The sequence below is a fragment of the Chryseobacterium balustinum genome, assembly GCF_900168205.1.
GTDB lineage: Bacteria > Bacteroidota > Bacteroidia > Flavobacteriales > Weeksellaceae > Chryseobacterium > Chryseobacterium balustinum.
In genome coordinates, this window is the sequence record NZ_FUZE01000001.1 from 228,290 (window position 1) to 343,632 (window position 115,343).

Below are 115,343 nucleotides of genomic sequence, written 5' to 3' on the forward strand. Positions count from 1 at the left end.
ATTGATTTTTTTAATGAAGGAAAACCTCTTGAGAAAGTGGTGTTAGATACCAGAAAAGAATTTCAGGACAAGGTCAATAATTTCCCGTTTGATTTTTCTGAAGTGAAAGGTCAGGAAACCGCTAAAAGAGCAATGGAAGTTGCTGCAGCAGGTGGTCATAATATTATTCTTATCGGTCCACCGGGAAGTGGAAAAACAATGCTGGCAAAAAGAGTTCCGAGTATTTTGCCACCACTTACTTTAAAGGAAGCTTTAGAAACCACAAAAATACATTCTGTAGCCGGAAAAATGGGAACGGAGACTTCTTTGATGACCGTTCGTCCATTTCGTTCACCTCATCACACCATTTCAGACGTTGCACTTGTCGGCGGTGGAAGTTATCCGCAACCGGGAGAAATCTCACTTGCTCATAACGGAGTTTTATTTTTAGACGAAATGCCGGAATTTAAAAGAACGGTTTTGGAAGTAATGCGTCAACCTTTGGAAGACCGTGAAGTAACGATTTCAAGAGCAAGGTTTACCGTAAATTATCCTTCAAGCTTTATGCTAATTGCTTCAATGAATCCAAGTCCAAGCGGATATTTTCCCGACGATCCCAATAATACGTCTTCTGTTTTTGAAATGCAGCGGTATATGAATAAACTTTCGGGACCACTTTTAGACAGAATTGATATTCATGTTGAGGTGCAGAAAGTTGAATTTGGACAACTGACCGAAAAAAGGAAAGGCGAAAAAAGTGAAGACATCAGAAAACGGGTTTTAATTGCCCGGGAAATTCAAAATGAAAGATATAAGGATTTGGCAATTAGTTACAATGCTCAAATTGGTTCTCGTGAATTGGAAAAGTTTTGCGAGTTAGATGATGCATCTTTTAATCTTATCAAAATGGCAATGGAAAAACTGAATCTTTCAGCAAGAGCCTATGATAGAATTCTAAAAGTTGCCAGAACAATTGCTGATCTTGAAGAATCTGAAAGTATTTTGTCTCATCATATTTCTGAAGCAATACAATACAGAAGCCTCGACCGAGAATTTTGGAATGTGTAAAATAAGTTTTAATTAAATAAAAAGCACCCCTAAATAAAAATTTAGGAATGCTCATTGAAACCATTTGTTGTTTTTATTAAACCCTGATCGAGATTAATTAATTTACAGTCACTTTTAAGACATTTTGTACTGCAGGTATAGGATATTGATTTCCTACTTTAGAAATCACCACACTTTCTGCCTGAGGAGTTCCCCCAAATAAAGCCTGACGATTTCCTGCTCCAGGATATTGATTAATACCTGTTCCCGAATCAAATAAAGCAGTTTTTGAAGTTAAATCTCCCGTGCTATTTGCATCAATACTTTGTTCATTGGCATAAAACCAGTCATTAGAAAAACCAAACATCGTTACATAAGCTATTTTATTTCCCGGTGTATACGTGAAGTTGGTCATCACTTTGTTTCCTGGTGCTACAGGAGCGTTTCCGGCGATATAAACTCCTTTTACATTAGACATAGCTTTTAAGCTGTTTTGAAGTTTCATAACATCTCCAGTCTGAGAGATTTCTTTTAATCCATTATTAGAATCTAATTGTCCTAATTGATAAATAGGGTTTTGATTACCGCTATAAACTACTACCAAAGCTGGAGATAGACCTGTCATTATTCCAGTATTTGCGTTAAGTTTGGTGACCATTTTAGTAATATCTCCCATTTGTGCTATATCCGTAATTTCAGGATTTGATAACGCATTAGGTGTGAAAAAAGGAGCTGAATTAAGCAATTGCGAACCATTGTAGTTTGAAATTGCCCAAACTCCAGGAGATAAAGGTGTTGAATTGGCCGTTCCTCCGGAGGTGTTTGTTATCATTAAGGTAAATTCAGATTTCATAATGTCATAACTAAGATTTAGCTTGACCAGTTGAGAGGCATTCACACTTGGAACCTGAGCAATAGGATTGCTCTGAGCAGTTCCTGTTGTATTGTCTTTTGTTCCGTTGTCCCACAATAAAACTTCTGAAGAAACATCACCTGTAATAGCATTTCCATTAGTGTCAAATAGTTTTATTCCAGGTTGTTTTGATGCAAAGAACCAATCTTTGGATGCGCCATACATGGTTGCAAACATCAGAGACTGTGCTTTTCCTGCACTGAATTTAACGGAGACAGATTCTCCTGGCATTATAACAGGAGTATTGGTTCCCTGAAAGCTGCCACTTTCTACAAAATCTTTTGGAGTAACAATATTTTCAAAAGTAATTGTTTTTTCCATTGAACTTTCCATCATCATATCGTCATCATCACAAGATGTAAGGCCAAAAATTGTCATAAGCCCAAGGCTAAGTGTTGCTAGTTTTAAAAAGTTCTTTTTCATAAAAGTATTTTTTATAGTTATAATTGATTTATAATTATAGTCGGAGTTATTTAAAAATCCTGACAAAAAAATATCTTTTTATTGAATTTAAATATTTAAGGTATTGATTTTTAGTATTTAAAATTTTAAAATGATTGATTTTTCTTGAAAAAGACTCATCTTAAATTAATAAAAAAGGCAACAAAAAAACCGTGAAATAAATTCCACGGTTTTCAAAATATTTTTTGAGAAAACTATTTTTTCTTTTTTACAGGAGCTGCAATTTTGATTTTAGATTTACCAGTATCAGCAGGAGTATTTTCATCTCTTACTAATTTGAGTTCGTCTACAATTCTTCTTGCACCAGCATATTTGTCGATTGTCCAAAGAACAAAACGGATATCTACACTGATTGTTTTCTGCCATTCGTCTTCAAAAACGATATCTCCGCTTAATGCTTCGCTGTTTCCATCAAATGCGATACCGATAAGGTTACCGTCTCCATCAATTACCGGAGAACCAGAGTTTCCACCTGTAATATCATTGTTTGAAAGGAAGTTTACCGGAAGGTAACCTGCTTTGTCTGCATATTGACCATAATCTTTAGCATTTTGAAGCGCAATTACTCTTTGAGGAAGATCAAACTCTTCGTCACCAGCTTTGTATTTACCTACTAAACCTTCCATTGTAGTGTAATAGTTATCAGTCACTCCAAAGTAGTTTCTGTCGTCTCTTACAGGTAAAGTATCGATTTGCCCGTAAGTAAGTCTCATGGTAGAGTTTGCATCCGGATAGAATTTTTTCTCAGGCATTGCTTTCATTAAACCAGCTAAGAAAAGACGGTTGTTTTTAGCAAAGCTGTCATCCAACAATACATATTTGTCGTTTGATGTTTTTTGATCTGCAATAATTCCTCTTGCTATTTTCAAAAGAGGATCTGCATCCAACTTCAAACGATCAGGATTCATAATGTAATTCGTCACAGATGTTTTATTTGCAAATACAGATGAATACGCAAGGCTAGATAAGCTTTTAGCATCCAAAGCCATAATCGTTGGAGAAGCTACGTCAGATTTTACTCTTGTTTGGTAAAGATTTACCAAAGAGTTCAACATTTCTCCTTCAAGATTAGTGTTGATGTTATCATATGCATCTTTTACCGCCGTTTCTAATTTAGCTTTCATTGCCAATCTTCCTGCCATATCTTGTTTTGCATAAGCATCTAATGCAGGAGCTAAGCTGTTTGCAAGAGCGATATATTTTGCATTTCTCATCAATAGAGAAGCGTAGTTTCTTTCTGCATTTCTGTTTGAAACTTGAGAGTAATAGTTTTGAATTGTTTCTAAAACATCATCATACATTTCATTTCCTGGTTGCATTGACCAATCGTTGAATTTCTTCTCAATTTCTCTTTTGTCAGTAATTGTTCCGTTTTTTTCAACAGCATCAATTGTTCCCTGTCTGTTTTTCCAGTAGTTGGCAACAGAAGCATATTGAGAAGCGTATGCTAATTGAGTCGTCTTATCTTTATCCATGTACTTCTTCATAATGTCCATCGCCATTTTAGAAGTCTCTACCCAAGCCGGGTAATCTTTAGTAACCATTTGCTCAATTCCGTAAGAAGTTAAGTAACGGTTTGTTCTTCCTGGGTATCCTAAAATCATTGAGAAATCTCCTGGTTTAATTCCTTTTAGAGAAACAGGTAAGAAGTGTTTAGGTTTTAATGGAACGTTGGTCAATTTAAATTCTGAAGGGTTTCCTGCAGCATCAGCATACACTCTGAAAACTGTAAAATCTCCTGTATGTCTTGGCCATTCCCAGTTATCGGTGTCTCCACCAAATTTACCAATTGATGATGGCGGTGCACCAACTAATCTGATATCTTTATAGTCTTGATAAACAAAATAATAAAATTCGTTTCCGTTGAAGAAATCTCTTACGACAACAGTATATTTTCCATTTTCAGAATTTTCTGTCTGAATTGCTTTTGTTTCAGCATCAATTACAGCTTTTCTCTGAGCTGCAGACATTTCGTTGTTTAATTTTGAATTGATTCTCTGTGTCGCATCATCCATTCTTACCAAAAATCTTACGTAAAGATCTTTAGAATTGAATTCTTCTTTTTCGTTTTTTGCCCAGAAACCATTCTTTAGGTAATCTTTTTCAGGAGTAGAAGCCGCAGCAACAGCACCATAACCACAGTGGTGATTGGTGAAAATCAACCCTTTGTCTGAAACAATTTCTCCTGTACAAAAACCGCCAAAGCTTACGATAGCATCTTTTAAACTAGAGTTGTTTACAGAATAAATCTCTTCCGGAGTCAAACGAAGACCCTCTTTTTGCATGTCTACACCATTAAGCCTTTTGACAAGCATTAATAGCCACATTCCTTCATCTGCTCTCATTTGAGCAAAGCCTAATAAGAAAGTGAATAGTAAAAATATTCTTTTCATTTTATAAAATAATTTTTGTGGGGCTAAATTACTAATTTTTACGATAATTTGTCAGCAATTGGTATGAAAATGGGAGGGAGGATGATATGAAAAACATTTTATCATTTCTTTTTGCCTTTTTTATTCTAAATTTAGTTATAAACTGTTCTGTTGTAAAGTCGAATAACGAGCACTACCAAAGAGAATGGATGATGGTTTCGTTTGATGGGTTCACCAAAGAACAGCTTGTGAAAAATTTAGCAGAGATCAACCTTACAGAACCTGCCAAAGATGGAAAAATAAGAGGAACAGCGATGATGGGCTGCAACAGAATGTTTTTTACTTTAGAATTTAAATCTAAAAATAGAGTGAAGATTTCAGGATTGGGAAGTACATTAATGGCTTGTCAGGAAATGAATTTGGAAACAGAATTTTCAAAAGTTTTCGAAAAAATGACTCGCTACGAAATTAATGGTCATTTTCTCACCCTTTATGATGAGAATGGAACCCAAATGAAGTTTATTGCCGCAGATTGGGATTAATTTCTCTTTTATTCAACAAATACAGTGAAATTATATCGATTTAGGTTAAATTACCTGTTTTTTGAAAACTCTACTTGTATTTATAAATTAAAAATATTATCTTGTAAATCTTATAAATTATACAGAATTTAATGTTAGAAAAGAAACAACATAATTACGAAAAGGCAGTTTTGGTGGGCGTTGTCACCCAAAATCAGGATGAAGATAAGTTGCAGGAATATATGGACGAGCTGGAGTTTTTAGCCTTTACGGCAGGCGCTACGGTGGATAGACGTTTTACTCAGAAATTAACTCAGCCCGATTCTAAAACTTTTGTAGGAAGCGGAAAAGCACAGGAAATAAAAGAATATGTAAAGGAAAACGAGATAGGAACCATTATTTTTGATGATGAATTATCACCTTCTCAGCTTAAAAATCTTGAAAAAGAAATTGAAGTGAAAATTCTTGACAGAACGAATCTTATTCTTGATATTTTCGCACAGAGAGCACAAACTTCTTACGCAAGAACTCAGGTTGAATTGGCGCAATACCAATATTTGCTGCCTAGACTAAGCAAAATGTGGTCTCACTTAGATAAGCAAAAAGGGGGAATCGGGATGCGTGGACCTGGTGAAACAGAGATTGAAACTGATAGAAGGATTATCCGCGACAGAATATCTTTACTCAAAGACAAACTGAAGATTATCGACAAGCAAATGGCAACCCAACGTAACAACAGAGGAAAAGTTGTTCGTGCTGCTTTGGTAGGGTATACCAATGTAGGAAAGTCAACCTTGATGAATGCTATTTCTAAATCTGATGTCTTTGCTGAAAATAAATTGTTTGCAACGCTAGATACAACGGTAAGAAAAGTGGTCATCGGGAATTTACCTTTCCTTTTAACAGATACGGTAGGTTTCATCAGAAAATTACCGACACAGTTAGTAGAATCTTTCAAATCTACTTTGGATGAGGTACGTGAAGCCGATCTTCTTATTCATGTAGTTGATATTTCACATGAAAGCTTTGAAGATCATATCGAATCTGTGAATCAGATTTTAATGGAAATCAATGCCCATCAGAAACCAATGATTATGGTTTTCAATAAGATTGATGATTTCAGCTACGAGAAAAAAGACGAAGACGATCTTACACCAGGTTCAAACAAAAACGTTTCTCTCGACGAATGGAAAAAAACATGGATGGCAAAATCTAAACATCCGGCAGTTTTCATTTCAGCTCTTAAAAAAGAAAATTTCCCTGAAATGAAAAGACTGGTATATGACGAGGTCATGAAAATTCATATTTCAAGATTCCCGTACAACGATTTTCTTTTCGAATATTTCGATAACGACGAAGACGAAGCCACTGAAACAGAAGATTAATGAATTATAGGATCTTATTCTTTTTATTTATTATTCCGTTTTTTGGTTTGAGCCAAAAGACAAAACTCGATTTGAAAAATATCGAGAAGAATCTCAGCAATCCCAATTCTACTTACAACTACGACAGGCTTATTTTTAAATATAAAGGACTTCCAAAGTCTATCGACAGTATAGAAGCACAGCATTTGTACTACGGAAGAAACTTTAGAAAAGATCTGGTTTCGCAATCCGAAGACGATTTCAAAGTTTTGGCAGAAGCCTTCAAAAACAATAATTTTACAGAATGCATCAGGCTAGGTAAGGTACTTTACGCAAAGGATCCTACCAACCTTGATGTGATTCTTATTCTACTTCGTGCCTATGATCAGACAAAAGACATTGGTAACTTTTCGCATCACATTACTCAATTGAGACTTCTCACTGATGCTATCAAAAACTCCGGAGACGGAAAATCAGAACAAACTGCATATAAAGTAAACAGCGTGGGAGATGAATATATCTTCCTCAATGTGATGAATGTGGGACAAGACTATACGAGAACTTCTAAAGCTTTGAAAGACAGTGTTGTCGACGTTTGGGAAAAAGGAGAGAACAAAATTTATATCAAAATACTTTATTTAGACTTCAATTTTTAAAAAACAAATTTATTGGAATTATACTATTCATTTTCAGCACTTATCGTATTAGCATCCATTTTTGCATATATCAACTACAGGTTTTTAAAACTTCCGAGCACTATCGGGATTATGGTTATTGCCATCGTGGTATCAATCATTTTGGTCTTATTTGGCGAAAACTTTCTTCCTAAAACATTCGGACATCTGAATGATTTGATGAACAGTATCGACTTTACTGAAGTTTTGATGGGAGCGATGCTAAACTTCCTGCTCTTTGCGGGAGGAATTCATATTAATATTAATGATCTAAAAGAACAGTTCCGGCCGGTTCTTATATTTTCAACGGCAGGAGTAATTATTTCGACCTTTATTGTAGGGTTTGGAATGTTTTATTTGTTGCCTTTAGTGGGGCTAGAGATTCCATTTATCTACTGTTTGGTATTTGGAGCATTGATTTCGCCAACCGATCCGGTTGCGGTTTTAAGTGTTTTAAAACAAGCCAAAGTATCAAAGTCATTAGAAACAAAAATTGCGGGAGAATCGTTATTTAATGACGGTATGGCGGTTGTCGTTTTTACCGTAGTTTTGCAGATTGCAGTTGGCGATAAAGTAGATTTGGGAGTAGAAAATATTACCATTTTATTGATGAAAGAAGCCGGAGGTGGATTGCTTTTGGGGGTTCTTTTAGGTTGGATCACTTCAAGATTGATGCGTGAAATTGATGATTATATTATCTCGGTTTTGGTAACGCTTGCAGTCGTGATGGGAGGTTATCTTGTAGCAAGACAAATGCATGTTTCAGGTCCTTTAACGATGGTTGCAGCAGGATTGTTTATGGGTAATTTTAATGTTAAATTTAAAATGAAATCTATCACGCAGGATTATCTGATTAAATTCTGGGAACTAATCGATGAAATTCTGAATGCCGTTTTATTCCTTTTTATCGGGTTTGAATTGTTGATGATTAAAGATTTAAACCATTATGTAATTCCTGGATTATTGGCAATTGCTGTGGTTTTGGTTGCAAGATTTATTTCGATTTGGGGGCCTGCAAAATTTATGTCTTTCAGAAGAACATTTAGTCCGCAAACAATAAAAGTTCTGTTTTGGGGTGGTATTCGTGGTGGTGTTTCCATTGCTTTGGCGATGTCGATTCCGAAAAATGAATACAGCAATGCTATTTTAAGTATTACTTATTGTGTGGTTGTATTTTCTATTATTGTTCAGGGTCTTACAATTGCTAAAGTTGCCAATCCAAAGATGATTGCTGATGAAGAAAAAGAGTTGGAAAGTATTGCTTTAGATGAAAATCATTAATTGTTTATAAATCAATAAGTATAATGCTTAAAGAGATCAAAGAATCATTAGCTGTTTTATCCATTCCAGAAAAGGCAGCTTTTTTTCCTAAGTTTTTCAAAACAGGAAAAGGAGAATATGGTGAAGGTGATTTGTTTTTGGGTGTGAAAGTTCCGGATCAAAGAGCTGTTGCTAAAGAATATTATGCTAAAATTTCTTTAGAAGAATTGAGCGAATTGATTGCTTCCCCTTATCATGAACATCGATTGACGGCTTTAATTATGCTGATTTCCAAATTTGAAAAAACAAAAGACCTAACTATAAAAGAAGAGATCATCAATTTCTATCTTAAACATCTCGATTTTGTTAATAATTGGGATCTGGTTGATACTAGCTGTTATAAGATTTTAGGTCGCTATGCTTTCGAAAATAAAAAAGAAAACCTTTTGAGAGAACTTGCTGATTCCGACCAAATGTGGCACAAAAGAATTGCTGTTGTAGGAACGATGCATTATATAAAAAAGGGTTCATTTGAATTAACAAAAGAGTTTGTAACACAGAATCTACATCATCCACATGATTTGATGCATAAAGCAAACGGCTGGTTGTTGAGAGAAATGGGAAATAAAAACGAGGCAGAGTTGATATCTTATCTTAATCAATATTACAAAGAAATGCCAAGAACGTGTCTTCGTTATGCAATCGAAAAATTAGACGAAGAATTGCGCCAGGATTACCTAAAAGGGAGAGTTTAAATATGATTAATTTCACCTTTTGAAGAGGTAAATTAAAAATAAGTAAATTTGCTTCTCAACACGAACTTATGAAAATATATTTCAGGCAGGTTTTTCTGCTGATTCCTTTATTACTTTTAATGAGCTGTTTTGATATTCTTGATAAAGTGAATGTCAAAGCAGACGGAAGCGGAGAATATTCGCTTATTCTGAATGCGAGTAAAAGCAAAACAAGATTGGCTTCCATCTCAAAAATGGAAACCGTAAACGGTAAAAAAGTTCCGAAAAAAGCTGAAATCGAAGCTAAAATTAACCAAGCTGCAAGCATTTTTAAAAATGTTCCGGGAATTTCAAACGTTAAAACTTCTATGGATTTTGACAATTACATCATCAAACTGAGTTGTAATTTTAAGAAAATAGAAAATGTAAATGCCGGTTTAGAACAGTTAAAAACCAAAAATGTTTTAGGAAAAATGATTCCTACACAGATTTACAGCAATGATTCTACAAAGAAAATTTTCACAAGAAATAAAATCAATACATTCAAAAGCGATTACGACAAACTAAGTACGGCAGACAAAGAAGTTTTTAATAATGCTAAATATACTTCGATTCTGCAGTTTGAAAATACGGTGAAATCTCAATCTAACAGTGCATATCAGCTTTCCCCAAACAAAAAAGCGATGAAGCTTGAAGGAAATATTTTAGATTTTATCCTTCAGAAAAAACAGATTCAAAATACGATTACGTTTCAATAACCAAACTCAAATATGAAATCTCTATTTTTAAAAACACAGACCATTTTTTTAATCCTTTTCGGTTTTGTGCTGACATTTGCGCAAAATAGTGTAAAAGACCCACAAAATGCAGTTTTTTACATGGAAGTGAATGGAAAACAGCTTAATAAAAAAATTAACTGGGAGAAATTCAATCCTTTTCTACAGGAAATCACCAAAGATAAAGGCAAAAATAAAAAAGCTTCATGGAACGATTATTCCAAAACAGGGATAAAATACGATGCAACGCAGTTTCATTATGCAACGATGAATGATTCTGTGAAATCTTACAACACCCATTTTACTTTAGAAAATCCGGAAAAGTTTCAGGAATTTATCAATTCGGTAAAGAAAAAAGGACAGGAAGTAACCAAGAAAAATAATTATTCATACGTTGATATCGAAGATGATGTTTTTGTTGCCTGGAGCGGAAATCGTGCCGTTTTGAGTATGATTAGTTATCAAAAACCGTATAAATGGGATGATGATTATGCGATTGATAGTGCTGTTGCGATTATTGATAGTGCGGCTACAGTTGCAATCGATAGTGCTTATGTGGAAGAAGAAAAACCTTTCGATTATAAAGAAGAAATAGGCTATCTGAAAGACGATATTAAATATTTAAAAGAAAGCATTAAAGATAATAACGCTGAAATTCTAAAGCTTCAGAAAGATATCAAGTATCTTGAAAAGCATCACAAATATCCGGAAGAAAAGAAAGTGTCAGAATTGACTGAAGCAGTAAAAGATTCTACTTACACACCAAGTGCAAAAATTTTGCCGCCTCCAATTTCACAGGATGATTATTATGAAGAAGAGGCTTATGAAGTTGATTCAAGCTATCAAAAAGAAATGGATTCTCTGAATATTGAGAAATTCAAAATCGTTAAAAAGTTTGCGGAAGATCGTTTTGATCAGTATTTCAGTTCAAATGCAGAGTTTTCGGTGACCAAAGATATGTTGAGCTTCAGAGATCCGAATTCTGATGTTTTCATCTATGCAGATTATGGGAGAATTATCAATGAAGGAATTTACAAAAATATGCCTGCAAGCTATAATTTTACGGGTATTTTAGGTAAAATGTATAATTCGAATAGATCTTATAATCTGTATTTTGATAAAGATAAAGTAAGGCTTGTTAATAATTATCAACATAAAGATTCGGAAATACAAAAAAGTATTTCGGATGTTTATAAAGGGAAGAAGAACAAAAAATTGGCAGCCTTAATTAATGATAAAAGCGTCGGTTATTATGTGATGAATGTGAATGGTTCTAAATATTTTGATATGATGTACGGTTTGCTGGAAAATACAGGAGAGTCTGAATATCAGAAAGAAATGGAACTGATGATGGAAACGATGAAAATCGTTTTGGATGAAGAAGCGATCGCAAAAATTGCTCCCGGAAACGGAATTTTTGTTCTGAATGAATTAAAATCTAAAAACGTAGAATATACCGATTACGATTACGACGAAAATTATAACGAAAAAGAAGTAAAGAAAACAAAAGATGTAATGGTTCCAGACTTTACTTTTGCATTCGCTACAGAAAATGAAAACTATTGGAAACGAGTTTTCAATGTATTGACTTCCAATAAAGCTTTTGCTAAAAACTTCTCTAAAAATGGTGAGTTTTATGCTTTTAAAGATGAGAAAAATAAAAACGGTTATGTTGATCAGTTATTTTTCACCGTAAAAGAAGGAATTGTGTATGTGACAACTTCAAAAGATAATATCAACACAAATAGCCAGACTGAAGTTTCTAAACAGTGGATGAAAGATTCTTCTAAATATCCTTTGTCGGGACGATTGAATATTCAGAAACTTTTGGTTGGTTTAGACAACGAATTTAAAAGTAAATCTGAAAGAAAAACGCTTGATTTGTTAAGAAAAAATGTGGGTGAAGTTTATTTTAAAACCGAAGTGAAAGGCGGCAGTATTCAGACTGAAATGAATTATGATATTAAAAATTCTTCAGAAAACAGTCTGATGTATTTCTTTGATTTGTTTGACGAGATCTATAAGATTTCAGAATCTGAAAAACCTTCACAGACATTGTAATAACATCAATAGAAACGGGCTTTAGCCCGTTTTCTTAATTTTTAATGTAAATTGGTTGTAGCCAAAATAGATCATTTTATAATAAATTCATGAAGAAAAAATATATTTTTCTTGTCATCATAATTCTGCTTTCTGTAGGAGTTTATTTTCTGTTTTTCCATAAAGATAAAAGCTTAAAATACATTCCCGAAAATGCAGATGTTATCGTTTTAGTCGATGTCAAAAAAGCGAAGAGACAATATATTTCCAGCTATTTAATGCATCCTTCGAAATGGTTTGAAGAAAAAAAAGAAAAGAAAAATAAAATTTCAATTACAGATTCCGGATTGGAAATTCCAGATTTTCTGCAGATTTTCCATTTGAATAATACTAAAATTTCTGAATGGTACACTGTTTTAGAAATCAATGATAAAGAAAAACTTTCAGCATTTTTAAAAGATCGAAAATTTATAAATGATGGAAAAGGGATATTTAAAAACAACCAGTTTTTTGTGAAAATTAATGGTGAAAAATGTATTGTCGGAACTTCCGATTTAAATTTCAACAACATCGGAAAACCGTTTTCTGAAAAATTCAGGAATAATGTTTTGAATGCAGACTCTTTTATGGATGATGGCTTAGGAAGTATTTCTTTTATTTCGGAATTACGGACTCAAAACTTTTCAATCGATTTAAAAGATGATGAAATTGAAATAAAAAATAAACAGAATTCGACCAATTTCGAATCATTGATTTCAGATTTATATAAGAAAACTCAATTTTTAGATGCTGAATTAGATTCAGAAAATATCAAGAAAATAGGTTCTGTTTTTAAAGAAAATCTTACAGATTCGGCATCGGTTAATTATTTAAAAATGAGCGCCAATCTGACGCAGGTGAATGATACGATTGTCAGTTACGAATACGACGATAACTTTAATGAAATTGAAAAGATCAGTTATCAGAAAATCGTTCAACCGGATTATGAAATCGTGCTTCAAACTTCAAATCCTGAAAAAGCCTGGACGTATTTTCAAAATAAAAAATGGATCAACGCGCAAAATCAGTTTACGGTAATTCCTTTTCAGCCTAATTTAATTGGTGTAAATAAGAACCAGATTTCTATAAAATCTACCCGAAAATCTGTAAAATTGAACGAAACGAAAAAGCAAAATTATATTTTCATCAAAAATAATCCTTTATTGTTTTCGTCATTTAAAACTTTAAATAATCAGTTTTTTAAAAATGTAGAATATATTTTTTACGGAAATAAAAATAAGGATTACACGGTGAAAATTAAATTTAAAAAAGAAAAATTTCCATTAATTTTAAGATAAAAATCTATGTGTCCTCCAGAAATTGCTTTATTAAAAACATTCGTGCATTACTTTCTGCATTTGGCTTTCCCTGCGGTGATTGCCTTTGTTTTTTATCGTAATCAATGGAAAAGAGTGTACTTAATTCTGTTAGCGACAATGTTGGTTGACCTTGATCATTTGTTTGCGGATCCTATTTTTGATCCGAACAGAATGAGCGTTGGGTTTCACTTTTTACATTCTTATTATGCGATTGCGGTGTATTTTTTGCTGCTCTTTTTTAAAGGAAATTTAAGAATAATCGGCATCGGTTTGCTTTTTCATATGTTGACTGATTTTCAGGATTTTGTATTATGGTGCCATTAATAGGGTAGAATTGCTCATTGGAAAATTTATTTCTACCAATAAAAAGAAGAACTTTTTAGGTTATTGGGGATGTAATTTGTTTTTATAGTGTATTATTTGCTGCCTTTTTTCTTAAAATTTAAGAATAATAAAAATGGGCTTAATTTATAGGTTTTAGCTGACTTCCAGAGTTTTGAGTGGTTTTCTTATTAAAATATTATTAATATTTTCTTTTAAGATTTCTAATTTGATAGATTTTTTGTATTTTAGTGACGTTTATGAAACTAAAAGAATTTTTACATTATACGTACGCTTTTCCTGTCTTGGCGGTAATTTATTACCTCTCAGGATTGATGGGAACAGGAGTGGTCTTCGATGTCATTGCCGGTGTATTGCTCACCGGAAGTGTATTATCTGCAGTGCATCATGCAGAAGTAGTCGCTCACAAGGTTGGAGAACCTTACGGAACGATTATTTTGGCGCTCTGTATTACGATTATTGAAGTCGCGTTGATTGTTTCGCTGATGGTTGCGGGTGGTGAACAAGCCATTACATTGGCAAGAGATACTGTTTTTGCAGCAGTAATGATTATCCTGAACGGAATTATTGGTATTTGTGTATTGGTGGGTGGTGTAAAGTATTTTGAACAGTTTTTTGCACGAACTTCTGCCACAACGTATCTCGTAAGTATTGTTTCTATTTTGGTGATTACTTTAGTTCTTCCCAATTTTACTTCAAGTGTGAATGGACCTTACTATAATAATGCACAGTTAATCTTTGTTTCAATCGCTTGTCTTGTAATCTATGGAGTCTTCTTAATGGTACAAACCGTGAGACACAGAAGTTATTTTGTGCCGGCTGATGGTAATGCAGAAGAACATTTTATACCAAATAAAACACAGACCATTGTCAGCTTTTTCCTATTGGTTGTATGTTTAATCATTGTTGTTTTAATGGCAAAAGGTCTTTCTAAGACAATCGAGGATGTGGTACAAAGCATGGGAGCGCCAAAATCTTTAGTCGGAGTTATTATTGCCGGAGTTGTACTTCTTCCGGAAGGATTGGCGGCGATTCGTGCGGCGAGAAATAACCAGTTTCAGTCGAGTTTAAATCTGGCTTTAGGATCTGCATTAGCGAGTATCGGTTTGAGTATTCCTGCGATTTCTGCAGTGAGTATTATGTATGATATTCCATTAGTTTTAGGACTGGATAAGAAAGATATTATACTTCTTACTTTGTCTGTATTTATCGTGATGTTATCCTTAAGTCGAGGAAAAACCAACATTTTGTACGGAACTGTTTTATTAGTCAATTTAGCGGCCTATATTTTTACTGTAATTGTACCTTAATTTTAAACTCAAAACAAACAACTTAGAACTCTAGAGTTTTCTCGCCATTTCCATTTTATAAGCCATCAGATTGGCGATGTTTTCAGATTTTGTAATGGCCATAGAAGCGTTTTCACCTGTAAAGTTCTCTTCAATTGTTTGTTTCCACAATTCAAGCCATTTTTCAAAATGTTTTTTTTTCATCGCTTCTAATTGGTTGATTGGAAAATGTATCGCCATCGGATTTCCTTTGTAACTCATTTGCCCAAATAGAATTGTTTCCCAAAATGAATACATTTTCGGTAAATGCTTTTTAAAATCAACATTCATAACATCTTTGAAGAAAAAACCAATCGTTTCGTCCTGTACAACTTTATCGTAAAAACTGTTCACCAACAATTCTATATCTTCTCTTGATTCTAAACTTTTCATTTGATTATAATTAAATTTTATAACTAAAAATAATACATCAAATTTAGTTTAATTCTAAATCTTATTGAAGATAATAAAATTGATAAGTTTCATAAAAACAATATTTTATCTTTGCAGTCTGCTTTTCGGCATATTAAAAAAAATAGAATTGAATTTAGATTTTTACAAAACTCAGGCTTTACAAAAGCAGAAAGAGCATAAAAAATTCTTGGATGGTTTAAAGAAAAAACCGCCCAAAAACCTCGATTATGTCGTTCAGGAAACTCATGAAAAAGTTTTTGAGAAAGTAGATTGTCTGCAATGTGCCAACTGCTGTAAAACCACCGGACCGCTTTATACCGAAAAAGATATCGAACGAATTTCAAAGCATTTACGCATGAAACAGGCTGATTTTGAAAATAAATTTCTGCGTGTAGATGAAGATAACGATAAAGTTCTACAAAATCTTCCTTGTTTTTTTCTGAATCAAGACAATACCTGTTCAATTTATGAAGTTCGACCAAAAGCATGTAGAGAATATCCTCATACAGACCGAAAAAAGATTTACCAGATCAATAATCTAATGATACAGAATACGGTTATTTGTCCGGCTGCTTTTGAGTTTGTAGAAAGTATGATGAAGAATGTGAATAAATAAACTTCAATCTTAAAAGCTTTTAAAGTCTTATAAAATTGAGTTAAAATCATTATTAAATATAATTTTATTTAAACGACTCCGTTTCAGAATTAAATCAATCTGCCAATTGGTTTTTATAGCAGAAGTAGTTTTTTTATATAAGTAAAATGGAATCCTGAGATGTAACGTTTCAGGATTTTTTCTGATCAATCTCCATCATTCTGAATTCAATCATTCTTTTAATCAAATCTAACGGCAAATCTTCTTTCATTGGAAACTGAACCGCCCCTTTTGAAAACTTGTATTTTCTTTCTTTGAAATCATTTTCAAAATGTTTAATCGCTTCAGGAAGAGGATAAAACCCTACATGATTTTTGTAAGCAGCAAAATAGACCAAAGGCTTTTCATTATACTTGAAAGCAGGCATTTGGTAGCCAATATATTCTTCTAAATCCGAATGTATGGAATGGATAAACTCTCGTAATTTCTCCAGTTTTTGCTGGGTCTTTTCAGGAAAAGAAAGAAAATATTCTTCAAAATCTTTAAATGTGTTTTTCATCAGATAAAAATAAAAAAAAGCATTGAACTGGACATTCAATGCTTTCACTTTCACTATTACTTTTTCCCATTTATAATCCCGGGACAGGTTGTAAGAAAAAAGGTCGGGAAAACTTCCCAACCTTTATATTTTTATACGACTCCTTGAGCAAGCATTGCTTCAGCAACTTTTACGAATCCGGCGATGTTTGCGCCTTTTACGTAGTTCACATAGCCATCTTCCTCTTTACCGTAGTCTCTACAAGCTTTATGGATTCCGATCATAATCTCTTTCAATCTTGCGTCAACTTCTTCTGAAGTCCAGTTTAATCTGATAGAGTTTTGAGTCATTTCTAAGCCTGAAGTAGCTACACCACCTGCGTTAGAAGCTTTTCCTGGAGAGAACAATACCTTGTTTTCAAGGAAATAATTAATAGCATCTAAAGTTGAAGGCATATTGGCAGCTTCAGTGACACAAACGCAACCGTTTTCTACCAACATTTTAGCATCTTCAAGGTGTAATTCGTTCTGAGTTGCAGAAGGAATTGCCACATCACACTTCACTTCCCAAGGACGTTTTCCAGCATGAAATACGGCAGAAGGGTATTTTTTAGCGTAATCTTCAGCTCTGTTGTTTCCAGAAGCTCTAAGCTCTAAAAGATAATCGATTTTTTCTCCATCGATACCGTCTTTGTCATAGATATAACCGTCTGGTCCAGAAAGTGTAATTACTTTTCCTCCCAATTCGTTTACTTTTTTGATAACACCCCAAGCTACGTTTCCGAAACCTGAAACAGTTACTGTTTTATCTTTAAAAGTTTGTCCGATAGTTTTCAACATCTGCTCAGCGAAGTAAACAACACCGTAACCAGTCGCTTCAGGACGGATTAGTGAACCACCGTAAGCAAGACCTTTTCCGGTAAGAACTCCTGTAAATTCGTTTCTTACTTTCTTGTACTGACCGAATAGATATCCGATTTCTCTTGCTCCAACACCGATATCTCCCGCAGGAACGTCAGTTTCAGGACCAATATGTTTGCATAATTCTGTCATGAAAGCCTGGCAAAAACGCATTACTTCCATATCAGTTTTCCCTTGAGGATCGAAGTCTGAACCACCTTTTCCACCTCCCATTGGAAGAGTAGTCAAAGAGTTTTTGAAAACTTGTTCGAAAGCTAAGAATTTAAGTACAGAAAGGTTTACGGTAGGGTGGAAACGGATTCCTCCTTTGTAAGGTCCGATTGCAGAGTTCATTTGAATTCTAAAACCTCTGTTTACTTGAATTTCACCTTTATCATCAACCCATGGAACTCTGAAAATAATAATTCTTTCCGCTTCAGCCATTCTCTCTAGGAGCTTCATTCCGGTATATTCTTTTCTGGTCAAGATAAACGGAATTACAGTTACAGCAACTTCTTTTACTGCCTGTAAAAATTCCGGTTCGTTAGGGTTTTTTGCCTCAATTTTAGCAATAAACTCCTGGATTTTCTGGTCAATATTATATTGTTCCATATTAGGTAGGGTTGAATATTATGTCAACAAATTTAATTTTTTTTTCAAGATTCACAATAGCATATTTAATATTTGCTGAAAATTCAATAATAATGAATCAAAATATTATTAAATTGATAATTTTAAACTAAAATTTATTAAAAATTAAATGTTATATATGAAATAATGAAATATTAAGAAATCGTTAATTCTTACATTGCTACAAATTGTCTCCCGGAAAATGATTTTACTTTTCCTAAAAGCTCTAATTCTAAAATTACAGGTAATAATTTGTATGAAGACACCGATATTTTCTCTGATAAATCATCCAAAGTAATGTGTGGATTTTCTGCAATATTTTTATATATTAATTCTTGATTTTCAGATAATTGAACGGTAATTTTACTGTGAGGGAAAAGCTCTTCAATTTTTTCTTTAGGATTATTAAATCCAAGCAGATCGAGCAAGTCCTTAATAGTAGAAATGGCGGTTGCTTTATTCTGAAAAATTAGCTGATTACATCCTTGGCTGTACTTGTCGCTAATTTTTCCGGGAAGAGCAAAAACGTCTCTGTTATAAGTGTTTGCGAATGTTGCAGTACTAATAGATCCGCCTCCAAATGCTGTTTCTACAACGATGGTAGCAGGAGAAATCCCGGCAACAATTCTATTTCTTTGTATGAAATTCTCACGGTCTGGTTTCCTTGATGAATTAAATTCGGTGAGTAATCCTCCGTTTTCTTCAAGTACTTTTTCCGAAAGTTTTTTGTTGGTAGAAGGGTAGAAGGTGTGAAATCCATGTGCTAAAACTCCAATGGTAGGAATTTGATGTTTTAAAGATTGTTCATGAACTTCTTTGTCGATGCCCAAAGCCAACCCGCTAACAGATATATATTGAAAAGGTTTTGACTCTTCAAAAAAATCTTCAATAAATTTTTTGCCGTAAGCCGTTATATTTCTTGTTCCAACTAAGCTGATGGTTTTTAGTTTTGTGTCAAAATTTCCTTTCTGATAAAGAATTGCAGGAGCATCATCACATTCACTCAATAAAAACGGAAGGTCATTCTGATGTCGTAAATTAATTTTTATGGAATTTTTCTCGCAAAAAGAAAGTTCTTTTTCTGCAAATTTAAGAAGCTCAGGATTTCCAATGTCAGAAATTATTTTTGTGCCGATTCCGTCAGTTTTGCTGAGCTCTTTCTTAGAAGTTTTCCAAACATTTTCGGCCGTTCCAAACCGGCGGACAAGTTTGGAAAAATTAATATCACCAATAAAATTACATTCACGCAGAGCGATAGAATAGAGGTGTTCTTCAGAATACATTTGTGTTATTTTATTCAAATGTAGTGATTTATGATTTATTTTCTCCTTAATTCCTCCAAATAATCCCAAACATCTTCATTTTTTTTATAAGGTAATTCCAGGAAATCGTCGGGATGGTTTTCTTTATATTCCTGCCAAAGTTTATCATCTTTTTCGCTGTAATAATTGGGAAATTCCCAGATATATTTTTTCTTTTTTTCTCCTGAATTTTTAAAAATAAAAGCCATAGCGCTTCCCATTAATGCACCGGACAAATGTGCCTGCCAGGAAATTTTACTTGGTTCGTTAAGGTTATAAAACAGTTCTTCGGGAAACATTCCCCAGATTAAACTTCCATAATATAATACAACCAACAGAGAAATGGTTAAAAGTTTCATATTCCATTTAAAAACTCCACTGAAAAAAAGAAAAAATGCCAAAACATAGACAACACCACTCGCTCCAATAGTGCATGTATAATTATACTCGCCTGTCATAATATCAATTGGTGGCAACATCCAAAGAAGTAGCCCTGTACTGATCCAACCCATCACGAAAACTTTGGTGGCTACTTCAGAATAAAACTGGTACAGTAAAAACATCAGTATTGCGATTGGGATTGAGTTTCCTATAATATGATCGATACTGCCATGTAAAAGAGGAGATGTTATAATTCCCAATAAACCTTCAGGTAAAAGCGGAATAATTGCCCCAAAACAGCTCGAGAAAAATCCCATTGTCTGTAAAAGATATCCAAACCACATTGCAGCATGCATAATTAAGGGAGCGGTAAATGCTTTTCTGTGAATTATATTTTTAATCATATTGATAAGATGTCAAATCAAAAGCCAAGTATAAATTTCGGAAATTTTGGCGATGATTTAGCGTATGACAATTGAATTAAGACAAAAAGTATCGATTTTAAAACTAAATCCTTAAAATTTTTTAGATTTGAACTGTTTTTTTTCAAAAAGTGCCTGAGAATTATTTTACTTATTTTTGTGATCATTAAAAATTTTTTGCATTTATGAGAAAGATTATTATGCTACTTTTTGTTTACCTCAGTGCACATTCTTACGCACAAGTTATTATTAGTGATTCTGCAGCTGTAGACAGCATTAAAAAGCCCAGACATTGGTCTGTGATTGCAAAAAACAGTGTGATGTTTAATCAGGCTGCTTTTTCAAACTGGGTAGGCGGTGGTGCCAATAATGTAGGTTGGCTTGCCAGTGCAAATTATAATCTTACGTATGAGAAAGACCGAAATCTTTGGGAAAATATAATCATTCTCAATTACGGACAAAACACAACAAAAGGGATCGGAACCAGAAAAACTCAAGATGTACTGAATGTTTCTACGAATTATGGGAGACAGTTTTCTAAAAGCTGGTATATTTCTAGTGGAGCCAGTTTGCTTTCTCAGTTTTCCGGAGGTTTTGAAGATGGAAATAATCCTCAGGCAAAGAAAATTTCAAATTTTATGGCTCCAGGTTATGTGAATGCCGGTTTGGGTATTACCTACAGACCCAATGAAAATCTTACTGTTACATTAAGACCTGTCAACGGAAGATTTACTTTTGTTCTCGATAAAGAATTGCAGCTTGCAGGAAATTACGGCTTAAAAAGCGACGGAGATTTCTTCTTAATGCAGATGGGTTTTTTAGGATCTGCAATTTATAAGGTAAAACTTATGGAAAATATCGAAATGACCAATACGGCTTCTATATTTTCGAATTATCTTGATAAACCCGATCACATGGTTTTATCTTATAACATGCTTTTGAATATGAAAATCAACAGGTTTGTCTCTTCAATTGTTACTGTAGATCTGATGTATGATCATAATCAAATTCAGAAAACGCAGCTTAAACAGACTTTAGGGATAGGCTTTGCCTATAATATTGATAATGGCGTAAAACGTTCTGACCGAAAAGACAGTCAATGGTGGCTTAAAAAATAAACATAAAAAAAGTAATTCAAATTTGAGTTACTTTTTTTATGTTTAAAATTGTGATTTTTTTAATTTAATTAAATCTTTTTTAAGATAAGTTATATTTTTAATACCTTAGATAAACATAAATGATACTGATTTATATGAAATAGTATATATTTTTTTATTTAAATGAAATAAACCATTTTAAAATAAACTAATCATGAGAAAAATTTTATTGTCAATTTCCATATTTCTGGGAATATACGCATCTGCTCAGGAAGCAACTGCAGATTCACCTGCGACTGATACTTTAAAAGCTTGGTCTATTCAGGCTCAAAATACTTTAATGCTCAATCAGGCAGCTTTTTCAAACTGGATCGGAGGGGGAGCTAATAATGTAGGTTGGCTTGCCGGGGCAAACTATAATATTACATATGAAAAAGATAAAGATTTGTGGGAGAACATTATTATTTTAGGATACGGACAGAACAATACAAAAGGAATTGGAACACGAAAAACTCAGGATGTAATTAATCTTTCAACTAATTATGGGAGAAAATTTGCGGAAAGCTGGTATCTTTCAGGCGGTCTAAGCTTGCAATCTCAATTTGCAGCAGGTTATGAAGATGGCAACAATCCTGAAGCTGCTAAAATTTCAAATTTTATGGCTCCGGGATATGTAAATGCAGGAGTAGGTGTAACATATCGCCCGAATGATAACTTCACTATGACTTTAAGACCTGCAAACGCGAGAATGACTTTCGTTCTCGATGAAGAACTTCAAAAAGCAGGAACCTATGGTTTGAAAAATGATGGCGATTCTATGCTATTTCAGTTTGGTTTTCTGGGAACAGCTATCTATAAATTGAAATTGATGGAAAATGTAGATTTGATGAATACAGCTTCTGTGTTTTCGAATTATATAGATCATCCGGAAAGGCTCGTTTTATCTTACGGAGCAATTCTGAATATGAAAATCAACAAATTTCTTTCTACAAATGTTACGCTGGATGTTTTGTATGATCACAATCAAATCCAGAAAACGCAGTTGAAACAAACTTTGGGAGTTGGCTTTGCTTATAATATTGATAACGGCGTGAAAAGATCTGAAAGAAAAGATAATCAGTCTTGGCTGAAGAAATAAATTTAGTTTAAAATGAAAACAGAAAGCACTTCAAATCGAAGTGCTTTCTGTTTATTATATGTTTTTTTTTGAGCTTAAAACTCAATACTAACTTCCAGTTTTTCTGTAAGAAGTTTTGAAATTTTCTCCTTTAAAGGCTCAATATCGATATTCTGCATTGCATCATTAGCAAAAGCAAATAACAATAAAGCTTGAGCTTCTTTTTTAGAAATTCCTCTCGCTCTTAAGTAAAATAAAGCGTCTTCATTCAACTGTCCCACTGTACAACCGTGAGAACACTTCACATCGTCTGCGAAAATTTCCAACTGAGGTTTTGTATCAATTGTAGCTCCTTCGCTTAAAAGAACGTTGTTATTTTGCTGATAAGCATTGGTTTTCTGTGCAATTTTATTTACAAAAATTTTTCCGTTGAAAACTCCGTGAGATTTATCTTTAAAAATACCTTTATAATTCTGGTAACTTTCACAATTTGGCTGGTTATGGTGAACCGCAGTGTGGTGATCTACCAACTGATCTTTACCGATAATCGTGATTCCGTTCATAAAAGAATTGATATTCGATCCGTTTTGAATGAAATCTAGATTGTTTCTAACGATTTTTCCGCCGAAAGAAAAAGTATTTACTGTTGTTAAACTGTCTCTTTCCTGCTGCGCAAAAGTATGATCTACCAAATAAGAAGTATCGCTGTCATTCTGCAATTTATGCCAGTCTGCTTTCGCATTTGGTGATGTGAAAATTTCTGTCACAGAATTGGTGAAAACATAAGTTTCATCAAAGTTATGATGACTTTCAATCACTTCAACCTTAGCTCCTTCTTCTACGATCAATAAATTTCTGGTGTTATAGAATGTATTTTCTTCCTGATTTTGAGAAAGATAAAAAACGTGAATTGGTTTTTCAATCACAACATTTTTAGGCACTTTCAGGAAAAATCCGTATTTGCAATACGCTTGATTCAGATTTGTAAAAGCTAAATCTTTTGCTGCAATCGTATTGAAATAGGTATCGAAAACATCTTTATGATTCTCATCATTCAAAGCGTAATTGAATGATAAAAACTCTGCGTTTTCAATAGAAATCTTAGAAAGCTCTTTGTGAAGCTGGCCGTTTACAAAAACAATCCAGTCAAAATTTTCTTCTCCAAAATGTAGCTCATCAAGCTGTTCTTTGGTGATGTTATGACTTTCTTTCGGGAAAAAATTATAATCTTTCTCGATGATTTCCTTGATGTTGGTATATTTATATTCTTCGTCTTTCTTTGTAGGAAAACCAAGTTTAACAAATTTCCCTAATGCTTCAACTCTCGTTTCATCTAAAAAACGGTGACGAAGTGTACTAAGAAATTCGCTGTGATTATTTAAAATTTGTTCGTTTAAACTCATTATTTGAACGTTTATTTTGCCGTCGTAAAGAAGTTTACACTTCTACGGAATGACAAATATTGCGTTTAATTTTTTTAAATAGTTAAATGATTTAATCTTTACATTAATTAAGCAACCAGTCGTAACCCTTTGCTTCTAATTCTAATGCTAAAGATTTGTCACCTGTTTTAATGATTTTTCCGTTCGCTAAAACGTGTACATAATCAGGCTGAATATAATTAAGCAATCTCTGATAGTGTGTAATCAAAAGAACTGCATTTCCTTCGTTTTTGAAAGTGTTTACACCATCTGCAACGATTCTCAATGCATCGATATCTAATCCTGAATCTGTCTCATCCAAAATAGCTAATTTAGGATTCAGCATCATCATCTGGAAAATTTCGTTTCTTTTTTTCTCACCTCCCGAAAAACCTTCGTTCAATGATCTAGACAGGAAATCCTTTTTAATCCCTAATTTTTCAGACTTTTCACGAATCATTGCCAACATTTCTTTTGCAGGCATATCCTCTAATCCGTTTGCTTTTCTGTTTTCATTTAAAGCAGCTTTAATGAAGTTTGTCACAGAAACCCCAGGAATTTCTACAGGATACTGAAAAGAAAGGAAAATACCTTTGTGAGCTCTTTCTTCAGGAGCATCTTCGATGATGTTTTCACCTTGAAAAAGGATTTCACCTTCTGTTACTTCGTATTCTTCTTTTCCTGCAATTACAGAAGAAAGAGTAGATTTTCCGGCTCCGTTTGGTCCCATAATAGCGTGAACTTCACCTGGTTTTATTTCAAGATTGATACCTTTTAATATCTGTGCGCCATCTTCAATTCTGGCGTGTAAGTTTTTGATTTGTAACATTCTATGTTGTACTTTTCTATTAGTCGATTGATGCTAGCTTCCTCTATAAGTAGAGTATCCAAAAGGTGACAATGTGATTGGCACGTGGTAATGTTGATTGTCTTGAATCTGAAATACCACTTCTATAAATGGATAAAAGCTTTCCATGTTTTTATTTATTAAAATAATCCTCTGTAAAGAATATTAATTTATATTTTCCGTAATTACTTTTTGAATCCTTATTTTTTGGCAAAAAGTCTCCAATTCTACCATTTTTATCAGTCTTTTTATTAATGACAGAAACCCATTGCTTTGTAGTTTCATTGTATTTTTCCAACTTCACATCCACGTTTTCAACAGGTTTTCCAACGGTAATATCCAGAATATGGCTAGAAAGCTGAAACTCTTTATTTTCCTGAGCTGAAACACTTGAAAATACAATTACAAAAAATAAGTATAGTAACTTTTTCATACTTTTAATTATCCTACAGAACCTTCCAAAGAAATCTCCAATAATTTCTGAGCTTCAATAGCAAATTCCATTGGAAGTTTATTTAAAACCTCCTTGCTGAAACCATTTACAATCAAAGCAATTGCTCTTTCTGTATCGATTCCTCTTTGGTTACAGTAGAAAATTTGATCTTCACCAATTTTTGATGTCGTAGCTTCATGTTCTAACTGTGCTGTTGGATCTTTAATCTCGATGTAAGGGAAAGTATGTGCTCCACATTCGTTACCCATCAATAAAGAGTCACATTGTGAGAAGTTTCTTGCTCCTTTTGCAGAAGGCATTACTTTTACCTGTCCTCTGTATGAGTTTTGAGATTTTCCTGCAGAAATTCCTTTAGAAATAATCGTTGATTTTGTATTCTTTCCGATGTGAATCATCTTTGTACCGGTATCGGCATATTGATGATTGTTGGTTACCGCGATAGAGTAGAACTCACCTATAGAACCGTCTCCTTTTAAGATACAAGAAGGATATTTCCACGTTACAGCAGAACCGGTTTCAACTTGTGTCCAAGAGATTTTTGCTTTATACTCGCAAAGTCCTCTTTTCGTTACAAAATTGAAAACTCCACCTTTTCCTTCTTCATTTCCTGGGTACCAGTTTTGAACGGTAGAATATTTAATTTCAGCATTATCCATTGCAATTAATTCTACAACGGCAGCGTGAAGCTGGTTTTCGTCTCTTGATGGAGCGGTACAACCTTCCAAATAAGAAACATAACTTCCTTCGTCTGCAATCACAAGTGTTCTTTCAAACTGACCTGTACCTGCTTGATTGATACGGAAATACGTTGATAATTCCATTGGACATCTTACGCCTTTTGGAATATAGCAGAAACTTCCGTCAGAAAATACTGCGGAATTCAATGCTGCATAGAAGTTATCACCTCTTGGAACTACTTTTCCAAGATATTTTCTCACTAAATCTGGGTGATTCTTAATCGCCTCAGAAATTGAACAAAAGATAATTCCTTTCTCAGCTAACGTATCCTGGAATGTTGTTTTTACAGAAACAGAATCTATTACGATATCTACCGCTACGTTTGAAAGTCTTTTCTGTTCTTCGATATTGATTCCTAATTTTGCAAAAGTTGCCAATAATTCTGGATCAACGTCATCTAAACTCTCCAATTCAGGCTTTGCTTTTGGCGCAGCGTAATATTTTATAGCTTGGAAATCTGGTTTTTCATATTTGATATTTGCCCAAGTAGGCTCGGTCATTTTTAACCAAATCTTAAATGATTCCAATCGCCATTCTGTCATCCATTCCGGCTCTTCTTTCTTCGCAGAAATTGCACGGACAATGTCTTCATTTAAACCTGTTGGAAAATCTTCGTAATCAATTTTGGTTTCCCAACCAAATTCATATTTTTTATTTTCTAAATCGACTCTTAAGTCGTCTTCAGTATATTTACTCATTTTAATAGATTTTAGAAATTAGATTTTAGAAATTAGATCTCAGACTTTCAAAGTCTTGAACCTAGTGTCTAGCATCTAGTATCTAATTATAAGCTAAAACTCTCTCCACAACCACACGTTCTGGATGCATTAGGATTATTGAAAATAAATCCTTTACCATTTAAACCTCCGGAATATTCTAAAGTGGTACCTGCCAAGTAAAGTATAGATTTTTTTTCAACAACGATTTTTATTCCGTTATCTTCAAAAATCTGATCTGTTTCGTTTTGCTTATTGTCGAAACCTAACATATACTCTAGCCCTGAACATCCACCGCTTTTTACCCCAACTCTTATATAATCTTCAGCAGGGTTAAAGCCATCTTCTGTCATCAGTTGAATCGCTTTTACCTTTGCTTGATCTGAAACCTTTATCATTGTATTAATTTAGAATGATTTAATCTTGCAAAAATACGAACAATAATCAGTAAATAAAAATTGACGTTTTTATTTTATCGATTTTTATCATCGATGCTTTAACTTTGATGTGTATTTAAAATCAAAACTATAAATCAGGAAAAAAATGAAAAAATTTGGCATCCTTGCTGTAGCCTTACTGGCGCAGGCTTCTTTCGCACAAACCAACAGGTTTGTTTATCAGGTAACCTCAAAACCAGATATTAATAATAAAAGTGATATTAAAACTGAAAATGCTTATTTAGATATTTCAGCAGAAAAATCAATGTTCTATTCTGAGAATAGAATTAAAAGAGATTCTGTAATGAAAGGCAACTTTCAAAGTGGGGGAGCGAGAGGTTTTAACAGAGAACAAATGGATGGTTTAAGAACGAATATTAATTATTCGATCGAAAAAAATAAAAAAGATCAGAAAATTATTTACAAAGATCGTTTGGGAAGAGATCAATATTCTTACGAAGAAGACCGACCTTTGAACTGGAAAATTTTATCTGAAACCACAAAAATTGGTGACTATAAAGTACAAAAAGCAGAAACTGATTTTGGCGGAAGAAAATGGACCGCATGGTTCACTACAGACCTTCCTTATCAGGATGGACCTTATAAATTCAACGGTCTTCCCGGTTTGGTTGTAAAAGCGGAAGATTCTACTGGAGATTATTCTTTTGATTTAATGAAAAACTATAAAATTTCAGATTTTCCTGAAATGGTTACATTTGGGAACGTTATGAAAGTAAAAAGAACCGATTATGTAAAACAACAGGAAAAATATAAAACGGATCCGGCTTCTTTTATGAATAATCAACGTGGAGGTGGAGGAATTTCTGCTCCAATGAGAATTGGTGGTGGTGGAAATCAAAATCCTGCAGATATGAGAAAGCGAATGGAAGAGAGAGCGAAAGAAGAAGCGAAACGAAACAGCAATCCGATTGAGCTAAAATAAAAAAGGTCTGAAGAAATTTCTTCAGACCTTTTTACTATCTTAAAAGTTGACTAAAAGTGTCGCCTTGTTTAATGTCTCCGGAATTATATCCTTTCATAAACCATTCTTTTCGCTGTGCCGAAGAACCGTGGGTAAAGCTTTCCTGATTCACATATCCTTGTGATCTTTTCTGGATATTATCGTCACCAACTGCTTCAGCAGCATTCATCGCAGATTCTAAATCTCCGGGTTCAATAAATGATTTTTCTCTGTCACCTGTAACTCTAGACCAAAGTCCGGCATAAAAATCTGCCTGAAGTTCAGTTGCTACAGAGATTTGATTAAGCTGAGCCTCAGAATATCTTCCGCTTCGTCTTGCTTTATCGGTTTCGTTTAAGGTTCCTAAAAGATTTTGTACATGATGTCCCATTTCATGAGCCATTACATAAGCTACCGTAAATTCGGTTACTCTAGCGCCAAATTTTTGCTGAAGCTCATTAAAGAAACTCATATCCATATAAACAGACTGATCTGTCGGACAATAAAACGGACCCATTGCAGATTGTGCCAATCCACATCCGGAATCTGTGTTGGTTCTAAATAAAACTACTCTTGCCGGTTGATATTTAGCGCCATTTTCGGCGAAAATTTTCGTCCAGGTTTCTTCGTTTTCGGCGGTAATCATTTCGATCATCTCACCAATTTTTTTGTCAGCTTCTGTAAGCTCTCTTTGCTCAGTTTGAGCTCCTGAATTTGAAACTCCTGAAGAAAGAATTGCAGAAGGATCACCACCCAAGAAAAATACAATAGCAGCGATAATTAATGTACCTAATCCGCCACCAACAATAGCGCCACCGCTACCGCCCGAAGCACGCCTGTCGTCTACATTTGTACTTCTGTCTTCAGTCCATTTCATATTAAAGTAATTTTAAGAGTAAAGTTAAAATTTTAAATAATATTTTTGTGAAAAATTACAATTAAAGTGAGAAAAATTCAAATTGCTCTTTTGTTTTTTAGCTTAATGAATATTGCTGCCTGTAACGACAATGAACCCAAAGAAGATGAAGTGAGAAATGTTGATAAAAAATCGGCTATCGAAACTGAGCTTTCTGTACAGCATACTGATACGGCAGATGTTTTAGTAACAAAACACAAGATCTGGAAAAACAATAAACTCTTTAAAGAAATTATAAAAAGAGATACCATTCCTAGTTTGGGAGATACATTGCAGACTGTGGAAGACGAAGCCGGAAATGAGCATAACACGAAAGTGAAAAAGGATTACGAATTTTATATAACCGTTCAGTAATGAAAAAGTCTAGTTCTATAAAATTGCTTTTCGTTACCGGAATTCTTGCTGCCTGCTCTCAGGAAAAGCCAAAGAATCAATGGGATAAAGAGAAAAAAGTTTATATGAGATCAGATACTACTGCATCTTATTCCAGATCGCATGGTTTTATGACTGGTTTTTTATTGTATCATGCATTCCGACCATATGGTGCATACAGCAATGGAGCTTATCAAAAAGCGGGATATTACAGTGATGCAATCAGTACAAAATCGAATATAGGAAGAAGCTCTTATAAAGGAAATGTGGTGAGAGGAGGATTGGGCAAAAGTGGTTTCAGGGCATCATCATAAATTATGAAATTGCCATGACTTGGAAATACTAATACTAAAGAAGGTTCAGCAATCGCATATGACCTTTGAAAACAATACAATTTTCATATGAAAAGAATACAATCACAATTCCGAAAAAATTGGGAGCATAAACTTGAAAACCTTGGTTTTGGTTACCATTCTTTAGAAGGTCTTTACTGGGACGAGAGCCATTATTACGAGTTTTCATCAGAAGAAATTAACAAAATAGAAAACGCAACTACCGAATTATGGCAGATGTGCCTTCAGGCTGTAGATTTTATTATTGAAAAAAATCTTTGGGACAAGTTCAATATTCCAGAATCGTTTAGAAATTATATTACTACAAGCTGGGAAGAAGATCATCCTTCCATTTATGGGAGATTTGATTTTGGTTTTGATGGTGAAAATTTAAAGCTGCTAGAGTTCAACGCAGACACGCCGACCTCTTTATACGAAGCTTCAGTTATTCAATGGTATTGGCTGCAGGAAATGTTTCCATACAAAGATCAGTTCAATTCTATTCATGAAAAATTGGTAGATTATTGGACGTATCTTAAAAAATACATGAATCCTCATTACATCTATTTTGCTTCATTAACGAATATTGAAGACGTAACCAATGTGGAATATTTACGCGACTGTGCTACACAAGCAGGTTTCGAAACAGAATTTATTCCCATTCAGGATATTGGTTGGGCAGAAGATATTGAAGAATTCATTGCCGGAGACAAAACCATTATGGAATATATTTTTAAACTATATCCTTACGAATGGATTCTGGAAGACGGTTTTGGTGAGAAATTAATCCGGAATAACTTCAGATCTCAATGGATAGAGCCTGCCTGGAAAATTCTTCTTTCCTCAAAAGCTATTTTACCAATTCTTTGGGAATTATTTCCTAATCATACGTATTTGCTGGAATGTTATTTTGAACCAAAGCATTTGAAAGATTTTGTTAAAAAACCCATCTATTCAAGAGAAGGAGCTAACGTAAGTTTATTTAAAAATAATGTTGCGATAGAAGAAAGTAGCGGCGATTACGGCAAAGAAGGTTTTATTTATCAGCAATTATTTGAGCTTTCCAATTTCGATGGAAATTATCCTGTCATTGGAAGTTGGGTAATCGGGCAAGAATCTGCAGGAATTGGAATCAGAGAAAGTGTACATTTGATTACCAATAACCAGAGTAGGTTTATTCCTCATTTGATAGATTCAAATAAAATTTACATACAAGAAAAGGAGCTGTAAAAAGCTCCTTTTTTTTATTTCAATAGATTCAGATTTTAATTTCCGAAACCGATATTTCCTTTTTTATCAGAAAGATTTCTTTTAAAATTGATCATGCTTAAAGCAGTTACTGCTGCTTCAACGCCTTTATTTCCTAAATCACCACCACTTCTTGCAATTGATTGCTCTTTTGTGTCATCTGTCAAAACACAGAAAATCGTTGGGGTATCGGTTAAAATATTACAGTCTTTAATTCCTTGTGCCACTGCATCGCAAACGAAATCAAAATGTGGAGTTTCTCCTCTGATGACGCATCCGATGGCAATTACCGCATCAAATTTTCGCTCTTTGCAAAGCTGCATGCTTGCGTAATTTAATTCAAAAGCTCCCGGAACGGAAAACTGTGTTATATTTTCAGCTTTTACGCCTTCTTTTTCAAGGATTTCTAAAGCTGCATCGCGTAGATTGTAAGTTACAAAGTCATTCCACTCAGAAAAAACAATGCCGATAGAAAAATCTTCGGCATTGGTTATATTAAGTGGCTTGTAATCTGAAAGATTAACTGTTGCCATGTTTTAATTTAAATATTTAGCCATTTCTATATAAGAATCAGACATTCCGTTGTCGTAGTCCTGATATTTTTCGTCGATCGTTGCAAAGTATTTTTTAGCTTCTGCATTTTTCTTCATACCTAAAGCTACAATCCCTGCTTTTCTTGTAAAATAATAAGAAGTATAAGGATCATCAGATGCTGAAGCAGCTTTGTCTAATAATGCTAAAGCCTCGTCATTTTTATTAAGACCAGATTTTGCATCTGCCATTGCGCCAAACTTCATTGCCATCAATGTTTTGTTATTAGACGAAAATTTGTCTAAAAGATCATGAGCTTCCTGAAATTTTCCTTCTTTTAATTTTAATAAACCTGCATTGTAAGCAGAAAGTTTACCCACTTTTGTAGAAGAATATTCGTTATAAGTTCCTAAAAAACCAGGGTTCGCTGCAGATTTTCCACCTAAAGCTTCTTTATCTTTACCTTCAGTAAGGTTTTTTTGTGCTGCTAAATAAGTTTTTACAGCTTCAGCATTCTTTGGAGCTACCACAAATTGCTGGTATCCGAAAAAGCCTAAAACTCCCAAAACAACAACCCCAAAAGCAATGCTTAATGGTTTCTGATATTTTTCTAGGAGTCTTTCTGTGTTTAAAGCCTCTCTGTCAAGGTCTTTAAAGAATTCTACTGTTTCTTTACCTTCTTGCTCATTTGGAGCATTTTTTCCCAATTTTGCCATAAATTCTTAAAAAATTGAATTGCAAATTTAATTGTTTCTGAGTGATTTACAAAATCTTTATCTGTATTATTAATAAAAGAGAATGAAAGACTTGTAAATATTGTGAATTGTTAATAGAGAATTGTTATTTTTTGATTTATTTGAACTCTCTTTACTAAATTTAATATTCTAACGTGTGATAGATTTTTGCGTTGAATTTCTTCAGTCTTTCGTCGCCTTTCAAATCTTTTAAACCGATTAAAAAACTGAACTGAACGACTTCTGCACCTTGCTTTTCTACCAGTTTTGCTGCTGCTTCCGTTGTTCCGCCGGTTGCCAAAAGATCATCATGAATTAAAATACGTTGACCTTTTTTTATTTGTCCTTCTCTGGTTTCTATTTCTGCGCTTCCATATTCCAAATCGTATTTTTCTGAAATAATAGGTGGCGGAAGTTTCCCTTTTTTTCTGATCAAAATAAATGGTACTTCTAAAGCTACTGCGATTGCAATCCCAAAAAGATAACCCCGGCTTTCAATTCCGCAAACAGCATCTACCTTTCCTTTACTGAATTTTACCAAATCTTCGATTACTTCTTCATATAGCTTAGGATCAAGAAAAATCGGTGAAATATCTTTAAACTGAATTCCCGGAATTGGAAAATCAGGGACGCTTTCTATGGTTTCTTCCAGTTTTCTGATGAGTTCCTGAGATGCCATGTTTAAGGATTGATTTTATAACTTGAGATTTTCCACTCTCCGTTTACATTTTTAAGACCGAAAGTGGCCTTCAAAGATGTTGTTCTTCCGTTTTTATCGGTCACATCGTACGTTGCATTAACACTTGATGAATTGGTACTTGTTCCGTTTATTGAAATGTTTTTAACACTTACATTTTTAATAGCTCCAAAACCTGAAGTAGGATTTGAGAACGATTCATAAGATCCCCAACTTGGATTGCTTGACGAATCGAAAGCTGCTTTTAAATTTTGAGAACTTACATTATTTAAAAACTTACTTACTGTGTTTTTAGGATCTGCAGTCGGTTGTTTCGGCTGAGTCGGAGTGACTGTCGCTGGATCTGTACCTGTTGTAGGCGGAGTTGTAGGGTTATTAGGATCAATTACCGCACTTGGATCTTGGTCAATCATCGTAGAATCCGTTTTAGGTACTTCGGGAACTTTTAAAGCTGAAGGATTTACATCTAAACCAATTTTCGACATTTTGAAAGTCTTCGCTGTGGTTTTTACAGAAACTGTAATGTCAATTTTATTGTCAACAATTTTTGAAGCCAACAATGATGAAAATTTAAGATGAAAACCTTTAAAATTATTATCCTGCATTAGATTTTTAGCAGTTGAAAGTTTTACTCCGTTGCTGAAAACTTCTAAAGTTGTTTCTAAACCAGCACCTGTAAACGCAATAGGATTTCCTGCATTATCAACTAATCTTGGAATAATTTGCATTGCTGTTGGGCCATTTCCTGTGTCTCCTGAAAGTTGGGTAAGGATGCTTAATGAGCTTGCTCTTACATCATTCGGATCACTTTCTTTAGCTGTTTCATCGCCGAAGATATTCATTTCTCCTAATGATGGTGGAGCTGTACTTGCCCATTCTATACCGTTTTGCTGCGCAACCTGATCTGCCAAAGATAATATCTCGGGTACTTTTTTGCCGTTGATTAACTCGCCCAATGCTTTCAATTCGTTTACATCACCTTCTGCTTCTACGCCGAAAGTTTTAAGAATATAAAGCGCTTCATTAAATTTAATCTGCTTAATGGTGGTAAGACCAGACGCCATATCGTTGATACTCGACTGTAAAGTCTGCGTCGTAGTTGCATCTACGTGATCTTTTTTGCATGCTGTGAAAAGCAACAAGCTGAAGATGAGTAGCAAAGAAAACTTTTTCATTTTAATTATGGTTTATGGCAAATTTAGTAAAACCTTTATTAAAACTGATTTTTTATTTTTTGTTTTCTTTTTCTTTTAAATCATCTTTGAAGAACGAAGAGAAAATTGCCTGCATATTTGGAAAAGAAGCATCCTTCCAGTAATTTGACTGGTAACTGCTGTTATTTTTATTGAATTTTACTTTTCCTTCCACATTATTATTATCACTGAAGTCTAGCTCTGTAGGATAAAAGTTTCTGTAAGCAATAATTTGATTATAGTTAGGCTCGCTTTTGTGCTTAAGCTTGATGAAAGCAATTTCATTAGACTCAAGAAAATCTCTTAATGTTTTTTTTGAATCTTTTTCATATGAATGATTAACGATACCCTTGATGTCATATATTCTGTAACCGAATAGTGCCAATTCTTTTTCCTGTAAAGCTTCGCCTGTAATTTCTATTTCGTCTTTCTTAGCACCTTTAAGCTCTTTGATTTTGGTGTTTTTAGATTTGTATTCTTCAATATTTCCTACATCCTTTAATTTTGGCAAATCTAAAAAGCTATTGTAATCCCAAGAACCGGTTTCTTTTTTTTCATTTTTAGCATCTTCCAGTCTGTAAATTCTGTACTGTTCTACATTAGCGCTTTTTAGTTTTTTAGTTTTATTATCGAAAACATAGGTGATCACGCCATCTGCATAACAATTAAGTTTACTGTTTAAGGTAACATAGGTGTTGAAATTACCTCTTACAAAAACATATTTTGCCGGTTTATTATTTTTAATAACAACCATTTCGATATCTTTTACTCTGTCATTTAGTTTTACAACATCTTTATTAATTTCGTTAAATGACAAAGTAGCGATAGAAATGTTGTCATATACCAATTGAAATTTTTCTTGTTCCGGAGAAAGCGCTGATTTTTCAATTTTCCCATCAATATCTGATGTTGCCAGAATATTTCCATTTTTCCCAAATACCGAAACTTTAGGAAGTGGCGCATCCGTTTTTTCTGAAACGAAAGTAATGCTTTGCGCATTTAATACATTGAATAGAATGATCAACAGGAAGTTTAACAGATAAGTTTTTTTCATAGTTTTTTATTTAGTTTAAAAGGTAAGGATAAAGTCTATTCTTATGACGAAATATTTTTGAAATGGTTGCCTGGCTTTTTAAATATCCAATCATTATTGCAAAAAAAAGACTGATTATTAAAATCAGTCTTTTTAAAATTTATTTTGTTACAAGTCCTTAGAAAGGATACTCATAAATTTCAGATTCGTGTAAGTAAGGGTTACCTGTAGGAATCAGTTTCAATTTAGCTAATGCTGAAAGCACTGTAAACATAAATAATCCAGCGATAAATAAAACAGCACCCAATATTAGTAACAGAACTTCTGGAGTATTCCAGTAAGGTCCTACTGTTCCTGGCATTACCATATTGAAGTAATCTAAAAGGTGACCTAAAATTACCACAATTGCCATTATAGTTACTACTTTGTAGTTTCTCTTGATGCTGCTACTTACCAATACCAATAATGGTAATAAGAAGTTTACAACAAGCATAGGCAAGAAAGTAGGAGAGTAGTGCTCAAATCTTCCGAAGAAATAATTTACCTCTTCCGGGATGTTTGCATACCAATACAACATGAACTGTGCAAACCAAGTATAAGTCCAAAGCATACTTGTAGCAAAAAGGAAAACTCCTAAATCGTGCAAGTGATTGTCATTAAACTGTGGCAAGAAACCATTTTTCTTAAGATATACACTTAATAGAATGATTACCGCAATACCACTTGAAAGACAGCTAACCATTGAATACCAAATATACATTGTAGAATACCAGTGAGGGTCAATAGACATCAACCAGTCCCAAGCCCAAGCTGCAGAAGCAAACCCGAAGAATGCGATATATCCTACTGCCCATCTGTAAAGGAACTGATACTCAACCAAAGATTTTGTATCATCTACTTTTTTAGACTGAGCTTTTAATTTCCAAGCAAAGAATGAAGCTCCAATTACGTAAATTAAAGTTCTGATTGCATAGAAAGGAATATTTAAGAATATTCTTTTTTCAAATAAGATCACATCAAAGTGTGCAGATTCTGGATCTGTCAATTCCGGATCCATCCAGTGGAAAAGATGACCATTGTGTGTGATATTAAGAATCATAATGATAATTAATATAGCACCACCCCAAGGAATATAAGAAGCAATAGCTTCCATTACTCTTGTGATAATAATTGGCCATCCTGCGTGAGCTGCGTGCTGAATACAGTAGAAAAACAATACTGCGCAACTTACTCCGAAGAAAAATACTGCTACAAAATGAAGTGAAGCTAATGGCTGATTATGAATCTGCAATTCTGCGTGCTCTAAATGAGCAGCGTGATCTTGAGGTCCTACCATTTCGCTTGAATGCGTAGGAGAATCATGACCTGCAGAATGCACTGCTTCCATCATGTGTTCTATTCTCTCTGTAGTAATTCCTTTATTTAAAAAGAAACCTGCAGCAAATAAAACTAAACCTACAACAAGAAGGATAATAGAAGTTGATTTTAATTTTGGTGAAAAACTATACATTTCTTTTCTTATTTTTTAGTTTCGGTAGTCTCAGTTGTTGCTGGCGCTGCTGTTGCCGCTGCGGGAGCCGGAGCTGCGCTTTTTTTGAAAGCACTCATTACATACATTGCCACTCTCCATCTATCTCCTGGGTTTAGCTGTCCCGCATAAGAACCCATTGCATTTCTACCATTTGTTAATACATAATGTACAGATCCTACAGTGATTTCTCTGTCTGCATAATTTGGTACACCAGAATAAGCTCCGCTTTGTACGATTGGCCCTTGTCCGTCACCACCAGTTCCGTGACAAGCTGAACAAGTACGATCAAAAAGCATTTTACCTCTTTCTATATCTTTAGCTGCATTAGCAGGATTAAGAGGAGAAGCGCTTATTGCTTTTGAAGCGTCATAACCTGCGTTATATTCGTCCGGATTTTTAGGAAGTTTACCTTCTTCAAAAACTCCGTCTTTATTTTGAGCTACTGAACCTTCTACAGGAGAAAGACCAGTTGCACCGTTGTTTCTTACAAATGCAGGAATTTCATTTTCATGATCTGAATAAGCATCCTGAGCTTTCATCAACGGATCGTAAGCCACTGGGAAATACATATCCGGGAAATATACTAGAGGTGCATTTTCATTTGGTCCGCAAGAATTAAGTAAAACTGTAGTTAAACCTAAAATTGCTGTAATTTTTAATACATTCTTTTTCATTTTAAGCATCTTTAACAGTTATTTCTTCTACTCCCGTTTCGATAAGCAACTGCTTTACAGATTCTACATCTTCAGTTACAAATTCCATCAAGAATTTATCATCTGTAGTTCTTGGATCTGGGTTTTGTGCCGGAGCTCCTGGATACATTTTATTTCTTACAAAGAAAGTAAGAGACATCATGTGAGCTGCACAGAATACCATTAATTCAAACATCGGATCAATAAACGCAGGGAAGTTGTCTACCCAGTTAAAAGATGGTTTCCCACCAATATTTTGTGCCCAGTCATGGTTCATAATGTACCAAGTAACCGTCAAACCGATAGAAACTCCATAAAGCGCATAAATGAAAGCAGCATCAGAAATTCTGGTTTTCTTTAAACCTAAAGCTTTGTCTAGCCCGTGAACAGGAAATGGGGTATAAACTTCGTTTATTGCAATTCCTTTATCGTTGAATGCTTTAACGCCGTTCATTAGATCGTCGTCGTCAGCATAAAGTCCGTATACAATTTTAGTGGTGCTCATCTCCTTCTTTTACTTTATAAGTTTCACCTGAGATCTTCAAGATCGATTTTAATTCTGCCTGTGCAATTACAGGGAATGTTCTTGCGTATAATAAGAATAATACAGAGAAGAATCCGATTGTACCTAAATATACACCTACGTCAATAATGGTTGGTTTAAACATCGTCCAAGAACCAGGCAAGTAATCTCTTGAAAGGTTAATTACGATGATGTCGAAACGCTCAAACCACATACCGATGTTGATAATTAATGCAATGATAAATGTTGCAATAATATTCGTTCTGATTCTCTTAAACCAGAACAACGCCGGAATAACAAGGTTACAGATAATCAACGCCCAGAACGCCCACCAATATGGTCCTACTGCAGCACCTGGTGAAAGGTAAGTAAAGTCTTCATATCTAGAACCAGAATACCATCCGATGAAATATTCAGTTGCATAAGCTACTGTTACCATACCACCTGTAAGAACGATTACGATGTTCATAATTTCGATATGATACATTGTGATGTAGTCTTCCAAGTGACAAACTTTTCTAGCAATTAACAATAGTGTTTGTACCATTGCAAATCCTGAGAAGATTGCTCCAGCTACGAAGTAAGGAGGATAGATCGTAGAGTGCCATCCTTTAATAACTGAAGTTGCGAAGTCAAAAGATACCGTAGTGTGTACCGAGAATACAAGTGGAGTTGCTAAACCTGCCAATACCAAAGATACTTCTTCAAATCTCTGCCAGTGTTTTGCTTTTCCACCCCATCCGAAAGATAGTAGGGTATAGATTTTCTTAGTCCAAGGAGTTTTAGCTCTGTCTCTGATCATAGCAAAGTCAGGAATCAACCCGATAAACCAGAATACTGTTGATACAGAGAAATACGTACAGATTGCAAATACGTCCCAAAGTAGAGGTGAGTTGAAGTTAGTCCAAAGAGAACCAAACTGGTTAGGAAGAGGGAATACCCAATATCCTACCCAAACTCTACCCATGTGAATAAGCGGGAAGATTGCCGCCTGTACAACTGCGAAGATTGTCATTGCTTCCGCAGAACGGTTTACAGACATTCTCCATCGTTGTCTAAATAATAATAATACTGCTGAGATTAGGGTTCCGGCGTGACCGATACCTACCCACCATACGAAGTTGGTAATATCCCAACCCCAGTTAATAGTTCTGTTAAGCCCCCATGCTCCAATACCTGTCCCGATAGTATAAGCGATACAGCCGAATCCGTAGATGAAAAGAACTAAGGCTGCATATAGTGAGATCCACCATAATTTACCTGCTCTTTCTTCGATAGGTCGTGCAATATCTTCTGTGATATCGTGATAAGTTTTGTGACCAATAATCAGAGGTTCCCTTATCGGAGCTTCGTAATGTCCTGACATTTTTTACCTATTTATTATTTAAACTTTATTTTATACTCTATTTCTTACTTTAGCGTGATAGAACACATTTGGTTTGGTTCCGATCTCTTCAAGTAAATGATATCTTCTGTTGCTAGAATATAATTTTCTAACTGAAGATTCTTTGTCATTCATATCTCCAAACTGCATTGCTCCAGTAGAACATGCTGCTGCACAGGCACAAGAATTTTTAAATTCGTCGTCTGTTACTTTTCTGTTTTCTCTCTTCGCAGTCAAAATTGTTGCCTGAGTTTCCTGAATACACATTGAACATTTCTCCATTACCCCTCTTGTTCTTACAACAACATCAGGGTTAAGAACCATTCTTCCAAGGTCGTTATTCATATTGAAATCGAACTTATCATTCAAGTTATAGGTAAACCAGTTGAAACGTCTTACTTTGTACGGACAGTTGTTTGCACAATATCTTGTTCCGATACATCTGTTGTAAGCCATGTGGTTTTGTCCTTGCTTACTGTGAGAAGTTGCCGCTACCGGACAAACAGTTTCACATGGAGCGTGGTTACAGTGCTGACACATTACCGGCTGGAAAATCACATCTGGATTTTCTGCTGGGTTTTCTAATGCTCCTTCAATACCAAGTACGCTACTTCCGTAAAGCTCAGGAACTGCCATTCCTTCTTTAAGACCATCATAAACAGTCACTTTTTTCTCAGAAGAATAGTAACGGTCAATTCTTAACCAGAACATATCTCTCGACATTCTGATCTCTTCTTTACCAACTACAGGAACGTTGTTTTCTGCCTGACAAGCAATGATACAAGCTCCACAACCCGTACAAGAGTTTAAGTCTACTGATAAGTTGAAGTGAGGACCATCTGTATCATCAAAAGCATCCCAAAGGTCAATTTTACCTGCTGGAAGAGCTCCACTGATAGTGTGATATTCCAAAGGCTTATTCCATCCTTTATGTTCGTCATCGAAAGGTACATTAATAAATTCTGCTAAAGGTACTTCTTTTGCAATTTCGTAACGACCCATTAGTGTATTCTGAAGCTGAACTCCTGCAAACTCGTGCTCTTCACCCGTTTTCTCAATTGATACGTTTGAAATCACCAAGTTTGACCCGTCAAATAGAGGATAAGCATTTACCCCAGTATCTGCAGTAGCGCCAGAATCTTTTTTACCATATCCTAAAGCAAGACCTACAGATCCGTCTGCTTGACCTGGCTGAATGAATACTGGTACGTTTTCTATTTTTACTCCGTTTACTGTAAGATTTACAAGAGAACCATCCAACTGCATTCTTGCATTAAGACTGTTTTCTATTCCTAATTCTTCAGCATCTTTGGTAGAAATTGTTAAATAGTTATCCCAAGACATTCTTGTAATAGGATCTGGTAATTCTTGCAACCAAGGGTTGTTTGCCTGAGTTCCGTCTCCAATAGAAGTCTTTGTATAAAGAACTAATTCTAATCCTGCAGCTTTAAAGTTTCCTAATTCTGCTACAGCTTGAGTACCATTTCCTCCAGCATAAGACAACATCGTTGCATTATTAGAAGAAACAACACCATTGTATAAAGCTTTGTTGAAAGAAGTCGCTCCTAAAAGAGAAGCAGCACTTGCTTTTAAGTAATCGTAGTAATTGTTTGCAGCATTATTTTTTCCGTTTTTCCAAACCAATAAAGATTCTTCGATCTGTCTTGATTTATAGATTTTCTGGATTGTTGGCTGCATCAATGTATAAACTCCTGTCTGAGGTTCCATATCCCCCCAAGATTCTAGCCAGTTAGCTACCGGAATTACAGCTTTCGCTGCTTTATACATTTCGTTTTTCTTATCTGTAACAGCAATTACGTAAGGAACTTTTGCCAAAGATTTTTTGAAATCCTGACCTTTGTTGTTAGAATAAATTGGGTCAACGTTGTTTGTAATCAATACACCAACTTGTCCTGCATTTACCCATCCTAAAAATTCTTGGTATCTTGCTTTATCAAATTCTTTTAAGAAGTTTGCTTTACCAGTGAAAGCAACTGAACCTAATTTTTGGTTAATTAAGTGTGCTAAAACCTGTGCACCTTTAGAACCGTCAGCTAAAACAACCGCTTTGCTTCCTTTAGCTTGCAATTCTTTTACGATTTCTGTAGCAACTTTGCTTGTTGGGTTAGCTCCTGTAACGATAGCGTTATAAACCTCAACTAAAGCTTTGTTTACATCACTTGGTTTTACTCTATATCTAGAGTCTGAGTTTGCACCCGTTAAAGACATATTAGATTCAACCTGAATGTGTCTCAACATGTTTGCTCCCGGAACTCTTGCTGCTGCATACGAAGTTTCTAAGCTTGCTGCATTATAATCTCCTAAGAAATCAGCCTGGAAAGCAACTACCAATTCAGATCCTTTAAGATCGTAAACCGGCAATGCTCTTTGTCCGAAAACTTCCTGAGCTGCATCTAAAGCTGCAGAGTAAGGGAAAGCATCATAAGTTACTAATTCAGCTGTAGGATATTTCGCTTTAAATTCAGAAAATAATTTTTTGAATGTAGGAGAAGCAAAAGACTGAGATAAAAGAACAATCTTTTTACCTGCAGACTGAGCCTCGTTTAATCCTTTCAAAACGAAATCATCTACTTTATCGAAAGTTTCGTCTTTACCATCAAGTTTAGGCTGCTTTACTTTATCGTTGTCATAAAGTGAAAGTACACTTGCCTGAGCTCTTGCGTTAGTTTTACCTAAATCTCCAGCTGCCGGGTTCGGATCGATTTTGATAGGTCTACCTTCTCTTGTTTTTACTAAAACACTTGAGAAGTCGAAACCGTCAAAATATGTTGAAGCGTAGTAATTTGGAACCCCAGGAATAATTTCGTGTGGTTTTACTACGTAAGGAATCGTTTTAATTACCGGAGCTTCACAGGCAGCCAATGTTACGGCTGCTGTAGAGAATCCTAATATTTTTAGGAAATCTCTTCTGGATGTACCGTCAGTTTTTTCGGCACTTTCCAGAAAATCTTCTACCGGAATTTCTTCTTGGAACTCTTTAAGAGCCAGCTTACCGGTTAGGGTAGGGTCTTTAAGTTCGTGAATACTTCTAAATTGTATTTTGTTTGAAGCCATTTTATACTTCTAATTTTTTAGTTATTAATAATGACATTTACCACACTCAAGACCTCCAATTGCATCTACAGTGATTTTACCACCATCTTTCGGGTATTGCTTTTTAAGCTTTTCGTGTAGATTTTTGAAGTATTCTTTATTATAACCGTTGTTCATATCAATTTCGGTTGTTCTGTGACATTCGATACACCATCCCATAGTGAAATCGTTCGCCATTTGTACAACGTTCATTGTATCGATTTTTCCGTGACAAGCTTTACAAACTACGTCGATTTTGTTGTCTGGATTTTTCTTGTTGAATGAATTGATAATCGCTTGCTCACCTGCTACTACGTGTTGAGAGTGGTTGAAGTAAACGAAATCTGGCATGTTGTGGATTCTTGTCCATTCTACAGGGGTAGTTTTACCGGTGTACTGTTGTTTTTCAGCATCCCAACCTGTTGCAGCATAAATCTTCTGGATTTCTCCGTCGTAGAATGCTTTATCTTTTCCTGGCTCAAGGTATTTACCGTTGTATTCAGAAACAGTTCTGTGACAGTTCATACAAACGTTCATAGAAGGGATTTCAGATACTTTACCGTATTTAGCACTTGAGTGACACAATTGACAGTCGATTTTCTGTTCTCCAGCATGAATTTTGTGAGAGAAGTAGATAGGCTGTTCAGGCTTATACCCTTTGTAAACACCAATCCACATAATCCAGTTCCAGATACCGTAAGTCGCTAAAATAGCTAGAATAGCCAATAGACCTTTACCGATATAGTGGTACTTTTCGTAGATTTCGCTGAAAGATTTTACTCTTGTTTCATTAAGTCCTGTAAGTTCCTCAGACTGACCTAATTTTACTAATTGTCTTAGTTTAATTAAGATCCAAACTAATAAACCAGCGATTGCAATAAGTGAAATGATTACAATGCTTGAAGTAGTATTGTTTGCTGGTGTAGCGTTTGCTGTACCTGTTGCAGTGGTTGCAGTAGGATCAACTTTAGGCTCCTCAACAGGAGGATTAGTTGTATAAGCTAAAATATCGTCAATATCCTTATCTGCAAGATTAGGAAATGCCAACATTTCAGTCTTATTAAATTTTTCAAAAACTTCATTAGCATACTTGTCGCCAGAAGCTCTAAGTGCTTTGTTGTCTTTAATCCACTTGTGAAGCCAATCTGTATCCAAACCTTGTTCAGTTTTCAGCCTGTCTACAACACCTTTCAAATCAGGTCCAATAACCTGTTTTCCTAATGCGTGACACGCCGTACAGTTTGCCTTAAAAAGTTTCTCACCATTTTTAGGATCGCCGTCTTGCCCGTAAATTGAAGCACTTGTTGATAGCAATAAACCTATCGCAATCAGCCCTTTTTTATAATGCTTTCTCCAACTAATCATTTAAATTATCTTATGTTAGTAAATATTGAATGTGTATCAATCCCGCAAAAATAATATTTTTAAGAAGAATTTAACGGCTTTAACAAAAGGTAAAATGTCATATAGCTTTAATTTGTAACTATTCTAAATAACTCTGTTTGCTGTATTTTTAAATTATTATAACTTTGCGGAAACAAGTTTAAATGAAAAATTTCATCAAAATATTTTCGCTACTTTCTTTAATGGGTTTTTATACTATTGAAGCACAGCAGGTTGTAAAGAAAGATACCCTGTCTGGAACTGAGCTGACGATTACTATGGATTCTCGTGTAAGTGAAGCTTTATCTGCGATTGAAGATCGTTGTGCAAAGACTACGGCAACAAGAGTTTCTTCCGGTATTGATGATGATGCCCCTGCAAAGCCAACGAAAATATTTGTTCCGAGCCGTGAATTGACAAATGCAGAAATCTGTAGAAAAAATCCTAGAATTTTAGGCTTCAAAATTCAGATTACAACGGTGAAAAGTAATGAGGAAGCTAATGAGATTAAAGCCTATTTCAGAAAAAGATTTCCCAACCTAAAAGTTGAAACAGATGCTTCATTAAGACCAAATTATAAGATTTTGGCGGGAAGCTATTTCTCAAAACAAAGCGCAGCAGGGGATTTAGCTAGAATAAAAGAGTACTTTAAATCTGCAATACCAATTCAGTACAGAGTTTTCTGTGCAGAGGCAAAATAAAGGTTTATTTTAATGAAAAACTAAAGGCTGAGAAAATATTTTCTCAGCTTTTTTTATCTGTAAAATTGATTAACAAAATCATAGAATTCCCACATTCTCATGTAATTGTTAAAGAATAAATAGACCAACATTATTCCAAGAACTGCTGTGAAAAATGACATCATTTTTGGTGATTTTCTGTAAGAAAAAAAGAGCCATCCCAACATGATTGGGAATACAAAAACAAAATGTCCTCCATAGATGTAGGAAGTGTGAAGTCCAAACCTGAAAACACAATGAATTAAAATATCAACAAGTAAAGAAAGCATGAGGATTTGTACCAATTTATTCTTGAAATTTTTAAAATAGCTCCATAAAATAAGCCCTACAAGTAACCCAATGAACAAATAGGGAGTAATCGAAGTGTAAACATCCATAAAAAGTGCTTTGTAATAAAACCCTTTCATATTGTGTTTTTTACGAATAAAAAAACTTGGAAAAAGAATGCTTCCGCCAAAGAAATAGGAGTAAATCATGTCCCAAGTCGGAGTAGATTTTACATTAGAAAATTTCTCATATTGCTCCCCTGATTTTGATAGAATATTGGTGTATTTGAAATCGATTCGGTAAAGGTAAAGCAAGATAAAGGTTACGCAGGTAAGTGAAACCCTGAAAACGGCATTGCCAAATTTTTTCCAGCTTCTGAAAAGGTCTTTTTCAAAGGCAATAGGGATAAAAACTTTTACAATATTTGTCACTGTTAATCCTCCAATTGTAACTCCTGCCAAAACTAATGCTGAGCCTGTAATTTTTTTGTCTTTTTTAAATTTTATTGCTGTATAGTAGTTAAATAAAACCAACAAAAAGAGGGTGTAAGTATAGGTTTCTGGCGTGAATGATAATAAAATATTAGTTGAAAAAGCACTGAAAAAAACGACAAGCAATAGGTTTAGTCCTATCGGAAGTTGTATGATGTTTTTTAAATATTTATAAATTTGAATTAAGCTTAAACTGATGGTGATATTACTTAGCCACGCTAATGTTAATCTGAAATTACTTCCTGTTTTTCCATCTGAAATATAAAAAGAAAGCTCGCGAACCCAGTTGAAAAAATAATAAGATAAAGGGTGTCTTTCGAAGCTTCCGCCGTTCATTACGATAGCTTTGTTATCGAAGCTGAAATATCCATCCCAAGGAATTCTTGCATCAAAAATAATGCGGTAGTGCTGGGCTAGGTAACTCCCGAAAGTGCCATAAGCAATGAGGAAAAAAATAAATATGCCCCATTCGGTGTACGAAGAAGGAAATACGATTTTAAAAAAGTTGATAAATTTTGACTTAAATGACACCCGATATAATTTATTGCAAAAATAAAATAAAAAACCCACCTGAAAAGATGGGTTTAAAAATATTAAAAAGAATATTAATTAATCTTTGATAATTTTCTCTGTTTTGCTTGTTCCGTCAGCAAATTCAACTTTAAGTAAGTAAGTTCCTTTTGTGAAAGAGCTAATATTAACTTTTTCAGAACTTGTTTGTAGTAAAACTTTTCCTGAAAGATCAAGTACTGTAGAAGATTTTATCTTTTTATCAGTTTTGATGTTGATTTCTCCTTTTGTTGGGTTAGGATAAATGCTTGTTTTAGATTTTGAAACCTCCTTGGTAGAAAGGGTTCCTGCTAAAACCTGTACATCATCTATTGCAACGGCATCAGCATCAGTCGCAACATAGCGAAATCTTATTTGAACATTCGCTTGCCCAGTATATTGAGATAGATTTATTTGAACAGGAATTGCCTGATATGTATCTGTAGCATCATCGTCATCACCATCATCTGACCAGCCTGCTTGATTATCTTCATTCCATAAATCAGTCCAAGTTGTTCCTCCGTTAGTTGAAATTTGTGCAACTAAATCCCCAGCGTCTTCACGAATCATATATACCCAACCAACCACTACTTTAAAGTTTAAAACCGGATTTGTTGCTCCAACTAAACTAAAAGAAGGAGTTATTAAATTAGCTGTATTAGATTGTGTAAGGTAATCTATACCAGCAGACTTTGCTCCAGAAATAGTGAACCAAGTGGAAGTACTAACTGGAAGTGGAGTAGATTGCCAAGGTCTTGTAGCGGCAGTAGAGTTTATTGTCCATCCTGTTGGAGGGAATGTTGCTCCTTCAAAGCCTTCAGACAATAATACCTGGGCATTCATTGATAAACAAGATAAAATACCTAAAGAAAGTAGAATTTTTTTCATGAAAATTATTTTTTTTGCTAATTTAGTTAATATTATTACATGTAAATATGAAAACTTTAATAAATTACACTAAGAACTACAAGAAAGCATAGAGCATCCGGAAATATCGTCATAATTCGCAGGTTTTTTTACCGAAAATTCCGGAAAAATTTCTTCATAGGGATTTTCCAAAGCTTTTGTAAGTTTTTTTAACATTTCAGTTTTACCATTGGTGATTTCTTCGATACATTCAAAAAGAAGATAATTTCTGAGAAGAAATTTTGGATTTGATTTTTTCATTACATCTAAAGACTCTTCTTTTGAAATTGTATTGGCTTTTACTCGTTGGATATATTTTTGAATAAAATCTTCAAGCTTTTTTATTTTAGAATCGTCCAAGTATGTATAAGATATTTTCTGAAAATCTGTTTTGAAATCAGAAATACTTTCAACTTTTTCTAAAAGATTAAAAAATAGAATATAATCGAATTGAAGTTCATGCATCAAACCTTGCCAATTGATGAAAAAATCTTCATCCTCTTTTTTCAATTCATTAAAACCAAATTTTTCGCATAACATCTTGTCGTGAGCTTTCCAAAAATAACTGCCGTAAGAGTTTAGTGTTTCTTCTAAAAATTTTTCATCTTTTATCAATGGAAATATAGCGTTGGCGAGTTGCCAAAGATTCCATTGTGAGATTTGCCCTTGTTTTCCGAAAGCATATCTTCTTCCGGGTAAATCTGTGGTATTGGGTGTGAAATTGAGGTCGTATTCATCCATCATCGAAAAAGGGCCGTAATCTATCGTTAATCCTAAAATTGACATGTTGTCAGTATTCATTACGCCATGTACAAAACCTACTCTAAACCATTCAACCATCAAATCGGCAGTTCTTGTGCATACCTCGCTAAAAAAATCTTTATATTTCTGTTCGCCTTCATCTGTGATATTTTTAAAATAATTTTTAATCGCAAAGTCAGTAAGGTTAATAAGTGTATTAATTTCCTTTTGTGTAGATATTAATTCAAAATGACCAAAGCGGAGAAAACTTTCCGCAGTTCTTACAACGACCGCTCCCTTTTCTTCTTGAGGATTTCCGCTATACATTATATCACGCACTACATTTTCACCAGTAAGACTTAAGCTTAAAGCTCGGGTCGTAGGAACTCCTAAATGATACATGGCTTCACTCATCAGATATTCACGAACAGAAGACCTTAAAACGGCTCTTCCGTCTGCGTGACGGGAATAGGGTGTTGCTCCGGCTCCTTTCCATTGAATTTCATTTTTTTGTCCTGTTTCATTGGTTATTTCACCAGCAAGTATAGTACGACCGTCGCCTAATTGACCTGCCCAGTTTCCGAACTGATGCCCTGCATAAGCGGTGGCGTAGGTTTTTATGTTTTCGGGTAAATTGGTGGCGGTTAAAAAGTCAACATCTTTTTCTTCTAATTTTCCCAATCCTATTTCTTCTGAAAGTTTTTCGTTAAAAATAATCAGTTCAGGATTTTCAAATCCAACGGGTTCGACAGTTGAAAAAAGAACTTTAGGTGTAGTTCTTTGGATGGTATTTCCTGAGAAGTCTCCTGGGAAAATCTCTGTAAAAGGTTGGGTAATCTTGTCGATATTCATAGTTCAAAGATATTAAAAGAAGAAACAAAAAAGACCTTTCAATTATTGAAAGGTCTTATGATAATGATAAATAAGTTTATTTGTTAAAATCTACATCTTCACTGGTATTCAGATGTTCGTTTACATTTTCTTCTTTTTTACCAGGGGTATTTTTTTGTCCGTTGTCTGCGGGACGTGGGTTTTTTAAATCATCAATGGTTTGTAATCCTCCATCGTCACCGTATCCACCACCAAGCCCCTGAAGGTTGCTGCAGCCATCTTTCCAATCAAGAGGTTTTATAAATTTATCGTCAGGTGATATTTTTAAACTTTTATCAGCCCATACTTTTTTCATAAATATTGCCCAGATTGGCAATGCCATTTTTGCTCCCTGACCTTCACCTGTTCCTAAGAAGTGAGTTGCTCTGTCTTCCCAGCCAACCCAAGCTCCTGTTGCTAATTTGGGAGTAATCCCCATAAACCAACCGTCTGAGTTATTCTGAGTTGTTCCGGTTTTTGCAGCAATTTCAATGTTTTTGGATACTCCTCGTCTTCCCAATTCTCCTGAAGCTGTACCGTATTGTGCTACACCTTTCATCAATTCAATCATGGTATAGGCGTAATTAGGATTCATTACTTCTTTAGGTTCTGAGATTACTTCTTTTATAACTCTTCCGTTTACATCTTCAATTCTCCAAATCATTTCTGGTTTGTTGTAGTTTCCGTAATTGGCAAATGTGCTATATGCTCCTAGCATTTCGTAAATCGTAATATCAGATGTTCCTAAAGCCATTGGTAGACTTGTCGAAATTTCTTCAGTTACTCCTAAATCTCTTGCTGTCTGAATGACACTTTGAGTTCCTGTCATTTCTGCCAATCTCAATGCAACAGGGTTTTGAGAGTGAGCTAAAGCATCTTTTAAAGTTAGCATTCCTCCTCTTCCCGGAACGCTGTAGCTTCCTTTAGTGAAAGTAGCATTTGAAATTGTAGAACAAGGGTTTAGCCCCAATTTCATAATGGCAGTTGCATAAACAAATGGCTTAAAGGTAGATCCTACCTGTCTTTTTCCTTGTTTGATGTGGTCATATTGAAAATGCTGCCAATCGATTCCTCCAACCCAAGCTTTAATTTCGCCTGTTCCTGGAACCATAGACATTAAACCTGCCTGTGCAATTTGTTTGTGCCATCTGATAGAATCCCAAGGGCTCATTTCTACTTCTTCTTCACCTGCCCAAGTAAATCTAGACATTTTTATAGGCTTGTGGAATTCCATCATAATAGAATCTTCAGAAACTCCGGCTCTGCTCAATTGTTTGTAACGACCAGTTCTTTTTACAGCCTGCATCATTATTTTATTTACCTGTTGGTCATTAAGATAATAGAATGGTCTACTTTTTCTACCTCTTTGTTCTGCATCAAACCTTTTTTGAAGGTCCGTTAAATGTTCTTTAATTGATTCTTCGGCGTATTTCTGCATTTTAGAATCCAGGGTTACATATATTTTTAAACCGTCTTTGAAGAGGTTTAAAGGTTTTCCTGTTTCTTTTTCGTAGTCTTTAAGATAAGTATCTATTTCCTTTTTTAAATAAAACTTATAGTAAGCAGAATAATCATCTGTGATATTTTTTATAGGACGGTAATCTGTCGTTATAGGGGTTTCAACTGCTTTGTCGTGAGTTGCTTTATCTACATACCCTGTTTCAAGCATTTGGTCTAATACGACATCTCTTCTTCTTTTTGCTCGCTCAGGATTTCTTAAAGGATTATTTGCAATCGGCGCTTCAAGCATTGATACAAATACAGCTGCTTCCGGAAGTGTTAATTGCGATGTAGATTTATTAAAATAAATTTTAGACGCCATCTCAACTCCGTTTGCGTTGTAAGTGAAATCAAACTTGTTAAAATACAAAGTGATGATTTCTTCTTTGGTGTATCTTTTTTCTAAGCTTACCGCAACGACCCATTCTTTAAGCTTTTGAACGGCTCTTTTTACAGGGTTTTTTGAAGGCTCTTTAGTGAATAAAAGTTTTGCCAACTGTTGTGTAATCGTAGAACCTCCACCTCGGTCTCCACCATATCTTACGGCTCTCAAAATTGATTTCAAGTCAATACCCGAATGTTCTTTAAAACGCTCATCTTCTTTTGCTTGAAGTGCGTATATTAAGTAAGGAGGTAAGTCTTTGTATTGAATAGGCTGAGTTTTTTCTTTCTCAAATTTTCCTAAAAGAACTCCGTCTGAAGAGTAAATTTGTGAGGCTACATAGATGTCAGGATTTTCAAGTTCTTTTACATCAGGCATTTCGCCAAGAAAGCCCTGGGAAACTGCAAAGAAAAGTCCTGAAATACCTAAAACTACTGCAATAAACCCAATCCAGATGAATTTTACCCATCTTTTCCAGGCAGAATTTTTAGTACCTTTTTTAGGAGGAAGCGGGAACGTTTTTCCTTTGCTTCCTTTATTTTGTTTGTTTTCTTCCATGTATAATTACGGTTTAGCCGTTTCTACTTTTATACCTAAGTCTTCAATCCCCGGAAGATTATCGTTTCTCATTGCTTGAGCAACAGAAATTTCATAATTACCTTTTTCCGGGAATCTGTAATTCAGTTTATACTGAAATAAAGTTTCCTTCGTTTCTCCAAATCCTGTTCCAAGCCATTCGCCATTTGGTTTAGCTAAAATATAGTTCAGCGTATCAATTTGCTTGGCTTTGGTTTTCGGATGGGTAAGATTTACAATAAATCTAATATTGCTGTAAGGATATTCATTATTGTTTCTTACAACAAATATAAGATTTTTAGGATTTTGCGGATCCGAAATTTCAAGATTAAATTTTTGTTCGGTCTTCTTATTCCATTTATTATCAATGTTATTCATAATAACGTCTTCTCCGGAAGCATTACAGCTCACCAAAAAAATAAGGAGAAAAAGCCCTGAAATTTTATGCATTATTATCTTTTTTTGGAGGAAATTTCTTTTTAAACTTCTTTTTGGGTGGTTGATTCTGAGGTTTTGCCTCAGCGTCGTTATTTACAGTATTTACAGTTTCCGATTTTTCTATTGGCGGTCTCTGTTGCTGTAGTTTTTGAGGCCTTTGATTGTTATTTTGATTAGATCTCACCGGTTTTTCAGGGCGTGGTTGACGTTCCTGTCTTTCTGGTCTTTCACCTCTATCGTTTCTCTCAGGTTTCTCGTCGCTGTTCTCTGGTCTAGGTTTTCTAGGTCCCTGATTTTGATTGTTGTTTGGTCTGCTTTGTCCTTGATTCCTGTTTTTGTTAGAACCTCTGTTCTTTTTCTCAAAACGATCCACACTATTTTCCTGAATTAGATCTACTGTTTTCACAGAAATTTCCGGTTGTTTTAAATCTTCGAGAGGTAACGTTCTTTCGCCTCTTTTATTTTGCGAAATCATTTTTTTTACCAAATCAACGTCGAAATCATACCATGCCATTGAGCTGTCTACATACGCAAACCACATTTTCTTTTTGAAAACATCAATTTTTATACAAAATGCTCTTCCTTTTTCGGTATCAATCATTGTTGAAGAAGAAGGGAAGTGGCTTAATGCATCAAGATAACTGTCTAGTTCATAGTTTAGACAACATTTAAGCTTACCACACTGTCCTGCTAGTTTTTGAGGGTTGATACTCAATTGCTGATATCTTGCAACGTTGGTATTTACCGATCTGAAATCTGTTAGCCAAGTTGAGCAGCACAGCTCTCTTCCGCAAGATCCAATTCCGCCTACTTTTGCAGCTTCTTGTCTGAAACCGATTTGTTTCATATCGATTTTTGTACGGAAAGCTCCTGCAAATTCTTTAATCAACATTCTGAAATCCACTCTGTTATCAGCAGTGTAATAGAATGTTACTTTAGAAGAGTCGCCTTGATATTCCACATCAGTGATCTTCATCTCAAGACCAATTCTGTGCGAAATTTTTCGGGCTTCAATTTTTATATTTTCCTCTTTTTTTCGGGCTTCCTGCCAGACTTCAATGTCTTTTTGGTTGGCTTGCCTGTATATTTTAAGTGGGTTTTCTTCAGAAGCTCTTTTTTTCTTCATCTGAATTTTCACTAATTCTCCCGTGAGGCTTACTACGCCTACATCGTGTCCCGGACTAGATTCTACTGTTACAACGCTACCTATATGTAAAGGAATATTATTTACATTTTTATAAAATAATTTTCTGTCATTTTTAAATCTAACTTCAACAAAATCACACCTGTTTGATGCAGGATTTTGTACGTTAGACAGCCAATCGAAAACACTTAATTTATAACTATTACCGCAGGTATTTACACTTTCACAGCCATTCGCAGATTTTGTTCCGCAAGAATGTGCAGAATCGCCAGATGTTTTACATCCACAACTCATATTATAATTTGTTTAATCTTGCAAATTTATTGATTTTTATCTTTATACAATTCCAAATGTACTAAATATTAATTTTTGAAAATGTTTAATATTAAACATGGTGAAAATTGACTCTTACGTTTTTGTATAAAACTGTGTTTTTGAGTGTTTTATTTTAATTTATGGATAAGATATTATTTTAAACATAGTTTTCTTTTGCTTGTTAGTTTAAAATGTTGGGATTTATTAACAGGTGTATTCAAAATAATTTTATATTTGGGTTATATAATAATAGTCTATGAAAAAAATATTAATATCAACTGCTTTATTGGCTGGGGTTTTATCTTATGCGGGAGGCTTTAGAGTTTCTTTGCAAGGGGTAAAACAATTGGCAATGGCGCACACCAGTGCCCATGCTGAAGATGCGAGTGTTGCATTCTTTAATCCGGCAGGTATGTCATTCATTCCTTCTAAGCTAAGTATTGTTGCGGGAGGATTTGGAGCAAGTAATAAGGTTACTTTTCAGAATTTAAATACTTTATCGAGCACAGAGACTGATAATCCTCTAGGGACACCAATTTATGCGGCGATAGCTTATAAGCCGATTGATAAATTGTCGATTGGTTTTAGCTTTTCTACCCCTTTTGGAAGTACAATTCAATATCCTTACGATTGGGAAGGAAGAGAAATGGTACAAAAACTTGAGCTAAAAAGTTTTTATTTCCAGCCTATGGTTTCTGTGAAAATGGCTGACTGGGTGTCATTCGGGGCTAGCTATATTTACGCAAGAGGATCTGTAAACTGGGATAAAGCGGTAACTCAATTTGGAGGAACGGTTAATATTAATGACGAAAAAGCAAGCGGTCATGGTTTTGGTTTTGGTTTCTATTTCAGACCCGATCCAAAACTTGATGTGAGTATTGCATATCGTTCGCCGGTTGACATGAAAGCTAAAAAGGGGACTGCTACTTTTGTAGCTCCTGCACAGAATACTGTTAATTCACTTTTAGGGTTAAATGGAGCTGGGCAAGACAGTTTTACGGCAACCTTGCCACTTGTAGAAGAATATACAATTGGTTTAACGTATAAGGTAACTCCAAAATGGTTGATCTCTGCAGATTTTAATTATCATGGTTGGGAAAGATACAGCAAGCTAACTTTAGATTTTGCTAATGCTCCAATTGGAAACCAAGCCGATCCTACGATATTGGTGGCTCCAAAGAATTTTAGAAATTCAAAAACAGTAAGATTGGGAACTCAATATGCATTCACGAATATGATTTATGGTCGTTTAGGTGCTTATTACGATGAGTCTCCTTATTCTGATGATAACTTCATTCCGGAAACCCCTTCATTTGATTCTTTTGTATTAACAGGAGGTGTAGGGTTTAAACTTAAAAAATTCGGAGTAGACGTTGCAGGTGGTTATGCGATGCCGCAAAGCAGAGATGTGAAAAATAATTACCTAGGTTTCTATGGTCAGGCAAAGGCTAAAGCATTTTATTTTGGTCTAGGTTTATCTTATAATGCTTTTTAATTTTAAATTATGAAAAAAATAATAATATCTACAATAGCTGCTTCTGCACTTCTTTTTACAGTAAGTTGCGAAACAGATTTTGATACTGACGTAAAAGACATCGTTGTAACGAAGGGTGAAGCGGATTTTTCTAAATATGTAGCTTTAGGAAATTCTCTAACTTCAGGTTATAGAGACGGTGCTCTTTATATTGATGGGCAAAATGAATCTTATCCTTCAATGATAGCTCAGCAAATGAAGCTTGTAGGAGGAGGAGATTTCAAACAGCCTTTAATGGCTGATAATAATGGAGGTCTTCTTCTGAATGTTGGTGCAAATGTACAGATTGCGAGTACAAAGCTTTATATTGACAGCTTTATAGCAGGTGCTCCAGACATAAAAAATGCGAATAATAACGTTGCTACAACTTTAACAAATACTGTTTTGGCAGGACCTTTCAATAATATGGGAGTTCCGGGAGCAAAAGTTTCTCATTTATTAGCTCCGGGGTATGGAAACGTTGCAGGGATTTTAGCAAAAACAGCAAATCCTTATTTCGTAAGATTTGCATCAAGCCCTACAACTTCAGTTATTGCAGACTTTAAAACTCAAAAGCCGACATTCTTTTCTTTATGGATAGGTAATAATGATGCTTTATTGTATGCTCTAGCGGGTGCTGATAGTTCAGTAGAAACTTTAACACCAGCGGCTCAGTTTACTCAATATTATAACTTGTTGATTTCTGAGATTGCTACAACTAATGCTAAAGGAGTTGTTGCAAATATTCCTAGTGTAACATCTATTCCTTCGTTAACAACGATTCCTACAAATCCTCTTACATCTGCTGTTTTAGGAGGAGGAAATGTGGCTGCTGGAGAAGCGAATATCGATAATCTGAATACAAATCTATACGGGCCATTAAATCAGATATTAACAGCATTTGGAGCGGGAGATAGAATTAAACCTCTTTCTAAAACTGCTGCAAACCCATTGCTTATTAAGGATGAAAGTCTTCCGGATTTAAAAGTTCAAATTACGGCTGCAGCTGCGGCCTCAGGTAATGCTCAATTAGTTGCTTTGGCGACTTATTTAGGAAACACTTATGGGCAGGCTAGACAGGCAAAAGCAGGAGACTTGGTTCCTCTAACAACTAAGTCTGAAATTGGTAAAACAGAACCGACTGCATTAGCTGCTCTTTCGGCAAAAGGGGTTTCTTATCCATTTGCAGATAAATATATTTTAATTCCATCTGAAATTACAGAAATCAATACGGCTATTGATGCTTATAATGTGACAATTAAAGCAGCAGCAGCTTCAAAAGGATATGCTTTTGTTGATGCAAATAAGAAAATGAATGAGCTTGGATCTCAGTCAGGAGTTTCTTGGGATGGGGTGAGATATACTGCTAAATTTGTTACAGGAGGAGCTTTCTCTTTAGACGGAGTTCACCTTACAGGTAGAGGGTATGCAATTATTGCAAATGAATTTATTAAATCAATAAATACGACTTATAAATCGAATTTACCACAGGTTGACCCTAATAAATATTCAGGCGTTAAATTTCCTTAATCGGGAATAAAAATAAATAATGGAAACCACAGGATTGATTCTTGTGGTTTTTTTTTAAATTTGCAAAATCTTTTAAAAAGTAAAAATGGCCGATCAGTTAAGTTATCTATTTTCAACAAGAACGAGTAAAGATCTTGCGGAAAAAATTGCCCAGCATTATGGGAAAGAATTAGGAAAAATCAACTTTCAGGAGTTCAGCGACGGAGAATTTGAACCAGTTTTAGACGAGTCTGTAAGAGGAGGAAGAGTTTTCCTAATCGGATCTACGTTTCCGCCGGCAGACAATCTTTTAGAATTGCTTCTAATGATTGATGCTGCAAAAAGAGCTTCTGCAAAAAGTATTACCGTAGTACTTCCGTACTTTGGGCTTGCAAGACAAGACAGAAAAGACAAGCCAAGAGCACCGATTGGAGCTAAATTAGTGGCAAATCTTTTAACGGCTGCAGGTGCAACAAGAGTAATGACGATGGATTTGCATGCTGATCAGATTCAAGGATTCTTCGAAATTCCTGTGGATCATTTGTATGCTTCTACAATCTTTGTAGATTACATCAGAGACCTTAAGCTTGATAATCTTACGATTGCTTCTCCAGATATGGGAGGTGCAAAAAGAGCGAAAAACTATGCAGGTCACCTTGGTGCGGATGTAGTAATTGCTTACAAAGAAAGAAAAAAAGCAAACGTGGTAGAAGAAATGTTCCTTATCGGAGATGTGGAAGGTAAAAATGTAATCCTTATTGATGACATGATTGATACCGCAGGAACGCTTTGTAAAGCTGCAGAGATTCTAATGGAAAAAGGAGCAAAATCTGTAAGAGCAATGGCGACTCACGGAGTGCTTTCTGGGAAGGCTTACGACAATATCGAGAACTCACAATTGTTGGAAGTTATTGTAACTGACTCAATTCCTGTAAAAACTAATTTGACATCTAAAATAAAAGTGCTATCTTGCGCCCCATTATTTGCAGATGTTATGAAGATGGTGCATGAGCATCAATCGATTAGCAGTAAATTTGTTATCTAGTTGATAATTAATTATTTGCGAATTTAAAACAAAACAATTTTTTTAAAATTTTTATAATGAAATCTATTACAATTCAAGGTACAAAAAGAGAAAGCGTGGGCAAAAAGTCTACAAAAGCTTTACGTGATGCTGAATTAGTTCCTTGTGTTGTTTACGGAGGTGGTGAGCCATTGAATTTCTCTGCTACAGAGAAGTCATTCAAAGGTTTGGTATATACTCCTGAAGCACACACGGTATCTATTGAAGTTGACGGACAGGTAATTCCTGCAGTTCTTCAAGATATTCAGTTCCACCCAATTACAGACAAGATCATTCACGCAGACTTCTACAGATTATCTGATGATAAGCCGGTAGTTATGGAAGTTCCTGTAAGAATCACTGGTCGTTCTAAAGGTGTTGTAGCTGGTGGTGTTCTACGTCAGACTTTCAGAAAATTGAAAGTAAAAGCTATTCCTGCAAACTTGCCAGATGAAGTAGTTGTAGATATTACTTCGCTTAAAATTGGTAACAAACTTTATGTTGGGACAATCAAAACTGAAGGATATTCTTTCATGCACCCAGACAATGCAGTTGTTGTAGCTGTTAAAATGTCTAGAAATGCAGCTAAAGGTGGAGCAGCAGCTCAAGATGATGAGGATGAAGAAGAAGTTGCAACTGAAGAAGGAGCAGCTCCAGAAGCAGCTGAAGCTTCAGCAGAATAAGAATATTTTCTTACTCAAAATACAAGAACCTGTCAATTTTGGCAGGTTTTTTTGTTTTAGATTAAATCGATCACTCTATTAATCTGGCAGACTTTTAGATAAAAAATCGTAAATTTGATGCGTTCTAAATAAAGAGCTTTTTAATTAAAAATTGTAAAAATGTTTGACATTCAGGAAATCAGAAGTCAGTTTTCTATATTAAATCAGGAGGTGAACGGTAAACCATTGGTTTATTTAGATAATGCAGCAACGTCTCAGAAACCCAACTCGGTACTTGAGGTTTGGAATCAATATTATACAGAACTCAATGCTAATGTGCATAGAGGAATTCATACGTTAAGTCAATTAGCAACGGAAGAAATGGAGCTTTCTAGAAGAAAAATCCAGAAATTTATCAATGCTAAAAATGATTTTGAAATCATTTTCACTAAAGGAACAACCGAAGGCTTAAATCTTATCTCTTACATTTTAACTCAAAAGTTAAAGAAAGATGATGAGATTATTATTTCATATTTAGAACATCATTCGAATATCGTTCCGTGGCAATTGCTTTGCGAAAGAACGGGTGCGAAACTTCGTGTGATCCCTATCGATGAAAACGGAATTCTTCAGCTTGATTATTTAGATCAGTTTTTAAGTGAAAAAACAAAAGTAGTTTCCGTGAATCAGGTTTCCAATGCTTTGGGAATTGTAAATTCTATTGAAGAAATTATTGCTAAAACAAGAGCTAATTCAGACGCTTATATTGTGATAGATGGTGCTCAATCGGCTCCTCACTTTACGATTGATGTACAGAAGTTAGACTGCGATTTCTTCGTTTTTTCAGGGCACAAAATGTATGCTCCGATGGGAACAGGAATATTGTACGGAAAACAGGAAATTCTTGAAGATTTGCCACCTTTCCATGGGGGAGGAGAAATGATTGCGGTTTGTTCGTTCGATGCAACTACTTATGCGGGTTTGCCTTTTAAATATGAAGCCGGGACGCCAAATGTAGGTGGAAACATTGCTTTAGGAGCTGCTATTGATTTCATTAAAAAAATAGGACAGGAGAATATTCAGAATCATGAAAATGCTTTACTGGATTATGCACAAAGACAACTTTTGGAAATAGACGGATTGAAAGTGTATGGAGAAAAGGCACACAGAACAGGCGTAGTTTCCTTTAATCTTGAAGGAGTAGGTATTTCCTCAGATGTGGGGATGATTCTTGATAAAATGGGTGTTGCGGTAAGAACAGGACATCATTGTACGCAACCGATTATGGATTTCTTTAATATTGCCGGAACCGTAAGAGCAAGTTTTGCCGTTTACAATACGTTCCAGGAAATTGATCTATTAGTAGAGGGTGTGAAAAAAGCACAAAGAATGCTTTCTTAAAATATTTAACAGACTGTTTCATTGAGACAGTCTTTATTTTTTACTCTGATGAAATTTAAAAATTTTTATGTTTTCGCGCTATTGTTGTTTCCTTTGTTGTTTAGTGCAACAACAATCCCTTTTGAATATATTGACGGAAAAATAATCATCAATGTTGATATCAAAAATAAGAAACATAATTTCATCTTTGATACAGGTGCTTTAACGATTATTTCTTCTAAACTAAAAGGTTCGTTGAACGAAAAGAAAAGCAATCTTGTTTTTAATGCGATTGATGCTAATAATGCGAAATCGAAAATGGACCTTTTTTCAACAAGCGATTTGAAATTGGCTGATTTGAAATTTAAAAATATTAATTTTTCATTTGCAGATATCAGTTGGATGGATTCTCGAGCTTGTAAAAAGATCAGCGGAATTTTCGGAGCTAATATGATGAATGATAAAGTTTGGCGAATTGATTTTAAAACCAAAACAATTATTATTTCGGATAAAGTAATAGAAAGCTCTGCTCAATCGGTGTCAATCTCTTTTTCTGAGGAAAATTTCACTCATGTTCCTACAATCAATGTCAATATAAGAAAGCAGAATTTTAATGTATTTTTCGATACAGGAGCGGGTTCTGGTTTTACACTCGATCCAAGATCTTATCAATTAGTAAAAGATAATAATTTTCTGATCTTTGAAGGACTTTTATCTCAATCATTAAGCAGCATTAGTAAAGGCGAAAGAAAGCTTGATGTGATGGAAGTTGAGGTTGATAATAAAGTTTTGGATAATCAGATTGTTGATACGAGTTCAGATTCGCGAAATTTGGTTGGAACAAGATTCATGGAGAATTTTCTCATCGATTTAGATTTCGTCAACAAAAAAGTCATTCTTAATCCAACAGACAAAACCCCGGAATATAATAGCTTCGGAATTGCTTTTTCTCCTGTGGAAAATCATTTGGTTATTGTCAATAAGCTTAAAATTCCAGAGTTGTCAGAATTAAATGTAGCAGATAAGATTATTAAAGTAAATAATATTGATGTTTCAAAAATCAATGCTGAAATTTTTTGTGAAGTCAAAAAAATCATTGACAACACTCAGGTTATTGTCATCCAAATTGAATCCAAGAAAGAGTTTAAACTCGAAAAGAAAAATATTTTACAGTATTTGAACTAACTAATTTATAAAGTTGCTTATTATAGATTTTGGCGATTGCTCAAATTTTCTTTTAATTACTTTTATTAAAATGCTTTGAGTTAATTTTGTAGTTAGAATGTATTGAAATACCAAGAGCTAATTTTTTTCTTCATAGAAAAATCCCTTTCAAAGTTATTTTTGAAAGGGATTTTATTTTTCTCGTTCTATTTTTTCTGGATTTTGTCTGGTGTCAAAAACATCGGCAATTTTAATGAACTGATTTTCAGTATCAATAGAATAAATTATTTTATAATTTGATTCTACAATATAATGATATTCAATATTCCGGTTTTCCAGCAAAAGTTCTCTTTGACCGATTTTAGGATTGTAAATTAATTTATTGGGAGCTAAAAGAATTTTAGTGATAATGTTTAATGCAACTTGATAACTCTTAGAAACTTCCTTGTAATAATTGAAAATTTCATCAATCTGTTTTTCAGAAAATTCAGACCAAATAACTTCGTATTTCAATTTGAATATTTTGAAAGTAATTCGGAAGTTGTTTTAAAATTTTTATTTTCAAAATCATCTTCTGATTTTGAAATCCTTTCATTCATTTCTTTAACACTTAATTTTTTAAGCTTATTTTCTTCCTCAATATTTTTAGTTTTTTTCAATAACTTTTCAAACTGAGCAATCACTTCCTCACTTTGAAGCTTAAGAAAGTCTTGTATAAACTCTAATTTTCTTGATTGAATATCCATTTTAGAAATATTTGATAATCAAATGTATAAAAATAATTTTGGAATTGAAAATCCCTTTCAATTAGTTTGAAAGGGATTTTATTTTTAATAAATATTACATAAAGTTTGTCATTCCGTAGGAATCTCGACAATGTATTTGCGTAATTTTTTAAAACTAAATTTAGATTTCTCCGGAATGACAAACGTATTGAAAAATCTGTGTCGATCCGTGAAGATCTGTGGGAATAAAATTTAATTATTCGGCTTCCAATCTACCACCGCTCTGATAAACGCTTCCGCGTTTTCCAAAGGAATATTTGGTAAAATTCCGTGGCCTAAATTGGCAATATATCGGTCTTTTCCGAAACGGTTAATCATTTCATTCACCATTTTCTTAATTGTTTCAGGTGTAGAATGCAATCTTGCAGGATCAAAATTTCCTTGCAGCGTCATTGTGTGATTCGTCAAAGTTCTTGCAAATTCCGGCTTGATCGTCCAGTCAACTCCTAAAGCTGAAACCGGAGCCATTGTCATTTCTTCCAAAGCAAACCAACATCCTTTTCCAAAAACTACAACATGAGTTAATGGGCTTAAAGCTTCAACGATTTGGTTGATATATTTCCAAGAAAACTCTTGGTAATCTTCCGGAGAAAGCATTCCGCCCCAAGAATCGAAAACCTGAACGGCAGAAACTCCTTTTTCAACTTTTCTTTTCAGATAAGCAATTGTGGTATCTGTGATTTTCTGAAGTAACAAATGCGCCGCTTCTGGTTGTTGGAAACAGAAAGATTTAGCAATATCAAAAGCCTTGCTTCCTTTTCCTTCCACGCAATAGCAAAGAATCGTCCACGGAGAACCCGCAAAACCAATCAATGGAATGTCGTTGTCTAATTTGATTAAAGTCAGCTCTATAGCGTCAAAAACGTATCCTAAAGTATCATTCACATCCGGAACAATTACATTCTGTACATCTTCCATCGTTCTGATCGGATTATCCAACCACGGGCCTACATTTTCCTTCATTTTAAAATCAATCCCCATTGCTTGAGGAACCACCAAAATATCCGAAAACAAAATCGCCGCATCCAAAGGATATCTTTTGATGGGCTGAACTGTAATTTCAGAAGCTAATTCCGGAGTCTGGCATCTTGTGAAGAAATCGTACTTATCGCGAAGCGCTATAAATTCAGGTAAATATCGGCCTGCCTGTCTCATCATCCAAACCGGTGGTCTTTCTACAATTTCACCACGAAGTGCTTTTAAATATAGGTCGTTTTTAATCATAATTTTAATTGATAATTGACGGTTTTTAGTTGATAGGTTATGAAATATCTTTCATTAATCTATTTTTTATGACCGACAATATGTTTAATAAAGTATTTTCTGTACTCGTAAAAATCTCAGATTTTGTATGTTTTCTTACCTCTTTAGAAGTAGTTTCTCCTATTGAAAAAAGAATGGCATTTTCTAAAGAATTATTTTTCGCAAAACTACGAACTCCGCTCGGGCTAAAAAAAACTATTGCATGATATTTTTCATGTATCACAGGATTAAGTGCTTCGGTCTCATAAACAGTCACTTTTTTATATGAAATATTTTGTAACGGAAGTTTTTTATCTAAAACATCCAGTGCTAAATTTCCACAAAAATGAATGAATTTTTCGTGAGCGCAGTTTTCGATAATAAAATGGGATAATGTTTCTGCGTTTTTTAAAACCTTAAAGGTTCCGAATCCGTTTTTACGAAGTTCTCTTTTGGTTTTTTCGCCTACACAATAGATTTTATTGTAGTTTTTTGCAGTAAAATCTTCATTAGGCAGAAACCTGTTTTCAAAAAAAGATTTTACACCATTGAAACTTGTGAAAATAAGCGATCGATCTTTCAGGTCAAAACGCTCTACAGAAATCGATTTTGTTTTTATCACCTCAACACAATCAATCGAAATATTATTTCCCAGTTTTTCTGAAAGATATTTAGAATCGATGCTTTTGGTAAATAAAATGTTCATTAAGGTTTGTCTTTTAAATGTAAATCTGCGACTTGCTTTCTTACTTTTGTCATGAAGTCTTTTCCTGGATCTTCTTTTCCTGTGAAATAATTGGGATCAGATTCTTTCCATAATTTAGAATTTCTGAAAACTCCGTATTCCGAATGGCCAATAAGATATTCTATTTTATATTTTTTGGTTAAATATCTTACCAATTCTGCGTTGGCTTCAACTTGTTTTTCGGTAAGCGGTTGTTTCTTGCTTCCGATATTTTCAACTCCGATGGCGCAATAATTTAAACCAATTGTGTGTCTTGCAAATTGAGTTGGTTCCATCAACTGATAAATAGTTCCGTCCCGGTCTATGATAAATTGCGAAGAAACATTGAGTGTACTTTGCTTTTTTAAAGTATTTCTTGCGCTTTCAAGATGGGTTTTGTTGAAATATTTGTGGTTGCTTTCTACCGTTCCTCCTGCTGTGTAATGCAAAACAATCATTTTCGGAACAATCGTAGGTGTTTTTTGAGTTAAACCATGATGTTCTTTTAAATATTCTAAACTTAATTGAATTCTTTCCGCAGGATAATTGATTGGCTTGTCAATGATTTTTAAGCTTGAATTCTGTGCTGAACTCAAGTTTAAAATAAATAAAAACAAAACGAAAACTACCTTTCTCATCATATATTATTTTGAATACTGGTAATGTCCGGTAATCGTAAATTTAAATAAACAATCTTCAATAACCTGTCCTGCACCGATGTTATGTACAATTAAATATCTTTTTCCGTCTGCCGATTTTTTGTTGACCACAATTCCGATGTGGGTTAAATTTCCTGGAAGAAGCCACGTTACAATATCTCCGGGAGCATATAATTCAGGTTTGGTTTCGATTGATTTAGATTTTCCAAATTTTGCAAAGAAAACCATCAGGTTGGGAACTCTTCGGTGATCGATATTCGTGTCGGGTCTTTTCAAACCAAACTTTTTAGGATATTTAGAAAAATTCTTCTTCATATCTTCATGCACTTCTTTTTGTAAATCAATTCCTAGTTTTCGGTATGCTCTGATAACAACGTCTGTACAGACACCTTTGTCTGAAGCTACATCGCCGTTTGGATATTTGATGGAGTAGTAAGCAGGATCGTAAGTTACCTTATCTTTCGTTAAGCTTAAAGCTGCATCAGATAATTTTTGAGCAAACTGAGCTTGTGCTTTTCCAAAAAAAACAAAAAGTACTAAAATGAATATTGAAAAGAATTTTTTCATGGGCTTAAAATTTGAATTGAAAAACAAGGTTTGTAAAGTTCAAAAATTAATTTTAAACATGAAGATTCTTTAAGCATAAAGAAATGTTAAGATTCAGAAAATCTTAATTTTACCTAAAACCTAAAACCTAAAACCTAAAACCTAAAACCTAAAACCTTAAAGCTGACTTTTAATTTCAGTCATCAATTCTTTACCGCCGTTTTCTAAAACAATATTGGCAAATTTTTCACCAAAATTTTCTTCTTCATTATATTCAAAACTTTCGTCGGTTGCAATATAGTTTTTCCCGTCTAAAGAGCAAAGAGCAGCTTTGAATCTGATCTGATCGTCAAATTTTTCAGCAAAGGCTCCAATTGGTGCGGTACAGCCACCTTCCAAAGTGCTCAGGAAATTTCTTTCGATCTCTACACAAATTTGAGTTTGTTTGTGAGAAATTTGTTTTAAAATATCATTGATCTCTTTTTTATCCGAATGTCCGGCAACAGCAACCACACCTTGTGAAGGTGCAGGGATCATGAATGGAATGAACTCATAATCGATATCCATTTTCATTCTTTTAATTCCGGCAAGAGATAAAATTGTAGCATCAAAATCTTGCTCTTCCAACTTCTGAAGTCTGGTCTGAATATTTCCTCGGATATCAAAAAATTCTGTAGTAGGATAGTGTTTAGACCAAAAAGCCCTTCTTCTTAAACTGCTTGTCGCCAATTTAAGTTCATGAAATTCTTTATTCATTGCCGATCTTCTTTTGATCAAAACATCCTGTGGAAAATCTCTTTCAAGATAAGCGACAATTTCTATGTTTTCGGGTAGTTTTGTAGGTACATCTTTAAGGGAGTGTACAGCAATGTCTATTTCGTCATTCAGTAATGCGGTGTCTAGATCTCTCGTAAAAACTCCTGTTATTCCTAAAGTATAAAGAGGTTGGTTCAGATTTTTATCACCTGAAGAAACAATTGGGACGATCTCTGTTACGTAATTAAGGTTTTGCAAATGTCTTGCAACTTCTCTTGCCTGCCAAAGTGCAAGTGCAGAATTTCGGGTTCCTATTCTAATGCTTTTCATTGAATTCGTTATTGGGTTGTTCGACTAAAATTTCGTGCATTAATTTACTAATTTCCTCCGCTTTTAAAGGGTTGTCGATAATATATTTTGCAAAACGGTTGGTTATTTTCTGAATCATCTTCTCAGAAAGCTCCATGTCGTTGATATTGATGTACTTATTTTTTCTGTAAAAATTGTGCATTTCGTTGCGCTCCATATTTTTCAGCACTGCTTTGAAATGATGAATGTTTGGCGCTAGTTTTCTCTTTTTTTCCCATTCCAGAAAATCTTTGGTCATTTCTTTAATGATAACCTCGGCTTTGGGGATTTCTTTTTCACGCTGCTGAATGGTTTCCTGAATTTGTTTTGAAAGCTCATCAACATCAATCAAGGTCACATTATCGAGTTCCGAAACATCTTTATCAACATTATGAGGAATAGAAAGATCGATAATCAGAATTTCTTTTCCGTTTTTTAAATGAGACTTGTTGATGATGGGAGTTTTTGCGCCCGTAGCAACAATTAAAATATCAGTATTGTCTAATTCCTTTTCAAAATCATTATAATCAATATTGGGTATGTTGTATTTTTCTGAAATTTTCGCCGCTTTTTCCTGAGTTCGGTTAGCGATTTTTATGGTGGGTTGATAAACGTGTTTTACCAAATTTTCGACCGTATTTTGGCCAATTTCACCAACTCCGAGAAGGAGAATATTCTTTTCGGTAATTCTTTTTTGATTATTTAAAATGTAATGAACTGCCGCATAAGAAACAGAGGCCGCTCCGTTTGAAATTCCGGTTTCGTTTTTTATTCTTTTAGAAATCTGAATCGCAGAATTAATCGACCTTTCTAAAAAAGGATTTGAGTTTTGTCTTTCTTTTTTAAAACGGGCATACGCTTTCTTAATCTGACCGATGATTTCAAAATCACCAATAATCTGACTTTCTAATCCTGCCGATACTCGGAAGAGATGCTGCAATGCTTCTTCTTTTGTGAAAATATTGGCAAAACGTAAAAAATCTGAAAAATTAACACCGATAGATTTGCAGTATTCTTCGGCGACCAAAAGATAGTTTGGTGAAGTGGTGTAAATTTCGGTTCTGTTGCATGTGGAAACCACAAATGCGTCCCCTAAATTCTCATCGTGAATTCGGGTAACAAAGTTTTTAATATTGTCATCAAAAAAAGCAAATTTTCCCCTTGTTTCTACATCAGCCTTTTCAAAACTGATAGATAATACGGCAAAATTTGATGTCTGATGTATATTGGAATACTGTATCATAAGCAGTCGCAAATTTAAGCAAATTTTACTTAAACATTTTGCGATTGTTTGTATGATAATTATCGTAAAAAGCTATAAATTAATTATCTAAGTTTTTGTCGCTTTTTCTAAAACTTACAAAAACAATACATTAAGAAAAAAGTGTAATTTTAATAAAAATTTAACCAAATTATATAAAACTTTGTAATCGTTAGTATAGTATAATTTATATCTTTGTAAACTTAAATCAAGGAGAAAATTATGAGTTTATTCGATATGTTTACGCAAGAAATAGCGATAGACCTTGGAACTGCCAACACGCTTATCATCCATAATAATAAAATTGTTATAGATCAGCCTTCTATTGTTGCAATAGAGCGTTCTACAGGAAAACCAATTGCTGTTGGGGAGCAGGCGAAACATATGCAGGGTAAAACACATGAAGATATAAAAACAATTCGTCCTTTGAAAGACGGAGTTATTGCAGATTTCCATGCTTCAGAGCACATGATCAAAGAATTTATCAAAAAAATTCCGGGGATCAAAGGGAGATTTATTCAGCCTGCTTTAAGGATTGTAATCTGTATTCCTTCAGGGATTACAGAGGTTGAAAAAAGAGCGGTAAGAGATTCTGCTCAGAAAGTAAACGCAAAAGAAGTACGATTGATTTATGAGCCAATGGCCGCTGCAATAGGAGTTGGTATCGACGTTCAAAAACCAGAAGGTAACATGATTATCGACATAGGTGGGGGTACTACCGAAATCGCTGTTGTTGCTTTAGGAGGTATTGTTTGCGATAAATCTGTAAAAATTGCAGGGGACGTATTTACTAATGATATTGCTTATTTCCTAAGAACACATCATAATTTATACATCGGGGAAAGAACAGCTGAAAGAGTGAAAATTGAAGTAGGTTCTGCAGTTGAAGACCTTGATGTAGATATCGACGATATTCCAGTACAGGGAAGAGATCTTATTACCGGTAAGCCAAAAGAAATTATGGTTGGGTATAAAGAAATTGCTCGTGCTTTAGATAAATCAATTATCAGAATTGAAGATTCTGTAATGGAAACACTTTCTCTTACGCCGCCGGAATTGGCTGCAGATATTTACAAAACAGGTATTTATCTTGCAGGGGGTGGTGCTTTATTGAGAGGTCTTGCAGACAGATTACACAAGAAAACAGGGCTTCCGGTTTTCGTGGCAGAAGATCCTTTGAGAGCTGTTGTTCGCGGAACAGGGATTGCACTTAAGAATATGGATAAATTCAATTTCTTAATTAAATAAATTTTTTAACTTTTTACGACTTTTTATCTAAATGGGATTTTTGCTGAGATTATTTTCGAAGAATGCTCTTTTTGTATTCTTTATTTTCCTGCAAATTATTGCTCTCATTTTGATATTCTCTAAGAATGCGATGCAGCAATCTTGGCTTGCGGGTCAGACTGCGGCTTTCAACTCATGGGTTTCAGGCTATATTGATGAAGGTGTTTCTTATTTAAAGCTGAAACAAACCAACGAAGATCTTGTTGCTCAGAATAAAGTTTTAATGGTTGAACTTTATGGAAAGCAAGGCGCTGCAAATCCACAATTCAGAAAAGTACACGATACTTTGGGAGGTGGGCAGATCTATACCTTTGTAGATGGCGAAATTGTTTTCAACAGCATCAACAGAAGAAACAATTATTTTACGATCAATCGTGGTACAAGAGACGGTGTTTATCCTCAAATGGGCGTAATGGCTCCAAAAGGAATTGCCGGGATTGTTATTAATTCTACCGATAGTTACGCTTTAGTACAGTCGGTTTTAAGCGTTAATAAGATAAGAATTAATGCTTCATTAAAAAACTCAGGATATTTCGGAACTTTGACGTGGAAGGGTGATAATTCCCGATTGATGCATTTGGCAGATGTTCCAAAATATGTTTCCCTGAAAATTGGGGATACGATAGAAACTGATGGGAAGTCTGCGATTTTCCCTAAAGGGGTCATGATTGGTAAAGTTGCGGGTTACACCGTAGATAATAAAACAGGATTTTGGGATATTTCGGTTGAATTAAGTGAAAAAATGGGAGCTTTAAACAAAGTTTACGTTGTTAAAAATCTTAAAAAAGCTGAGGTTCAGAAAATTCAGGATACCTTGCAGGCTGTAATAAAAAAAGAAAATGATTAGCAGAACCGTATTTACAGATCTTTTGATCATGGCTTTTCTGGTTGCATTACAGGTTTTTGTATTGAATAGGATTACCTTGTTCGGTAAATTCACTCCGGTTTTATATCCGGTTTTTGTAATGTTCTATCCTTTTTTTAGAAACAAGTTTCAGTTTTTGGCATTAAGTTTTTTAATTGGGCTTGCCGTAGATGGTTTTCTTGGTACATGGGGGATCAATGCTTTGGCTACGACAGTGATTGCTTATTTCCGTACGTTGATATTCCGTACGTCTACAGATACATCTACAGATTTCTTTTCATTTCAGTCTTTGCAATGGACGCAGTTTTTACTGTTTTTGTTTTCAAGCATCTCCCTACATCAGCTTTTGGTGCAGTATATCGAATTTTTTAAATTCACTAGAATTTTTGAAATTTTATTTAATGTGTTGGTAACTAGTGTAATTTCCTTTATATTTATCATAGTTTACGCATTAATCTTTAAAATCAAACAGAAAGTTTGAATACACGCCATATAAAAATCTTAACGATTCTCATTGTCATTGCTCTTATTTTTGTAGCAAGGCTTTCTTATTTACAGCTGTTTACAGATCGTTATGCGCTGAATGCAGCCAATACTTCCATCAAAACTGAATATGTGATTCCGCAACGTGGAGTTATTTTCGATAGAAATGGGAAGATCATGGTAGGAAACCAGCCTGCCTATGAAATTTCTTTTACTCAGGCTTTAATGAAACCTGATTTTGATACTTTAGCTTTTTGTAATTTAATAAAAATTGATAAAAAAGATTTCATTAAAAGGGTCAACTTAATTAAAGCTGAAAAATACTATTCTAAACTCACACCGATGACTTTTATTAAAGATCTGAGTAGAGAGGAAATAGCAAGAGTTCAGGAGATTATATTCAAATATCCGGCTTTTAGTATCGTTCAGCGTCCTCAAAGACAGTATGAAGTTTCTACTTCCGGAAACCTTTTGGGGTATACGAGTGAAGTAAACGATAGGGAAATCAAAAAAGATTCTACTTATTATCTTCCGGGTGACCTCATCGGTAAAACGGGTGTTGAAAAATCCTACGAGAAAGAACTTCGTGGTGTAAAGGGGATTAAATATATTCAAAAAGATATCAAACTCCGAAATGTTGGACCCTACAAAAACGGAACTTTAGATAGAGATGTTGTAACCGGAAAAGATATTACGTTGACCATCGATTATGACTTACAAAAGCTAGCAGAAGAAATGTTGGTGAATAAGCATGGCGCTATCGTTGCAATAGACCCCAATAACGGAGAAGTTCTTGTTTCTGCTACAGGGCCGGATATTGATCCGAACCTTTTTACCGGACCTAATAAATCTAAAAATTTATACGCACTTTCAAAAGATACGATTTACGAAAACAAACCTACATTTGATAGAGCTTTGCAAGCGGGCTATCCTCCAGGTTCTACTTTCAAATTGTTGACCGCTTTGGCAGCAATGCAAATGGGCGTAATGGATGAGAATACAATTTTTCCTTGCGGAGGAGGATTCTTCTACAAAGGAAAAAGAATAAAAGGCCACGGTGGAGCAGATCCTTTGATTCCGTCTATTCAGGTTTCGAGTAACTGTTTTTTCACCTATGCATTTATTGCGATCATTAAAAAATATCCAGGTAATCCATCAAAAGGGGTAGATGAATGGAAAAAAATTATGAGCAGCTTTGGTGTTGGTGAGTTTTTAAATAACGATTTTGCTGTTGGTGCAAAAGGAAGAATTCCTTCGGGAGACTTTTATGAAAGAAGATTTAAAGCCATCATTAAAGCAAACGGTTCTACCAGACAAGATTATAAGAATTGGGATGAAATGTCAACCGGAGCCATTTACAACGGAATGGGACAGGGAGATGTAATGGTAACGCCTTTACAGCTTGCTAATTATGTTTCAGCGATTGCTAATAGAGGTTGGTACTATACGCCACATATTGTTAAGCTTATTGATGGAAGACCAAATCCTGATCCTAGATTTAAAGTGAAACATCATACCTTAGTTGATCCTAAGCATTTTGGACCTGTTCTGAAAGGGATGGAGGCCGTAGTTCTTCGAGGTACTGCGAGAAGTTTAAAATCAAATGACTTTACCCAATTGGCAAAAACGGGTACTGCACAGGTTCCGCAAGGAAAAGATAATGCTATTTTTGTGTTGATTGCTCCAGCCGAGAAACCTAAAATTGTCGTAGTGGGTGTCATGGAACATGGTGGTTTCGGAGGTACTTGGGCCGGTCCTGCTTGTACAATTATCGCTGAAAAATATATCACCGGAGATATTAAACGTGAACATCTTTACAAAAAAATGATTACGTCGAGTTTCATGCCTGAATATAAAAGACAGTGGATTGTCGACCTGAAAAGAAAAGGTTTGTATAAAGAACCGAAACCGGATTCTATAAAACTGAAAAGAATACAAGACAGTCTGAATCTTGTAAAGAAAGCTAAAGAAAAACTGCAAAAGGCCCAAACTGTTAAACCCAAAAAACCGTAAACCATGAAATGGACAGAAGGAATAGATAAATTAGGTCTTGGGTTGTACTTTTTGCTTTGCTTATTTGCGATAGCCAATATTTACAGTGTAGATGAGGGTTTGGGTAAAAAACAATTGATCTTTTTTGGGATTTCAATTTTTGTAGGCTTAATTATTTTCTTCAGCAGAAGTAAGTTTTTCGAAAATATGTCGGGGATTATTTACATTGGCGGTGTTTTAATGCTTGCCGGCCTTCATGTTTTCGGAACAGAGATTCTCGGTCAGAAAAACTGGTATAAATTCGGAAGTTTTACCATGCAGCCCGTAGAATTTTCAAAGATTGGAACGGCTTTGATGTTGGCAAACTATGTTTCTGGAGCAGATTTCGATCTTAAAAATACAAAATCACTAATAACAGTAATGGCGATAATAGGAATTCCTGCGGTTGTTGTACTATCAATTCCTGATGTGGGGTCGTTGCTCGTATTTACTGCGTTCTTTATTGCTTTATACAGAGAAGGTCTTTCCGGAAAATTATTTTTAATTGGAGGTCTTTTTGGAGTGGTATTTCTTATCGCAAATTATCTTAATGATCCATTGAAATGGAGTTTATGGTATTTCACAGTGTTTATTATTGTAATTGGTCTTTTATGGTTTTTATTTAATGCAGCCCTGCTCCGTAAAAATATATATACTCTTTTACCTGGAGTAGGAGTAGTTTTGTTATTGGCAGCATTGTCATTTATTTCACCTGTCATTTTCGAGAAACTACCAAAACACCAACAGGAGCGTGTCGAGGTTTTATATAAAGGGGAAAGAGAATTCCGGGATACTTCGGGATATAATTTGTTGTATTCAAAAACGGCAATCGGATCCGGAGGAATGTTTGGTAAAGGATATCGTGAAGGCTCTGTAACCCAAGGGAAATTTGTTCCGGAGCAGGAAACCGATTATATTTTCTGTACTGTTGGAGAAGAGTGGGGATTTGTAGGAAGTGCTGTTTTAGTTTTTGCTTACATGATTTTTATCGGACGAATATATTATCTCGCAGAAAAGCAGAAATCGGTATTTAACAGGGTTTTTGGCTATTGTTTTGCTTCCATCCTGTTGATGCACTTTTCTATCAATTTAGGCATGGTTATGGGGTTGTTTCCAACTGTTGGAATTCCGTTGCCGTACTTTAGTTACGGAGGAAGCTCGTTGCTTGCCTTTTCTATGATGACCTTTATTTTCTTTAAACTCAATTATGCAGATAAAAACAGTTTGGTATAGAGCTGAAAGTCAGAAGTAGGATGATGGAAGTTTACAATCATTCTTTACAGATAATATTTAAAATCTATTCAATCGCAAAATCAGCGAAATAAAATTTCTACTAATTTTTCCATTAAATAAAATCATAAAAATTTATGAGAGAAGCTTACGTTATTGATGATAATTTCGATAATATAAATTTTACAGAACAACCTTTAGAAGTTGGAGAATATGAGAATTGTACTTTCCAAAATTGTAATTTCGAATATGTAAATCTCTCTGAATTCAAATTTACCAACTGTGAATTTGTCGATTGTAATTTAAGCATGACCAAATTAGCGGGAACTGCTTTTCGGGACGTTATTTTTAAAGATTGTAAAATGTTCGGAATGCATTTTGATGACTGTAATGAGTTTGGGATGTCTTTCAGGTTTGACGGATGTGCTTTGAATAATTCTGTTTTCTATAAAACGACTATTAAAAGAACCTTATTTAAAAACTCTAAACTGATTGAAGTAGATTTTGCTGAATGTGATCTGTCGAATTCTGTATTTTCCAACTGCGATTTTAGCGGAGCGACATTCGAAAGAACCAATTTGGAAAAAGCAGATTTAAGAACCTCATTCAATTATACCATTAATCCAGAATCTAATAAGCTTAAAAAGACCAAATTTTCACTTTCTGAAGTTCATGGGCTCTTACGTCAATTTGATATAGAAATTGATAAAAATAGCTAAATCTAAGGTTGAATTTTAGTAAAATATTCAAGACTTGAATTTTTTGGCAACTTTTGCTTTAAGGCAAAGTCCAGAAAACAATATAAAAAAAAATTAAAGCCATCAAATCTGATGGCTTTATTTATATAATCAATTATTTAAGACTAAAAATTAGTAGAGGCTAAGTTGTTGTAATTATCTCCGTTTTCATTGATTACTCTTTTTGCAAACCTGTATTTTGGTCCCCAATAAGAATCATTCAATGATGAGATCATTACTCCTTTTGATGTTGCTGCGTGAATAAATTTTATTTCACCTTCTTCAGTTACACTTTCTACAATTCCTACGTGAGAAATTCTTTTTCCGTGAGAGAAGAAAATTAAATCTCCTTTCTGAAGGTTTTCTTTATCGATCGCTTCTCCTTCCTGAGATTGAGATGCTGCCACTCTTGGTAGAGTAAGGCCTGCTGCAGCTCCGAATACTGATAAAACAAATGCTGAACAATCGATTCCTTTTCTTGTCATTCCTCCGTATCTGTAAGGAGTTCCAAGATAAGTTTGAGCTTCTGTTAAGATATTATCAATGGTCTTATTATGTTTGATCGCTTTTGCGATTTCAGAATTTTTTAAAGAATTTTTAGCGTTTGAGAGTGCCACTGCTTTTTCAGAGATGAAAGAGTTGATTAACAACTTTTTATCATTCTCCATCTTAGTATCTATTGCAGCAAGTTTGGCATCTGTTTTGTATTCTTTAGTGTAAGTTGCCGGTTTTGAAACCACGTAATTGGTTACGCATGATTGTAGTGATATTGTTGAAACAAAAGCAACTAAATAAAACAAAACTCTTTTCTTCATATTTTTTAATTTCCGGTTGAAAAAGAAATATTTATTTCTCTAAAGCCTTACAAAAGTAGAGATTCTTGCTAAGGCGACCTCAGTATGATTATTATCAGGTTCTTGATTTAACACATTTTAACATCTTGCTTGAGTATGTTAAAGAAAAAATAGCTGTAATGCGCCTGTTTTAGTGATTGAGTGTTTTTTTTTATTAAGATTTTTTAACAAAATAGATTCACTTTCCTTTATTCATCGGAGTTTATTATTTCTTTGATTTCTTAAAAACAGTATTAAAAAATTATAAAAAAAGTTCCCCGGAAAACCGGAGAACCTCACTAATATGGAACTTTACAGATGTTATCTTGTAAATAACATTTCTCTATATTTAGTCATTGGCCAAAGCTCATCATCCACCATCATTTCAAGATCATCAGAAGCATCTCTGATAATATCAAATAGAGGTTTTACTTTGTTGCAGTAATCTTCTGCCTGCGTCTGACTTTCTGTTACAGCTTTTGCTGCTTCTCTTGCTTTAATCAAATCTTCAACGCCTAATTTAATTTTAGAAACATTTTCAGAGATGTTGGTAATCAAGCTCATTTGCTCTTTAGCCAAAGTTTTGAATTCTTTATCTCCGAAGATTTCTTTAAGACCTTTTACGTTCTCAATCAATCTGTTTTGATAATTTAAAGCGGAAGGAATAATGTGGTTTCTTGCGATATCACTCAATACTCTTGCTTCAATATCAATTACGGTAGAATATTTTTCTAATTTGATCTCGTTTCTTGCTTCAACTTCTCTGTGGTTGAAAATTCCTATTTCTTCGTAAAGGTCAACAAACTTCTGATTCATTTCCTGCTTCAAAGCTTCAGGCGTTGTTTTCCAGTTGTTTAATCCTCTTTTTTCAGCTTCTATAGCCCAGTCTTCAGAATATCCGTCACCTTCAAACATAATGTTTTTACACTGCTTGATGTATTCTCTTAAAACATTGAAAATTGCTTCGTCTTTTTTAAGACCTGTTTCAATTAAAGCATCAACTTCTATTTTAAAGTCGTTTAATTGTTTAGCAGCGATCGTATTCATTACGGTCATAGACTCTGCGCAGTTTGCAGAAGAACCTACTGCTCTGATTTCGAATTTATTTCCTGTAAATGCAAATGGAGAAGTTCTGTTTCTGTCTGTGTTGTCCAACAGAATTTCAGGAATTTTTCCAACAACATTTAATTTTAAATCTGTTTTTTCATCCGGAGAAAGTTTTCCTTCAGTTACTTTTTCAAGCTCTTCCAAAACTCTGAACAATTGACTTCCGATAAATACAGAAATAATTGCTGGTGGAGCTTCGTTTGCACCCAATCTGTGGTCGTTGCTTGCAGAAGCAATACTTGCTCTCAAAAGATCCGCATATTCATGTACCGCTTTAATAGCATTTACGAAGAATGTTAAGAACTGTAAGTTTTTCTTAGGATTTTTTCCTGGGCTCAAAAGGTTTTCACCTGTATCAGTTGCCAAAGACCAGTTGTTGTGCTTTCCGCTTCCGTTTACTCCTGCGAATGGTTTTTCGTGGAATAAGATGTGGAAATGGTGTCTGTGAGCAATTCTTGCCATAACATCCATCAACAAAGAGTTGTGGTCAACCGCAACGTTTACTTCTTCAAACATTGGAGCTAGCTCAAATTGGTTTGGAGCTACTTCGTTGTGTCTTGTAGTAACCGGAATTCCCAATTTCATACATTCGATTTCCAACTCTTTCATGAAGTTCATTACTCTTGTAGGGATAGAACCGAAATAATGGTCATCTAATTGTTGTCCTTTTGCAGGAGAATGTCCTAGTAAAGTTTTACCTGTTAAAACTAAATCCGGACGAGATTGATACAATGCTGAATCAACTAAGAAATATTCTTGCTCCCAACCTAAAGTAGGAGTTACTTTTGTTACATTTTTGTCAAAATACTGCATTACGTTGGTTGCAGCCTCGTCTACAGCGTTCAAAGCTCTTAATAAAGGTGCTTTGTAATCTAATGTTTCTCCTGTGTAAGAGATGAAAATAGAAGGAATACATAAAGTAGTTCCCATGATAAATGCCGGAGATGTAGGATCCCAAGCTGTATAACCTCTTGCTTCAAAAGTGTTTCTGATACCACCATTCGGGAAAGAAGATGCATCTGGCTCTTGCTGAATCAATAAGTTTCCGCTGAATCTTTCAATAGCTCTTCCGCCTTCAATTGGAGTGAAGAAAGAATCGTGCTTTTCTGCTGTTGTACCTGTTAATGGCTGAAACCAGTGAGTGTAGTGGGTAACACCTTTGCTCATTGCCCAGTCTTTCATTGCTACGGCAACTTGATCAGCTATTAATCTCTGGATTTTTGTTCCTTTTTTAATAGCATCCATAATAGATTGGAATGCTTCTTTTGTTAAATATTCTCTCATTGTGTTTTCAGAGAATACGTTTTCACAAAATAATTCTGATAATTTAGCAGGGATTTCTACTGAGTTATCTTTTCTAAAGTCCTTAAAAGGTAAAGTTTCTAATGCTTTGAATCTTAAAGTTGACATAATTGGGTTTGGTTTTGCAGTGCAAATTTACAAAAAAAATGATTCAAAAATAAAACACCCCTGTAATTTTTCAGTATTTATATGTTTTGGTGGTTTAAATGTTGGGTATCCCTATGTTTAATGGGGGGCTTGTTTGTGTTTTGGTTAAATTTATTATTCTTTTTAAAATAAAATCTGATGAAGCTAGAATTTCTTATTTTTGAGTAAATCCAAATCAAATGATTAAAAGAATTGTTCTTATTACAGCTTTTTTATTTTCCCAAATACTACTTTCTCAAAAGTCAGAATTTGTTTATTATGACAAAGACTGGAAGGTAACGTCAAAGTCAGACGCTTCTTATTATAGACTAATGCCAATGAAGGAATTGGGTGAATTGGTTTTGCTCCAGGATTTTTATATAAACGGAACTCCGCAGTTTGAAGGATATGCTTTTAAGAAAGATGAAAATGCTTACGTAGGAGATATTGTTTGGTATGACGTAAACGGAAATGATGATAATTTTCGTCAATATCGAAATGATACAAAAAACCTTACCTTATTATATTATTATCCAAATGGGAAGATTAGAAAAAAAGTTCAGTATAAGAATGGAGTAAAACACGGCGAGACTATAATTTATAGTACTGACGGAACGGTTTTAATGAAAGGACTTTTTGAAAAAGGTAAACCAATCAGCGGAAGTTTTGAAAAAGTAAAAAATAGTGACAATTACGACTATAACGCAAAAGTTGAAGAAGTTTCTATGTCTGAAGGTGAATCACAAAATAGAACGGAAATCTTGGCTGTTCCGCCGCCGCCGATTCCAGAAACGGTTGGAGTTGAACCACAAACTGTAGAGCTTTTGGCGCCAATGGATGATGAGGGGAATTCTTCAAAAAAGACCAAAAACAGAAAGACCGTTACCGAAAAAATATTTTGGAAAGATTCAAAACAGATTGCTCAGGAAATAGTTTATGAAATCAGTTCGTATGGTTTTAAACCTATCGGGCAGAAAAATTATGACAGATCGGGGAAATTAATCCAGTCATTAACTGAAAATCATTTTGAAAAATACGGAAGCGGTATTGCAAACGGAATTGAATATTTATATTATCTCCATAATAATTTCGCAACGGGTGTAAAATCTATTTCAAAATTCATTAACGGAGAAAAATCAGGAAAGCAGATTTTGTATTTCCCAAAAGAAGGTATTTCTCACGAAACGAATTATAATAAAGGCTTAAAAGACGGTGAAGAAATAGAGTATTCTGAAAATGGGACGTTAAAAAATAGACGTATATATAAAGAGGGAGATTCTTTTAATGGAAATTTTGATGAACGTATCGGAAATATGTATGTTAATTTAAATTACGCAAATGGTATAAAAGAAGGAGAAGCGATTGCAAAAAATGAAGATCAGCAAATTATAGCCAAAGGGATTTATAAAAACGGAAAACCTTACAATGGAACTTTTGTTGTAGGGTTAAATGATCGATCCGATGATTTTGAATTGATAAATGTAGAAAATTTCAAAAAGACTGGATTGCAGAAAGTTTTCAGTTACAGATTAGAAAATTTACAAAAAACCTACACTGTTCAAAACGAAAAACTGGATGGAATGACCACTTTTTATGATGATGGGAAGATTATAGGAACTTTAGAATATAAAAATAACGAGCCCTACAACGGAACCTTAATTGGTGACGATAAAACGTCAGTTTTCAAAAACGGAAAACTTATTGAAGAGATATTTTTTGAAGATCATTATAATAAGGACAATATTAAAAAGCAAAAATTCTACGAAAACGGAATTCTTGTAAAGGTTAAAGATTATTCTTTTGCAATTTCAGAAAAACCGCAAGATTCTTACGAAGGTATTTTTAAAAATGGAAAACCTTTTTCCGGATATTTTGAAACCGAATATAGTCATGATTTTAAGCAGATTGATTATTTTGAAAATGGAATTCTAAAATTTCAATATTCGAATGATTATCTAAAAAATATGGATAATTACAGACATCAATATTATGATATCAAGTCGGCTTACAAAGACGGAAAAATATTTGATGGTGCTGAGTATCTTTTAAACGACAAGCAATTTATTACCAGATATTGGAAAAACGGAATTTTAAAAAGCTTTGATTGGGATTTGTTTGCGATGCATTATTTTAACAGGATTCATTTTGAACTGAAAAATAATATTATTGAAATCAATGATATGCAAGGCAAGAAATCTGCGGTGGTTACAATTGATATTTCTAAAAACGGTTTCAATAAAAAGCTTTCCATCGATGGTAAAGTGATTGATGATACAAGAAAAAAATATCTGGAATCGAAATACAGTGAGACGGTTATTCTTTATTATGAAGAAAATAATAAAATCATTTCTAAAAAGATAAATATACAAGACGAAGCAATCGAGCCGAGCGAAGGTGTTGAATTGTTTTATAAAGTGTATGATGTTGTTGCTGAGTTTCCTACGGTTCAGGAAGTATTTAATAATCTGGCGGATAAATTCACAAGTAATAAATTCGTTGAAGAGACCGATGAAAATCTAATTGTTGCGGGCGTTCAAATCGATTCTGAAGGAAAACCTAAAGATGGGGTTTTAATAACTCCGACTCAAAATAATACGTACACGCTGCAATTATATATCAACAGGAAATTAATGAAAACCCTAGAGAATGTTAGTTTTAATAAGGTAAAAGAAGAAGCAAGGAGGCTTGGAATAATAGATTAAAATATTATTTCTAATATGAAGAAAACTTATTCTCAATTTCTTTCAGAATAGAAGGGTAAATCTTAACTTTAAAAAACTTTTAATCAACAATTAAGATTCTGTATTGAGTATTTAATCTATTGATTTTTAACACTTTAATTTATTAAAAATAATTTACGTAACTTAGAAGACTTTTTATAAAAATTTTAATATATGACAAATTCTAGAGCAAGAGAAACTACCGAGGCAATTGAAAGACTATACATATCTATGAGACACCTGTTTTATAGAGGGTTTTTTAAGCCGAGCGGAGTTTCTGGAGAAAGCATTAGAAGTTTGTTGAAGACGATCAATCCGGAAATTTACGGTACCATGAGCGTTCCAAGCAAATTGGAATTGGATGGTTTGATGTATGTTTTAGACAGACTTCCAGAAGGTATTGAAGAATGCGCTTTCATTCATCTTACATCAGACGAAGGTTTTGATAAAGGAAGTTTCGAGCCGATCGTTCCTAAAAAGAGAAGAAGAAACTGTTACCGAATCGATGAGCACCAAATGAATATTGAAGTTCTTCTGGGTCGTTCAGAAATCTATGATATTCTTACGCATTTAACGTTCTTATTTATAGAAGCAGATAAAATTCGTAACCTCGCATTTATTCAAGATGAAAACTGGAAGCCGACAAGAGCTTTCAAAATCATCGAAGAAGTGGTAAAAGGGGAGAAAAAATTCAGCAGAAGAGAAAAAGAAGTGGCTTTAATTCATCTTTCATCTTTAATAGGAAGAACTTTTGATGAAACTTTAAACGCTTACAACACTTTTGGTGATGATGAAAATCCGGACAGATTATTCAAAATCATTTACCATTTAGGAAAAGTGAGTTTGGAAGATGCTAAACAAAGCCGTGAAAGGGAGATCTATTTCAGTGCAATTCTTAAAGAAAGAGTAGGGCACCACTATTTTGGAGAGAAATGGGCTCACAAAGTGAAAGAAGTTTTGTTTGAAAACGATCTTCACATGCGTCCGTTACACATTATTTCGGCAAACATGCACTCTGTAAAAAATATGCTGTACGGAAATGATGCTTTAAAGAAAAAAGACACCAAAGAAGTAGATTATAAACTATACGGAGATATTTCAGATAAAAAAGATCTTCGTGATAAAGTTTCAAAATATGCTCTGGATGAAGGTTTGATCTACATCAACGATAAGAGCGGAAGTAATATCGATGTTCAGATTATCGATTTAAGCAAAACCAATCTTAAAAACACACCTTTCGGACATTTGAAATATGACGGAGACGATGTTATCATGGTTTTCGATTATGCATTTGGTGAACAGGCTTTTGAGGTGATGGATGAGTTGCTGAGACCTTTCGAACAAAAAGGCGAAGTCTATATGATGAAGGTGAAATCTGTTTCTATCATGGGGAAAGCCGGAATTCTTGAAGGCGGAAAAGGAGATATTATGATCCCTACTTCTCATATTTTTGAAGGAACGGCAGATAATTATCCTTTTGAAAACGCTCTGAAATTGGAAGATTTTAAAGATGATGAATTAAATGCTTTTGAAGGACCGATGATTACCGTTTTGGGAACATCTCTTCAAAACAGAGATATTCTTCAGTATTTTATGAATACTTCTTGGAAGGCGATTGGTCTTGAAATGGAAGGTGCACATTACCAGAAAGCTATTCAGGTGGCATCAAAAATCAGACATCACATTGCACCCGATCTTTTTGTGAGTTACGCTTACTATGCTTCAGATAATCCTTTGGAAACAGGAGCCACGCTTTCTTCGGGAGGTTTAGGATTGACAGGAGTAAAACCAACCTATCTGATTACTTTAAGAATCCTTGAAAAGATTCTACAAAGCGGAAAGAAAGAAATTTCTGCTAAAAAATAATTTATTTTTAAATTAAATATAAGCCTCGAATGTTTTGCATTTGAGGTTTTTTATTTAACCACGAATAGCACAAATGTTTTTCACGAATGACGCTAATTTATTTGTGCTAAAAATTGTGTTTCTTATTGGTGACATTTGTGGTTAAGAAAATTTATCTTTAGAAAAAACAATACAATGAGCACAACTTCACAATTAGCCAAAAGATTTCGAGAAGTTTTACTGGATGGAAAATGGATTGCCAATACCAATTTTAAGGAACAGCTTTCAGATGTTACATGGGAACAGGCAACTACAAAAATTGATTCTTTAAATACAATTGCAATGCTCACTTTTCATATTGATTATTACATTGCAGGATTGATGAATGTCTTTGACGGAGGTGATTTGGAAATTAAGGATAAGTTCAGCTTTGATTTTCCTCCGATTGAATCTCAAGAGCAATGGGAAAGTCTTTTAAATAAACTTTGGCAAGATTCCGAAAAGTTTGCCACTTTATTAGAGCAAATGCCGGATTCTAAATTAGATAAGGTTTTTGTTGACGAAAAATACGAAACCTATTTAAGAAACATCGACGGAATGATCGAACATTCTTATTATCATTTAGGTCAGATTACTTTGATTAAAAAGATGATTTTATCTAAATACTAATAACACTAATGTTTTCACTAATGACGCAATTATTAGTGTCTATTTGTGTCTTCATTTGTGATATTTGTGTTTAATCTAATTTAACAATCAAAACTAAAACTCATCTAAACTCCAACGAAAAGCCTCATCAAAGCTACATATTTGAGGTTTTTTCAAAAATTACCTACCTTTAGAAAAATAAAATTTATCAATGAGAAAATCGTTTATCATCCTTTTTGCGTTTATTATTTCGCAGTTTCAGGCACAGCAAAATGCCTATTACCAGCAGGCTGCACAATATAAAATGGATATCGACGTCAATGCAGAACAATTTACTTATCAGGGAACTCAAACTTTAAAATACCGCAACAACTCGCCCGACGAGCTCAACGTCGTGTATTTCCACTTGTATTGGAATGCTTTTAAGCCTAATTCAATGATGGATCAAAGAGTGGCAAGTCAAGGGAAAAATGGAGATTCTAGGTTACAGAAAGACGGAATTTCAAGATTAGCTTCGATTCCTAAAAATGAAGAAGGCGCACAAAATATTCACTGGATTAAACAAAACGGAAAAGAACTGAAGTTTGAAATTCAGGAAACCGTAATGAAAGTGTATCTAAATGAAGCTATCAAGCCTAATTCAAAAACAACTTTCACAATGGAATGGGATGCTGTGATTCCTCAGCAAATCAGAAGAAGCGGAAGAAATAACCGTGAAGGAGTTGATATGACGATGACGCAATGGTATCCTAAAATTGCAGAATACGATTATGATGGTTGGGCAACTTTTGATTATATAGGAAGAGAATTTCACGCCCCGTTCGCAGATTTTGATGTAACGATTAAAATCAATAAAGATTACGTTGTTGGAGCTGGAGGAACGCTTTTAAATCCAAAAGAAGTAAAAGGGTATGATGCTTCAGCACAAATTAAAGCGGATCAAAATAAAGCAATCTGGAAATGGACAGCCAAAAATATGCTCGATTTTGCCTGGGCTGCAGATAAAGATTATTCGGTAGAAAGTTTCGATGTCTCTCAAGGCCCGAAAGTGTATTTTGTATATCTGAAGAGTGATAAAACGAAAGCTTGGGGTGAAGCGAAACCTTATGTTACCAAATATTTCCAGATTATGAATTCTAAATTCGGGAAATACGCTTATCCTTCTTACGCTTTCATTCAGGGTGGCGATGGCGGAATGGAATACGGAATGTGTACTATGATTTTGGGTGAAGCAAAAAACATTGAAGATTTGATGGGATTGATGGCTCACGAAGGTTCTCACTCTTGGTATCAGCAAATGTTGGCAACCAACGAACCTGTAAGACCGTGGATGGATGAAGGATTTACAAGTTATGCAGAAAGCTACGTGATGCATCAGTTATTTCCGCCGAAAGACGATAGACCGAATGCTTTCGTTGAAAAGATTGATGCTTATAGAAAGTTTCTAAAAAAAGGAATTGAAGAGCCTGCAGTTTGGTTGGGCGATCATCACGACAATGGAACAGCATATTCTTATGCAAGTTATGTAAAAGGTGAATTGTATCTGGTGCAATTAGGATATATCGTTGGAGAAGAAAATTTAGCCAAAATCATGACCGAATATTTCAAAGAATGGAGCATGAAACATCCTACCGACAGAGATTTCCTTCATATTGCACAGAAAGTTTCCGGGATGGATTTGAAATGGTTTCATCATTATTGGATTAATACGACAAAAACCATCGATTACGGAATTAAAGACGTACAGTACGGCAATAGCTCTACAACGATAACTTTAGTTAATAACAGCCAGATTCCTATGCCGATCGATTTTAGCGTAATTACTGCCGACAATAAAATGGTTAATTATCAAATCCCATTAAACATGACGCATACCTGGAAAACCAAAGATGCGTTCGGCGAGTTTACTACTCTAAAATATTGGCCTTGGACGCAGAAAGAATATACATTAACGATTCCGTACAACAAATCTCAGTTGAGAGTTTTAGGAATAGACTTCAGTCATAGATTGGCTGATGTAAATCCTGAAGATAATTTTGTTGAAGTGAAATAGCTTTTAGTTTAAATAAATAATAATCAATCCCCGAAGAATTTTTCTTTGGGGATTTTGTTTTAATGCAGAATCATTGTTGTTTTGTTTCAAACAAATTGCGGGAAACAAAACACAAATTACTTTTATCTTCCACAGTTTGTTTGGAACCTCCGCCAATTGTGTTTTGTTACAAGCAGTTGGTTTGAAACAAAAGTAAAAGTTGTTTGGTTTCAAAACACTAGTTTTGTGACTTCCGTCAAAGTTGTGCAGGTTGTTGACAGTTGTTTTTGAGTATATTTGAGAAAATTAATATGATGAAAAAATTAATGTTATTCAGTTTAATGTTTTTATCAATTCAAATTTTCTCCCAGAATTTCAATAAAGAAGATTGTGATAGATATTTAAAACAAACAGGTTTAAAATATTTAGAATGTATTTATCAGTTTGAAAAAACAGATCCAAAAGATAAAATTTATCAATTCTATAAGTGGTCTGCATTTGGGAAAACAATTTTCACCAATGTCGAAAAAAGAAAATCTGGGTATTTTTTGACTTCTCATGAGTTAAATCAGCCAATTTATAACGAAAAAACATCTGAGTTTGAATATCCTATTACTGTATGTCAGAAAAGAAAACTTTCCGAAAAAGAATTCAATGATTTTGAGAATGCATTAAATAAAAACAAGTTTTGGGAAAAACAAACTTACGATTTAAAACCAATTTGTTCAGATGGATCCGGAATTGTTTTCCAAGCGCTTCATAATGGAGATTACAGGAATTATTCTAATGGAAATTGTGCTTCAGTAGATGAGTACCTGAACGTTCTTTATGCTGAAATTAAAAAACTTTTAAAACTATATTAATGATGAAAACTTATACTTACTCTATTTGCCATCCGGATAAAAAAGAGATTGAATATAAAAAAGAAATACTCTCGCCGAAAAATGTTTTAGACATAGCAAAGAATTATCCTTGGATGGAGCGGTTGAAATTCTCAGACAGTTTAGACCAGGAATTGATTTATTACAATCCGTCGTTAGATTTTACATGCATTCAGGATGGGAGGTCTTTTTGTTTAACATCCGATTATAATAAAGAAGAGGAGTTAGAATTTTCCTTATGGTATAACAGACCTAAAAATGTAAAAATCTTATTCGGGCTTTTGGGGAGGCGAGAAAAAATGGTTCTTGATGATGTTTGGTCAATTGATTTTCAGACCTCATTACAACATCTTCAGTATTTTGTAGATGGAGAATATGATAAAATTGAAAGCCTTTTTATAAAATTCTAATTATCGGAAATTGCAACTATCCCCATATTTAGTGACAAATTATGTAACATTTTTAAACTTTTCTTTACTAATATTTAAAAAGTAAATTATGTTTAAAAGATTTTTGAAGCTGGAATGGAAAAGTTTTTTTAGAGGATCTTCGGTAGGGATCAATCTTGCCATGAAGATCTTTAGAATTATCGGGATTTGCTTCTTCATTTTGTGGCTCGCAATGATGTCTTTTATTGCATACTTCTACGTGCAGGAAGAAATGAAGGAAGATCCGCTGAAGGTTATTTCGCGTTTCATGATCATCGGCTGGTTGATTGATCTGGTTTTTAAATATATGCTTCAGCAGATTCCGACTCAGAATATCAAACCTTTTCTTACGCTGAATATTCCCAAAAAAATCGTTGTTAATTATACTTTGGTTAAAACATTTCTCACTCCGCTGAGCTGGTTTAATTCAATATTTATCGTAACATTTTGCGGGATTTTGGCTTTCAATGGTTACGGTTTTCTTGGGGTCTTCACTTGGTTTATAGGTATTTCTTCGTTATTTTACCTGAATAATTTTATCAATCTTTTATTTAATGATAAAGAAAATATCGCAATTGGGGTTGGAGTTCTAATTGCTGTTTTTGCAGCTTTAAATTATTATCAAATTGTTCCTGTTTTATCGTATTCAGAAAAGTTTTTCTATGCTCTTTACGAGAGTCCTTATTTTGCGGTAGTTCCTGTGATGCTCTTTTTCATTCTTTGGAAAATCACTTTCAACTACATCCGAAAAAGTTTTTATCTGGATGAAGGGTTGGAGGCCAAAAAAGAAATAGGAAAAACCGAAAACATTGCTTTCCTTAATAAATACGGAGCCATCGGAACTTTTATCAACAACGATATTAAAATGTTGAAACGTAATAAAGTCACAAAAGGCGTTCTTATCGGAAGCTTTATGTTTCTGTTTTACGGTTTGTTGATGTTTGCGAATGATATGTACAGCGGCCCGGCATGGATGATGTTTATGGGGCTTTTCGTAACGGGAGGTTTTCAGTTTACTTTCGGGCAGAGAGTTCCTGCTTTCGACAGTGCTTATTATCCTTTGATGATGACTCAAAATGTTCCCTACAAAGAATATCTTAAAGCGAAATGGTGGCTGATGAATATTGTTACGGCAGTTTCTATCGTTCTAGCCTTGTTTTATGCCTATTTCGGATGGAATATTTATTTCGCCTTCTTCGCAGCAGGATTATACAATATAGGGGTGAATTCTCAGCTAACTCTCTTGTCGGGGGCGTATAATAAAAACCTTATTGACCTTAATTCAAAAGAAAAAAGGATCGGACAAAAAAATACAATCACTTTCAAGGCATTTATTTTAATGGTTCCTAAAATGCTTTTACCAATGGCGGTTTTTTATGCAATGAATTATTTTTTCGGAATTTCTGCTGCTGTCATTTCTATCGGGATATTAGGTCTTATTGGATTTATTTTCCGAGAAAAAATATTCGATATTATTATCAAAAAATATAAAACTGAAAAGTACAGCACTTTGGAAGCGTTCAAAAAAGATTAATTTTTGAAGAGCCAAGGTAAAAGTTAAAGGTAAAAGTGAATTGGCATGTCAAAATAAACCTCCATCACCCAACATTAAACACCCAACAACATGATTACAATCCAAAATTTAAAAAAAACTTACGGTACAGCAACCGTTCTTAATATAGAAAATCTTGAAATTACAAAAGGCGAAACTTTCGGTTTGGTCGGAAACAATGGAGCCGGAAAAACAACGCTTTTCAGTTTAATGCTCGATCTTATTCAGCCTACAACAGGATTTGTAAGCGTTGAAGGAATTAAAGTAAACGAATCTGAAGCCTGGAAAAACAAAGTTTCAGCGTTTATTGATGAAACCTTTTTGATCGGTTATCTTACTCCTGAAGAATATTTCTATTTCATCGGCGAATTGAGAGGGCAGAATAAAGCTTCGGTAGATGAGTTTTTAAAACAGTTTCATGATTTATTTAACGGAGAAATCGTAAATGCAGGAAAATACGTTCGTGATCTTTCAAAAGGAAATCAGAAAAAGGTAGGGATTGTAGGGGCTTTAATTGGTAAGCCGGAAATCATTATTTTGGATGAGCCTTTTGCAAATCTGGATCCTTCTACACAAATTAAACTTAAAAATATGATTCGTGATTTTGCGAATGAAAATGGAGTGACATTTTTAATTTCCAGTCACGATCTTGCGCATACCACAGAAGTTTGTAATAGAATTGTGGTAGTAAATAAAGGTGAAGTTGTGCGTGATATTCAGACAACTCCGGAAACATTACAGGATCTCGAAAAATATTTTGCAGATCAGGTAAGTTTAGGTAAACAAGAAGTGTCTATAGAAAAAGAATCTATTTAAATATAAATTGTAAAAAAAATATACTATTCATTTTCAGTTGGTTATGTTGTTTTGATTGAAAAAATAAAATTTTCTGTAACCATTTTAAACTTTTGCTGTCTTTACTATAGAAATAGAATAAACCATGAAGCTTTTGTTTAAGAATAAAAAAGAGGATTTGCTGAGCCGCCTTAAAAGGCAGGATCCGGCTGCGCAGAAAATCTTTTACGACCAAAGTGTAAAAAAATTCCTGAGTGTGGCAAAAAGCTACGTCAGCGATTTGTATCAGGCGGAAGATTGCGTGATTAAAGCATTTTGCAAGATTTTTAAACATATCGAAAGCTTTCGTGGTGAAGGAAACTTTGAAGGTTGGGCGAGAAAAATTGTAGTCAATGAATGTCTTAATTTTATCAAAAGCCGCAAGACGGTTTTTTATCTCGACGACGTTCATGCTTCTGTTTTGGAAGATTTACATGAAGAGGCAATAGATTTTGATTTTAATGCTCAGGAACTTTTAGATCAGCTTCCGGATGCGTACAGAATGGTTTTCAACCTTTACGTGATTGAAGAATATTCGCATCAGGAAATTGCAGATACGCTAAATATTTCTTTGGCAGTAAGCAAAACCCAACTCTTCAGAGCAAAAGAAAAATTGAGAAAGATCTACTTTCAACAACAAAAAAAACTGAAAAATGAACACGTTTAAAAATAATTTAGAATATCAGATCAAAAAGCAAATCGATGAACGGGAAGTAGCTCCGTCAAGAGATTTGTGGTCAGAAATTCAGTCTCAAACCGAAAATACGAGTTCAAGAAAATCTAACTTTAACTGGGTTTTACTTGCTGCATGTTTTGTTTTGATATTTGGCTTGGGTGCGGTTTTGTTTTTTAATAACGAATCCGAACCAAAAATACAGGTTGCAGAAACAGTTAAAACACCTTCTTTGAAAGAAGAAAGTTCAGTACAGTCGGAAAAAATAAAGTCGCAGGAAGTTATCATTAAAGAAGATCACGGAAAACTGTCTCAGATAAAAAATATTCCTTCGGAAGAAAAAATAGAGAAAATAGTTCCTGTCAACAATAATCTGCCTTTACTCAAAGAAAATCCTTCTGGAATAGCTTCTCACATGACGCTGAATTCGCCAACGAAAATTATGGCGAAAGCTGATTCTGTAAAGATTCAGAAAAAGAAAAGATATGTAGATCCTTCAACGCTGCTTTTCTCGGTAGAGCATAAAGATGTTATCGAAAAATCTAAGGACGGAAGCAATGTTGCGACCATCGACCTCAATACAAAATAATCCAATTTAAACTAAAAAAATATAATATCATGATTAAGAAATTTATCATTACAGGAATGTTGTGCCTTGTTGCAACCTCTATCAATGCACAAAGAAAAACATTAAGTTTAAATCTTCAGCCAAAAGAAGATACTACAGTAAGTCCGATTGTAAAGGAAAAAGTAGAAGAATACGCTGCGAAAATAAATACTATTATTCAGGAAGAAAAGAAGCTGATGGAAAGTGAATTGTTGGTTCTGCAGGCTAAAAATTTAGACAAAATAGAATTCGACAAGCAGAAAGCTCAGGTTGCAGACAGTTATTCTGAAAAAATAGATCAAAGAATTGAAGCTTTAGGGTTTGATTTGGATACTGTAATTCAAAAGCAGGTAAGATATTCTCTTTTGAATTCTGATGTAGCTTCTAATGAAGAATTGAAACAGAAATTGATGAAGAAATTCCGTGCTACGAAAGATTTTTCAGGATATTTCTCTTACGGAATTATGACGCTGACGAATGATAAGCCAGATAATGATTTAGATAAGAATTTAGGATATGCCAATAATCTTGAATTTGGATTAAAATTTAATTATCAGTTCAGCAGAACAAGCCCATGGGGATTTATTTCGGGGCTTGGTTTTTCTTGGAGAACCGTTCGTGCTGACAATAATATGGTTTTCGCAAAACAAAATGGAGAAGTTTCATTGTCTAAATTTGAAGGAAGTTTAGATAAAAGCAAATTGAGAACGGGATATCTGATGGTTCCGCTTGGTTTTCAGTATAATTTTTCTAAACTAAAAAATGCAGGAATGGATATTCAGTACAGACCCTATTCAGACGGTTTCAGAGTGGGAGCCAACGTTTATGGCGGAATTAAAATGTCAACCAATAATATTGTGAAAGGAGACGATCAAAATATCAGAGACCGTTCAAATTATCAGGTAAATCCTTTTGTTTACGGAGCTCAGTTTACCGTGTCTTATGATAATATAAGCCTTTTCGTGAAAAAAGATTTCAGCAATTTCTTCAAAGATTCTTATTTTGAAAATGATAAAGCTTTGGTTTTTGGGGTAGCATTGGGATGGTAACTTAGATGAATGAATCAACAATAATGAATAAGCTTTTAGGATTCATCTGCGTTTTTTGTCTAACGATCAATATCAATGCACAAAAAATAAAGACATCACAGGATAGTACAAAAGTATTCTACGATAAAGTGTTTAAATCTTTAGAAGTAGCGTATTTACACAAAAAAGATTTTAACTGGAAGAAACTCAAGGCTGAAACATTTGAAAATCTTGAAACGGCAAAAGACTTTAAAAGTTCTTTGAAAGAAGTGAAAATTTTGCTTGAAAAAATCGGGGCTGATCATTCTAAAGTAATGTACCAAGGAAAGAATTACGGTCCTGCAGTAGAAATCTCATGGGAGAATTTCAGTGATCAGTGGATGACAAAGTTTGCTTCTAAACCACAATTTGAAGCAAAAATTTTAGATGAAAAATATGTTTATATTTTAATGCCAAATATTTCATTTGAGGATTTTAGTTCTGAAAATGTTCATAGAATTGCTCAGCCTTTATATGATAAACTAGCTGAATTAAAAACCAATAATAAATTGGAAGGTTGGATCGTAGATCTTCGCTTAAATACAGGTGGAAATTCTGCGCCAATGCTGTTAGCTTTATATGATTTGTTGGGAGATAATGTAGTTTGGGGAACTCTTGATGCAGATAAAAAACTGATTAATTCTACTAAACTGAATAAAGGAGTTTACGATCAGGGAGAAAAGAAACCTTCTTATATAAAGCCAAGCGGAGGATTAGCAGATAAATCTAAAGTTGCAGTAATTATAGGTGGATTAACGGCAAGTTCAGGTGAAGTGACTGCTTTAGCTTTTAAAGGAAGATCAAATACCATTTTTATAGGAGAAAAAACTTTAGGGAAAACGACTTCCAATATGGTGGTAACGTTACCTTTTGATGCAAGGATGCCTTTAAGCATTGGGTATGATTGTGATAGAAATGGAAATTATTATGAACAGATCATACCAGATATTACTGTTTCAAAACAGGATAATTTTGATGATTTGCTCCAAGACAGAAATATTCAGGAAGCAATACAATTTTTCACCAAAAAATAATTTCATGACAAACTAACAAATACTTCAATTTGGCATAAGAATTGAGTAGTAAAAAGCAACATTCACATTAACAAACAAAAACACTCCGAAGAATCTTCTACGGAGTGTTTTTGTTTATGTTTTGAGCCTTATTTCAAGCTTCCCACCATATCTTCTGGTTTTACCCATTCGTCAAATTGTTCAGAAGTTACAAAGCCAAGATTGATGGCTTCTTCTTTCAGTGTTGTTCCGTTTTTATGAGCGGTTTTTGCAATTTTTGCTGCGTTTTCATAACCGATGTGTGTATTCAAAGCGGTTACCAACATCAAAGATTTATCTACCAATTCTTTGATCCTTGCGTGATTCGGTTCTATTCCAACGGCACAATGATCATTAAATGAAATACATGCATCAGCAATTAGCTGAGCTGATTGTAAGAAATTATAAGCCATTACCGGTTTGAAAACATTCAGCTCATAATTTCCCTGGGTTCCGGCAAAAGAAATGGTAGTGTCGTTTCCTAAAACCTGCGCGCAAACCATCGTTAAAGCTTCATTTTGTGTAGGATTCACTTTTCCTGGCATAATAGAAGAACCCGGCTCGTTTTCCGGAATATGAATTTCCCCGATTCCTGAACGAGGTCCCGAAGCCAATAATCTTACATCCTGAGCAATTTTGTATAAAGAAACCGCCAATTGTTTTAAAGCTCCGTGAGTTTCTACAATAGCATCATGAGCAGCCAAAGCTTCAAATTTATTTTCGGCAGTTACAAAAGGAAGATTGGTGAATTTTGCAATATATTCAGCCACTTTTACATCATAACCTTGAGGTGTATTTAAACCTGTTCCCACTGCGGTTCCGCCTAAAGCAAGCTCGGAAAGATGAGGTAATGTATTTTTTAACGCTTTGATTCCGTAATTCAATTGGGCAACATATCCTGAAAATTCCTGACCTAAAGTAAGTGGAGTAGCATCCATCAAATGCGTTCTTCCGATTTTTACAATGTCTTTAAATTCGATTGCTTTTTCGTTCAACGTATTTTTTAGTTTCTCAACTGCAGGAATGGTTACCTCAACCACTTTTTTATAAGCCGCAATGTGCATCGCAGTTGGATAAGTATCGTTGGATGACTGAGATTTATTGACATCATCATTCGGGTGAACTTCCGATTTATCGCCTAAAGTTCCACCATTGTTTACATGCGCTCTGTTAGAAACCACTTCGTTCACATTCATATTAGATTGCGTTCCCGAACCGGTTTGCCAGATTACCAAAGGAAATTGATCATTTAGTTTACCTTCTAAGATTTCATCGCAAACTTTAGCAATCATATCTCTTTTTGAAGCAGGAAGAACTCCCAAATCGGTGTTGGTAAATGCTGCAGCCTTTTTTAAATAAGCAAAAGCTTCGATAATTTCGTGAGGCATAGAACCTTCCGGACCGATTTTGAAATTGTTTCTTGAGCGTTCCGTTTGTGCGCCCCAAAACTTATCAGCAGGAACCTGCACTTCACCCATGGTGTCTTTTTCTATTCTGTAATTCATTGTGATTGAAATTTTTATTTCTGTTTAGTTTTAATTTTTAACTGCAACAATTGTCCACTCACTTTGTCATTCTTTAGGAGTCTAGGCTTAATTTTTTAATAAAGCTGTTGAGATTCCTACGGAATGACAAACGAGACGTTTATTTTTTGAGAATCTTTGTGGTTTATAAAATTAATCATTAACTCAGAATCTTGCAATTTATAATCATTATAAATACGATTATAAGTCGCTGATTTTGCTCATGTTTTTTTTCGTAAGCCGTATTTTTGCACCGAAATAGAAAGTAAATGGATTTTAAATATCAAGATCCGTATCCAATTTTGAAAGATGATACGGTGTACAAAAAATTAACTTCAGACTACGTTAAGGTTGAAAAGCATGGCGAAAGAGAAATTTTAACGATCGATCCGAAAGGATTGGAATTGCTGGCTGAAGAGGCAATGGCAGACGTTTCTTTTATGCTTCGTTCTTCGCATTTAGAAAGTTTGAGAAGAATTATCGATGATCCTGAAGCGACTGATAACGACAGATTTGTTGCTTATAATTTATTGCAAAATGCTGCAGTTGCTGTGGAAGGAGCTTTGCCTTCTTGTCAGGATACAGGAACGGCAATTGTGATGGGTAAAAAAGGTGAAAATGTTTATACCGGCGTTGAAGACGGCGAGTATTTAAGCAAAGGAATTTACAATACCTACCAAAAAAGAAACTTAAGATACTCTCAAGTCGTTCCTTTAACGATGTTTGATGAGAAAAATTCGGGTTCAAATCTTCCGGCACAAATTGATATTTATGCTAAAAAAGGAGATTATTACGAGTTTTTATTCTTAACGAAAGGAGGAGGTTCTGCTAACAAAACTTTCCTTTATCAGAAAACAAAATCTTTACTGAATGAAAAATCTTTGGAAGCTTTTGTAAAAGAAAGAATTTCAGATTTGGGAACCGCAGCTTGTCCGCCTTACCATTTAGCTTTGGTCATTGGTGGAACTTCTGCAGAAGCAAACTTGGCTGCTGTGAAAAAAGCATCTGCAAAGTATTATGACAATCTTCCGACTGAAGGAAATGAAGCTGGTCAGGCTTTCAGAGACTTGGAATGGGAAGCAAAAGTTCAGAAAATTTGCCAGGAAAGTGCAATCGGGGCTCAGTTTGGTGGAAAATATTTAACGCACGACGTTAGAGTAATCAGGCTTCCTCGTCACGCAGCTTCTTGCCCGGTTGGAATGGGAGTTTCTTGTTCGGCAGATAGAAATATTAAGGGGAAAATTACCAAAGACGGTATTTTCTTAGAGCAATTGGAGCAAGATCCGAAGAGATTTTTACCTGCAACTCCGCCACATTTGGAAGAAGCAGTTGAGATTAATTTGAATAAACCAATGCCTGAAATTTTGGCTGAGCTTTCAAAATATCCAATCAAAACAAGATTAAAATTAAATGGAACTTTGATCGTTGCAAGAGATATTGCTCACGCAAAAATCAAAGAATTATTGGATGCTGGACAACCAATGCCTGAATATTTTAAAAATCACCCGATCTATTATGCAGGACCGGCAAAAACTCCGGAAGGAATGGCTTCAGGAAGTTTCGGACCTACAACGGCGGGAAGAATGGATGTTTATGTAGACGAATTCCAAAGTCATGGCGGAAGTATGGTGATGCTGGCAAAAGGGAACAGAACAGCAGATGTAACCAATGCTTGTCATAAATACGGAGGTTTTTACATCGGTTCGATTGGTGGACCTGCTGCAATCTTGGCAAAAGACAATATTTTGTCGGTTGAGGTAGTTGATTTCCCTGAATTAGGAATGGAAGCGGTAAGAAAAATTGAAGTGAAAGATTTCCCGGCATTCATCATTACCGATGATAAAGGAAACGATTTCTTCGCCAACCTTGCTCATTAAAATTTTAGGCTTGAAAGTGAAATGTAAGAATTTTAGAGTAGAATTGTAGTCTAATATCTAACATCTAACTTCTAATATCTAAATTAATTAGTTTAAAATAAAAATAAATAATAAAAATAGGGCGTATATCTTTTGGAACAAAAGAAAAAAGTCCTATTTTTGCTTAAAATTTAAGAAACATGATGTTATCAGCATTTTGGCCGTTTTACCAATTCCTTTGGACAATCTATTTTATTTGTATGTTCCTTGTAGGGTTCTGGTGTATCTTAATGTTTTTCGGTTTTATTATTCCTTTGTGGTTAACTGAGGGTTTGAAAGAATATTTTGGTAAAGTAAAACCTTTTGATCCAGAACAGATCAGAAGTAAATTGCTTACCGAGCAAGAAGGTGTTGAGGTAATCTTCAGCCAGCCTAAAGGTCATGGTCCTTTCGTTCACGATAGCCACGGGCACAATCACGGACATCATTAATTGATTGTCATTGCTTTCTCACATGAATTCCGAGAAAGTAATATCAAAGCAAAACAACATATATTAAACCACTAATTTATTTTAGTGGTTTTTCTTTTTTTACCCTAATCTCAGCTTTTCAGGCGATACTCCAAACTTTTTCTTAAAAGCACGGGTGAAATTCTGTACGTATTCATAACCGCATTCTATAGCAATTTCTTTAATCATTATTTCTTTGTTGACAATCATTTTTTTTGCTTTCAACATTCTGAGTTCCGAAATATAATCTACAATTGTGGTTTGGTAATGTTCTTTAAATTCTTTTCTCAACTTATTCTGATTAATGCCTATGATTTTAGAAATCTCTTCTATTTTCAGATTCTTATGATAATTTTCATCTAAAAATTTCTTGATCGTTTCTGGCGTTTTAGACAGATCTTCTTCGATATCTTTTTCATTAAACTGTTCAAAGATCAGAATTAATAGTTTGATGATTTTTGCTTCAATAAATAGTTTTTGCATAACTCCTATTTTAGAATATCCAGAAATTTCCTTCAAAATCATGTGCATTTCTACGGTCATATTGGGTGGAGTCTGCTTGTGAAGAAAAATAAAATTATTATTCTTCATATTTTTCAGAATTTCGGCACTTTCAACGTTAGAATGCGGATCGATTAGATTAAAAACATATTGATGATTGATCTGTATCTGCAAGTACTTTAAAACTTCCTGATTCTCTGTCCATAATTCTGCACGATTTTCTAATGAAGAATAATGCAGAATGTATTGGTTTTTTTGAAATTTAAAATAAGTACCACAATCTGATGCTCTCAAATTGATATTTGGACTCAGCAAAAACAAAAGATTAAAACTAGATTCTCCTTCAATAAAATGAGATTTTAGATAATTTTCTGTTGTTTCGTCTTCATTAAAAACCACTTTAATGTCCTCAGATTGAAATAGTAAGCCTCTTTTCTTCTGCTTCATTGTGCGAAGTGTTTTTGTTTCTATCATAATTGAAGCAAGCCTGCATCCGATAAGTAAAAATTTGAAAATGATAACTAGGAATTTAAGATGCAGATTACTTTTGCAAAAGTAAATTAAATTTAGAATAAATAAAAACAATATTAATTATGTTTAAAAATTTATATTCTTCTATAGCAAAAGTTGGTTTAAGAGCTTTTGTGCTATCGATTGCAGGAAGTAATTTTATAAATGCTCAGCAGTGGCAAAATGCAGGAAATACATCAATAATATCTGCTAATGGAAGTGGATTTAATGATTTGGTAATAGATAATACAGGAAATTATTATGTTTCTTACTACGATCTTTCTGTGGATAAAGGTTCGGTACAAAAACTTAACGGGGCTTCATGGTCTTATCTAGGAGGTTCGGCTGGTGTTACTGATGATTATGCTAATCATAATTCTTTATCCGTGGCACCCGATGGTAATGTTTATCACTTAAGTAAGGGAAACAATATGGATGTCAATAAATTTTCTGGAGCTGTATGGTCTTCTTTGATTTCTATTCCTACGAGTGGTTTTGCAGGATATCCATCTTCAGTGGTTTCATCAGATAATATTTTATATACTTATGTTCAGGGTACCGTAAGACGTTTTGTAAATGGTGTATGGCAACAAATAGGGGCTAATGTAGTTTCTGGAACCGCTTACCATAGCAAAATCAAACTTGGAACTAATGGAAAAGTCTATGTTTGCCAGATCTCTAATGGTGTGGTAAGTGTCTATGAAAATACATTGACGGCGTCATCTACTACAGCTTGGACTTTGGTGGGAGGAGCTTCTTTGGGAAATGCTTTTACTGAAAGTGTATATGCTACCTTAGATTTTACGATGGGTACTGATAATAGTTTGTATGTGGTGTATGGTAAAACATTAAATAATCCTAATGACCCCAACAGTTTACTTAGAAAAATTAATGTAAAGAAATTTGATGGTACTAGTTGGTTGCAATTAGGAGACGAAAATTTTGGTGTAGCTGAAAGCAATCTAGATTTTTCAATAGCTGTTACTCCACAAGGAAAGCCGTTTGTTGCTGCAAGCAGTTGGTATGAAAACGAAGGTAAAAATACGGTATATGAAATCAATTCAGCGACTAATACATGGAGCCCATTCGGAGGGAATTATGTGTCTGATGGTTCTACACACTACAATGATTTAGAATTTGATGCCAACACTAATAGTTTGGTTCTAGCATATTCTTTAGATGATTATTTTTCTCAAGGAATTACTGAAGGAACAGTTGTGAAAAAGTTTGCTTTACAGGTTCAGCCATCATGCAATAATACAGACCCAGGAAATAGTCCCGGAGATTTAGGATGTGTAACATTTAACTACAAAGGTCAATCGGTTACATACACCACAGTAAGAGGAACGGATGGTAAAATCTGGCTTCAGCAAAACCTTGGAAGTACTAAAGTAGCATCATCACTTACAGATTCTGATGCTTACGGAGACTTGTTCCAGTGGGGAAGATGGGATGATGGTCACCAGCTTAGAAGCTCTACATTATCTGCAACAGCTCCTTCACCAAATAATCCTTCAGGTTTAAATAATGGAAATGCTGCATTTTATTCTGCTGGATATAATTCTTCTTCAAACTTTTGGTCAGGAGGAACTGATTCTGATAGCTGGACTGCAGAAAACGTTTCGGCTGCAACAGCAACAAAAGGAGTTGACCCTTGTAAAGCAATTGGCTTAGACTGGAGACTTCCAACAGTTGGAGAAATTGATGCGGCGGTGGCTGCAGAAAATATTTCAGAATATAATTCAGCTCTTTCAAGTCATTTAAAGCTGATTCCTGCAGGAATGAAAGATTATAGCGGTATTTTCTCTCCAGGAACAAGGCTTTATCTTTGGTCGTCATCAGCATCACCTTATACAGGGTCTGGTCAGCATTTATATATCAGTGGATTCTCAACGTTGTCTAACAGCGCCAGCAGAGATGCAGGAATGTCTGTAAGATGTATAAAAGAGGTTGCTACAGGATTGGGAACTACAGAAATTAAAAAAATCAGCGTTGGTGTTTATCCTAACCCGACCAATGGGATTTTAAATATCAAAACAGATTCTGAAATCAATACGGTGAACGTAACCAATATTGTGGGACAGAGATTGAAAATACAGTATTCTAATCATCAAATTAATATGCAGGGATTGCCAAATGGAGTCTATATTGTAGAATTAGTATTGAAAAACGGACAAAAAATCTCTAAGAAAGTAATTAAAAACTAACATTTATTTTAACATTTGATTTGTATTTAGGCGACAATTTCACCATGGAATTGTCGGCTAATGCTTTTATATTCAGATTAATGACAATCATCATGTTTGATATGATAACTAAAAAATCGGAAATGATAACTCTTTAGGTTTTTTCAAGACTAATTTTGCCGAAAATTATAGAATAATTTAGAATAAATAAAAATAGAATTATTTATGTTTAAAAATTTACAATCAAAAGCAAAGCAATTCGGAGCCGGAATCGGTATCCTTTCGATAGCAGTAAGCTCATTGAATGCCCAACAATGGGTAGATGTGGGCTCTACAGGAAGTATTTCTGCCGGAACAAGCAGTTATAATAATCTTGCCATTGATGCTCAGGGAAATTATTATGTTTCTTACTATGATGTTTCTGTTCAGAAAGGTTCTGTACAGAAATTTAATGGCTCGTCATGGTCATATGTTGGAGGAAGTGCAGGAATTACTACTGCGACAGCAACCTATAATTCGCTTTCTTTGGATGCATTTGGAAATGTGTATTACACCAACCAATGGGGGTATCCCAACTCAGGAATGGAGGTGAGAAAATTTGAAGGAACATCATGGAATTTACTTCCCCTTCCATTCACAGATACAACAAATTATCAGGCGTCTGCAGTAGCACCTAATGGTATTCCTTTCGTTTATGGATCTGTTGGTTCAGGAACGGTAAAACGTTTTGTGAGCGGAGTTTGGGAACAGGTTGGCCCAACTAATATTGCGGGTGCAAACCCTACTCATGCAGAAATGGTAATCGGAACAAATGGGAAAGTATATGTTTGCCATGTTGCCTCAGGGGTAAGAGTTTATGAAAACAATGCAACGGCTTCTGCCACTGATGCGTGGGCTCTTGTAGGAGGTGTTGCCGTAGGAAGCGCTTTTACAGAGGGTGCAAACGCTACTTCTGATATTGCAATAGGCTCAGACAATACTTTGTATGTCATATATTCTTCTACGTCGGCTAATAACAGAAGGCTGAATGTGAAAAAATTTAACGGAACAACTTGGGAGCAGATTGGAAATGCCGATTTTGGAATTTCAAATGATCTGTATAATGTTTCTATTGCTGTAACTCCTTCTGGTAAGCTTTACACAGTAGCAAGCGGGTGGGCTGTAAACGGAGGGAAAAATACTGTTTATGAATTTGATGCTGCAACCAATATGTGGGCAACTTTTGGTGGAGATTTTGTGTCAGATGGTACTGCTTTATACAATGATTTACAATATGATACGGTAAGCAATACATTGGTTCTTACTTATTCTCAAAATGGAGTAAGGGTAAAAAGAGTTCAATTACCCAATAACACTCCTGGGTGTAATAATGCTGATCCAGGAACCAATCCGGGAGATACAAGTTGTGTAACTTTCACTTACAAAGGTCAACAAGTAACTTATACAACAGTAAGAGGTGCAGATGGAAAAGTTTGGCTTCAGCAAAATTTAGGAAGTAGACAAGTAGCGACTGCTATGGCAGATGCCGAGTCTTACGGAGATCTTTTCCAGTGGGGAAGATGGGATGATGGCCATCAAAACAGAAATTCTGCTACAACAACAGTTCCTACAACCAATAATCCTACAGGTCTTGCCGGAATGTCTTCATTTATTTTAGGGAACAGTCCTGCGTGGTGGTCAACAAATGCTTTGAGTGATTTATGGAATGGAGCAAATACTTCAGCAATAACTTCAGAAGTAAGTGTTGATCCTTGTAAAGCAATCGGTGCAGGTTGGAAATTACCTTCTCAGGCTGATTGGGTGGCTGCTGTAGGTGCAGAAGGAATGTCTAGTGCGGCTAATGCATTTACAAGCAAATTAAAATTACCGGCGGCAGGTTATAGAAGTCAAAGTACGGGCGGATTTACTTATGTGGGCGAAAGAGGATATTATTGGAGTGGAGATGTTGCCAATTCTGGAGGAAAATATTTATATAATTCTACAGCGTTAGCGAATCCAAATTCTGGCGGACCAAGAGCTCAAGGCCAATCTGTAAGATGTATAAAAGACGTTACCACAGGTTTAGGAACTTCAGATATCAAAAGAAATATTATCGGAATTTACCCGAATCCAACCAACGGAATTTTAAATATTAAAACAGATTCTGATATTGATAAAGTAAACGTTACCAATATAGTAGGGCAAAAAATGAATGTTCAGTTTTCAAATAACCAAATCAATATGCAGCAACTTCAGAAAGGAGTTTATATTGTTGAATTACAATTGAAAAATGGACAGAAAGTTTCTAAAAAAGTGATTAAAAACTAATTCGTTTTTTGGAATTTGATAGTGTTTCAAAAAATGAAAGGCTTAGATTATAAAATCTAAGCCTTTTTTATAAGCCAATATGTAGGCTAAATATTTTTACATAAACTGTTCCAACAGTTGGGTCAATCGATTGACGTCATGCACACCGCTTTCTTTATACAACAATTCTCCTTTTTTGAAAACTGCCAAAGTAGGAACGCCTCGTACATTGTATTGTGAAGCGATCGCAGGATACTGATCAATATCAATTTTTATAATTCTGGCATTTTCGCCAACGTTTTCTTTTACTGTATTCAGAACCGACGACTGCACTTTGCATGGTTGACACCAAGTAGCAAAAAAATCGATAAGTACCGGTCTTTCAGAATCTATTATTTCTTGGAATTTTTGAGACATTGTATTTCGTTTTTATTATTTTTCTTCCTGAATGGCTTTTACATTTTTCCAGGTCGTACCATCATAAACGTCAACTCCGTTTTTCTTCAAAATTTCTACAGCTTGGTCTGCCTGTATACCTTTGTTGCAAAAAACGACTACTTTTTTGCCTTTTAGCGAATTTATATTGTTGCTTAACTCAGCCAACGGAATATTCACGGCATCTTTTGCCGTAGCTTCAGCATATTGCTCAGGAATTCTTACATCAACCAAAATAACATCGGTGCTATTTACAACCTGTTTAATGTTGGTTTGAATATTGTTTTCTGCTACAGCTTGTGTTTTGCAGCTGCTTAGCGCAAATACTGAAATCAGAATTAACGCACTTACTTTTACTCTCATTTATAAAGTTTTAGATTGGCATACAAAATCTGAAACAGGAAGTTTTTCTGTTTTTTTGATGCCGTTAAAACCGCCTTCTATTTCTGTGAAATTTCTGATCCCGTGTGAGTTAAGGATGCTTGCCGCGATCATGCTTCTGTAACCTCCTGCACAATGCAAAAAGAAATGTTCAGAATCATCAATGGATGTAACCCAATCGCTGATCGTATCCAAAGGTCTGCTGTAAGCATTATCGACATGTTCAGCAGAATATTCACCGATTTTTCTTACATCAATGACTTTTGAATTTTCATTAAATGCTTCTGCAAATTCGGCAGGGGAGATTCTTTTTACTTCGTCGATTTCTTTCGTTGAGTTTTTCCATGCTTCAAAACCTCCTTTTAAATATCCTAAAACATGATCAAAACCAACTCTGCTTAATCTTGTGATCACCTCTTCTTCAGTTCCTTCCTCAGCAACCAGCAATAAAGGATGTTTTACGTCTACAATAAGACTTCCTACCCAGGGTGCAAAATCTCCTTTTAAACCGATATTGATAGCATTTGGAATAAATCCTTTATGAAAATCTGCAGGTCCTCTTGTGTCTAAAATTAAAGCTCCGGTTTCTTCAGCAAAACTTTCAAAATCTTCTACTGAAACGGGGTTTAAACCTCTGTTCATCACAGTGTCTAAACTGTCGTAGCCTCCTTTATTCATGGCAACATTCATCCCGAAATATTTGGGTGGCGCCGTTAATCCGTCTAAAACTTCTCTTATAAAAGATTCTTTATCAGGTTGATTCAGAGCATAATTTGTTCTTTTTTGATTTCCTAAAATATCTACCGTTTCTTTCTGCATGTTTTTTCCGCAAGCAGAACCCGCTCCATGAGCCGGATAAACCGTAATGCTGTCGTCTAAAGGAAGAATTTTACTGTGTAAACTTTCGTATAAAATTCCCGCAAGATCTTCTTGTGTCACGCTTCCTGCTTTCTGAGCAAGATCAGGTCTTCCGACATCACCTAAAAATAAAGTGTCTCCGGTGAAAATAGCAGTTTCTACACCGTTTTCGTCAATCAGAAGGTAAGTAGTACTTTCCATCGTATGACCTGGAGTGTGAAGAGTTTTTATTTTGACGTTTCCGATTTCAAAAATCTGATTGTCTTCAGCGATAATAGCCTCAAATTCAGGTTGTGCGGTGGGTCCGTAAACAATTGGAGCATCTGTTTTTTTGCTTAAATCTAAATGCCCCGAAACAAAATCTGCATGGAAATGAGTTTCAAAAATATATTTTAATGTTACATTGTCTTTTTCCAGGCGGTCAAGATATGGTTTTACTTCTCTCAGCGGATCGATGATCGCTGCTTCATTTTCTGATACGATATAATATGCACCTTGTGCTAAACAGCCTGTATATATTTGCTCAATTTTCATTTTAGGGTTGAGAATTTTTTGTTCTTTGATTTACAAAAATCGGGTTTTATTTTTTAATACGAGTTAAAATAAAATATCTGTTATGATAGAATAAATCTATAAAGACTTATTTATTCTAAATTATAAAATAGTTTTAAGAAAATTTCATCAAGTTCTTTAGAAATCTTATGGTCTGTTTTAAACTGAGCGTAAGATTTTTTATGAATCTCTCCTTCAGGGTAATCTATCACGCCCATATATTTGTCATAAATATAATTTTCAATTTGTTTATTATCAGAAATTAGAATCATGTCATCAAAATATTTTTGTGTCTCAAGCGTCATTTTCCAATTGTTTTTGTTTGTTTTGAAAAATTGTAGCATCTTTTCTGTGGCATAGATTTCAGATTCAATTTTCATATCATTAAAGCCGGTCATGATATCTTTTATATCCGAATTATTTTTCAGCCATTCTATTTTTGCTTCTGCAGCAACAATGGTTGCTTTAGCCATCATAGAATCTCTTTTAACAATGGGAGAAAGTAAAACATCAGGAGCATCGTTTACAGGTAATGTTTTTGTTGTAGCAATATCCAAAACGCTAAAATAGTTTTCTGTTTTCTGCTTTAGGTCAGTCAATTGCTCGTTGGTCATTTCATCGCTTGAAATTCTTATTTTAAATGTCCATCCACCACTTTCATAAATAGAAAGCAAAGAGTTTTTTTCAACGGGTCTTACTCCATTAAAAAAATCAGCTTCAACCATCGAGTTTTTGAATAATGAATAAATGTAATGCACATTAAGCTTATCATTCGAAAGTTTTCCGAATAAAGGTTTCATCTCAACATAAGATTGAGAGTTTTTATTGATTGCAACCAGATAGCTCAAAAATTCATCTCTTAAAGACTGATTATTAATTTCACTTTTCGGATAAATATAAATTGTAATTACAGTTTTGTTTTTCTTAGATTGTTTCTGGACATAACTAATTCCTATATTTTTATTTTTAGAATCATAAGTACGCACCGTTTCTCTCTGAAAACCAGCCCAAAGTTTTGGAAAAACTGTTTTTGTCCATTGATGAGTAAAGTCTTCTTTTATTTTAAGATCAACAGGTTTTTGATTCTGTTGAGAGAAAACAATACCCGAAATAAAACAAAGGAGAAAACAAATATTTTTTATAAACATAATTAATGTATTTACTTTTTGCAGAGATTATCTTCTGAAATCTGCTCTAACCGCTAATTTAAATTTATTTTATAAAAAACCATAAAAATGAATGTGATAAAGTAAAAGAGATTATTAAAACTTTTTACAAAAAACTTTATCTTTAGGTATTAAAAATATCAAATGGCAGACAAAACAAAATTTATTGAAAATCTTTCTACAAGATATACTCCCAAAGGAGAACATATTATTTTAGGAAAAGGAATGTTGGATGGTGAAGTGGTTACTGAAGTCAACGTTACGATTCCTTTAAAAACCATCAACCGTCACGGTTTGATAGCCGGAGCTACCGGAACCGGAAAAACAAAAACACTTCAGGTTTTCGCCGAACAGCTTTCTCATGCCGGAATTCCATCTTTGGTTTTAGATATTAAGGGAGATTTTTCTGGAATTGCAGAATCTGGACAAATGAATGCTATCATTGAAGAACGATATGCAAAAACACAGCTTCCATACAATCCGCAAGCTTTTCCGGTAGAATTGATGAGTATTTCGGGTGGAAAAGGTGTGAAATTACGTGCAACCGTTACAGAATTTGGTCCTGTTTTGTTAAGCAAGATTTTAGAACTAAATGATACGCAGCAAAGCATCATGTCGATTGTTTTTAAATATTGTGATGACAAAGGTTTGCCTTTAATTGATTTAAAAGATTTAAAAAAAGTTCTACAATATGTAACCGATAATCCACAAGGCAAAGCAGAATTGTCTGCCAATTATGGTTCTATCGCTCCGGCTTCTTTAGGTGCGATTTTAAGATCAATTGTAGCTTTAGAACAGCAAGGTGCTGCAGATTTCTTTGGTGAACTGAGCTTTGATGTTCATGATTTATTGGAAACACGTGATGGAAAAGGAGTTATCAATATTTTAAGAGTTGCCGACATTCAGAACAAGCCACAATTGTTTTCAACATTTATGCTTTCGCTTTTTGCTGAAATTTATATGACTTTTCCTGAAGAAGGCGACAGCGGAAAACCAAAATTGGTTTTGTTTATCGATGAAGCGCATTTGATTTTTGATGAATCTTCAAAAGCTTTGGTTTCGCAAATCGAAACGATGGTAAAACTGATTCGTTCTAAAGGGGTCGGGATTTATTTTATTACTCAAATTCCGGGCGATGTTCCTGAAAATGTGCTTTCGCAATTGGGTTTAAAAATTCAGCACGCATTGAGAGGTTTTACCGCAAAAGATAAAAAAGAAATTTCTAAAGCTGTAGAAAATTATCCTACAACAGAGTTTTACAATGCTTCCGAGCTCATTCAGAATTTAGGAATTGGGGAAGCCTTTATCACGGCTTTGGATGAAAAAGGAATTCCAACACCGCTTGTTCATACTTATTTAATTTCGCCAGAATCACGAATGGATGTGTTAAAAGATGCAGAAGTTTCAGAATTAACATCAAGGTCAGCTTTAGTTTCAAAATATGAAAAACCAATCGACAGTGAATCTGCCTACGAAATTTTAGTAAAAAGAATGGAACAGGCTGTTGAAAATTCGGCTCCAACTCAAAAAACAAAACCCGTAAAAGAAGAACCGGGAATGTTTGAGCAGGTCTTAAAAAGCAGTGCAGGAAGAACTTTTGCCAATACGTTGATGAGAGAAGGTGCAAAAGCGATTTTGGGAATGTTTGGCTTGGGCGGAAGAAAAAGATAGTGTTTTGAGTTGCCTGTTTTTGGATTTCTTAAAGTAAATTCATTATTTTAGCAGAATTGCCTTTTAGTAAAATCAATATTTCAAAAGGTTTGATTTTTGATTTATAGAAGATTAAGTTTAGATTATAATGTATTCAATCATAGATATAGAAAGCAATGGTGCAGGTTTTAGAAAAGAATGCATTATAGATATCGCCATTTTCAAGTATGATGGTCATAAAATTGTTGATCAATTTATTTCACTTGTCAACCCAGAAAGTGATATTACTCCATTTGTTCAGAAACTTACCAATATTAGCCCTAAAATGGTGAAAACAGCTCCTAAATTCCACGAACTGGCCAAAAGAGTAGTGGAAATTACAGAGGGAACCACTTTGGTTGGACATAACATTGATTTCGATTATAGAATGCTTCGCCAATCATTTCAACGGTTGGGGTATGATTTTAAAATCAATACTTTAGACACCATTCCTTTGGCGAAAAAGTTGATTCCGGATGAGGTAAGTTATTCTTTGGGGAAATTGGTAAAATCATTAGGAATTCCTTTGGTGAATGCGCATCGTGCAGAAGGTGATGCAAGAGCAACTTTAGAGTTATTTAAATTGTTGCTTTCAAAAGATACGAATAATGAGATTATTCAGGAGCAGCACGAGGAAACAAATGCTAAAAATTACATCAATAAAATCAAGCTGTTAACTCAGGATTTACCAAACGAAAAAGGTTTTGTTTATTTCCAGAATGAAGCAGGAAAAATTATTTTTTCAGATTATGTACAGGATATTAATAAGTTTTCTAAAAAGCTTTTTAATTCTAAATCAAAAAAATGGGAAAATATTCAGACTGAGGTTGAGCAAATCAATTTTGAATTGACTGGAACTGATATTATTGCCAAGCTGATTTTAAACTCAAAAGGAATAAAAAAGAGAGAAACATTGCCTTTCGGACTGTATTTTAGAAATGATAAATATGTAGTTGAAAAAAATACTTTAAATAAAACTGAAAAACCAATTCTTAAGTTTAAAGCTTTCACACAAGGCTCAAAAGCGGTGCAGTTTATCAGTAAGATTGAAGAATTTAAAGATATCAATGCCTTCAAAAAGAAGATAGATTTCAGAAAAAGAAACGAACTTTGGTTGGGAAGCGGAAGAAAATTAGGTGAAAAACTTTTCCTGATTATTGATAACGGAAAAGTTACTTCTTATGGTTTTTATGAATTGTTTACACAGATTCAGACGATGAGTAAAATTGCAAAACTAAAAATAGATTTGCCGTTACCAACAAATGATCTTATTAATGATTTGCAATTGGCAATACTTCGTGGTGATTTTGAAACCTTGCCATTGCCGAAATAAAGGCACTTTTTTAGAATCACAAATGTTTTTCTAAGGAAGAAAATGATTTTCAAATTAATTTTCGCAAAATAAATAGTATTTTTGCAAAAGAATAAAAAAAGCAATGCAAAATTTTAAACAAAATAAAACTGGTAAAAAGGGAACTATAAAGTTCTCTAAGGTTTGGAATATTTAAGGAGTTGCCTTGCATAAAAAATAATTATTGCGGCAGACTCTTTTCGGAAGAATCTGCCTTTTTTTATGTAAAATTGAAATTATGAATTCAAAAGAATTGTTAAAGATTGCCAATGAATTTGGCACGCCGGTGTACGTTTACGATGCAGAATCGATTAAAATTCAATACGAAAAACTTACATCTTCTTTTTTAAAACACACAAAGTTCTTCTATGCTGCAAAGGCATTGACAAACATCAATATTCTGAAATATGTCAAGAACTTGGGTGCTTCTTTGGATTGTGTTTCAATAAATGAAGTTAAATTAGGCTTAAAAGCAGGTTTTACCAAAGAGAAAATCTTATTTACACCCAACTGTGTTGATTTAGCTGAAATCGAAGAAGCAATGACACACGGAGTTCACATCAATATCGATAACATCTCTATTCTTGAGCAGTTCGGTAACAAATACGGAAATACATATCCTATTTTGGTAAGAATCAATCCGCATATTTTTGCTGGAGGTAATTACAAAATTTCTACAGGTCATATCGATTCTAAATTTGGAATTTCTATTCACCAGGTTCGCCATATTGAAAGAGTGATGAAATCTACCAATTTGAATGTGGAAGGTCTTCACATGCATACCGGAAGCGAAATTAAAGATCCGGATGTTTTCCTTCAGGCTCTTGATATTATGTTGGAATTGTCTGAGCATTTCCCGAATCTGAAATATCTGGATATGGGAAGTGGTTTCAAAATTCCTTACCAAGAGAGTGAGGAAGAAACCGATGTAAAAACATTGGGTAAAAAAGTAGAAAGAGTAATTGCCGAATTCTCAAAATCTACAGGAAAAAAATTTGAACTTTGGTTTGAACCAGGGAAATTCTTAGTTGGGAAAAGCGGGTACTTATTAGTGAAAGCGAATGTGATTAAGCAAACTACAGCGACGGTTTTTGTGGGAGTAAATTCAGGATTTAATCATTTGATCCGTCCAATGTTTTACGATTCTTATCATCAGATTGAAAATTTATCTAATCCAAAAGGGGCAGAGAGAATTTATACTGTTGTAGGAAATATCTGTGAAACTGATACTTTCGCTTGGGACAGAAAGCTGAACGAAGTAAGAGAAGGTGATGTTTTGGCATTCCACAATGCGGGAGCTTATGGTTTTGAAATGAGTTCAAACTTTAATTCAAGATTAAAACCTGCAGAAGTTCTTTTCTTAGACGGAAAGGTTCATTTAATCAGAAAAAGAGATGAATTTGAGGATCTTTTGAGAAATCAGATTGAAATACTTTAAGAAATAATATGGCTCCACAAGAAATTGTGGAGTTTTTTGTTTAATTTAAATCTCAGAAAACAATCATTGATTCTTTTAGAAGCTTGACAAATGCTTACATTTGATTTTCTATAATAAAGTTTTAAAAATCTTGGTAATTAATTGCCAAATATATCTGCAAATACAATAAAGAATAGTTATAATGAGTAGTTCTCTGAAGAAATTCTATATCATCGCTTGGGCATTCGGATTGATCTTTTATTTTTTAGATTATGTGATTCGCTCTGCTCCTGCGGTAATGATTCCTCAATTGGTAGATAATTTCAATACCACCGAGCTGAAACTTATCAGCATGATAGGAACATATTACTACACATATTCTACCTGCAGTTTGATTGCAGGGATTGCTTTAGATAAGTTCGGAGCAAAAAAATCTCTTTTTGTAGGAACTTTAATTTTAGGAGTTGGCTGTCTTTTATTTTTACTTTCAACCCAGTTTTCGGGAGTTTCAGGAAGGCTTTTGCAGGGAGCGGGTTGCGCATTTGCTTTTCCGGGATGTGTTTATCTTGCGAGTAAAGGGTTTTCATCAAAATCTTTGGCAACAGCAATTGGAGTTACTCAATGTATAGGAATGCTGGGTGGAACTGCGGGACAGTTTGTGGTTGGACCTTGGATAGAATCAGGAGTCAGTATTCATACTTTTTGGCTTTGGTCCGGAATTGCTACAATTATTACAGCATTTTGTTTATTTTTTGTTATTCCTAAAGACCAGAAAAGTGAAAACGCTTCCGATAATGAGCCAAAACATTTAGGATATTTAGAACCTTATAAAATCGTTTTTAGAAATCCTCAATCTTGGCTTTGCGGAATTATTTCAGGGTTACTTTTTGCTCCGACAACTATTTTTGCCATGACTTGGGCGGTTGCTTTTTTCGAAAAAGATAAGCAGTTTGCCTTTCACGAGGCGGCAGTAACGAGTGCAATGGTTGCATTTGGTTGGGTTTTTGGTTGTCCACTTTTAGGCTTTATTACAGATAAAATAGGACGACGAAAACCGGTGTTAGTTGCTGGTGCAGTTTTGATGATTTTAAGTTTGCTGCAGATGATTATATTACCAGACTTATATTCTGCAAAAGTGAGTATGTTTATTTTAGGAATTGGTTCGGGTGCAGCGATGATCCCATATTCTGTTATTAAAGAAACCAATCCGGATTATGTAAAAGGAAGTTCTACGGGAGCAATCAACTTTATTACTTTTGGCGTGACGACATTATTGAGTCCTGTATTTAGTAACTTTTTTGGAAAAGATTTAGGCTTATCTGATGCAAATATTCATTTTCAAAATTCTCTTTTTTTCTGGATTGGAGGAATTGTTTTGGCAATCTTGATATCATTTTTGCTGAGAGAAACAGGAAGCAAGGCTCAAAAATCTATTTGAGGCTTTAGATTTAAAACTGTAAAAGAATTTTATAATACATAGGAAACTTCTTTTTTTTTGGCTTAATTTTTTTTATTTAGTTTTAAAAAATATTTTATGAAAACACTAGCATTATTTATAGGACTTTTTGCAGCAAATTTTGCATTTGCTCAAGATCTTGAAGACAGAGACGAATCTTTTATCGTAGAAAATAATAAAAATCTATTAAAAATAGACATTAAAGAGCCTTTTATGCAGGTTGCTGTTAAAGGTTGCAACGATTTTCAGGCAGCAAGTTTTGACGGCGGAGCTGCGGCTTACAAAGCTATTCTCAGAAAATATATGTACACGTATCTGAATTCAGATTTTTATACTTTAACAGGTGATTTTACCTTCACTCTCACTATTGACGCAATGGGAAAAGTGATTGATGTAGCTGGTGATCCCAAAGTTTTGAACAGTGATGTTTTCTTTGATGACATGCAATATGTGGTAAGAAGGATTAAAAAAGACTGGAAACCTGCAATGTGTAACGGCCAACCCGTAAAATCTGAAATGAAACTGAAGATGAGCTTCTCATCATTATCTGCCGATATGTAAATAATGAAAAAATATTTTTTTGTACTTATTCTATTAATAGGATTTAAAAGTTTTGCTCAAGAATCTAAAGTTGAATCTGAAAAATTTACTGTAACAGAGAAAGCTGAATTTCCGGGAGGTGATGAGGCTTTTACGAAAGAGTTTTTAAAAATGATTCATGGCTATATTGATTTGAGGAAATATGCGGTCAATGGTCAGTTTACTTTTCTTTTCGATGTCAATACGGAAGGAAAGATTGAGAATCTTAAGGTTTTACCTAAAGTAAAAGATAGCGAATTGTTTATAGATGATATGAATTTCGCCATTAAAAGAGTTAAGAAAAAGTGGAGACCGGCAATGCGGGATGGAAAACCTATTGTTTCAAAAAAAATAATTAAAATAAATTTTACTTCAGATCATTTTGATCATGGAGATTAGATGATCGATTAATTATTATTAAAATACACCAATAAATGAATTAAATCATTTATTTTCGCCGTTGCATTTTGCGATGGCTTTTTTATTAAATTTTTTAATGATGAGATATAGATTTTATATTTTTCTATTCCTTTTAAATACGATTCTTTTTAAAGCTCAACTTCTAGACGAGTATCCCAAAAATCAAGATTTTTATGAAGGAGGGATGGCTCAATTTTATAAAGATTTGAATCAGGTTTTTATTAAAAACGGTCTTGAACGTTGTAATAATAGAGAATCTGAAATGTTTGTAGCACAAATTGAGATTGTAGACGGTAAAGCTCAAGTAACGAATAAAAATATTAAAGAAGATTGCCCGACTCAGTTGTTTATGAAAGGTCTCATTGAGATAAATAAATTAAACAATTGGAAAATGGTGTCAGATTCTCAAAAATTTACGATACCATTTTATCCAATAGATTATTTTGACAATTTCAAAAACGGCTACACTCCGGAAGGATTAAGTAAAAATGCTGAATTTCCGGGAGGAATGGATGTATTTAGAAATCTGTTGATGGAAAATATAAAAAAGCAAAATATAAAAAATCCAGGTGTACAGATTGTAATAAGATTTAAAATAAGTAAGGATGGGGTTTTGTATAATATTATAATAGAAAACCCTAAAGACTTAGACGAAGACTTAAAAAATAAAATAATTAAAGCTGTTGAACAGATAGATACAAAATGGAAGCCTTATACTTCTAGAAACACCCCAGTTATCTCTAATTTTAGAGTTCCAATAAGATTATAAAATTAATTAAAATAGGGTTCTGCCATTCTGGCATAAGATTTTGTATCTTTGCAAACTAATTTAATTTGAAATTTGATGTTTAGATCTAAAATTGTATAGCAGTTTTAGTGTAAAACCTCAAATCTCAAGTCTCAAATATTAAAAACCGTGCAGGAAAAATATATAGACGAAACCAAACAAGGAGAAGCTTTTGCAATTGCAGAAAAAGATGGGAATTCTAAGAAATTATTCTTAGAAAGCTACGGCTGTCAGATGAATTTTTCTGATTCTGAAATTGTTGCGTCAATTCTTAACGAGCAAGGCTATAATACCACTCTTAAAGTGGAAGAGGCTGATTTAATTCTTCTTAATACCTGCTCAATTCGTGAAAAAGCAGAGCAAACCGTAAGAATGCGTCTAGCTCAGTTCAAAAATCTAAAAAAAGAACGACCAAACATGACGGTTGGTGTTTTGGGTTGTATGGCTGAAAGGCTTAAGACTAAATTTTTAGAAGAAGAACAGTTGGTTGACCTTGTTGTTGGCCCCGATGCATATAGAGATTTACCCAATCTTTTAAAAGAAACTGAAGACGGTAGAGATGCCATCAACGTTATTCTTTCAAAAGAAGAAACATACGCAGACATTAATCCTGTCCGTTTAGGAGGAAATGGAGTTACAGCTTTCGTGACAATTACGAGAGGTTGCGATAATATGTGTACTTTTTGCGTAGTTCCGTTTACCAGAGGTCGCGAGAGAAGTCGTGATCCGCATTCGATTATTGAAGAATGTAAAGGTTTGTGGGATAATGGCTACAAAGAAATCACTTTATTAGGTCAAAACGTTGATTCTTACCTTTGGTACGGAGGAGGTCCTAAAAAAGATTTTGCAAAAGCATCAGAAATGCAAAAATTAACGGCAGTTAATTTTGCTCAACTTTTAGATATGGTTGCAGTGGCAGTTCCGAAAATGAGAATCAGATTCTCTACTTCCAATCCTCACGAAATGACGGAAGAGGTTTTCAAAATGATTGCTAAGCATGATAATATCTGTAATTATGTTCATTTACCGGTACAAAGCGGAAGTGACAGGATTTTGCAATTGATGAACCGTCAACATACGCGTCAGGAATATTTAGATTTAATTAAAAGAGGAAAAGAAATCGTTCCGGATATTTCATTTTCACAAGATATGATTATCGGATTTTGTACCGAAACCGAAGAAGATCATCAATTAACGATGAGCTTAATGCGTGAAGTAGAATATGATTACGGTTATATGTTCTCTTATTCTGAAAGACCGGGAACTCCGGCTCACAAGAAAATGGAAGATGATATTCCGGCAGATGTGAAGCAAAGACGTCTCGCAGAAGTAATTGCTTTACAAGGCGAGCTTTCAAGAAAAAGAATGGAAGGTTATGTTGGGAGAGTTCACGAAGTTTTAATTGAAGGAATTTCGAAAAAGAATAAAAACCAATGGAAAGGAAGAAATTCTCAAAATGCCGTTTGTGTTTTTGATATGCAGGAAGGTCAAAAAATGGGTGACATTGTGAACGTTTTTGTTTTTAACAATACGCAAGGCACACTTTTAGGGGAAACAGTGAAAAGTAATTAGTTTTTGGTCATCGGCTTTAAACTTTAAAATAAAAAATATTATCAATTAACAAATAAACAAGACAATGGAAAAGTTTCAGAAGTATTGCCTTAGTGTTTTATTGATAATTATCTGCAGTAATATTTCTGCACAAATCAGCAGTGGGAATCTTCGAAGTGAAGATTGTAAACAGCTGTATGAAATTTACAATCAGTTTTTAAATTCTAAAGACAGCCATGCATTAGAAAAGATATTTTTAAACGAAAAATCGAGACGCAAGTTCGCAATAAGCGACAAACAGAATGCAGTAGATCTTTTAGGAAATCTTTTCTCTAAGAAAAATCAAAACTATTCTCATCATAAAATGGGCACAGCTTTTTCTGAAAAAGAAAAACATTGTCAGATTTTAATTAATTTTTTAAAAGAAAGTAAAGAAAATGTCTTTGCTGAAGACTTATATTTTAAAAGTAAAGTTTCAAAGATTAGAAATAAAGATTATTTAGAGGTAGCTGTTTAAAATTTAAACAAATTATTTCAGCTAATTAAGAATCTACGATGATAAAGTAGACAAAATTTAATCAACAAATCTAAATTTTACTCATGAGTAACGAGCTTCAAAATATAAAAAACCGCTTCGGAATTATCGGAAATTTTCCGGCTTTAAACCGAGCTTTAGAAAAATCTATTCAAGTAGCACCCACCGATATTTCCGTGCTGGTAGTCGGAGAAAGTGGTGTAGGGAAAGAATTTATCCCAAAAATCATTCATTCGGAATCCAAAAGAAAACATCAACCTTATATTGTCGTTAACTGTGGTGCAATTCCTGAAGGAACCATCGATTCCGAACTTTTCGGGCACGAAAAAGGTGCTTTTACAGGAGCAACAGCAACCAGAAAAGGATATTTTGAAGTTGCCGATGGCGGAACTATCTTTTTGGATGAGGTAGGTGAATTGCCTTTACAAACACAGGTTCGCTTGTTGAGAGTTTTAGAAAGCGGAGAATTTATGAAAGTAGGGTCTTCACAGGTACAGAAAACGAATGTAAGAATCGTTGCTGCAACCAATGTGAATATGATGAAAGCAATTCAGGATGGAAGATTCCGTGAAGATTTGTTTTATCGTTTGAATACGGTGCAGATTGATATGCCTGCTTTGAGAGAAAGAAAGGGCGATATCCATTTACTTTTCAGAAAATTTGCCATCGATTTTGCTGAAAAATACAGAATGCCGGAACTGGAATTAGATCCAAGTGCGGTACATTACATCGAAAATTATACTTTCCCGGGAAATGTGCGTCAACTAAGAAATTTGGTTGAGCAAATGACTGTTGTAGAGCGAGAAAGAAATATTACAGTTGCAAAATTGACAGAATATATTCCGATGGATGCTCATTTGCCAATGGTTGTGAATCAGCCAAGCGGGCAAAAGCAGACCGATTTTGGCAACGAGAGAGAAATTATGTATAAAATTCTCTTCGATATGCGAAATGATATTAATGATTTAAAATCCTTAACTTCGGAACTCATAAAGAATAGGGGAACTGCAGATCTCAGCAATCAGGAGAAAAATTTGATAAGCCGAATTTATACACCTGAACCTCAGCAGGCTGCCAATGCCAATTCGTTGCTGTATTTTGAAAATAACAACACCAATAACCAAAGTGTTCAGAACCCTACAATTATCTCAAATTCTGAAGATAATTACGAAGATTTTGAAGATATTGAAGTGGAAGAAAACAGACCCGAATCTTTATCTCTTCAGAACAATGAAAAAGATTTAATTGTAAAAGCTTTAGAAAAGCATAACGGAAGAAGAAACAGGGCAGCAGATGAGTTGGGAATTTCTCAGAGAACTTTATACAGGAAAATAAAACAATATAACTTAGAAGAATAAACAACACCTAAAATCATGAATGTAAATTTAACACTTAAACCAATCAATTTTAAATTTGGCGAGTACATCAACAAAGGCTTTGAGCTTTTAAAGAAAGACTTTGGAGGAGTTTTCGTAGGCTTTTTAGTTACTTTATTAATGTCTATAATTCCGTTTTGCGGACTTTTGGCAGTGGGAAATTACTATAAATATCTTAGAAAATTAACTAAAAACCAACCAGCAAGTGCGGGAGAAATTTTTGATTTTAAAGATTTTATGCCGTATTTTATTCTCCAGTTAATTATTTTTGGTGGGATGATTGTTCTTTACATTCCGATGATATTTATTGCAGTAATAGGAGGTGCTGCATCTTATGGTAGTGATGAACCGAGTGTAATGGGACCGATTTTAATGTTCCCATATATGTTTATAATATTTGCCGTAATTCTATATTTTGCTTTAAAGGGATTTTACATTCCTGCCTTAATTACTTTTAAAGGAGTTACAGACATTAAAACAGCTTGGAATATCTCAAAAGTAATGACCAAAGGAAATCTTTTAAACATTTTCTTGTTCTCATTTGTTGTCGGAATTTTATCGCAAATTGGTGTTATTGCTTGCGGAATCGGGCTTTTCCTAACATTACCATTTATGTATGCTGCCAATTATTTTGCATTTGAAGATGCTATTCAACAAATTGAATACGACGAAATTACCGAAATAGGTATCACAGAAAAATATTAAGTTTAAAATTATTTAAAAATGAATCAGTTGAAAAATCTTTTCT

General features: G+C 34.4%; 104 protein-coding genes and 1 pseudogene (2 of these 105 running past the window's edge). 59 read left to right on the forward strand and 46 right to left on the reverse strand.

Going from position 1 to position 115,343, the window contains the following annotated elements; genetic code table 11:
- Positions 1 to 1,047: the 3' portion of a YifB family Mg chelatase-like AAA ATPase gene (locus B5X64_RS01180; RefSeq protein WP_079463509.1), read on the forward strand. It extends 489 nt beyond the left edge of the window; 1,047 of the gene's 1,536 nt are visible here — the last part of the coding sequence; the start codon falls outside the window, past its left edge; its stop codon occupies positions 1,045 to 1,047.
- A gap of 97 nt (positions 1,048 to 1,144) precedes the next feature.
- Here the strand turns inward: B5X64_RS01180 and B5X64_RS01185 are convergent, their stop codons facing one another.
- Both B5X64_RS01185 and B5X64_RS01190 read right to left on the reverse strand, forming a co-directional pair.
- The gene (locus B5X64_RS01185; RefSeq protein WP_079463510.1) at positions 1,145 to 2,362 is read right to left on the reverse strand and encodes a spondin domain-containing protein; all 1,218 of its coding nucleotides are present in this window, start codon (positions 2,360 to 2,362) and stop codon (positions 1,145 to 1,147) included.
- Positions 2,363 to 2,595: 233 nt separating this feature from the next.
- Positions 2,596 to 4,794 (reverse strand): S46 family peptidase, encoded by a 2,199-nt coding sequence (locus tag B5X64_RS01190; protein ID WP_079463511.1) that lies wholly within the window; start codon positions 4,792 to 4,794, stop codon positions 2,596 to 2,598.
- Between the two features lie 188 nt (positions 4,795 to 4,982).
- Between B5X64_RS01190 and B5X64_RS01195 the strand changes: the two genes are divergently transcribed.
- The 10 genes from B5X64_RS01195 (at position 4,983) to B5X64_RS01240 (ending at position 15,152) form a co-directional block, all read left to right on the forward strand.
- The gene (locus B5X64_RS01195; RefSeq protein WP_111944908.1) at positions 4,983 to 5,315 is read left to right on the forward strand and encodes an META domain-containing protein; all 333 of its coding nucleotides are present in this window, start codon (positions 4,983 to 4,985) and stop codon (positions 5,313 to 5,315) included.
- Between the two features lie 131 nt (positions 5,316 to 5,446).
- Positions 5,447 to 6,679, forward strand: a complete 1,233-nt coding sequence (gene hflX / locus B5X64_RS01200; protein ID WP_079463513.1) for a GTPase HflX — start codon at positions 5,447 to 5,449, stop codon at positions 6,677 to 6,679.
- Positions 6,679 to 7,314 (forward strand): DUF4919 domain-containing protein, encoded by a 636-nt coding sequence (locus tag B5X64_RS01205; RefSeq protein WP_079463514.1) that lies wholly within the window; start codon positions 6,679 to 6,681, stop codon positions 7,312 to 7,314. Before hflX ends, B5X64_RS01205 begins: the two co-directional genes overlap by 1 nt.
- 12 nt (positions 7,315 to 7,326) lie before the next feature.
- Complete coding sequence (locus B5X64_RS01210; RefSeq protein WP_079463515.1) at positions 7,327 to 8,613, forward strand: cation:proton antiporter; 1,287 nt, start codon at positions 7,327 to 7,329, stop codon at positions 8,611 to 8,613.
- A gap of 23 nt (positions 8,614 to 8,636) precedes the next feature.
- On the forward strand, positions 8,637 to 9,347 hold the full coding sequence (locus B5X64_RS01215) for a DNA alkylation repair protein (RefSeq protein ID WP_079463516.1): 711 nt from the start codon (positions 8,637 to 8,639) through the stop codon (positions 9,345 to 9,347).
- A gap of 68 nt (positions 9,348 to 9,415) precedes the next feature.
- On the forward strand, positions 9,416 to 10,084 hold the full coding sequence (locus B5X64_RS01220) for a hypothetical protein (RefSeq protein ID WP_079463517.1): 669 nt from the start codon (positions 9,416 to 9,418) through the stop codon (positions 10,082 to 10,084).
- Between the two features lie 12 nt (positions 10,085 to 10,096).
- On the forward strand, positions 10,097 to 12,163 hold the full coding sequence (locus B5X64_RS01225; RefSeq protein WP_079463518.1) for a hypothetical protein: 2,067 nt from the start codon (positions 10,097 to 10,099) through the stop codon (positions 12,161 to 12,163).
- Between the two features lie 89 nt (positions 12,164 to 12,252).
- A complete protein-coding gene (locus tag B5X64_RS01230) occupies positions 12,253 to 13,479 on the forward strand; it encodes a hypothetical protein (protein WP_079463519.1) in 1,227 nt (408 codons plus the stop codon).
- Between the two features lie 6 nt (positions 13,480 to 13,485).
- The gene (locus tag B5X64_RS01235; protein ID WP_079463520.1) at positions 13,486 to 13,824 is read left to right on the forward strand and encodes a DUF6122 family protein; all 339 of its coding nucleotides are present in this window, start codon (positions 13,486 to 13,488) and stop codon (positions 13,822 to 13,824) included.
- 257 nt (positions 13,825 to 14,081) lie between these two features.
- Positions 14,082 to 15,152, forward strand: a complete 1,071-nt coding sequence (locus tag B5X64_RS01240; protein ID WP_079463521.1) for a calcium:cation antiporter — start codon at positions 14,082 to 14,084, stop codon at positions 15,150 to 15,152.
- Positions 15,153 to 15,182: 30 nt separating this feature from the next.
- Here B5X64_RS01240 and B5X64_RS01245 read toward each other — a convergent pair whose 3' ends face one another.
- On the reverse strand, positions 15,183 to 15,563 hold the full coding sequence (locus B5X64_RS01245) for a group III truncated hemoglobin (protein WP_079463522.1): 381 nt from the start codon (positions 15,561 to 15,563) through the stop codon (positions 15,183 to 15,185).
- Between the two features lie 148 nt (positions 15,564 to 15,711).
- On the opposite strand from B5X64_RS01245, the gene B5X64_RS01250 reads away from it, so the two are divergent.
- Positions 15,712 to 16,200: a YkgJ family cysteine cluster protein gene (locus B5X64_RS01250; protein ID WP_079463523.1), complete on the forward strand. Its 489-nt coding sequence runs from the start codon at positions 15,712 to 15,714 to the stop codon at positions 16,198 to 16,200.
- Positions 16,201 to 16,369: 169 nt separating this feature from the next.
- Here the strand turns inward: B5X64_RS01250 and B5X64_RS01255 are convergent, their stop codons facing one another.
- The 4 genes from B5X64_RS01255 to B5X64_RS01270 form a co-directional block, all read right to left on the reverse strand.
- Positions 16,370 to 16,738 (reverse strand): iron chaperone, encoded by a 369-nt coding sequence (locus B5X64_RS01255; protein WP_079463938.1) that lies wholly within the window; start codon positions 16,736 to 16,738, stop codon positions 16,370 to 16,372.
- Between the two features lie 131 nt (positions 16,739 to 16,869).
- Positions 16,870 to 18,228 carry an NADP-specific glutamate dehydrogenase gene (gene gdhA, locus B5X64_RS01260; protein ID WP_079463524.1) on the reverse strand — a complete coding sequence of 453 codons (1,359 nt, stop codon included), beginning with the start codon at positions 18,226 to 18,228 and terminating at the stop codon, positions 16,870 to 16,872.
- A 191-nt stretch (positions 18,229 to 18,419) separates the two neighbouring features.
- Positions 18,420 to 19,529, reverse strand: coding sequence for a DNA-processing protein DprA (gene dprA, locus B5X64_RS01265; RefSeq protein WP_079463525.1), 1,110 nt, complete (start codon positions 19,527 to 19,529; stop codon positions 18,420 to 18,422).
- Between the two features lie 35 nt (positions 19,530 to 19,564).
- On the reverse strand, positions 19,565 to 20,332 hold the full coding sequence (locus B5X64_RS01270) for a rhomboid family intramembrane serine protease (protein WP_079463526.1): 768 nt from the start codon (positions 20,330 to 20,332) through the stop codon (positions 19,565 to 19,567).
- Between the two features lie 203 nt (positions 20,333 to 20,535).
- Here B5X64_RS01270 and B5X64_RS01275 point away from each other — a divergent pair, with 203 nt between their 5' ends.
- Together B5X64_RS01275 and B5X64_RS01280 are read left to right on the forward strand one after the other, a co-directional pair.
- Positions 20,536 to 21,468: a DUF3078 domain-containing protein gene (locus B5X64_RS01275; RefSeq protein ID WP_079463527.1), complete on the forward strand. Its 933-nt coding sequence runs from the start codon at positions 20,536 to 20,538 to the stop codon at positions 21,466 to 21,468.
- Positions 21,469 to 21,661: 193 nt separating this feature from the next.
- The gene (locus B5X64_RS01280; RefSeq protein WP_079463528.1) at positions 21,662 to 22,585 is read left to right on the forward strand and encodes a DUF3078 domain-containing protein; all 924 of its coding nucleotides are present in this window, start codon (positions 21,662 to 21,664) and stop codon (positions 22,583 to 22,585) included.
- Positions 22,586 to 22,659: 74 nt separating this feature from the next.
- Here the strand turns inward: B5X64_RS01280 and sufD are convergent, their stop codons facing one another.
- The 5 genes and pseudogenes from sufD to B5X64_RS01305 form a co-directional block, all read right to left on the reverse strand.
- On the reverse strand, positions 22,660 to 23,967 hold the full coding sequence (gene sufD / locus B5X64_RS01285) for a Fe-S cluster assembly protein SufD (protein WP_079463529.1): 1,308 nt from the start codon (positions 23,965 to 23,967) through the stop codon (positions 22,660 to 22,662).
- Between the two features lie 103 nt (positions 23,968 to 24,070).
- Positions 24,071 to 24,814, reverse strand: a complete 744-nt coding sequence (gene sufC, locus B5X64_RS01290; protein ID WP_079463530.1) for a Fe-S cluster assembly ATPase SufC — start codon at positions 24,812 to 24,814, stop codon at positions 24,071 to 24,073.
- Positions 24,815 to 24,847: 33 nt separating this feature from the next.
- Positions 24,848 to 25,265, reverse strand: a pseudogene (uraH, locus tag B5X64_RS01295) (hydroxyisourate hydrolase).
- 8 nt (positions 25,266 to 25,273) lie between these two features.
- Positions 25,274 to 26,722 (reverse strand): Fe-S cluster assembly protein SufB, encoded by a 1,449-nt coding sequence (sufB, locus tag B5X64_RS01300; RefSeq protein WP_079463531.1) that lies wholly within the window; start codon positions 26,720 to 26,722, stop codon positions 25,274 to 25,276.
- Between the two features lie 86 nt (positions 26,723 to 26,808).
- Positions 26,809 to 27,138, reverse strand: coding sequence for a HesB/IscA family protein (locus B5X64_RS01305; RefSeq protein WP_066677384.1), 330 nt, complete (start codon positions 27,136 to 27,138; stop codon positions 26,809 to 26,811).
- Between the two features lie 145 nt (positions 27,139 to 27,283).
- Between B5X64_RS01305 and B5X64_RS01310 the strand changes: the two genes are divergently transcribed.
- Complete coding sequence (locus B5X64_RS01310) at positions 27,284 to 28,120, forward strand: GLPGLI family protein (protein ID WP_079463532.1); 837 nt, start codon at positions 27,284 to 27,286, stop codon at positions 28,118 to 28,120.
- A 34-nt stretch (positions 28,121 to 28,154) separates the two neighbouring features.
- On the opposite strand, the gene ypfJ is transcribed toward B5X64_RS01310, so the two are convergent.
- Complete coding sequence (gene ypfJ, locus B5X64_RS01315) at positions 28,155 to 29,015, reverse strand: KPN_02809 family neutral zinc metallopeptidase (protein ID WP_079463533.1); 861 nt, start codon at positions 29,013 to 29,015, stop codon at positions 28,155 to 28,157.
- Between the two features lie 66 nt (positions 29,016 to 29,081).
- On the opposite strand from ypfJ, the gene B5X64_RS01320 reads away from it, so the two are divergent.
- The 3 genes from B5X64_RS01320 (at position 29,082) to B5X64_RS01330 (ending at position 30,988) form a co-directional block, all read left to right on the forward strand.
- Positions 29,082 to 29,408, forward strand: coding sequence for a hypothetical protein (locus tag B5X64_RS01320; RefSeq protein WP_079463534.1), 327 nt, complete (start codon positions 29,082 to 29,084; stop codon positions 29,406 to 29,408).
- A complete protein-coding gene (locus B5X64_RS01325) occupies positions 29,408 to 29,740 on the forward strand; it encodes a hypothetical protein (protein ID WP_079463535.1) in 333 nt (110 codons plus the stop codon). The genes B5X64_RS01320 and B5X64_RS01325 overlap by 1 nt, the downstream gene beginning before the upstream one ends.
- A gap of 87 nt (positions 29,741 to 29,827) precedes the next feature.
- The gene (locus B5X64_RS01330; protein ID WP_079463536.1) at positions 29,828 to 30,988 is read left to right on the forward strand and encodes a glutathionylspermidine synthase family protein; all 1,161 of its coding nucleotides are present in this window, start codon (positions 29,828 to 29,830) and stop codon (positions 30,986 to 30,988) included.
- 35 nt (positions 30,989 to 31,023) lie between these two features.
- Here B5X64_RS01330 and ribH read toward each other — a convergent pair whose 3' ends face one another.
- The 11 genes from ribH to B5X64_RS01385 form a co-directional block, all read right to left on the reverse strand.
- Positions 31,024 to 31,539: a 6,7-dimethyl-8-ribityllumazine synthase gene (ribH, locus tag B5X64_RS01335; protein ID WP_079463537.1), complete on the reverse strand. Its 516-nt coding sequence runs from the start codon at positions 31,537 to 31,539 to the stop codon at positions 31,024 to 31,026.
- A 3-nt stretch (positions 31,540 to 31,542) separates the two neighbouring features.
- The gene (locus tag B5X64_RS01340) at positions 31,543 to 32,253 is read right to left on the reverse strand and encodes a YfgM family protein (RefSeq protein WP_079463538.1); all 711 of its coding nucleotides are present in this window, start codon (positions 32,251 to 32,253) and stop codon (positions 31,543 to 31,545) included.
- A 160-nt stretch (positions 32,254 to 32,413) separates the two neighbouring features.
- A complete protein-coding gene (locus tag B5X64_RS01345; protein WP_079463539.1) occupies positions 32,414 to 32,950 on the reverse strand; it encodes an adenine phosphoribosyltransferase in 537 nt (178 codons plus the stop codon).
- A 2-nt stretch (positions 32,951 to 32,952) separates the two neighbouring features.
- Positions 32,953 to 34,143 (reverse strand): hypothetical protein, encoded by a 1,191-nt coding sequence (locus B5X64_RS01350; protein WP_079463540.1) that lies wholly within the window; start codon positions 34,141 to 34,143, stop codon positions 32,953 to 32,955.
- Between the two features lie 52 nt (positions 34,144 to 34,195).
- The gene (locus tag B5X64_RS01355; protein WP_079463541.1) at positions 34,196 to 35,215 is read right to left on the reverse strand and encodes a hypothetical protein; all 1,020 of its coding nucleotides are present in this window, start codon (positions 35,213 to 35,215) and stop codon (positions 34,196 to 34,198) included.
- 157 nt (positions 35,216 to 35,372) lie between these two features.
- Positions 35,373 to 36,704 (reverse strand): quinol:cytochrome C oxidoreductase, encoded by a 1,332-nt coding sequence (locus B5X64_RS01360; RefSeq protein WP_079463542.1) that lies wholly within the window; start codon positions 36,702 to 36,704, stop codon positions 35,373 to 35,375.
- 8 nt (positions 36,705 to 36,712) lie between these two features.
- Complete coding sequence (locus B5X64_RS01365) at positions 36,713 to 37,408, reverse strand: c-type cytochrome (RefSeq protein ID WP_079463543.1); 696 nt, start codon at positions 37,406 to 37,408, stop codon at positions 36,713 to 36,715.
- Positions 37,401 to 37,922: a DUF3341 domain-containing protein gene (locus B5X64_RS01370; protein ID WP_066678849.1), complete on the reverse strand. Its 522-nt coding sequence runs from the start codon at positions 37,920 to 37,922 to the stop codon at positions 37,401 to 37,403. The genes B5X64_RS01365 and B5X64_RS01370 overlap by 8 nt, the downstream gene beginning before the upstream one ends.
- A complete protein-coding gene (gene nrfD / locus B5X64_RS01375) occupies positions 37,909 to 39,306 on the reverse strand; it encodes an NrfD/PsrC family molybdoenzyme membrane anchor subunit (RefSeq protein WP_074230687.1) in 1,398 nt (465 codons plus the stop codon). The genes B5X64_RS01370 and nrfD overlap by 14 nt, the downstream gene beginning before the upstream one ends.
- A gap of 30 nt (positions 39,307 to 39,336) precedes the next feature.
- Positions 39,337 to 42,399, reverse strand: a complete 3,063-nt coding sequence (locus B5X64_RS01380) for a TAT-variant-translocated molybdopterin oxidoreductase (protein WP_079463544.1) — start codon at positions 42,397 to 42,399, stop codon at positions 39,337 to 39,339.
- A 24-nt stretch (positions 42,400 to 42,423) separates the two neighbouring features.
- A complete protein-coding gene (locus B5X64_RS01385; RefSeq protein WP_079463545.1) occupies positions 42,424 to 43,782 on the reverse strand; it encodes a c-type cytochrome in 1,359 nt (452 codons plus the stop codon).
- A 182-nt stretch (positions 43,783 to 43,964) separates the two neighbouring features.
- Here B5X64_RS01385 and B5X64_RS01390 point away from each other — a divergent pair, with 182 nt between their 5' ends.
- The gene (locus B5X64_RS01390) at positions 43,965 to 44,501 is read left to right on the forward strand and encodes an SPOR domain-containing protein (RefSeq protein WP_079463546.1); all 537 of its coding nucleotides are present in this window, start codon (positions 43,965 to 43,967) and stop codon (positions 44,499 to 44,501) included.
- Positions 44,502 to 44,554: 53 nt separating this feature from the next.
- Here B5X64_RS01390 and B5X64_RS01395 read toward each other — a convergent pair whose 3' ends face one another.
- The 6 genes from B5X64_RS01395 to ricT all read right to left on the reverse strand — a co-directional run bounded on the left by B5X64_RS01395 (position 44,555) and on the right by ricT (position 52,698).
- A complete protein-coding gene (locus B5X64_RS01395) occupies positions 44,555 to 45,829 on the reverse strand; it encodes a DUF6080 domain-containing protein (RefSeq protein WP_079463547.1) in 1,275 nt (424 codons plus the stop codon).
- Between the two features lie 78 nt (positions 45,830 to 45,907).
- Positions 45,908 to 46,690: a T9SS type A sorting domain-containing protein gene (locus B5X64_RS01400; RefSeq protein WP_164463460.1), complete on the reverse strand. Its 783-nt coding sequence runs from the start codon at positions 46,688 to 46,690 to the stop codon at positions 45,908 to 45,910.
- Positions 46,691 to 46,804: 114 nt separating this feature from the next.
- On the reverse strand, positions 46,805 to 48,346 hold the full coding sequence (locus tag B5X64_RS01405; RefSeq protein ID WP_079463549.1) for a protein adenylyltransferase SelO: 1,542 nt from the start codon (positions 48,344 to 48,346) through the stop codon (positions 46,805 to 46,807).
- A gap of 76 nt (positions 48,347 to 48,422) precedes the next feature.
- Positions 48,423 to 50,804 carry a penicillin-binding protein 1A gene (locus tag B5X64_RS01410; protein WP_079463550.1) on the reverse strand — a complete coding sequence of 794 codons (2,382 nt, stop codon included), beginning with the start codon at positions 50,802 to 50,804 and terminating at the stop codon, positions 48,423 to 48,425.
- A 6-nt stretch (positions 50,805 to 50,810) separates the two neighbouring features.
- The gene (locus B5X64_RS01415; protein WP_079463551.1) at positions 50,811 to 51,272 is read right to left on the reverse strand and encodes a gliding motility lipoprotein GldH; all 462 of its coding nucleotides are present in this window, start codon (positions 51,270 to 51,272) and stop codon (positions 50,811 to 50,813) included.
- Entirely contained in the window at positions 51,265 to 52,698 is a 1,434-nt protein-coding gene (ricT, locus tag B5X64_RS01420) for a regulatory iron-sulfur-containing complex subunit RicT (RefSeq protein ID WP_079463552.1), read from the reverse strand. The genes B5X64_RS01415 and ricT overlap by 8 nt, the downstream gene beginning before the upstream one ends.
- Before the next feature lie 277 nt (positions 52,699 to 52,975).
- On the opposite strand from ricT, the gene B5X64_RS01425 reads away from it, so the two are divergent.
- The 6 genes from B5X64_RS01425 (at position 52,976) to B5X64_RS01450 (ending at position 60,031) form a co-directional block, all read left to right on the forward strand.
- Positions 52,976 to 54,214 carry an OmpP1/FadL family transporter gene (locus tag B5X64_RS01425; protein ID WP_079463553.1) on the forward strand — a complete coding sequence of 413 codons (1,239 nt, stop codon included), beginning with the start codon at positions 52,976 to 52,978 and terminating at the stop codon, positions 54,212 to 54,214.
- 9 nt (positions 54,215 to 54,223) lie between these two features.
- Positions 54,224 to 55,762: an SGNH/GDSL hydrolase family protein gene (locus B5X64_RS01430; protein WP_079463554.1), complete on the forward strand. Its 1,539-nt coding sequence runs from the start codon at positions 54,224 to 54,226 to the stop codon at positions 55,760 to 55,762.
- A gap of 85 nt (positions 55,763 to 55,847) precedes the next feature.
- Positions 55,848 to 56,786: a ribose-phosphate pyrophosphokinase gene (locus B5X64_RS01435; RefSeq protein ID WP_079463555.1), complete on the forward strand. Its 939-nt coding sequence runs from the start codon at positions 55,848 to 55,850 to the stop codon at positions 56,784 to 56,786.
- Between the two features lie 56 nt (positions 56,787 to 56,842).
- Positions 56,843 to 57,487, forward strand: coding sequence for a 50S ribosomal protein L25/general stress protein Ctc (locus tag B5X64_RS01440; RefSeq protein WP_079463556.1), 645 nt, complete (start codon positions 56,843 to 56,845; stop codon positions 57,485 to 57,487).
- Positions 57,488 to 57,646: 159 nt separating this feature from the next.
- On the forward strand, positions 57,647 to 58,867 hold the full coding sequence (locus tag B5X64_RS01445; RefSeq protein WP_079463557.1) for a cysteine desulfurase: 1,221 nt from the start codon (positions 57,647 to 57,649) through the stop codon (positions 58,865 to 58,867).
- Between the two features lie 48 nt (positions 58,868 to 58,915).
- The gene (locus B5X64_RS01450; RefSeq protein ID WP_079463558.1) at positions 58,916 to 60,031 is read left to right on the forward strand and encodes an aspartyl protease family protein; all 1,116 of its coding nucleotides are present in this window, start codon (positions 58,916 to 58,918) and stop codon (positions 60,029 to 60,031) included.
- Positions 60,032 to 60,202: 171 nt separating this feature from the next.
- On the opposite strand, the gene B5X64_RS01455 is transcribed toward B5X64_RS01450, so the two are convergent.
- The 8 genes from B5X64_RS01455 to hemA form a co-directional block, all read right to left on the reverse strand.
- Positions 60,203 to 60,523, reverse strand: a complete 321-nt coding sequence (locus B5X64_RS01455; RefSeq protein WP_079463559.1) for a type II toxin-antitoxin system RelE/ParE family toxin — start codon at positions 60,521 to 60,523, stop codon at positions 60,203 to 60,205.
- On the reverse strand, positions 60,520 to 60,756 hold the full coding sequence (locus B5X64_RS01460; RefSeq protein WP_079463560.1) for a hypothetical protein: 237 nt from the start codon (positions 60,754 to 60,756) through the stop codon (positions 60,520 to 60,522). The genes B5X64_RS01455 and B5X64_RS01460 overlap by 4 nt, the downstream gene beginning before the upstream one ends.
- Positions 60,757 to 60,987: 231 nt before the next feature.
- Positions 60,988 to 62,019 carry a uroporphyrinogen decarboxylase gene (gene hemE / locus B5X64_RS01465; RefSeq protein WP_079463561.1) on the reverse strand — a complete coding sequence of 344 codons (1,032 nt, stop codon included), beginning with the start codon at positions 62,017 to 62,019 and terminating at the stop codon, positions 60,988 to 60,990.
- Between the two features lie 37 nt (positions 62,020 to 62,056).
- Complete coding sequence (locus B5X64_RS01470; RefSeq protein ID WP_079463562.1) at positions 62,057 to 62,743, reverse strand: uroporphyrinogen-III synthase; 687 nt, start codon at positions 62,741 to 62,743, stop codon at positions 62,057 to 62,059.
- The gene (locus B5X64_RS01475; protein ID WP_338030660.1) at positions 62,743 to 63,402 is read right to left on the reverse strand and encodes a peptidoglycan recognition protein family protein; all 660 of its coding nucleotides are present in this window, start codon (positions 63,400 to 63,402) and stop codon (positions 62,743 to 62,745) included. The genes B5X64_RS01470 and B5X64_RS01475 overlap by 1 nt, the downstream gene beginning before the upstream one ends.
- A 3-nt stretch (positions 63,403 to 63,405) precedes the next feature.
- On the reverse strand, positions 63,406 to 63,987 hold the full coding sequence (locus B5X64_RS01480; RefSeq protein WP_079463563.1) for a DUF1287 domain-containing protein: 582 nt from the start codon (positions 63,985 to 63,987) through the stop codon (positions 63,406 to 63,408).
- Between the two features lie 156 nt (positions 63,988 to 64,143).
- Positions 64,144 to 65,052 (reverse strand): hydroxymethylbilane synthase, encoded by a 909-nt coding sequence (gene hemC, locus B5X64_RS01485; RefSeq protein WP_079463564.1) that lies wholly within the window; start codon positions 65,050 to 65,052, stop codon positions 64,144 to 64,146.
- On the reverse strand, positions 65,039 to 66,313 hold the full coding sequence (gene hemA, locus B5X64_RS01490) for a glutamyl-tRNA reductase (RefSeq protein ID WP_066678893.1): 1,275 nt from the start codon (positions 66,311 to 66,313) through the stop codon (positions 65,039 to 65,041). Before hemA ends, hemC begins: the two co-directional genes overlap by 14 nt.
- Before the next feature lie 240 nt (positions 66,314 to 66,553).
- Here hemA and B5X64_RS01495 point away from each other — a divergent pair, with 240 nt between their 5' ends.
- The 6 genes from B5X64_RS01495 to B5X64_RS01520 all read left to right on the forward strand — a co-directional run bounded on the left by B5X64_RS01495 (position 66,554) and on the right by B5X64_RS01520 (position 72,946).
- Positions 66,554 to 67,579 carry a rod shape-determining protein gene (locus B5X64_RS01495; protein ID WP_066678895.1) on the forward strand — a complete coding sequence of 342 codons (1,026 nt, stop codon included), beginning with the start codon at positions 66,554 to 66,556 and terminating at the stop codon, positions 67,577 to 67,579.
- 31 nt (positions 67,580 to 67,610) lie between these two features.
- Positions 67,611 to 68,465 (forward strand): rod shape-determining protein MreC, encoded by an 855-nt coding sequence (mreC, locus tag B5X64_RS01500; RefSeq protein WP_079463565.1) that lies wholly within the window; start codon positions 67,611 to 67,613, stop codon positions 68,463 to 68,465.
- Positions 68,458 to 68,964, forward strand: a complete 507-nt coding sequence (locus B5X64_RS01505; RefSeq protein WP_079463566.1) for a rod shape-determining protein MreD — start codon at positions 68,458 to 68,460, stop codon at positions 68,962 to 68,964. Before mreC ends, B5X64_RS01505 begins: the two co-directional genes overlap by 8 nt.
- Complete coding sequence (locus B5X64_RS01510) at positions 68,961 to 70,979, forward strand: peptidoglycan D,D-transpeptidase FtsI family protein (protein WP_079463567.1); 2,019 nt, start codon at positions 68,961 to 68,963, stop codon at positions 70,977 to 70,979. Before B5X64_RS01505 ends, B5X64_RS01510 begins: the two co-directional genes overlap by 4 nt.
- Before the next feature lie 3 nt (positions 70,980 to 70,982).
- Complete coding sequence (gene rodA, locus B5X64_RS01515; RefSeq protein ID WP_079463568.1) at positions 70,983 to 72,230, forward strand: rod shape-determining protein RodA; 1,248 nt, start codon at positions 70,983 to 70,985, stop codon at positions 72,228 to 72,230.
- A gap of 134 nt (positions 72,231 to 72,364) precedes the next feature.
- Positions 72,365 to 72,946 carry a pentapeptide repeat-containing protein gene (locus B5X64_RS01520; protein ID WP_079463569.1) on the forward strand — a complete coding sequence of 194 codons (582 nt, stop codon included), beginning with the start codon at positions 72,365 to 72,367 and terminating at the stop codon, positions 72,944 to 72,946.
- A gap of 143 nt (positions 72,947 to 73,089) precedes the next feature.
- Here B5X64_RS01520 and B5X64_RS01525 read toward each other — a convergent pair whose 3' ends face one another.
- Positions 73,090 to 73,779 carry a C40 family peptidase gene (locus B5X64_RS01525; protein ID WP_079463570.1) on the reverse strand — a complete coding sequence of 230 codons (690 nt, stop codon included), beginning with the start codon at positions 73,777 to 73,779 and terminating at the stop codon, positions 73,090 to 73,092.
- 339 nt (positions 73,780 to 74,118) lie between these two features.
- Positions 74,119 to 76,314 (reverse strand): glutamine synthetase III family protein, encoded by a 2,196-nt coding sequence (locus B5X64_RS01530; RefSeq protein WP_079463571.1) that lies wholly within the window; start codon positions 76,312 to 76,314, stop codon positions 74,119 to 74,121.
- A gap of 218 nt (positions 76,315 to 76,532) precedes the next feature.
- Between B5X64_RS01530 and B5X64_RS01535 the strand changes: the two genes are divergently transcribed.
- The 12 genes from B5X64_RS01535 to B5X64_RS01590 all read left to right on the forward strand — a co-directional run bounded on the left by B5X64_RS01535 (position 76,533) and on the right by B5X64_RS01590 (position 90,653).
- On the forward strand, positions 76,533 to 79,034 hold the full coding sequence (locus B5X64_RS01535) for a toxin-antitoxin system YwqK family antitoxin (RefSeq protein WP_079463572.1): 2,502 nt from the start codon (positions 76,533 to 76,535) through the stop codon (positions 79,032 to 79,034).
- A 192-nt stretch (positions 79,035 to 79,226) separates the two neighbouring features.
- Entirely contained in the window at positions 79,227 to 80,918 is a 1,692-nt protein-coding gene (locus tag B5X64_RS01540) for a DUF6909 family protein (RefSeq protein WP_079463573.1), read from the forward strand.
- 174 nt (positions 80,919 to 81,092) lie between these two features.
- Complete coding sequence (locus B5X64_RS01545) at positions 81,093 to 81,566, forward strand: DUF1572 family protein (RefSeq protein ID WP_079463574.1); 474 nt, start codon at positions 81,093 to 81,095, stop codon at positions 81,564 to 81,566.
- Positions 81,567 to 81,756: 190 nt separating this feature from the next.
- Positions 81,757 to 83,598 (forward strand): M1 family metallopeptidase, encoded by a 1,842-nt coding sequence (locus tag B5X64_RS01550; protein WP_079463575.1) that lies wholly within the window; start codon positions 81,757 to 81,759, stop codon positions 83,596 to 83,598.
- Between the two features lie 293 nt (positions 83,599 to 83,891).
- Complete coding sequence (locus B5X64_RS01555; protein WP_139377594.1) at positions 83,892 to 84,440, forward strand: hypothetical protein; 549 nt, start codon at positions 83,892 to 83,894, stop codon at positions 84,438 to 84,440.
- On the forward strand, positions 84,440 to 84,868 hold the full coding sequence (locus B5X64_RS01560) for a hypothetical protein (RefSeq protein ID WP_228418683.1): 429 nt from the start codon (positions 84,440 to 84,442) through the stop codon (positions 84,866 to 84,868). The genes B5X64_RS01555 and B5X64_RS01560 overlap by 1 nt, the downstream gene beginning before the upstream one ends.
- 88 nt (positions 84,869 to 84,956) lie before the next feature.
- The gene (locus B5X64_RS01565; RefSeq protein ID WP_079463577.1) at positions 84,957 to 86,420 is read left to right on the forward strand and encodes a DUF5687 family protein; all 1,464 of its coding nucleotides are present in this window, start codon (positions 84,957 to 84,959) and stop codon (positions 86,418 to 86,420) included.
- 90 nt (positions 86,421 to 86,510) lie between these two features.
- Positions 86,511 to 87,254, forward strand: coding sequence for an ABC transporter ATP-binding protein (locus B5X64_RS01570; RefSeq protein WP_079463578.1), 744 nt, complete (start codon positions 86,511 to 86,513; stop codon positions 87,252 to 87,254).
- A 124-nt stretch (positions 87,255 to 87,378) separates the two neighbouring features.
- Positions 87,379 to 87,939: an RNA polymerase sigma factor gene (locus B5X64_RS01575; RefSeq protein WP_079463579.1), complete on the forward strand. Its 561-nt coding sequence runs from the start codon at positions 87,379 to 87,381 to the stop codon at positions 87,937 to 87,939.
- Positions 87,926 to 88,534, forward strand: coding sequence for a hypothetical protein (locus B5X64_RS01580; RefSeq protein ID WP_079463580.1), 609 nt, complete (start codon positions 87,926 to 87,928; stop codon positions 88,532 to 88,534). Before B5X64_RS01575 ends, B5X64_RS01580 begins: the two co-directional genes overlap by 14 nt.
- 29 nt (positions 88,535 to 88,563) lie before the next feature.
- Positions 88,564 to 89,601 carry a porin family protein gene (locus B5X64_RS01585; RefSeq protein ID WP_079463581.1) on the forward strand — a complete coding sequence of 346 codons (1,038 nt, stop codon included), beginning with the start codon at positions 88,564 to 88,566 and terminating at the stop codon, positions 89,599 to 89,601.
- A 23-nt stretch (positions 89,602 to 89,624) separates the two neighbouring features.
- Positions 89,625 to 90,653 carry a S41 family peptidase gene (locus tag B5X64_RS01590; RefSeq protein ID WP_079463941.1) on the forward strand — a complete coding sequence of 343 codons (1,029 nt, stop codon included), beginning with the start codon at positions 89,625 to 89,627 and terminating at the stop codon, positions 90,651 to 90,653.
- A 128-nt stretch (positions 90,654 to 90,781) separates the two neighbouring features.
- On the opposite strand, the gene fumC is transcribed toward B5X64_RS01590, so the two are convergent.
- The gene (fumC, locus tag B5X64_RS01595; RefSeq protein WP_079463582.1) at positions 90,782 to 92,176 is read right to left on the reverse strand and encodes a class II fumarate hydratase; all 1,395 of its coding nucleotides are present in this window, start codon (positions 92,174 to 92,176) and stop codon (positions 90,782 to 90,784) included.
- 287 nt (positions 92,177 to 92,463) lie between these two features.
- On the opposite strand from fumC, the gene B5X64_RS01600 reads away from it, so the two are divergent.
- The gene (locus B5X64_RS01600; protein WP_079463583.1) at positions 92,464 to 94,071 is read left to right on the forward strand and encodes a fumarate hydratase; all 1,608 of its coding nucleotides are present in this window, start codon (positions 92,464 to 92,466) and stop codon (positions 94,069 to 94,071) included.
- Positions 94,072 to 94,250: 179 nt separating this feature from the next.
- Positions 94,251 to 94,541 (forward strand): hypothetical protein, encoded by a 291-nt coding sequence (locus B5X64_RS01605; protein ID WP_079463584.1) that lies wholly within the window; start codon positions 94,251 to 94,253, stop codon positions 94,539 to 94,541.
- A gap of 99 nt (positions 94,542 to 94,640) precedes the next feature.
- Here B5X64_RS01605 and B5X64_RS01610 read toward each other — a convergent pair whose 3' ends face one another.
- On the reverse strand, positions 94,641 to 95,507 hold the full coding sequence (locus B5X64_RS01610; RefSeq protein ID WP_164463459.1) for a helix-turn-helix domain-containing protein: 867 nt from the start codon (positions 95,505 to 95,507) through the stop codon (positions 94,641 to 94,643).
- Positions 95,508 to 95,653: 146 nt separating this feature from the next.
- Here B5X64_RS01610 and B5X64_RS01615 point away from each other — a divergent pair, with 146 nt between their 5' ends.
- Together B5X64_RS01615 and B5X64_RS01620 are read left to right on the forward strand one after the other, a co-directional pair.
- Positions 95,654 to 97,777, forward strand: coding sequence for a T9SS type A sorting domain-containing protein (locus B5X64_RS01615; protein ID WP_079463586.1), 2,124 nt, complete (start codon positions 95,654 to 95,656; stop codon positions 97,775 to 97,777).
- 204 nt (positions 97,778 to 97,981) lie between these two features.
- The gene (locus B5X64_RS01620; RefSeq protein ID WP_079463587.1) at positions 97,982 to 100,063 is read left to right on the forward strand and encodes a T9SS type A sorting domain-containing protein; all 2,082 of its coding nucleotides are present in this window, start codon (positions 97,982 to 97,984) and stop codon (positions 100,061 to 100,063) included.
- A gap of 96 nt (positions 100,064 to 100,159) precedes the next feature.
- Here B5X64_RS01620 and B5X64_RS01625 read toward each other — a convergent pair whose 3' ends face one another.
- The 4 genes from B5X64_RS01625 to B5X64_RS01640 form a co-directional block, all read right to left on the reverse strand.
- Positions 100,160 to 100,459 (reverse strand): thioredoxin family protein, encoded by a 300-nt coding sequence (locus tag B5X64_RS01625; RefSeq protein WP_079463588.1) that lies wholly within the window; start codon positions 100,457 to 100,459, stop codon positions 100,160 to 100,162.
- A 15-nt stretch (positions 100,460 to 100,474) separates the two neighbouring features.
- The gene (locus B5X64_RS01630; protein WP_079463589.1) at positions 100,475 to 100,840 is read right to left on the reverse strand and encodes a rhodanese-like domain-containing protein; all 366 of its coding nucleotides are present in this window, start codon (positions 100,838 to 100,840) and stop codon (positions 100,475 to 100,477) included.
- Positions 100,841 to 102,250, reverse strand: a complete 1,410-nt coding sequence (locus tag B5X64_RS01635) for an MBL fold metallo-hydrolase (RefSeq protein ID WP_079463590.1) — start codon at positions 102,248 to 102,250, stop codon at positions 100,841 to 100,843.
- Positions 102,251 to 102,360: 110 nt separating this feature from the next.
- Positions 102,361 to 103,416, reverse strand: coding sequence for a hypothetical protein (locus B5X64_RS01640; RefSeq protein WP_079463591.1), 1,056 nt, complete (start codon positions 103,414 to 103,416; stop codon positions 102,361 to 102,363).
- A gap of 162 nt (positions 103,417 to 103,578) precedes the next feature.
- On the opposite strand from B5X64_RS01640, the gene B5X64_RS01645 reads away from it, so the two are divergent.
- The 12 genes from B5X64_RS01645 to B5X64_RS01700 all read left to right on the forward strand — a co-directional run.
- Positions 103,579 to 105,105 carry a helicase HerA-like domain-containing protein gene (locus B5X64_RS01645; RefSeq protein WP_079463592.1) on the forward strand — a complete coding sequence of 509 codons (1,527 nt, stop codon included), beginning with the start codon at positions 103,579 to 103,581 and terminating at the stop codon, positions 105,103 to 105,105.
- 127 nt (positions 105,106 to 105,232) lie between these two features.
- On the forward strand, positions 105,233 to 106,456 hold the full coding sequence (locus tag B5X64_RS01650) for a 3'-5' exonuclease (protein WP_079463593.1): 1,224 nt from the start codon (positions 105,233 to 105,235) through the stop codon (positions 106,454 to 106,456).
- A 256-nt stretch (positions 106,457 to 106,712) separates the two neighbouring features.
- A complete protein-coding gene (lysA, locus tag B5X64_RS01655; protein WP_172459115.1) occupies positions 106,713 to 107,912 on the forward strand; it encodes a diaminopimelate decarboxylase in 1,200 nt (399 codons plus the stop codon).
- Between the two features lie 181 nt (positions 107,913 to 108,093).
- Positions 108,094 to 109,329 carry an MFS transporter gene (locus tag B5X64_RS01660; RefSeq protein WP_079463594.1) on the forward strand — a complete coding sequence of 412 codons (1,236 nt, stop codon included), beginning with the start codon at positions 108,094 to 108,096 and terminating at the stop codon, positions 109,327 to 109,329.
- 96 nt (positions 109,330 to 109,425) lie between these two features.
- Positions 109,426 to 109,908 (forward strand): energy transducer TonB, encoded by a 483-nt coding sequence (locus tag B5X64_RS01665; protein WP_079463595.1) that lies wholly within the window; start codon positions 109,426 to 109,428, stop codon positions 109,906 to 109,908.
- A 3-nt stretch (positions 109,909 to 109,911) separates the two neighbouring features.
- On the forward strand, positions 109,912 to 110,325 hold the full coding sequence (locus B5X64_RS01670) for an energy transducer TonB (RefSeq protein ID WP_079463596.1): 414 nt from the start codon (positions 109,912 to 109,914) through the stop codon (positions 110,323 to 110,325).
- A 100-nt stretch (positions 110,326 to 110,425) separates the two neighbouring features.
- Complete coding sequence (locus B5X64_RS01675; RefSeq protein WP_139377595.1) at positions 110,426 to 111,115, forward strand: energy transducer TonB; 690 nt, start codon at positions 110,426 to 110,428, stop codon at positions 111,113 to 111,115.
- A gap of 147 nt (positions 111,116 to 111,262) precedes the next feature.
- Positions 111,263 to 112,705: a tRNA (N6-isopentenyl adenosine(37)-C2)-methylthiotransferase MiaB gene (gene miaB, locus B5X64_RS01680; protein ID WP_079463598.1), complete on the forward strand. Its 1,443-nt coding sequence runs from the start codon at positions 111,263 to 111,265 to the stop codon at positions 112,703 to 112,705.
- 64 nt (positions 112,706 to 112,769) lie between these two features.
- Complete coding sequence (locus tag B5X64_RS01685; RefSeq protein WP_079463599.1) at positions 112,770 to 113,201, forward strand: hypothetical protein; 432 nt, start codon at positions 112,770 to 112,772, stop codon at positions 113,199 to 113,201.
- Positions 113,202 to 113,284: 83 nt separating this feature from the next.
- Positions 113,285 to 114,577 carry a sigma-54 interaction domain-containing protein gene (locus B5X64_RS01690; protein WP_079463600.1) on the forward strand — a complete coding sequence of 431 codons (1,293 nt, stop codon included), beginning with the start codon at positions 113,285 to 113,287 and terminating at the stop codon, positions 114,575 to 114,577.
- 15 nt (positions 114,578 to 114,592) lie between these two features.
- Entirely contained in the window at positions 114,593 to 115,300 is a 708-nt protein-coding gene (locus B5X64_RS01695; protein WP_079463601.1) for a hypothetical protein, read from the forward strand.
- 18 nt (positions 115,301 to 115,318) lie between these two features.
- Positions 115,319 to 115,343, forward strand: partial view of an LptE family protein gene (locus B5X64_RS01700; protein WP_079463602.1) — the 5' portion only. 500 nt of this gene lie beyond the right edge of the window; the window shows 25 of its 525 coding nt (coding positions 1-25); its start codon is at positions 115,319 to 115,321; its stop codon lies beyond the right edge, outside the window.

What these genes read in the sequence shown, in the direction of transcription:
- B5X64_RS01225 (WP_079463518.1), top strand. Translation starts at nt 10,097, where the DNA reads ATGAAATCTCTATTTTTAAAAACACAGACCATTTTTTTAATCCTTTTC.
- B5X64_RS01590 (WP_079463941.1), top strand. Translation starts at nt 89,625, where the DNA reads ATGAATAAGCTTTTAGGATTCATCTGCGTTTTTTGTCTAACGATCAAT.
- B5X64_RS01650 (WP_079463593.1), top strand. Translation starts at nt 105,233, where the DNA reads ATGTATTCAATCATAGATATAGAAAGCAATGGTGCAGGTTTTAGAAAA.
- B5X64_RS01310 (WP_079463532.1), top strand. Translation starts at nt 27,284, where the DNA reads ATGAAAAAATTTGGCATCCTTGCTGTAGCCTTACTGGCGCAGGCTTCT.
- B5X64_RS01205 (WP_079463514.1), top strand. Translation starts at nt 6,679, where the DNA reads ATGAATTATAGGATCTTATTCTTTTTATTTATTATTCCGTTTTTTGGT.
- B5X64_RS01695 (WP_079463601.1), top strand. Translation starts at nt 114,593, where the DNA reads ATGAATGTAAATTTAACACTTAAACCAATCAATTTTAAATTTGGCGAG.
- B5X64_RS01350 (WP_079463540.1), bottom strand. Translation starts at nt 34,143, where the DNA reads ATGAAAAAGTTTTCTTTGCTACTCATCTTCAGCTTGTTGCTTTTCACA.
- B5X64_RS01415 (WP_079463551.1), bottom strand. Translation starts at nt 51,272, where the DNA reads ATGCATAAAATTTCAGGGCTTTTTCTCCTTATTTTTTTGGTGAGCTGT.
- B5X64_RS01670 (WP_079463596.1), top strand. Translation starts at nt 109,912, where the DNA reads ATGAAAAAATATTTTTTTGTACTTATTCTATTAATAGGATTTAAAAGT.
- ribH (WP_079463537.1), bottom strand. Translation starts at nt 31,539, where the DNA reads ATGGCAACAGTTAATCTTTCAGATTACAAGCCACTTAATATAACCAAT.
- B5X64_RS01390 (WP_079463546.1), top strand. Translation starts at nt 43,965, where the DNA reads ATGAAAAATTTCATCAAAATATTTTCGCTACTTTCTTTAATGGGTTTT.
- B5X64_RS01480 (WP_079463563.1), bottom strand. Translation starts at nt 63,987, where the DNA reads ATGAAAAAATTCTTTTCAATATTCATTTTAGTACTTTTTGTTTTTTTT.
- B5X64_RS01275 (WP_079463527.1), top strand. Translation starts at nt 20,536, where the DNA reads ATGAGAAAGATTATTATGCTACTTTTTGTTTACCTCAGTGCACATTCT.
- ypfJ (WP_079463533.1), bottom strand. Translation starts at nt 29,015, where the DNA reads ATGAAATGGACTGAAGACAGAAGTACAAATGTAGACGACAGGCGTGCT.
- B5X64_RS01555 (WP_139377594.1), top strand. Translation starts at nt 83,892, where the DNA reads ATGAAAAAATTAATGTTATTCAGTTTAATGTTTTTATCAATTCAAATT.
- B5X64_RS01230 (WP_079463519.1), top strand. Translation starts at nt 12,253, where the DNA reads ATGAAGAAAAAATATATTTTTCTTGTCATCATAATTCTGCTTTCTGTA.
- B5X64_RS01610 (WP_164463459.1), bottom strand. Translation starts at nt 95,507, where the DNA reads ATGAAGCAGAAGAAAAGAGGCTTACTATTTCAATCTGAGGACATTAAA.
- B5X64_RS01505 (WP_079463566.1), top strand. Translation starts at nt 68,458, where the DNA reads ATGATTAGCAGAACCGTATTTACAGATCTTTTGATCATGGCTTTTCTG.
- B5X64_RS01495 (WP_066678895.1), top strand. Translation starts at nt 66,554, where the DNA reads ATGAGTTTATTCGATATGTTTACGCAAGAAATAGCGATAGACCTTGGA.
- mreC (WP_079463565.1), top strand. Translation starts at nt 67,611, where the DNA reads ATGGGATTTTTGCTGAGATTATTTTCGAAGAATGCTCTTTTTGTATTC.
- sufC (WP_079463530.1), bottom strand. Translation starts at nt 24,814, where the DNA reads ATGTTACAAATCAAAAACTTACACGCCAGAATTGAAGATGGCGCACAG.
- ricT (WP_079463552.1), bottom strand. Translation starts at nt 52,698, where the DNA reads ATGAGTTGTGGATGTAAAACATCTGGCGATTCTGCACATTCTTGCGGA.
- nrfD (WP_074230687.1), bottom strand. Translation starts at nt 39,306, where the DNA reads ATGTCAGGACATTACGAAGCTCCGATAAGGGAACCTCTGATTATTGGT.
- B5X64_RS01445 (WP_079463557.1), top strand. Translation starts at nt 57,647, where the DNA reads ATGTTTGACATTCAGGAAATCAGAAGTCAGTTTTCTATATTAAATCAG.
- sufD (WP_079463529.1), bottom strand. Translation starts at nt 23,967, where the DNA reads ATGAGTTTAAACGAACAAATTTTAAATAATCACAGCGAATTTCTTAGT.
- B5X64_RS01450 (WP_079463558.1), top strand. Translation starts at nt 58,916, where the DNA reads ATGAAATTTAAAAATTTTTATGTTTTCGCGCTATTGTTGTTTCCTTTG.
- B5X64_RS01580 (WP_079463580.1), top strand. Translation starts at nt 87,926, where the DNA reads ATGAACACGTTTAAAAATAATTTAGAATATCAGATCAAAAAGCAAATC.
- B5X64_RS01530 (WP_079463571.1), bottom strand. Translation starts at nt 76,314, where the DNA reads ATGTCAACTTTAAGATTCAAAGCATTAGAAACTTTACCTTTTAAGGAC.
- B5X64_RS01270 (WP_079463526.1), bottom strand. Translation starts at nt 20,332, where the DNA reads ATGATTAAAAATATAATTCACAGAAAAGCATTTACCGCTCCCTTAATT.
- B5X64_RS01665 (WP_079463595.1), top strand. Translation starts at nt 109,426, where the DNA reads ATGAAAACACTAGCATTATTTATAGGACTTTTTGCAGCAAATTTTGCA.
- B5X64_RS01355 (WP_079463541.1), bottom strand. Translation starts at nt 35,215, where the DNA reads ATGAAAAAAACTTATCTGTTAAACTTCCTGTTGATCATTCTATTCAAT.
- B5X64_RS01240 (WP_079463521.1), top strand. Translation starts at nt 14,082, where the DNA reads ATGAAACTAAAAGAATTTTTACATTATACGTACGCTTTTCCTGTCTTG.
- B5X64_RS01325 (WP_079463535.1), top strand. Translation starts at nt 29,408, where the DNA reads ATGAAAAAGTCTAGTTCTATAAAATTGCTTTTCGTTACCGGAATTCTT.
- B5X64_RS01345 (WP_079463539.1), bottom strand. Translation starts at nt 32,950, where the DNA reads ATGGCATCTCAGGAACTCATCAGAAAACTGGAAGAAACCATAGAAAGC.
- gdhA (WP_079463524.1), bottom strand. Translation starts at nt 18,228, where the DNA reads ATGGAACAATATAATATTGACCAGAAAATCCAGGAGTTTATTGCTAAA.
- B5X64_RS01640 (WP_079463591.1), bottom strand. Translation starts at nt 103,416, where the DNA reads ATGTTTATAAAAAATATTTGTTTTCTCCTTTGTTTTATTTCGGGTATT.
- B5X64_RS01405 (WP_079463549.1), bottom strand. Translation starts at nt 48,346, where the DNA reads ATGAATATCGACAAGATTACCCAACCTTTTACAGAGATTTTCCCAGGA.
- B5X64_RS01585 (WP_079463581.1), top strand. Translation starts at nt 88,564, where the DNA reads ATGATTAAGAAATTTATCATTACAGGAATGTTGTGCCTTGTTGCAACC.
- B5X64_RS01190 (WP_079463511.1), bottom strand. Translation starts at nt 4,794, where the DNA reads ATGAAAAGAATATTTTTACTATTCACTTTCTTATTAGGCTTTGCTCAA.
- B5X64_RS01305 (WP_066677384.1), bottom strand. Translation starts at nt 27,138, where the DNA reads ATGATAAAGGTTTCAGATCAAGCAAAGGTAAAAGCGATTCAACTGATG.
- B5X64_RS01540 (WP_079463573.1), top strand. Translation starts at nt 79,227, where the DNA reads ATGACAAATTCTAGAGCAAGAGAAACTACCGAGGCAATTGAAAGACTA.
- fumC (WP_079463582.1), bottom strand. Translation starts at nt 92,176, where the DNA reads ATGAATTACAGAATAGAAAAAGACACCATGGGTGAAGTGCAGGTTCCT.
- dprA (WP_079463525.1), bottom strand. Translation starts at nt 19,529, where the DNA reads ATGTATTCTGAAGAACACCTCTATTCTATCGCTCTGCGTGAATGTAAT.
- B5X64_RS01660 (WP_079463594.1), top strand. Translation starts at nt 108,094, where the DNA reads ATGAGTAGTTCTCTGAAGAAATTCTATATCATCGCTTGGGCATTCGGA.
- B5X64_RS01255 (WP_079463938.1), bottom strand. Translation starts at nt 16,738, where the DNA reads ATGAAAAACACATTTAAAGATTTTGAAGAATATTTTCTTTCTTTTCCT.
- B5X64_RS01620 (WP_079463587.1), top strand. Translation starts at nt 97,982, where the DNA reads ATGTTTAAAAATTTACAATCAAAAGCAAAGCAATTCGGAGCCGGAATC.
- B5X64_RS01475 (WP_338030660.1), bottom strand. Translation starts at nt 63,402, where the DNA reads ATGATGAGAAAGGTAGTTTTCGTTTTGTTTTTATTTATTTTAAACTTG.
- B5X64_RS01280 (WP_079463528.1), top strand. Translation starts at nt 21,662, where the DNA reads ATGAGAAAAATTTTATTGTCAATTTCCATATTTCTGGGAATATACGCA.
- B5X64_RS01380 (WP_079463544.1), bottom strand. Translation starts at nt 42,399, where the DNA reads ATGGCTTCAAACAAAATACAATTTAGAAGTATTCACGAACTTAAAGAC.
- rodA (WP_079463568.1), top strand. Translation starts at nt 70,983, where the DNA reads ATGAAATGGACAGAAGGAATAGATAAATTAGGTCTTGGGTTGTACTTT.
- B5X64_RS01360 (WP_079463542.1), bottom strand. Translation starts at nt 36,704, where the DNA reads ATGTATAGTTTTTCACCAAAATTAAAATCAACTTCTATTATCCTTCTT.
- hflX (WP_079463513.1), top strand. Translation starts at nt 5,447, where the DNA reads ATGTTAGAAAAGAAACAACATAATTACGAAAAGGCAGTTTTGGTGGGC.
- B5X64_RS01460 (WP_079463560.1), bottom strand. Translation starts at nt 60,756, where the DNA reads ATGGATATTCAATCAAGAAAATTAGAGTTTATACAAGACTTTCTTAAG.
- B5X64_RS01685 (WP_079463599.1), top strand. Translation starts at nt 112,770, where the DNA reads ATGGAAAAGTTTCAGAAGTATTGCCTTAGTGTTTTATTGATAATTATC.
- B5X64_RS01550 (WP_079463575.1), top strand. Translation starts at nt 81,757, where the DNA reads ATGAGAAAATCGTTTATCATCCTTTTTGCGTTTATTATTTCGCAGTTT.
- B5X64_RS01370 (WP_066678849.1), bottom strand. Translation starts at nt 37,922, where the DNA reads ATGAGCACCACTAAAATTGTATACGGACTTTATGCTGACGACGACGAT.
- hemA (WP_066678893.1), bottom strand. Translation starts at nt 66,313, where the DNA reads ATGATACAGTATTCCAATATACATCAGACATCAAATTTTGCCGTATTA.
- B5X64_RS01435 (WP_079463555.1), top strand. Translation starts at nt 55,848, where the DNA reads ATGGCCGATCAGTTAAGTTATCTATTTTCAACAAGAACGAGTAAAGAT.
- B5X64_RS01430 (WP_079463554.1), top strand. Translation starts at nt 54,224, where the DNA reads ATGAAAAAAATAATAATATCTACAATAGCTGCTTCTGCACTTCTTTTT.
- B5X64_RS01625 (WP_079463588.1), bottom strand. Translation starts at nt 100,459, where the DNA reads ATGTCTCAAAAATTCCAAGAAATAATAGATTCTGAAAGACCGGTACTT.
- B5X64_RS01535 (WP_079463572.1), top strand. Translation starts at nt 76,533, where the DNA reads ATGATTAAAAGAATTGTTCTTATTACAGCTTTTTTATTTTCCCAAATA.
- B5X64_RS01605 (WP_079463584.1), top strand. Translation starts at nt 94,251, where the DNA reads ATGATGTTATCAGCATTTTGGCCGTTTTACCAATTCCTTTGGACAATC.
- B5X64_RS01645 (WP_079463592.1), top strand. Translation starts at nt 103,579, where the DNA reads ATGGCAGACAAAACAAAATTTATTGAAAATCTTTCTACAAGATATACT.
- B5X64_RS01675 (WP_139377595.1), top strand. Translation starts at nt 110,426, where the DNA reads ATGAGATATAGATTTTATATTTTTCTATTCCTTTTAAATACGATTCTT.
- B5X64_RS01400 (WP_164463460.1), bottom strand. Translation starts at nt 46,690, where the DNA reads ATGAATGCCCAGGTATTATTGTCTGAAGGCTTTGAAGGAGCAACATTC.
- B5X64_RS01195 (WP_111944908.1), top strand. Translation starts at nt 4,983, where the DNA reads ATGATGGTTTCGTTTGATGGGTTCACCAAAGAACAGCTTGTGAAAAAT.
- B5X64_RS01615 (WP_079463586.1), top strand. Translation starts at nt 95,654, where the DNA reads ATGTTTAAAAATTTATATTCTTCTATAGCAAAAGTTGGTTTAAGAGCT.
- B5X64_RS01565 (WP_079463577.1), top strand. Translation starts at nt 84,957, where the DNA reads ATGTTTAAAAGATTTTTGAAGCTGGAATGGAAAAGTTTTTTTAGAGGA.
- lysA (WP_172459115.1), top strand. Translation starts at nt 106,713, where the DNA reads ATGAATTCAAAAGAATTGTTAAAGATTGCCAATGAATTTGGCACGCCG.
- B5X64_RS01525 (WP_079463570.1), bottom strand. Translation starts at nt 73,779, where the DNA reads ATGAAGAAAAGAGTTTTGTTTTATTTAGTTGCTTTTGTTTCAACAATA.
- hemC (WP_079463564.1), bottom strand. Translation starts at nt 65,052, where the DNA reads ATGAAAAGCATTAGAATAGGAACCCGAAATTCTGCACTTGCACTTTGG.
- B5X64_RS01425 (WP_079463553.1), top strand. Translation starts at nt 52,976, where the DNA reads ATGAAAAAAATATTAATATCAACTGCTTTATTGGCTGGGGTTTTATCT.
- B5X64_RS01215 (WP_079463516.1), top strand. Translation starts at nt 8,637, where the DNA reads ATGCTTAAAGAGATCAAAGAATCATTAGCTGTTTTATCCATTCCAGAA.
- B5X64_RS01365 (WP_079463543.1), bottom strand. Translation starts at nt 37,408, where the DNA reads ATGCTTAAAATGAAAAAGAATGTATTAAAAATTACAGCAATTTTAGGT.
- B5X64_RS01630 (WP_079463589.1), bottom strand. Translation starts at nt 100,840, where the DNA reads ATGAGAGTAAAAGTAAGTGCGTTAATTCTGATTTCAGTATTTGCGCTA.
- B5X64_RS01690 (WP_079463600.1), top strand. Translation starts at nt 113,285, where the DNA reads ATGAGTAACGAGCTTCAAAATATAAAAAACCGCTTCGGAATTATCGGA.
- B5X64_RS01470 (WP_079463562.1), bottom strand. Translation starts at nt 62,743, where the DNA reads ATGAACATTTTATTTACCAAAAGCATCGATTCTAAATATCTTTCAGAA.
- B5X64_RS01560 (WP_228418683.1), top strand. Translation starts at nt 84,440, where the DNA reads ATGATGAAAACTTATACTTACTCTATTTGCCATCCGGATAAAAAAGAG.
- B5X64_RS01600 (WP_079463583.1), top strand. Translation starts at nt 92,464, where the DNA reads ATGGATTTTAAATATCAAGATCCGTATCCAATTTTGAAAGATGATACG.
- hemE (WP_079463561.1), bottom strand. Translation starts at nt 62,019, where the DNA reads ATGATTAAAAACGACCTATATTTAAAAGCACTTCGTGGTGAAATTGTA.
- B5X64_RS01570 (WP_079463578.1), top strand. Translation starts at nt 86,511, where the DNA reads ATGATTACAATCCAAAATTTAAAAAAAACTTACGGTACAGCAACCGTT.
- B5X64_RS01340 (WP_079463538.1), bottom strand. Translation starts at nt 32,253, where the DNA reads ATGGCAAAATTGGGAAAAAATGCTCCAAATGAGCAAGAAGGTAAAGAA.
- B5X64_RS01410 (WP_079463550.1), bottom strand. Translation starts at nt 50,804, where the DNA reads ATGGAAGAAAACAAACAAAATAAAGGAAGCAAAGGAAAAACGTTCCCG.
- B5X64_RS01235 (WP_079463520.1), top strand. Translation starts at nt 13,486, where the DNA reads ATGTGTCCTCCAGAAATTGCTTTATTAAAAACATTCGTGCATTACTTT.
- B5X64_RS01185 (WP_079463510.1), bottom strand. Translation starts at nt 2,362, where the DNA reads ATGAAAAAGAACTTTTTAAAACTAGCAACACTTAGCCTTGGGCTTATG.
- B5X64_RS01330 (WP_079463536.1), top strand. Translation starts at nt 29,828, where the DNA reads ATGAAAAGAATACAATCACAATTCCGAAAAAATTGGGAGCATAAACTT.
- B5X64_RS01245 (WP_079463522.1), bottom strand. Translation starts at nt 15,563, where the DNA reads ATGAAAAGTTTAGAATCAAGAGAAGATATAGAATTGTTGGTGAACAGT.
- B5X64_RS01575 (WP_079463579.1), top strand. Translation starts at nt 87,379, where the DNA reads ATGAAGCTTTTGTTTAAGAATAAAAAAGAGGATTTGCTGAGCCGCCTT.
- B5X64_RS01520 (WP_079463569.1), top strand. Translation starts at nt 72,365, where the DNA reads ATGAGAGAAGCTTACGTTATTGATGATAATTTCGATAATATAAATTTT.
- B5X64_RS01545 (WP_079463574.1), top strand. Translation starts at nt 81,093, where the DNA reads ATGAGCACAACTTCACAATTAGCCAAAAGATTTCGAGAAGTTTTACTG.
- sufB (WP_079463531.1), bottom strand. Translation starts at nt 26,722, where the DNA reads ATGAGTAAATATACTGAAGACGACTTAAGAGTCGATTTAGAAAATAAA.
- B5X64_RS01220 (WP_079463517.1), top strand. Translation starts at nt 9,416, where the DNA reads ATGAAAATATATTTCAGGCAGGTTTTTCTGCTGATTCCTTTATTACTT.
- B5X64_RS01635 (WP_079463590.1), bottom strand. Translation starts at nt 102,250, where the DNA reads ATGAAAATTGAGCAAATATATACAGGCTGTTTAGCACAAGGTGCATAT.
- B5X64_RS01385 (WP_079463545.1), bottom strand. Translation starts at nt 43,782, where the DNA reads ATGATTAGTTGGAGAAAGCATTATAAAAAAGGGCTGATTGCGATAGGT.
- B5X64_RS01440 (WP_079463556.1), top strand. Translation starts at nt 56,843, where the DNA reads ATGAAATCTATTACAATTCAAGGTACAAAAAGAGAAAGCGTGGGCAAA.